At 44.8% G+C, this 115,343-nt stretch carries 88 protein-coding genes (2 of these 88 cut by a window edge); 74 read left to right on the top strand and 14 right to left on the bottom strand.

The features are described 5' to 3' along the window. The 5 genes from MHB71_RS11330 to MHB71_RS11310 form a co-directional block, all read left to right on the top strand. Positions 1 to 166, top strand: the 3' portion of a protein-coding gene (locus tag MHB71_RS11330; RefSeq protein WP_127545763.1) for a DUF6376 family protein. The gene continues 305 nt to the left of window position 1, outside the view; only the last 166 of its 471 coding nucleotides appear in the window; its start codon lies off the left edge, out of view; it ends in the stop codon at positions 164 to 166. Positions 167 to 490: 324 nt separating this feature from the next. After that, complete coding sequence (locus MHB71_RS11325) at positions 491 to 1,246, top strand: SDR family NAD(P)-dependent oxidoreductase (protein WP_340029622.1); 756 nt, start codon at positions 491 to 493, stop codon at positions 1,244 to 1,246. Between the two features lie 490 nt (positions 1,247 to 1,736). After that, on the top strand, positions 1,737 to 2,534 hold the full coding sequence (locus tag MHB71_RS11320; protein ID WP_101314010.1) for a sulfite exporter TauE/SafE family protein: 798 nt from the start codon (positions 1,737 to 1,739) through the stop codon (positions 2,532 to 2,534). A 187-nt stretch (positions 2,535 to 2,721) separates the two neighbouring features. Further along, entirely contained in the window at positions 2,722 to 5,103 is a 2,382-nt protein-coding gene (locus MHB71_RS11315) for a polyprenyl synthetase family protein (protein WP_340029621.1), read from the top strand. Between the two features lie 267 nt (positions 5,104 to 5,370). Further along, positions 5,371 to 7,998, top strand: a complete 2,628-nt coding sequence (locus tag MHB71_RS11310; RefSeq protein WP_340029620.1) for a PAS domain S-box protein — start codon at positions 5,371 to 5,373, stop codon at positions 7,996 to 7,998. A gap of 79 nt (positions 7,999 to 8,077) precedes the next feature. Here the strand turns inward: MHB71_RS11310 and MHB71_RS11305 are convergent, their stop codons facing one another. After that, the gene (locus MHB71_RS11305) at positions 8,078 to 9,844 is read right to left on the bottom strand and encodes an ABC transporter substrate-binding protein (protein WP_340029619.1); all 1,767 of its coding nucleotides are present in this window, start codon (positions 9,842 to 9,844) and stop codon (positions 8,078 to 8,080) included. A 329-nt stretch (positions 9,845 to 10,173) separates the two neighbouring features. Between MHB71_RS11305 and MHB71_RS11300 the strand changes: the two genes are divergently transcribed. From MHB71_RS11300 to MHB71_RS11290, 3 genes are all read left to right on the top strand, one after another. Further along, entirely contained in the window at positions 10,174 to 11,409 is a 1,236-nt protein-coding gene (locus tag MHB71_RS11300) for an MFS transporter (protein ID WP_340029618.1), read from the top strand. A 603-nt stretch (positions 11,410 to 12,012) separates the two neighbouring features. Then, positions 12,013 to 13,758, top strand: coding sequence for an ABC transporter ATP-binding protein (locus MHB71_RS11295; RefSeq protein WP_340029617.1), 1,746 nt, complete (start codon positions 12,013 to 12,015; stop codon positions 13,756 to 13,758). Further along, a complete protein-coding gene (locus tag MHB71_RS11290) occupies positions 13,755 to 15,524 on the top strand; it encodes an ABC transporter ATP-binding protein (RefSeq protein ID WP_340029616.1) in 1,770 nt (589 codons plus the stop codon). Before MHB71_RS11295 ends, MHB71_RS11290 begins: the two co-directional genes overlap by 4 nt. A 115-nt stretch (positions 15,525 to 15,639) precedes the next feature. On the opposite strand, the gene cyoE is transcribed toward MHB71_RS11290, so the two are convergent. After that, positions 15,640 to 16,569, bottom strand: a complete 930-nt coding sequence (gene cyoE, locus MHB71_RS11285; RefSeq protein WP_036608378.1) for a heme o synthase — start codon at positions 16,567 to 16,569, stop codon at positions 15,640 to 15,642. Positions 16,570 to 17,031: 462 nt separating this feature from the next. Here cyoE and MHB71_RS11280 point away from each other — a divergent pair, with 462 nt between their 5' ends. From MHB71_RS11280 to MHB71_RS11255, 6 genes are all read left to right on the top strand, one after another. Then, on the top strand, positions 17,032 to 17,952 hold the full coding sequence (locus MHB71_RS11280; protein WP_340030165.1) for an NAD(P)/FAD-dependent oxidoreductase: 921 nt from the start codon (positions 17,032 to 17,034) through the stop codon (positions 17,950 to 17,952). A gap of 299 nt (positions 17,953 to 18,251) precedes the next feature. Further along, complete coding sequence (locus MHB71_RS11275) at positions 18,252 to 21,491, top strand: cytochrome P450 (protein ID WP_340029615.1); 3,240 nt, start codon at positions 18,252 to 18,254, stop codon at positions 21,489 to 21,491. 127 nt (positions 21,492 to 21,618) lie between these two features. Further along, a complete protein-coding gene (locus tag MHB71_RS11270; RefSeq protein WP_340029614.1) occupies positions 21,619 to 21,933 on the top strand; it encodes a hypothetical protein in 315 nt (104 codons plus the stop codon). A 574-nt stretch (positions 21,934 to 22,507) separates the two neighbouring features. Further along, positions 22,508 to 23,095, top strand: coding sequence for a TetR/AcrR family transcriptional regulator (locus MHB71_RS11265; protein WP_047842796.1), 588 nt, complete (start codon positions 22,508 to 22,510; stop codon positions 23,093 to 23,095). Between the two features lie 68 nt (positions 23,096 to 23,163). Next, positions 23,164 to 24,645: a DHA2 family efflux MFS transporter permease subunit gene (locus MHB71_RS11260; RefSeq protein WP_047844296.1), complete on the top strand. Its 1,482-nt coding sequence runs from the start codon at positions 23,164 to 23,166 to the stop codon at positions 24,643 to 24,645. 312 nt (positions 24,646 to 24,957) lie between these two features. Continuing rightward, on the top strand, positions 24,958 to 25,605 hold the full coding sequence (locus MHB71_RS11255) for a hypothetical protein (protein ID WP_340029613.1): 648 nt from the start codon (positions 24,958 to 24,960) through the stop codon (positions 25,603 to 25,605). Between the two features lie 88 nt (positions 25,606 to 25,693). On the opposite strand, the gene MHB71_RS11250 is transcribed toward MHB71_RS11255, so the two are convergent. Further along, positions 25,694 to 26,671, bottom strand: coding sequence for an alpha/beta hydrolase (locus tag MHB71_RS11250; protein ID WP_340029612.1), 978 nt, complete (start codon positions 26,669 to 26,671; stop codon positions 25,694 to 25,696). A 234-nt stretch (positions 26,672 to 26,905) separates the two neighbouring features. Between MHB71_RS11250 and MHB71_RS11245 the strand changes: the two genes are divergently transcribed. Continuing rightward, positions 26,906 to 27,883 (top strand): MBL fold metallo-hydrolase, encoded by a 978-nt coding sequence (locus MHB71_RS11245; RefSeq protein WP_340029611.1) that lies wholly within the window; start codon positions 26,906 to 26,908, stop codon positions 27,881 to 27,883. Between the two features lie 53 nt (positions 27,884 to 27,936). Here MHB71_RS11245 and MHB71_RS11240 read toward each other — a convergent pair whose 3' ends face one another. Next, positions 27,937 to 28,518 (bottom strand): LysE family transporter, encoded by a 582-nt coding sequence (locus MHB71_RS11240; RefSeq protein ID WP_036608363.1) that lies wholly within the window; start codon positions 28,516 to 28,518, stop codon positions 27,937 to 27,939. A gap of 130 nt (positions 28,519 to 28,648) precedes the next feature. On the opposite strand from MHB71_RS11240, the gene MHB71_RS11235 reads away from it, so the two are divergent. Beyond that, positions 28,649 to 29,203 carry an XRE family transcriptional regulator gene (locus MHB71_RS11235; protein ID WP_036608360.1) on the top strand — a complete coding sequence of 185 codons (555 nt, stop codon included), beginning with the start codon at positions 28,649 to 28,651 and terminating at the stop codon, positions 29,201 to 29,203. 203 nt (positions 29,204 to 29,406) lie between these two features. Here the strand turns inward: MHB71_RS11235 and MHB71_RS11230 are convergent, their stop codons facing one another. Next, entirely contained in the window at positions 29,407 to 31,824 is a 2,418-nt protein-coding gene (locus MHB71_RS11230; RefSeq protein WP_340029610.1) for a family 43 glycosylhydrolase, read from the bottom strand. A 385-nt stretch (positions 31,825 to 32,209) separates the two neighbouring features. Between MHB71_RS11230 and MHB71_RS11225 the strand changes: the two genes are divergently transcribed. Beyond that, the gene (locus MHB71_RS11225; RefSeq protein WP_340029609.1) at positions 32,210 to 35,950 is read left to right on the top strand and encodes an alpha-L-arabinofuranosidase C-terminal domain-containing protein; all 3,741 of its coding nucleotides are present in this window, start codon (positions 32,210 to 32,212) and stop codon (positions 35,948 to 35,950) included. Positions 35,951 to 36,075: 125 nt separating this feature from the next. Here MHB71_RS11225 and MHB71_RS11220 read toward each other — a convergent pair whose 3' ends face one another. Then, positions 36,076 to 36,336, bottom strand: a complete 261-nt coding sequence (locus MHB71_RS11220) for a hypothetical protein (protein WP_074094912.1) — start codon at positions 36,334 to 36,336, stop codon at positions 36,076 to 36,078. 221 nt (positions 36,337 to 36,557) lie between these two features. Between MHB71_RS11220 and MHB71_RS11215 the strand changes: the two genes are divergently transcribed. The 5 genes from MHB71_RS11215 (at position 36,558) to MHB71_RS11195 (ending at position 42,141) form a co-directional block, all read left to right on the top strand. Next, on the top strand, positions 36,558 to 38,579 hold the full coding sequence (locus MHB71_RS11215; RefSeq protein WP_340030164.1) for a catalase: 2,022 nt from the start codon (positions 36,558 to 36,560) through the stop codon (positions 38,577 to 38,579). A gap of 87 nt (positions 38,580 to 38,666) precedes the next feature. After that, positions 38,667 to 39,419, top strand: a complete 753-nt coding sequence (locus tag MHB71_RS11210) for a helix-turn-helix domain-containing protein (protein WP_036670754.1) — start codon at positions 38,667 to 38,669, stop codon at positions 39,417 to 39,419. A 128-nt stretch (positions 39,420 to 39,547) separates the two neighbouring features. Next, positions 39,548 to 40,711 (top strand): MFS transporter, encoded by a 1,164-nt coding sequence (locus MHB71_RS11205; protein ID WP_340029608.1) that lies wholly within the window; start codon positions 39,548 to 39,550, stop codon positions 40,709 to 40,711. 249 nt (positions 40,712 to 40,960) lie between these two features. Further along, complete coding sequence (locus tag MHB71_RS11200; RefSeq protein ID WP_340029607.1) at positions 40,961 to 41,500, top strand: sugar O-acetyltransferase; 540 nt, start codon at positions 40,961 to 40,963, stop codon at positions 41,498 to 41,500. 38 nt (positions 41,501 to 41,538) lie between these two features. Further along, positions 41,539 to 42,141, top strand: coding sequence for a sugar O-acetyltransferase (locus tag MHB71_RS11195; RefSeq protein ID WP_340030163.1), 603 nt, complete (start codon positions 41,539 to 41,541; stop codon positions 42,139 to 42,141). A 194-nt stretch (positions 42,142 to 42,335) separates the two neighbouring features. On the opposite strand, the gene MHB71_RS11190 is transcribed toward MHB71_RS11195, so the two are convergent. Next, a complete protein-coding gene (locus tag MHB71_RS11190; RefSeq protein ID WP_340029606.1) occupies positions 42,336 to 43,769 on the bottom strand; it encodes a glycoside hydrolase family 1 protein in 1,434 nt (477 codons plus the stop codon). Positions 43,770 to 43,928: 159 nt separating this feature from the next. Here MHB71_RS11190 and MHB71_RS11185 point away from each other — a divergent pair, with 159 nt between their 5' ends. Then, positions 43,929 to 44,897 carry a LacI family DNA-binding transcriptional regulator gene (locus tag MHB71_RS11185; RefSeq protein WP_340029605.1) on the top strand — a complete coding sequence of 323 codons (969 nt, stop codon included), beginning with the start codon at positions 43,929 to 43,931 and terminating at the stop codon, positions 44,895 to 44,897. Between the two features lie 204 nt (positions 44,898 to 45,101). Next, positions 45,102 to 45,395, top strand: a complete 294-nt coding sequence (locus tag MHB71_RS11180; RefSeq protein ID WP_036608336.1) for a DUF3817 domain-containing protein — start codon at positions 45,102 to 45,104, stop codon at positions 45,393 to 45,395. Between the two features lie 79 nt (positions 45,396 to 45,474). Here MHB71_RS11180 and MHB71_RS11175 read toward each other — a convergent pair whose 3' ends face one another. After that, entirely contained in the window at positions 45,475 to 45,612 is a 138-nt protein-coding gene (locus MHB71_RS11175) for a hypothetical protein (RefSeq protein WP_017688678.1), read from the bottom strand. Between the two features lie 118 nt (positions 45,613 to 45,730). On the opposite strand from MHB71_RS11175, the gene MHB71_RS11170 reads away from it, so the two are divergent. The 6 genes from MHB71_RS11170 to MHB71_RS11145 all read left to right on the top strand — a co-directional run bounded on the left by MHB71_RS11170 (position 45,731) and on the right by MHB71_RS11145 (position 52,346). Beyond that, positions 45,731 to 46,075 carry a thioredoxin family protein gene (locus MHB71_RS11170; protein WP_036670761.1) on the top strand — a complete coding sequence of 115 codons (345 nt, stop codon included), beginning with the start codon at positions 45,731 to 45,733 and terminating at the stop codon, positions 46,073 to 46,075. 180 nt (positions 46,076 to 46,255) lie between these two features. Continuing rightward, entirely contained in the window at positions 46,256 to 47,278 is a 1,023-nt protein-coding gene (locus tag MHB71_RS11165; protein WP_017688676.1) for a LacI family DNA-binding transcriptional regulator, read from the top strand. Between the two features lie 119 nt (positions 47,279 to 47,397). Next, a complete protein-coding gene (locus tag MHB71_RS11160; RefSeq protein ID WP_200868492.1) occupies positions 47,398 to 48,387 on the top strand; it encodes an ABC transporter permease subunit in 990 nt (329 codons plus the stop codon). A gap of 15 nt (positions 48,388 to 48,402) precedes the next feature. After that, entirely contained in the window at positions 48,403 to 49,290 is an 888-nt protein-coding gene (locus tag MHB71_RS11155; RefSeq protein ID WP_017688674.1) for a carbohydrate ABC transporter permease, read from the top strand. A gap of 37 nt (positions 49,291 to 49,327) precedes the next feature. Then, positions 49,328 to 50,971, top strand: a complete 1,644-nt coding sequence (locus tag MHB71_RS11150; protein WP_340029604.1) for a sugar ABC transporter substrate-binding protein — start codon at positions 49,328 to 49,330, stop codon at positions 50,969 to 50,971. A gap of 22 nt (positions 50,972 to 50,993) precedes the next feature. Further along, positions 50,994 to 52,346, top strand: coding sequence for a glycoside hydrolase family 30 beta sandwich domain-containing protein (locus MHB71_RS11145; protein ID WP_340029603.1), 1,353 nt, complete (start codon positions 50,994 to 50,996; stop codon positions 52,344 to 52,346). A gap of 27 nt (positions 52,347 to 52,373) precedes the next feature. Here MHB71_RS11145 and MHB71_RS11140 read toward each other — a convergent pair whose 3' ends face one another. Next, the gene (locus MHB71_RS11140) at positions 52,374 to 53,207 is read right to left on the bottom strand and encodes an AraC family transcriptional regulator (protein ID WP_340029601.1); all 834 of its coding nucleotides are present in this window, start codon (positions 53,205 to 53,207) and stop codon (positions 52,374 to 52,376) included. A gap of 122 nt (positions 53,208 to 53,329) precedes the next feature. Between MHB71_RS11140 and MHB71_RS11135 the strand changes: the two genes are divergently transcribed. The 24 genes from MHB71_RS11135 to MHB71_RS11020 all read left to right on the top strand — a co-directional run bounded on the left by MHB71_RS11135 (position 53,330) and on the right by MHB71_RS11020 (position 86,635). Beyond that, the gene (locus MHB71_RS11135) at positions 53,330 to 54,790 is read left to right on the top strand and encodes an alpha-L-fucosidase (RefSeq protein ID WP_076317989.1); all 1,461 of its coding nucleotides are present in this window, start codon (positions 53,330 to 53,332) and stop codon (positions 54,788 to 54,790) included. Between the two features lie 283 nt (positions 54,791 to 55,073). Beyond that, positions 55,074 to 56,591, top strand: a complete 1,518-nt coding sequence (locus MHB71_RS11130; protein ID WP_340029600.1) for an exosporium glycoprotein BclB-related protein — start codon at positions 55,074 to 55,076, stop codon at positions 56,589 to 56,591. Between the two features lie 687 nt (positions 56,592 to 57,278). Further along, positions 57,279 to 62,525 (top strand): S8 family serine peptidase, encoded by a 5,247-nt coding sequence (locus MHB71_RS11125; protein WP_340029599.1) that lies wholly within the window; start codon positions 57,279 to 57,281, stop codon positions 62,523 to 62,525. Between the two features lie 255 nt (positions 62,526 to 62,780). Further along, complete coding sequence (locus MHB71_RS11120) at positions 62,781 to 63,953, top strand: GntR family transcriptional regulator (RefSeq protein ID WP_340030162.1); 1,173 nt, start codon at positions 62,781 to 62,783, stop codon at positions 63,951 to 63,953. A gap of 222 nt (positions 63,954 to 64,175) precedes the next feature. Then, complete coding sequence (locus MHB71_RS11115; protein ID WP_340029598.1) at positions 64,176 to 65,477, top strand: glycoside hydrolase family 125 protein; 1,302 nt, start codon at positions 64,176 to 64,178, stop codon at positions 65,475 to 65,477. 78 nt (positions 65,478 to 65,555) lie between these two features. Then, complete coding sequence (locus tag MHB71_RS11110) at positions 65,556 to 66,935, top strand: extracellular solute-binding protein (protein ID WP_340029597.1); 1,380 nt, start codon at positions 65,556 to 65,558, stop codon at positions 66,933 to 66,935. Between the two features lie 67 nt (positions 66,936 to 67,002). Then, positions 67,003 to 67,869, top strand: a complete 867-nt coding sequence (locus MHB71_RS11105; RefSeq protein ID WP_036608294.1) for a sugar ABC transporter permease — start codon at positions 67,003 to 67,005, stop codon at positions 67,867 to 67,869. Between the two features lie 22 nt (positions 67,870 to 67,891). Next, on the top strand, positions 67,892 to 68,716 hold the full coding sequence (locus MHB71_RS11100; RefSeq protein WP_076211825.1) for a carbohydrate ABC transporter permease: 825 nt from the start codon (positions 67,892 to 67,894) through the stop codon (positions 68,714 to 68,716). Between the two features lie 17 nt (positions 68,717 to 68,733). Beyond that, positions 68,734 to 71,535, top strand: coding sequence for an alpha-mannosidase (locus MHB71_RS11095; RefSeq protein ID WP_340029596.1), 2,802 nt, complete (start codon positions 68,734 to 68,736; stop codon positions 71,533 to 71,535). 245 nt (positions 71,536 to 71,780) lie between these two features. Beyond that, positions 71,781 to 72,785, top strand: a complete 1,005-nt coding sequence (locus tag MHB71_RS11090; RefSeq protein ID WP_340029595.1) for a Gfo/Idh/MocA family oxidoreductase — start codon at positions 71,781 to 71,783, stop codon at positions 72,783 to 72,785. 24 nt (positions 72,786 to 72,809) lie between these two features. Then, positions 72,810 to 73,733, top strand: a complete 924-nt coding sequence (locus MHB71_RS11085) for an AraC family transcriptional regulator (RefSeq protein WP_340029594.1) — start codon at positions 72,810 to 72,812, stop codon at positions 73,731 to 73,733. Positions 73,734 to 73,745: 12 nt separating this feature from the next. Then, on the top strand, positions 73,746 to 74,843 hold the full coding sequence (locus MHB71_RS11080) for a Gfo/Idh/MocA family oxidoreductase (protein ID WP_340029593.1): 1,098 nt from the start codon (positions 73,746 to 73,748) through the stop codon (positions 74,841 to 74,843). 312 nt (positions 74,844 to 75,155) lie between these two features. Then, entirely contained in the window at positions 75,156 to 75,869 is a 714-nt protein-coding gene (locus MHB71_RS11075; RefSeq protein WP_340029592.1) for a glycosyltransferase family A protein, read from the top strand. A 214-nt stretch (positions 75,870 to 76,083) separates the two neighbouring features. Further along, complete coding sequence (locus tag MHB71_RS11070; protein ID WP_047842831.1) at positions 76,084 to 76,836, top strand: FadR/GntR family transcriptional regulator; 753 nt, start codon at positions 76,084 to 76,086, stop codon at positions 76,834 to 76,836. Then, the gene (locus tag MHB71_RS11065; protein ID WP_340029591.1) at positions 76,833 to 78,044 is read left to right on the top strand and encodes a M20 family metallopeptidase; all 1,212 of its coding nucleotides are present in this window, start codon (positions 76,833 to 76,835) and stop codon (positions 78,042 to 78,044) included. The genes MHB71_RS11070 and MHB71_RS11065 overlap by 4 nt, the downstream gene beginning before the upstream one ends. Then, entirely contained in the window at positions 78,041 to 79,606 is a 1,566-nt protein-coding gene (locus MHB71_RS11060) for an ABC transporter substrate-binding protein (protein ID WP_127545891.1), read from the top strand. Before MHB71_RS11065 ends, MHB71_RS11060 begins: the two co-directional genes overlap by 4 nt. A gap of 102 nt (positions 79,607 to 79,708) precedes the next feature. Beyond that, positions 79,709 to 80,626, top strand: coding sequence for an ABC transporter permease (locus tag MHB71_RS11055; protein WP_017688654.1), 918 nt, complete (start codon positions 79,709 to 79,711; stop codon positions 80,624 to 80,626). Between the two features lie 16 nt (positions 80,627 to 80,642). Beyond that, positions 80,643 to 81,572, top strand: a complete 930-nt coding sequence (locus MHB71_RS11050; protein ID WP_036670788.1) for an ABC transporter permease — start codon at positions 80,643 to 80,645, stop codon at positions 81,570 to 81,572. A 21-nt stretch (positions 81,573 to 81,593) separates the two neighbouring features. Further along, complete coding sequence (locus MHB71_RS11045) at positions 81,594 to 83,612, top strand: S9 family peptidase (protein ID WP_340029590.1); 2,019 nt, start codon at positions 81,594 to 81,596, stop codon at positions 83,610 to 83,612. Next, entirely contained in the window at positions 83,609 to 84,085 is a 477-nt protein-coding gene (locus tag MHB71_RS11040) for a hypothetical protein (RefSeq protein ID WP_340029589.1), read from the top strand. The genes MHB71_RS11045 and MHB71_RS11040 overlap by 4 nt, the downstream gene beginning before the upstream one ends. Positions 84,086 to 84,247: 162 nt before the next feature. After that, positions 84,248 to 84,610 carry an Asp23/Gls24 family envelope stress response protein gene (locus tag MHB71_RS11035; RefSeq protein WP_340029588.1) on the top strand — a complete coding sequence of 121 codons (363 nt, stop codon included), beginning with the start codon at positions 84,248 to 84,250 and terminating at the stop codon, positions 84,608 to 84,610. 32 nt (positions 84,611 to 84,642) lie between these two features. Beyond that, positions 84,643 to 85,251, top strand: coding sequence for an N-acetyltransferase (locus MHB71_RS11030; RefSeq protein WP_340029587.1), 609 nt, complete (start codon positions 84,643 to 84,645; stop codon positions 85,249 to 85,251). Between the two features lie 252 nt (positions 85,252 to 85,503). Continuing rightward, the gene (locus MHB71_RS11025) at positions 85,504 to 86,109 is read left to right on the top strand and encodes a pentapeptide repeat-containing protein (protein ID WP_340029586.1); all 606 of its coding nucleotides are present in this window, start codon (positions 85,504 to 85,506) and stop codon (positions 86,107 to 86,109) included. A gap of 142 nt (positions 86,110 to 86,251) precedes the next feature. Beyond that, the gene (locus tag MHB71_RS11020) at positions 86,252 to 86,635 is read left to right on the top strand and encodes a hypothetical protein (RefSeq protein WP_340029585.1); all 384 of its coding nucleotides are present in this window, start codon (positions 86,252 to 86,254) and stop codon (positions 86,633 to 86,635) included. 157 nt (positions 86,636 to 86,792) lie between these two features. Here the strand turns inward: MHB71_RS11020 and MHB71_RS11015 are convergent, their stop codons facing one another. Next, entirely contained in the window at positions 86,793 to 88,298 is a 1,506-nt protein-coding gene (locus MHB71_RS11015) for an MFS transporter (RefSeq protein ID WP_340029584.1), read from the bottom strand. A 140-nt stretch (positions 88,299 to 88,438) separates the two neighbouring features. Here MHB71_RS11015 and MHB71_RS11010 point away from each other — a divergent pair, with 140 nt between their 5' ends. From MHB71_RS11010 to MHB71_RS10970, 9 genes are all read left to right on the top strand, one after another. Further along, positions 88,439 to 89,278, top strand: coding sequence for a MerR family transcriptional regulator (locus MHB71_RS11010; RefSeq protein WP_047842841.1), 840 nt, complete (start codon positions 88,439 to 88,441; stop codon positions 89,276 to 89,278). Positions 89,279 to 89,660: 382 nt separating this feature from the next. Next, positions 89,661 to 91,139 carry an ABC-F type ribosomal protection protein gene (gene abc-f / locus MHB71_RS11005; protein ID WP_340029583.1) on the top strand — a complete coding sequence of 493 codons (1,479 nt, stop codon included), beginning with the start codon at positions 89,661 to 89,663 and terminating at the stop codon, positions 91,137 to 91,139. 151 nt (positions 91,140 to 91,290) lie between these two features. Beyond that, entirely contained in the window at positions 91,291 to 91,857 is a 567-nt protein-coding gene (locus MHB71_RS11000) for a helix-turn-helix domain-containing protein (RefSeq protein WP_036608234.1), read from the top strand. 354 nt (positions 91,858 to 92,211) lie between these two features. Further along, on the top strand, positions 92,212 to 93,366 hold the full coding sequence (locus tag MHB71_RS10995; RefSeq protein ID WP_076249421.1) for a glycosyltransferase: 1,155 nt from the start codon (positions 92,212 to 92,214) through the stop codon (positions 93,364 to 93,366). Positions 93,367 to 93,403: 37 nt separating this feature from the next. Then, complete coding sequence (locus MHB71_RS10990; RefSeq protein WP_338708741.1) at positions 93,404 to 94,711, top strand: aminotransferase class III-fold pyridoxal phosphate-dependent enzyme; 1,308 nt, start codon at positions 93,404 to 93,406, stop codon at positions 94,709 to 94,711. A gap of 42 nt (positions 94,712 to 94,753) precedes the next feature. After that, on the top strand, positions 94,754 to 95,785 hold the full coding sequence (locus MHB71_RS10985) for an alcohol dehydrogenase catalytic domain-containing protein (RefSeq protein WP_036608226.1): 1,032 nt from the start codon (positions 94,754 to 94,756) through the stop codon (positions 95,783 to 95,785). A gap of 92 nt (positions 95,786 to 95,877) precedes the next feature. Next, entirely contained in the window at positions 95,878 to 97,122 is a 1,245-nt protein-coding gene (locus MHB71_RS10980; RefSeq protein ID WP_051449724.1) for an MFS transporter, read from the top strand. Positions 97,123 to 97,389: 267 nt separating this feature from the next. Beyond that, entirely contained in the window at positions 97,390 to 97,983 is a 594-nt protein-coding gene (locus tag MHB71_RS10975; RefSeq protein ID WP_340029582.1) for a DUF1349 domain-containing protein, read from the top strand. 39 nt (positions 97,984 to 98,022) lie between these two features. Beyond that, positions 98,023 to 98,664, top strand: a complete 642-nt coding sequence (locus MHB71_RS10970; protein WP_047842847.1) for an HAD family hydrolase — start codon at positions 98,023 to 98,025, stop codon at positions 98,662 to 98,664. On the opposite strand, the gene MHB71_RS10965 is transcribed toward MHB71_RS10970, so the two are convergent. Further along, complete coding sequence (locus tag MHB71_RS10965) at positions 98,661 to 99,476, bottom strand: AraC family transcriptional regulator (protein ID WP_051447072.1); 816 nt, start codon at positions 99,474 to 99,476, stop codon at positions 98,661 to 98,663. The two genes, MHB71_RS10970 and MHB71_RS10965, sit on opposite strands and share 4 nt — an antisense overlap. Positions 99,477 to 99,771: 295 nt before the next feature. Here MHB71_RS10965 and MHB71_RS10960 point away from each other — a divergent pair, with 295 nt between their 5' ends. The 3 genes from MHB71_RS10960 to MHB71_RS10950 all read left to right on the top strand — a co-directional run bounded on the left by MHB71_RS10960 (position 99,772) and on the right by MHB71_RS10950 (position 102,649). Then, entirely contained in the window at positions 99,772 to 100,914 is a 1,143-nt protein-coding gene (locus tag MHB71_RS10960; RefSeq protein ID WP_340029581.1) for an FAD-binding oxidoreductase, read from the top strand. Then, positions 100,911 to 101,198, top strand: coding sequence for a hypothetical protein (locus MHB71_RS10955; RefSeq protein WP_340029580.1), 288 nt, complete (start codon positions 100,911 to 100,913; stop codon positions 101,196 to 101,198). Before MHB71_RS10960 ends, MHB71_RS10955 begins: the two co-directional genes overlap by 4 nt. A 215-nt stretch (positions 101,199 to 101,413) precedes the next feature. Further along, positions 101,414 to 102,649, top strand: coding sequence for a cytochrome P450 (locus MHB71_RS10950; RefSeq protein ID WP_340029579.1), 1,236 nt, complete (start codon positions 101,414 to 101,416; stop codon positions 102,647 to 102,649). 98 nt (positions 102,650 to 102,747) lie between these two features. On the opposite strand, the gene MHB71_RS10945 is transcribed toward MHB71_RS10950, so the two are convergent. After that, positions 102,748 to 104,187: a DHA2 family efflux MFS transporter permease subunit gene (locus MHB71_RS10945; protein WP_076249946.1), complete on the bottom strand. Its 1,440-nt coding sequence runs from the start codon at positions 104,185 to 104,187 to the stop codon at positions 102,748 to 102,750. Positions 104,188 to 104,469: 282 nt separating this feature from the next. Here MHB71_RS10945 and MHB71_RS10940 point away from each other — a divergent pair, with 282 nt between their 5' ends. From MHB71_RS10940 to MHB71_RS10905, 8 genes are all read left to right on the top strand, one after another. After that, the gene (locus tag MHB71_RS10940) at positions 104,470 to 105,075 is read left to right on the top strand and encodes a TetR/AcrR family transcriptional regulator C-terminal domain-containing protein (RefSeq protein ID WP_340029578.1); all 606 of its coding nucleotides are present in this window, start codon (positions 104,470 to 104,472) and stop codon (positions 105,073 to 105,075) included. A 45-nt stretch (positions 105,076 to 105,120) separates the two neighbouring features. Then, positions 105,121 to 105,654 (top strand): GNAT family N-acetyltransferase, encoded by a 534-nt coding sequence (locus MHB71_RS10935; protein ID WP_340029577.1) that lies wholly within the window; start codon positions 105,121 to 105,123, stop codon positions 105,652 to 105,654. A gap of 73 nt (positions 105,655 to 105,727) precedes the next feature. Then, a complete protein-coding gene (locus tag MHB71_RS10930) occupies positions 105,728 to 106,402 on the top strand; it encodes a response regulator transcription factor (RefSeq protein ID WP_340029576.1) in 675 nt (224 codons plus the stop codon). Beyond that, positions 106,399 to 107,769, top strand: a complete 1,371-nt coding sequence (locus MHB71_RS10925; RefSeq protein ID WP_340029575.1) for a HAMP domain-containing sensor histidine kinase — start codon at positions 106,399 to 106,401, stop codon at positions 107,767 to 107,769. The genes MHB71_RS10930 and MHB71_RS10925 overlap by 4 nt, the downstream gene beginning before the upstream one ends. 223 nt (positions 107,770 to 107,992) lie before the next feature. Continuing rightward, positions 107,993 to 108,973 carry an alpha/beta hydrolase gene (locus MHB71_RS10920; protein ID WP_340029574.1) on the top strand — a complete coding sequence of 327 codons (981 nt, stop codon included), beginning with the start codon at positions 107,993 to 107,995 and terminating at the stop codon, positions 108,971 to 108,973. A 193-nt stretch (positions 108,974 to 109,166) separates the two neighbouring features. Then, positions 109,167 to 110,087, top strand: coding sequence for an alpha/beta hydrolase (locus MHB71_RS10915; protein ID WP_076327689.1), 921 nt, complete (start codon positions 109,167 to 109,169; stop codon positions 110,085 to 110,087). A gap of 39 nt (positions 110,088 to 110,126) precedes the next feature. After that, positions 110,127 to 111,584, top strand: a complete 1,458-nt coding sequence (locus MHB71_RS10910) for an alpha/beta fold hydrolase (protein ID WP_340029573.1) — start codon at positions 110,127 to 110,129, stop codon at positions 111,582 to 111,584. A gap of 32 nt (positions 111,585 to 111,616) precedes the next feature. Then, positions 111,617 to 113,707 (top strand): serine hydrolase domain-containing protein, encoded by a 2,091-nt coding sequence (locus MHB71_RS10905; protein ID WP_340029572.1) that lies wholly within the window; start codon positions 111,617 to 111,619, stop codon positions 113,705 to 113,707. Positions 113,708 to 113,828: 121 nt separating this feature from the next. On the opposite strand, the gene MHB71_RS10900 is transcribed toward MHB71_RS10905, so the two are convergent. Together MHB71_RS10900 and MHB71_RS10895 are read right to left on the bottom strand one after the other, a co-directional pair. Further along, positions 113,829 to 115,214, bottom strand: coding sequence for an MFS transporter (locus MHB71_RS10900; RefSeq protein ID WP_340029571.1), 1,386 nt, complete (start codon positions 115,212 to 115,214; stop codon positions 113,829 to 113,831). Between the two features lie 114 nt (positions 115,215 to 115,328). Then, positions 115,329 to 115,343, bottom strand: partial view of a MarR family transcriptional regulator gene (locus MHB71_RS10895; protein WP_336759968.1) — the 3' portion only. It continues 411 nt past the right edge of the window; only the last 15 of its 426 coding nucleotides appear in the window; its start codon lies off the right edge, out of view; the stop codon is at positions 115,329 to 115,331.

Raw genomic sequence — 115,343 nt, 5'->3', positions numbered from 1 at the left:
TCTGGTTAGTTACAATACTCAATTAACAGAAGTTGTGGACAATTTCGAGAATACAATTGCAGAGCAAGGTTTTACGGCAGAAAATTGGGAGAAGACAGGCATTCCTGAACTGATTACGAACATCAATAATTTGAAAGATCCGCTAAGCGGACTTCAGGGTGAATAAGTTGAATTAATTTTCAATATGGAAGAAACACAGTTTGAAATTCTCATATTTTATAAGGGCGAGATATCGGAATGATTGAATTACCGTTATGCTCGCTTTTTTTATTTTCCGAAACCGGTGCATATTTAATATCACAGGAGCTAGACTATATCATGTAAATAGGAGATGTATATGACATTTATCTCTTATTTATGTGAAGATGATCTATGGTTTGACAAGATTGGGACAGAGGCGTATGATAAGTATATAAGTTAATAAAACATAGTTACTTACTATAAGTTATGAATTGTGCCTAAATATATTTTGCCAAAGGAGAGCTGAGTCATGACTCAACACAATGGAAAAGTAATCATTATTACAGGTGGAGCCAGTGGTATTGGTAAAGAAACAGCACTTCAACTTTCGGATCAAGGTGCGACTATTGTTGTCGCTGACTATAATGAAGACGGAGCGAAGAAGCTTGCGGCAGAGATTGAAGCAGCAGGCGGAACAGCGGGCGCGTACAAAGTGGATGTATCCAAAGGAGACGAGATCAAAGTCCTGATCGACTGGACCGTAGAGCAATATGGTACGTTAAGCGGTATTTTCAATAACGCAGGTATTGGACTTGTGAAGCCATTTCTGGAGATGGACCCGGAATCCTATCACAGAGTCATTGATGTAGATCAGCACAGTGTATACTACGGTATGTATTATGGCGCTAAAAAAATGGTTGAATTAAATGTACAAGGTACTATTGTAAATACAGCTTCGATCTATGGAAGTGTTGCTGCAGTAGGTAGCTTCAACTACAACGCAGCCAAGGCTGCTGTTGTTATGATGTCCAAATCCGGTGCATTGGAACTAGCTGAGCATGGAATTCGTGTAGTTGGTGTAGCACCTGGCTTTATCGAAACACCGATTCTGGGTGATGACCAAGCCATGAAGGATGCGCTTGCTACTCAACATATGCGTGGAGAGCTCATTCAACCGGAGAAAGTAGCCAGTGTGGTTACATTCCTGTTCAGTGATGCAGCCAGTGCAGTTAATGGTACAACTGTAGCCGTAGATGATGGATTCCTCAGCTTCAAAACCAAATAAATAACCTTCTAAAATTAAGAGAACTCATCTCGAAAAAACAGAAAAAAAACGGTGCAGAACGATTAATTCGTTTTGCACCGTTTTTGTATTTTCATTATAAAGTAATCATGGCATATGAGATGGAAATAAGTTTGTCGAATCATCCCGAAATTTCAGAGATCGTGATACAATTAACAAGGTTGTATCTTTTTATCATTTTGTGGTGTGTCATATACAATTCGAACTCCGAGAGAGCCATAACTCTCTTCTTTGTAATGACATTGAGAACAAGTTTTGGTTGAACATAACGCATCGTTATGAACTTGTAATTTTTCATTGCACTGTGGACATTTATTTTCAAAAAGAGTCTTCAACACGTTAAACATGCTTAATCACTCATTTCGGATTAATTTACTTGGTTTTTATTATAACGGATAATATTCGCTGTGTATAGCACTTTTGAGTGATATCGAAATGAGATTTATATTGCACGAAAGGAAGCGCATAACCGATGGATCTTCTGCTTTTTGTCATCATGTTTATACTGGGTCTGGTCGGTTCATTCTTCTCCGGTTTGTTGGGTATTGGTGGGGCCATTATCAATTATCCGCTACTGTTATATGTTCCATCCTGGGTGGGATTGGAGCCGTTCTCAGCACATCAGGTATCGTCGATTAGTATGTTTCAAGTGTTTTTCGCTTCACTTGCTGGTGTGATTGCATTCCGGAGAAAAGTAAAAACGGGTAGAAGTGGTGGGGCGATCGTTCACCGCGGATTGGTGCTGTACATGGGCTCCAGCATTCTTGCTGGCAGTCTGATCGGCGGGTTCATATCCGGTCATCTGGACGGAAGGATTATTAATCTGATCTATGGCATTCTGGCGATCATGGCGATTGTGCTTATGCTGATTCCCGGAAAGGGAAAGCTTGATACCTCAGCTCCACTGGTGTTTAACCGATGGATTGCAGCAGGCACGGCTTTTGCAGTAGGTATTGTATCAGGAATTGTTGGTGCGGGTGGTGCCTTTATCCTTATTCCTATCATGCTGACGATTCTCAATATCCCCGTACGAACGACGATTGCTTCTTCACTGGCGATTGTATTTATCTCCGCAATCGGCGGCGTTATAGGGAAAATTACGGGTGGAGACATTCCGATGGAACCCATCATCTATACGGTGATCGGCAGTCTGCTTGGAGCATCCCTTGGTTCACGGGTTAGTTCAATGATCAATGTGAGGGTACTTCGATATGCATTAATCGTACTTATCGCCATCACAGCGGTCAAAGTCTGGTCTTCCATTCTGTAAAATCACGTATGTAGAAATGAACAATGACGATTTCGTAACCAAACGGTTGGATCGCCGTATAAAGGTTATGAACATGAGCTGAAGCGTTGGATACACGATCAAATGAGTTCAGTTTTCGTCCATGGAGCACCTCATCTCCTTTCATGGATACATGTTTAACATTAATAGAATTTGAGGTATCCACCCTATGAATAACGTACTTACAGAACAGGCTGATGCAGGATATCGGCTAGCTGAGCAGAAAGCATCTCAGTATTTTACTTCTCTTAGGCAGCAACTTATGGATAATACGTATACCACAGCACTTACCCAAGATATTCATGTATGGCAAAAGAAACATATTCATCGTTTTGCCTGGCTTTCTCTTTTATCACCTAGCAAAAGAAAACCGGATCCTCGGGATGTTCATAGATATATCCACTGGCTGAATACTACAGGAAAGCTGGATGATTACCTGGATCGGAGTATCTCCTATATTTATATGCGAGATCTGGGGCAAGCCCTTGATTCTCCGGGTACGCAGGCCCGAATTCAGAACGTTGTCCAGAATACTAAAAAATACTTTATGAGCTCTGCCACTGGGCGCAAAGGACAGCCCGATTATATCAGTCTGGCTGCGTTGTACCGGTGGGGACAGAAGGAGCACATTGAAACGGCTGTCATCTGGGTGATGAACAAATTAAAGAATGTAGCATCCAACATCCCGAAGGAGCTGGATGCAGAGCAGGCGCAACGGAAGCTCATCAAGATCATTCTCGGCGTGGTCCTTCATGTGGACGATGAGATGAATGAGCAGACACCACCTGAAGAACGTGCCCAGAGATTTGATGCGGCGATTCGACTTGGTTATTCGTACGGTTTGACGTATCCATTTGTGGATGATCTGCTGGATTCTCAAGCATTGACTGTTCAGGAAAAAGAACAATATTCCCTGATGATACGTGATGCACTTCTTACCGGGGTCGTACCTGATCTGGGAGAGTGGAAAGGCAGCAATCTTGAAGTAATTGAATATGTACATTCCGAGCTTCGGGAAGCATTTGAGTACATCAAGAACTACCAGCATCCAGAGAAACAGCGCACGTTTTTAGAGCAATCCTATGTGTTTTTTCAGTCTCAGGAGATTGATCGCAACAAGAAATTAGCCAATGCGAATTATAGCAATGAAGAATTGTACATTCCGATTATTATCAAATCTTCTTCTTCCCGATTAATCGTCCGGTCTGTTCTCAGTGCACCGGTGGATGAAGGATTTGATCTGCGGACGTTCTATTACGGGATATATAATCAGTTGGCAGATGATTTTGCCGATATGTTTGACGATATGGAAGAAGGGGCAGTAACTCCGTATACGTACTATTTGAAGTATCGAGATTTGCGTCCCGATTTGATTAATCCATATGAATTGTATTGGGCAGTCATCTCTCATCTAATCCATGATGTTTACAACTCGGATGCCAAGACCCGTGAGGTCATACTGGATCGTGCCATTAACGGGCTGAAGCGTTGTAAAGAACGGTTGGGGCAGCAAAAATATGATGAAGTGATGACGATCTTTGCCTCTGGGCAGCCTGAATTCAATCAACTGGTTCAACAGATGGTGCGAAAAGCAGATGACGTTGATTTCCTTGATAAATTGTTACGGGATCAGGTTGTGCTTCAATTGAAAAATGACAAGCAGGAAAAAGAGGAGTTCAAACAGACCATTCGAACGGTTCGCGAACAGATTAATGTGGAGTTGCAGATTGCGAAGCCCGTTGGCCTTCATGAGATGAAAGAAACGCTGATCGATGCGGCCAATTACAGCTTGCAGGGAGACGGAAAAAGGCTACGTCCGATATTAACTTGGGTTATGGGCGTGCGCGAGTATGGTCTACCTGAGTCATCCATCGTTCCGCTGCTAAGATCGCTGGAGTACATGCATACCGCTTCCCTGATCTTTGATGATCTGCCTACGCAGGATAATGCTTCGACAAGACGTGGACGTTCCACGCTGCACCAGGTACACAATAGTGCCACAGCAGAGCTAACCGGTCTATTTCTTATCCAGAAGGCGATTGGAGAGCAATCCTCATTGGATCGTTTTGATGCGGCGACCGTGCTCAGACTCATCCAGTATTCGGCTGAAAAAGCAGAGGATATGTGTATGGGGCAGGCCATGGATCTGAATTCCAAAGGCAAGGCATTGACGCTGGAGCAGTTGAACATGATCTGTTTTTACAAAACAGGCATTGCCTTCGAAGCTGCCCTGGTTATGCCAGCGATACTTGCTCAAGTGAAGGAACCGGAGATGGCTGCACTGAAAAAGTTTGCTTATCATGCGGGGATCGCCTTCCAGATCAAGGACGACTTGCTAGATTTCGAGGGAAATTACCTTATTCTTGGGAAACCTGCAGGTCAGGATGTGCGGAACAACAATTCAACCTTTGTGTCTATTCTGGGTGATGAAGGCGCGAAGAAAGCGATGTGGGAGCATTATTGTCTTGCTACAGATGCATTGAACGAGATGCCCAAGCCTATCACCTTCCTGAGACATCTATTGGATTATCTTGTTGGTCGCGAGCGCTAATTCATATAACTAACGATTCCGTGTTGCGTATGACTTATTATGATATATAATGACAAAGTTCGGGATTCCATGTGGATGGATTCCGGGCCTTGTTTGATTTAAAGACACAAATCTCTTAAAAAGATTTGTTTCAACGGTTGAAATTCTGGGTATTAAGCAGGTACTGTTGTTTTAAAACTGACTAATTTTTATAGAACATCTTATATCAGTAAAAATTTTAGATTTCGACAAACTTTACATGGAGTCTATGCCAAAGGAGAACTTACAATGCAGGTTCAAAAGGTCGATCATCATGAATTGTTCGAGCAGATCTATAACCAAGCGCCTATTGGGATTGCACTCGTTGCTCCAACAGGGCAATGGATGAAAGTGAACCCTGCTTTTTGCTGTATGCTAGGTTATACAAGTGATGAATTAATGGATCTCACGTATCAGGATATTACACATCCGGATGATTTCTCACAAGATATGATCTGTAGTTATGAGCTATTTGAAGATAAATCAAAAGAAAATCAATACGAAAAACGTTACATTAATAAAAATGGTGACATCTTATGGTGTTCAATACATGTTTCCTTGGTTCGAAGCGAAATTACGGATGAACCGCTTTATTCCGTTTGCCATATTGTTGATATTTCCAATCGTAAACTGTCTGAACAAAAACTCCTCCATCGTGAAGAAATGTTCAAACTTATTACGGATCATGCTCAGGAGATCATCTATATTGCCGATTCAGAGGGAGTTTGTCGGTTCTGCTCACCGTCAGTCCAACAAATATTAGGTTATTCCCCGGAAGAAGTCATTGGCCAAAACAATAATGCTTCCTTTCACCCACAAGATCTGGAACGGATCTCACAGATGGATTTGACTAAAGGTAATCTGTTGAATATTAGAGTCCGCCATAAAGACGGGCATTATCTTTGGTTTGAAACCACATACAAGGTCTTTGGTGATGCGGAGCATGAACAGCAGATTTTTACAATTGGACGAGATATATCAGAGCGAAAAAAACAAAAGGATATCAGTGCAGAGGCTGAACGTATCGCCTTGATTGGTAGTTGGGAATGGGATATGGTCTTAGACCGTATTACATTTTCAGATCAGATCTTTGAGATTTTTGAACTTGAACGCACCTGCAAACCATATCGTATAAGTGATGTTTTTGATGTTATGGATGCCGAAGATATAACCTCTTTACAAAAACATATTGCAGGGGTAAAACAGGGTGAACCGCTCGATTTTGAATACAAACACATCAGCTCTGATGGAAATGAGAAGTATCTTCACTTGCGTGGATTAATTACGCTTGATGAGCATGGTCAGCCAGTTCAGCTGAACGGAACACTACAGGATATCACTGAACGCAAGCGCATCGAATTTAAATTGCAGGAATCTGTGGAGCGATACACTTCGCTTAAGAAATACAATCATGACGCCATTATCTCGTTTAACATGGATGGTAATATTATGAATGCAAATCCAGTAGCGGTGAAAATGACGGGTTGTCCCGTGGCTGAAATGATCGGTACAAGCATAAGCAGATTTATCGGAGCCAGTAATCTGGGTCTGATTCTGGGCAGTAACTATGAGATGGCTGAAAAGGAGATCAACGCTGTTCGGCACACGAATGGATCTGAGACAGAAGTCTTGGCTACGCTTGCTCCGATCATTATTAATACATCCAATGTCGGGTTTTACCTGATTGCGAAGGATATTACGGAGCAGAAAAAACTGCTGGTAGCCAAAGAGACAGCGGAGAGAATGAATAAGGCCAAAAGTGAATTTTTGGCGATGATGAGTCATGAAATCCGCACACCTATGAACGGTGTAATTGGGATGACGGATTTGCTTTTGGATACTCCTGGACTTAGCGGGGAACAAAAGGAATACATCGAAATCATCCAGAAGAGTGGAGATTCCTTGCTGGCCATCATTAATGATATTCTGGATTTTTCCAAAATCGAATCAGGGAAAACCGATCTGGTAGAAGATCCTTTTGATCTCGTAGAGATCGTGACCGAGACGGTGCAAATCGTAAAACCACTGGCTCGTGAAAAGAAGCTGGATGTTCGCATGTGCGTAGAAGATGTTATTCCAACTCCGGTGTATGGTGATGCTTATCGTCTTAAACAGGTACTTACCAATATCATCGGCAACGCGGTCAAATTCACTTCAGAAGGCGGCGTAGAAGTTAAAGTGGGAGTTAAGGAGCAGTGCGACAATAACGTGCAGCTTTATTTTCAGGTAAAAGATTCGGGCATTGGCATTCCGGCTGAGAGGAAACAACAATTATTTGAACCTTTCTACCAACTGGAGAATTTTATGACCCGCAAACCTCAAGGTACCGGTCTTGGCCTTGCCATTAGCAAGAAACTGGTGGAGCTTATGAAGGGTGAGATCTGGATCGAGGAATCGGATGAACCGGGTACAATATTTATATTCACCGCCCAATTTAAATTAAATAACGGTGAAGAGAGCAACAGGTTGGATCAACAGCAGAAGAAGAGCAGAACATCAGCCTTGCGGATTTTAATTGCAGAAGACAATGAGGTGAATCAACTCGTCCTTAGCAGGATCGTTGAGAAAAAAGGGCATTTCGTGGATCATGTGGCGGACGGTGTTGAGGCAGTCGAGGCGGTCAAACACACTTCATATGATATTGTCTTCATGGATGTGCATATGCCAAGGCTTAATGGATTCGAAGCGACAAAAGCGATTAAAAATGCTTTGCACCCCGAGAGTTGTCCATTCATTATTGCGGTAACTGCAAATGCCGTAAGAGGAGACATGGAAAACTGCTTGAAGGCAGGCATGGATGCGTATGTCAGCAAACCGATCAAAATTGAGTCCATTATGCAAGCATTGGAGAGCTATTACATCAAAAATAATCTCTGAACGCGTTACAAATGGATTCATGAGTAAAAAGCTGCTAGCTTATCATAAATAGGCTAGCAGCTTTTTTATGCACAAATCTCTAAGGATTTTTGATCCACAATTTGGAGATGTCCAGATAACCGAATTCTGCGATCTGCATGCCAAAGATGCTCTGATCCAGTTCAGCCTGCTTGTTCATGTGACACCCATGCAATATCCAGCAGTGATCACGTAGCAAGGCTTCAGCTTCATCCAGGAGCGCAGTACGTTCTGCCCGATGAAGCTTTGCAAAATGATCCAGTTTGTCATCCAATAGAGACTGGAATGCAGGAGACATACACATATGAAAATGGTTGGACAGGTTTTTGAAAAAATGAATCATGCCGTACTGCCAATCTTCCTCCAGTATCTCTTCAGCCAGAATCAATTGTGCGTTTGTGCTTTCCTCTGAGTTGAAATAATCCACAACGGCCTGCATGCTGATGTTCATTCCGATGGACTGCGCACGACATTGAAACCACTCCGCAACGTCTGCATCTTTATTATGCTTATATGATAATGTTATCTTCTCACCCTGGTACCCACAGTTATGCAACAATTCACGAGCATGCTCAAGAGAGGCAGCGGTCCAGTCTTGGGCTGCACTTCTCCAAGGCAGAAAGCTGCTGGCTGGTGTGATCCGATTCCCGCCAAGATCTCGGACAAGCGCGACCGAATCATAGACGATACGCAGGGCTTGTCGAAATAGGGGATGATGATGGATGCCTTCCTTGTGAAAATTGAACAGTATATACTGACAACCCAGCGCCGGATAATTGATGCTGTTCGTCTGATCACAGCCTGTTGCGAGACTCAATCGATCTGTACCGGGTAGCTCATAATAGCGATCATTCGGACTCAGGTCAGGCACAAACCAGAAATGGACTTGATCCAGATGTGGCCGGATGCCGTAGTACGCATCAAAAGCGGTAAGCTCCAGCACATCTGCATTCAGATCAGAGATCTGAAAAGGACCAGTCCCAATTAATGTCTTGGCTACATTGTAATCGTAGGGCAGGATTGTCATCCGAATACAACTGAACAGATGCAAGAAAAACCGATTAGGACGATGTAGAACAAACTTGATACAGTAATCACCAGCTACTTCCGCTCGTTCAATATCCCGATATAACCAGATGGAGGGACTATGTACATCAATCAATCGTTGCAACGTCGCTTGAACATCCCGGGATGTCATGATACGTCCGTTGTGGAAACGTACACCTTTCCGGAGATAGAAGGTCCATAAGCGATGGTCCTCGCTACACTCCCACATGTGCGCCAGTGCTGGCAGGAATGATTCTGTCTTGGCGTCATAAGTGATCAATGTATTACAGACCTGGCTTAATAGGTAGGTTTCAAATGCAGTATAAACAAAGGCTGGGTCCAAACCACCTAACTGGCGTGACCTCATGATGCGCAGGATATCCTGACCAGAGGCAGTTTCATCGTGGCCGTGAAATCCCATCTGTTGATGAAGGGAGAGCATGAGCTGTTCTCGCAATGTATCATCCATCTGAACGGTTCCGATGAGTTCAATGGCATCTTTCATTTTGCCTTTACCCAAAAGTTCGGTAAAACTCGCTTCCAACGCTTCATTCATGCTACGCAGCATCGTTAACTCCGAATGATGTCCACGACCACGCCCAGGCTGCCAATGGATAAAGCCTTGTTCCTCCAATTTTCTGAGAATGAATTTCACATTACGAGGGGTGCAGCACAAGGCAGCGGACAGGCTATCAATCGTTACCGCTACAGGTTCATGAAGTTTGAATGAAAGTTGTTCAGCGCCGGCGAGCCTTATAAAGTGTGTATGTAGGGTATCCATGGTCATGACTCCTCTATTAAAGGTGAAAAGTGTGATCATATGTTTACACTTTTATTTCCCCCTTTTATCCTTACAATTATACATTAGAAGATGTAGTTCAAAAAGTCCGCTTTTGATTACGAAAGATGCCTAAAGACATCATCAGCATCGAATATGGAATTCAGCCGAAATGTCCGTTGCTCACGTAGTTTTCCCTACGCTCCGCTACTCCATTTCTAGCTTAATCCCATCTTCTCGGTACTGAAAACCGAACTTTTTGAACACGAATTAGTAGAGGTTGTTCAAAAAGTTCGCTTTTGAAGCACTTAGAAAGAATAGGAGAAGTTCGCATGAAGCAATATTTAAGGCAAATTCACCCCTTGGCATGGACGATCATTATCGGAACCATGTTTGGACGTCTTGTGACGTCAATGAGTATCCCGTTTCTATCCATCTATCTGACACGTGTGTTAGATGCTACACCGACCCAGACCGGTGTTACTGTGGCTGTTAGCTCGCTGGCAGGTGTCATGGTCAGTTTTTATGGAGGTTATATTTCTGACCGGATCGGGCGCAAAATTGTGATGTTAATCTCGGTATTTAGCTGGGCAGGCGTGTTTTTTATTTTTTCAGCAGCAGAGCATCTATGGGTGTTTTTTGTTGCCAATACGTTAAACGGATTATGCCGCGCAGTATTTGAGCCCACCTCCAGAGCGCTGTTATCGGATATTACTTCTCCGCAGAACAAATTGCTGGTGTTCAACCTCAGATATGCTGCAGTTAATCTTGGTGTGGTCTTTGGGCCAATTATCGGATTTCAGCTGGGATCATCTGAATCAACGTTCCCATTTGTGATTTCCGGCTTGATATACATAGCCTATGGACTTGTATTATTTCTTCAATTCAAGCTGCAGCATGCCAATCTGCCAGAGCGTCATCAGGCAACCGCACCACGTTTGCGTGAAGCACTCATAACCACCGGTCGCGACCGGGTATTTCTGCCGGTATTAATCGGTACCACATTTTGTGTGCTGGGTTACGGACACTTCAGTTCTACGTTGGCACAGTACTTGGCGAGGAGCCCGATCTTTGAGAACGGAAGTCAGATGTTCTCGTACATGCTATCCCTGAATGCCGTGACGGTACTGATTATTCAGTATCCTCTTGTGAGAACCTTCCGAAACTTCCCACCGCTTGTTCCTCTGATTGTGGGTAACTTGCTGGTGGCAACCAGTCTGATGATGGTTGGAATCGCTGAAGGTGTACTCATGATGATGATGAGTGTCATACTATTTACCATTGGGGAAGTGTTGTTGTTCACCATGATGGATATGCTCATTGACCGGATTGCAAAGCCGGAATGGAAAGGGACGTATTTCGGTACTATCGGCTTCAATAATATCGGTAGTGTCATTGCTCCTGTCATGGGAGGGGTGTTGTTAAGTCAATTTGGAGCGGAGAATGGACTCGCTGTCTTTCTACCGATTGCACTGACGACTGCCCTGGGAGTACCTTTTCTTCTGATCGCACATAGACGTCTTGTTGTTAGAGAAAAACAAACAGAGCCTACATCATTAAGTATGTAACAAGAATTGAAAAGTTTAATGGCATGAATTAAATAACAATTCAGTTAAAATTATCTTGACGGATGTTAGTCCAGCGAATACAATAAACAACAAATATGTGAAACGGGTGGGATGATGATTATGTTTATGCCTATACAGATTTCGAATCGATAACTGAATACGCATGAGCATAGTGACATTAATCCAATTTTTTTGCAATGATCGCGTTGGGACAGTCATGTTTGTGCACCTCTGTCGTGGACGCTCATCATTATTGCGATACAGAGGAGATACGGGAAATGCTTTGCATTTCATTCGATCTCTTTTGGCTACAAGCTGTAGATGAACATTAGTTCATCTATGGCTTTTTTGCATGCATTCCACCCAATTTGTTCACATGGAAAGGAGCGTTTGGAGCGTTATTTTATAAAAAACTAACTTGTTAAAAAGGAGAATGTACAATGGTCAACATATGTTCTACATATCAATTATGGGCGGGAAATTCCGATTTTAATGTCATTATGTATGACTCATCCTAGTGATCGCAAATTTGCTGTCGTTAAGATCATCAACAAATATGAATAGCCAAGAACAATTAAATAAACCGATAAAGAGGTGGGACCTGTGCCCAAAACAGAGAAAATCTCCATGTCATGGCTGCTGCGTTATCTAAAACCCGTTAAAGGACGGCTGGCCTTACTTTTAATCATGTTGCTCACATCAACGGGGCTTCAGCTTTTGAATCCACAGATTATTAAACGATTTATTGATACAGCAGCAAGTGGGGGAGTCCTCACCAATCTTGTTCAGCTCGCAGGAATATTTCTGGTTGTTGCCGTGTTTAATCAACTCATCACGGTAGCGGTCAGTTATTTGGGGAACGACGTGGCCTGGCGGGCCACGAATCAACTGCGCGGAGATCTGCTGAAGCACTGCCTGCGTCTTGATATGCGTTTTCATAATGTGAAAACACCTGGAGAGATGATTGAACGTGTGGATGGTGACGTAACGAGTATCTCCAATTTTTTCGCAATGTTCATTGTGCAAGTGATCGGGAGTTTTGTGCTGCTGGCCGGAATTCTCGGATTCATGTTCAGTGTTAATGTGCCCATTGCTTTGGTGATGACCGTGTTCACATTATTATCGATCCTTTTCATGGTCTTTATCCGAAATCTAGGCGTGGACTCTTCCAAAAATGAACGTGCGGCAAGTGCCTCTCTGTTCGGATTAATTGAAGAACGCATTGCCGGGATTGAAGATGTGCAAGCAAATGGTCATGTGCCTTATGTGATGAACCGCTTTTACCGCACGATGCGCACGGTATTCCGTAAGGGGAGAAAAGCCTGGCTGCTACGGGTTATTCCGTGGAATACCACAGTAGTTCTGTTCGCACTGGCGGTCACTGCGGTGCTTTTGCTGGGTGTGCATTATTATATGGAAGGTCTAATTAGTATCGGAACATTATTTCTGATCTACCAATATACGCAGATGCTGAATGATCCGATTGAGATGCTTGGAGATCAGGTGCAGGAGTTTCAAAAAGCAAAATCAGGCATGCTGCGCTCCAGAGAGCTGTTGTCCATGCAAAGTGTGATTGAAGAAGGCACAGAGGAGCAATTGCCGGAAGGACCTCTTGGTCTGGAATTCAGCCAGGTGCACTTCAGTTATAACCAGGATAAACCGGTATTGCACGACATTACTTTTGCTATTAAGCCTGGTGAACGTCTGGGAATCATCGGTCGCACAGGGAGCGGCAAATCGAGTCTTAGTCGTGTTCTTCTCCGGCTGTATAATCTGGATCGGGGTACGATTCGTGTAGGTGGAACGGATATCACAGAGCTTTCGTTACAAGCACTCTATCGCCGGGTGGGTATGGTGACACAGGATGTACAGCTGTTTGATGGCACGCTGCGTGACAATCTGACCCTGTTCAATGGGGATGTATCGGATCAGATGATCAAGGAAACGACGGATCGCCTTGGACTTAGCCAATGGATTAATTCACAACCAGAAGGACTTAATACGTATCTGGCTGCAGGTGGAGCTTCATTGTCGGCAGGGGAAGCGCAGTTATTTGCCCTAACCCGCGTATTCCTGACCGAACCGAGTCTGGTTATTCTGGATGAGCCGTCGTCACGTCTGGATGCTGCGACCGAAGGTATGCTGCAATCTGCAATTGATCAGTTAATGAAACGATCCACCGGAGTCATCATTGCTCACCGACTGGCTACACTGGAGAAAGTGGACCGGATTATGGTGCTAGGTGATGGGAAGGTACTGGAATTTGGAGCGAGAGAAGAACTTGCCAGTAACCCGGCATCTCACTATGCCAGACTGCTCATTACAGGCCGAGAGGAGGAATTGGCATGACTGTAGCAGGATTTATAGGCCGTTTGTTTCGATTCAGGCCTTTGTTGTTTATAATCAACGGATTGTTATGGTGTATATTTCATTCCTTGCCGTTAGCTATTGGTATTGGGATGCAGTGGTTTTTTGATCGCACAACAGCGGGTTCTAATGACTACATGTGGCTTGCTGTGCCGCTTATCTTTATTGCTTTGGTCCGAATGGCACGGGTGGGCACATTTTTTGTAGCCTTCTATGCATGGGTTACGTATCTGTATCATGTTCAGGCGATTTTGCGAACCAACATGCTCGCAGCAATCATGCGCTGGCCTGGGCGTAATCTTCCGGCTTCACCAGGGGAGGCGATGAGTCGCTTTCGGGATGATGTCGATGAAGTCGTCGAGTATGTAGAATCATGGGTGGACTTCTGGGGACGGCTCGTATTTGCTGTTGTGTCCATCGTCATTATGGCGAACATTAATTGGCAGATCACATTGGTTGCCGTGCTGCCATTGGTGGTCGTTACCTTACTTAACAACCTGTCCGGAAATCGGGCTCGGAAGTATGCACAGGTTAATCGTGAAGCGACTGGGCGAATTACCAGTTTTATTGCGGAAACGTTTGGAGCAGTGCAAGCCCTGAAACTGGGTCAGGCCGAAGAGAATGTCTCTTCACGTTTCAACCAGTTGAATGAAGATCGTCGCCAGGCTGCACTTCGAGACAATCTGTTCAAGCAGTGGATGAGATCGATGAATCAGCATGTTCTAAGTATCTGTACCGGATTGATTCTACTGATGTGTGCAGCTGAGATGAAAGCAGGGAATTTTACCGTAGGTGATTTTGCCTTATTCACCAGTTATCTGGCCAATATCGGATTTAGCATTTCACTGTTTGGTTATATGGTGTTTCAGCACAAAAGGCTCAAGGTATCCTATGATCGTATGCGTAAGCTATTCCGCCCAGGGGAAGAAGACCAGATCATGGATTCGAGGGAAATCTATCTGTATGAAGATCCGCCGGAACTTGTAAGTGAACAGAGGGACCCTAAGGAGAAGTTGCAATCTCTTGAGGTGAATAAGCTGACTTATCAATATCCGAATTCTGAAAATGGCATAGAAGAGATCAGTTTTCGTCTGAAACGCGGACAATTTCTTGTGATTACGGGACGGATCGGATCAGGTAAATCAACGCTTGTACGAACACTTCTTGGACTGTTACCCAAACAAAAAGGGGACATTCACTGGAATGGAGCGGCTGTTGATCCAGCCACATTCCTGATGCCGCCTAGAGCCGCGTATACCCCTCAAGTGCCAAGATTGTTCAGTGATACGTTGAAAGAAAATATCGTCCAGGGCAAACAGGGTAACACCGAGCAAGCCCTTGAAAAAGCCATTCGTCTGGCTGTGATGGAGAAGGATATCAAACATCTGGATCAGGGGCTTGAGACCCCGGTTGGTCCCAGAGGGGTGATGCTGTCAGGCGGGCAGATTCAGCGCGCGGCCACAGGACGCATGTTAATGACGGAGGCGGACCTGTTTATCTTTGATGACCTGTCCAGTGCACTGGATGTGGAGACAGAACAACAAGTATGGGAAGGGCTGTTCCAAGAGCCGGATGTCACCTGCATCGCAGTTTCTCACCGCAGGGTAGCACTTTCCAAAGCAGATCACATTATCGTGATGAAAGATGGACGCATTGAAGCCGAGGGAAGTTTGGCCGAATTGCTTGCCACCAATGAAGAGATGCAGCTGCTGTGGCAAGGGGAACAAACCCCCGCCAAAGTTGGATAGCTTAAAAAATTTAGAAAAGATAATAAAAAAACAAAAAAGCCTTACAGACGCTCCTTGAAAGAGGACAGTCTGTAAGGCTTTTTATCGTTATAACGAGTGGAAAGATGGAATATTTTTATCTCATCATCTGAGCAATCAAGGAATACGCAATGATGACCAGGAAGATAATAGTGATATGGTTAATGGAGAAGATAAACATCCGTTTGGACCATTTCTCTGTTTCTTTCTTGTCAAAGGTAGCCACACTGAGAATGAGCCAAGCCAAGCTAACCAGAAATGCCACAATAGCGACAAATGGACTCATCGGCCAGAATAAAAAGCTGGAGATCAGTAACAGTACCAGATACACATTTGTCTGAATGTATGTCCGTCTGATGCCTTTAACAACGGGTAGCATGGGAACACCAGCAGCTTTGTATTCGTCAAAACGACGAATCGCAATCCCGTAGAAGTGAGGCATTTGCCATAAGAGCATCGTAACGACCAATGCCCAGATCTCAAAATGACCCAGTTCCGGTGAAATGGCTGCCCAACCGATGAGTGGAGGCACAGCACCCGAAAGACTTCCCACTTCCGTGTTGTAGATCGTTGTACGTTTGGTCCACATCGTGTAAGGGAACACGTACAGCAACAGACCCAAAATACCAAATACAGCAGCGGATGGGGAAGCGATGTACAACATGATGCCCCCGATGATGGTGATTGCAATACCGAGAATTAGACCCGACTTGGTATCTACGCGTCCCGTAACGGTAGGACGTTTCTTCGTACGTTCCATGATCGCATCAATATCACGATCATACAAGTTGTTAAACACCCCTGCAGCTCCAATAATGAGAGAAGATCCAATAAAGGAAAGGATGATTGGTACAATATTAGCTAAGATTGAAGCATCAAATACATATAAAGCCAAACTTAAACCCGCAAACATGGCGATCAGGTTGGACTTGATGATTCCGATTTTGATCGTATCGAAGAATACTTTCGGAATCGAGCTATACTCCAGGCTGATATTGGTCTGTGAACCATTGTTCAATGTTTTCAAGAACTCACTTCCTATATCTATACTTGTATATTATGTCGCTATTATACCATTCAATACACTATGTGATTTAATTAACGTTTTAGTATTTAAAATAATGTCATTTGATTGTGAACAATTTAAAAACAAGGTTGTTTTTAATTGTTAAATAATTATTTCTGTGTTACAGGAGAGAATCCAAAAATCCGGGTATAACAGTGATTAAAGTTTGTTCTGTCATTGTAGTGTAAGTGTAAATAATCTTTTATTCAACTCACACAGATTGGATTGAAGAACGTAGTTAAAGATATATGTTGCAAAATGGTTAGGTTTTGTTTATTGTAGATATAAGATATCTTTAATAGTCTTGTTTAAAATGTGTTCTTGTAAATCTCCGATATTACTTTCTTAAGAGAAAGCGGAGGTTATTTTTAAAGCTTAATTAGAGATATTAAATGTCTGGAAAGGGTGTATAGTATGAGTAATATGAATCAACTCTTGGATGTAATTATTATTGGTGGAGGACCAGCGGGGCTTAATGCAGCTCTAGTACTTGGCAGGGCCCGCAAGAACGTTGTGGTCATTGATGATGAGACACCGCGTAACTGGGTTACAAGGGAGACTCATGGGTTTGTGACAAGAGATGGGGCAAGTCCACGTGAATTCCGGAAAGCTGCCAAAGAACAGATTGCAGCGTATCCCTCAGTTCAATTTGCTTCCGATACGGCAACAGCGATAACAGGTAGCGATGGTGATTTTGTAGTTAAGACTACTCAGGGGGCAAGTTATCGCACGAAAAAGATTTTGTTTGCGGTAGGCAAGAAAGACCTTCCCTTGGATATTAACGGATTAACAGAAGTTTACGGTAAAAGTGCGTTTGTGTGTCCATATTGTGATGGATGGGAGTTAAGAGACCAGTCGCTGGTCATCATCGTTAGTGGAGATAAGGCATTACATATGGCAAAAGTCATATCCGGCTGGACAGAACGTTATACGATCTGTACGAATGGATCAGATTCCTTAACCGATGAGCAGCGTGAAGAGCTGAAGCGGCATAATGTTACTGTATTCAATGCACCGATTCAATCCATTAACTCTGAAGAAGGGATGGTACAGCAAGTTGTACTAAATGACGGTACAGCGATTCCATGCACAGGAGTTTTCTTCCAACCGAAACTGTTTACCGGATCAGAACTGCCAAAGGCCATCGGTTGTGAAATTACAGAGTCAGGAACGGTTATCGTTGATGCTTCCGGCAAAACATCCGTAGCGGGTGTATACAGTGCTGGTGATGCAGCATCCGAGATGTATCAGGCAATCACGGCTGCGTCTCTGGGGGCATTGTCTGCGGTGAGCATTAATAATGAATTGAATTTCGAGAAGTGGGATGAGCCAAGTCATCATTAGAATACATTAAAAAGAGTCATAAAATCATAGCGTCATTGGTTCATACAGTAGGGGATTGCATATGCAATCCTCTATTTGTTGTTATTCAATTTAAACGTTGAACGGTTCAATAGAAAGTAATTCAGCCGGAAGAAAATTTGATATTAATTCAATTATGGTTTATTGTATTATCAAATGATACATATTACTATCATTTATATAATCTTCAAAGGAGAGATCACTTATGAATGAAAGCAGAGCAGCCATCATATGGCTAACGAATACCTTGCTCCACGGCGTAGAGATAAGAGGTGATCATCATGAGTGATGCAACTTACATTCCACAGCCCAAAATGTATGGGCCACTTGGCAATCTGCCCTTAATTGATAAAGATAAACCCACGCTGTCGCTAGGCGTTCTGGCTGAACAGCATGGACCGATATATCGACTTACCGTTCCCGGTTATTCCGGTTTAATCGTATCTGGACCAGATCTTGTCGCTGAGTTGTGCGATGTGTCCCGGTTTGACAAATATGTATACAATGAACTCGAAAATGTACGTGCCTTTGGAGGCGATGGTTTATTTACAAGCAGAACATCGGAGCCCAATTGGAAAAAAGCCCATAACATCCTGCTTCCCACCTTCAGCAAACAGGCCATGAAAGGTTATCATCCCATGATGGTCGATATTGCCGAACAGTTGGTCAATAAGTGGGCACGCCTCAATTCCAACGATACGATTGATGTTGCGGATGATATGACACGCCTTACGTTGGATACCATTGGACTATGTGGATTCAATTATCGGTTTAACAGTTTTTACAGACAGGACCACAGTGCTTTTATTGAAAGCATGGTTCGGGCATTAAATGAAGCTATGCAAAAGAGCTCACGTTTGAAAATTCAGAATCTGCTTATGGTGAAAACCAAACGACAGTTCCAAGCGGATATTCAGACGATGTTCTCTCTGGTAGATCAGATTATAGAGGAACGTAAAGCGAGTTCAGCACCCGAAGAGGTCGACTTGCTCGCACGTATGTTGAATGGCAAAGATCCGGAGACTGGCGAAATGCTGGATGATGAGAACATCCGGTATCAGATTATTACATTTCTCATTGCCGGACATGAAACCACGAGTGGTCTATTATCTTTTGCTCTTTACTTTCTACTGAAAAATCCGGAATCGCTTCAAAAGGCGTATGACGAGGTGGATCAGATATTGGTCAGTGACTCACCACAGTACGAAGAAATTCTTCAGCTTTCTTATATTCGCATGATTCTTAGTGAATCGCTTCGTCTTTGGCCAACAGCTCCGGGATTTGACGTATATGCGAAAGAAGACACCGTCATAGGTGGCAAATATCCCTTAAAGAAAGGGGAAAGTTGCAGTATTCTTTTGCCCCAGCTTCACCGTGACAGAGAGGCATGGGGAGAGGATGCAGAGCTTTTCCGTCCAGAGCGATTTGAAGATACGGCGAAAGTGCCTCATCATGCGTATAAACCTTTTGGTAATGGGGAGAGAGCATGTATCGGCATGCAGTTTGCTTTATATGAAGCAACACTTGTGCTTGGCATGGTCCTTAAACATTTTGAACTGATCGATTATAGCAACTATGAGTTGGATGTTAAACAGACGCTGACATTGAAGCCGGGAGACTTCCGGATCCAGGTGAAAGCGCGTGAAGTGTCACAAAAGATGAATAAGTCTACCAGATCTGTGGAAGAGAAACCTGCTCCTGTTGTTCATAAAAATATAGCAATTGACAGCCAGAGGGGAGAAATCCTGGCCGTTGAAGCAGATGGTAAGCCTTCGCTCCTGGTGTTATATGGTTCCAATCTGGGAACGGCAGAAGGCATTGCCCGAGAGCTTGTGGAAAAAGGGCGTTCGTATGGAATCCCAAGTGAAGCAGCCACTCTGAATGAGTGTGTTGGCCGCATTCCCCGCCAAGGTGTCGTTCTTATCGTCACAGCTTCGTATAACGGTAAACCTCCGCAAAATGCTACGGCATTTGTAGACTGGTTAAAGGGAACAGAGTCAGAGAAAGCACGGGATGTAAACTATGCCGTTCTGGGCTGTGGAGATCGGAGTTGGTCCGGGACGTACCAGAGCATTCCTCGATTAATAGATGAGAGGCTTGAAGAATGGGGAGGTAAAAGACTGTTATCCCGCGGTGAAGCCGATGCCGGAGGTGACATGGAGAAACAAGTCGAGACGTGGCAGCATATGTTGTGGCCTCAGGTGTTGAGTGTCTTGGGGATTAGCGAGGAAGCAATCAAATCCTCGAAGCCAAGCGCCAGCAGACTTCAAATGGAGTTTGTCCGCGAGAAAACGGATATGCCTCTTGCACGAACTTATGATGCCAGCTATGCCACGGTTGTAGTCAATAAAGAGCTTCAGGCGCTGGGAAGTGGAAGAAGCACACGTCACATCGAAGTGTTACTGCCTGAAGGCATGAATTATAGAGAAGGCGACCATCTCGGCGTGTTGCCTAGCAATCCGAAGCAGAATGTGGATCGGATACTCAGTCGGTTCGGACTACGTGGGGATACTCCGATCCAATTAAGTTCGGACGTCAGCCATCTCACACACCTTCCACTGAACAGACCCGTCAAGATTCATGAGTTGCTCGCTCATTGTGTGGAATTGCAGACACCAGTTACCAGAACACAGTTGCAGGAGTTAGCTAATCATACGATATGTCCACCTCATAAGCGTGAACTGGAAGGCATGTTGGATGAAAACAGATACAAGGATTATATTCTTGCCAATCGAATCACCATGTTGGACCTGCTAGAAAAGTATGAGGCGTGTGAGCTGCCATTCGAAAAATTCCTTGAACTATTGCCTCCGCTTAAGCCCAGATATTATTCAATATCCAGCTCGCCAAGCCTGAATTCCGAGCAAGCAAGCATAACCGTATCGGTAGTAAGAGAGCCTGCATGGAGTGGCAAAGGCGAATACCAGGGAGTTGCTTCATCGTACCTCGCTGGTTGTCAACCCGGAGCACGTATTCTGATGTTTGTACGTACATCTGAATCCGAATTTGATCTGTTGGAAGAGGTTGATGTTCCGATGATCATGGTGGGACCAGGGACGGGGGTAGCACCATTCAGAGGTTTCCTCCAGGCGAGAGCTGTTATGAAACAGAGAGGTTTGTCTCTAAGTGAAGCGCATCTGTTCTTTGGGTGCAGGAATGATTCAGATTTCATATATCGTCAAGAGCTTGAACAATACGAGCGAGAAGGGATCGTTAAACTACACACTGCTTTTTCTCGTGCGGAGGGCGAGCCCAAAACGTATGTACAGCATCTAATGAAAGAGAATTCCGAACAGTTAATTCACATGCTGATAAACAAAGGAAAACTCTACGTATGCGGGGATGGAAGCCAGATGGCTCCTGCGGTAGAAGAGACTTTGCAACAAGCGTATCAGGAGGTGCAGGGAGCAACGGTGCAGCAAGCGAAGGACTGGCTCATTCAGATTCAGGCCGAAGGACGCTACGTGCAAGACGTGTGGGCAGGTAATAAACCGGTTGAATCCTCTCAATATATCTATTAAAACTTAAAATGAAAGAGTAGTTCACATGAATTTAATCAAATATTTTCACTATATGACAAATATTACATTTTAATAGAGTGATATCCTATATGATGAATATGTACTTAAATACGAAAGGAAGATGAAGATGAAAAAGAAACTTATGATCGGTCTTTTAACTGTCGTTGCATGTTTCACGCTTGGCTCCACATCTTTTGCAGCTAGTGTACCTTCAACTTCAGTCAATAATTTACCCGAAAGTACACAAGTCGTTCCTTACGCACAAAAGTATATAACTTGGCAAGTTATTTTACCTAAGTCTCAATTCCCAACGCTTGGTGATATTCCAATGACAGCTAGTTATAATGTTGATCCATACTGGGGACAACTCACACTTCAATCAGTTGATGGTCAGACAGGTTATACATGGACCGTGACCTACGCAGGTTATGTCAATTATTAAGTAGTAATGGAATAATGCTACTCATCCAAAAATAGCCGCTCGATTTGGAGTTTCACATCCAAATCGGCGGCTGTTTTGATTGGATTTGTAAGAACGAGTAATGACTCTTATCTGGAATCCTAAATCGTTGCTGTACTGTTGTTGGCGCTCAGGGCGGAAATCGGATCGAAAAGAGGGCCCTGTTATACGAGCAGTGCAATATCTACTGATTGAGCGGACTATCACAGAAAAGACCATGATGGACTGATCAGGTGTTATAAAGCGCATTAAACAATATCCCTGAACTTGTATACTTTGCTGTGTTCACAGCATTCCAATTTTCGAATTTAATTGAAACGATCTGAGTTGGCCTTACCCATTTACGGGGCAGTTCTTAATAGGTTCTGTTAATAAGTCTACCAAATTGTATCACTGCTTTTCTCACAAATGAAAATTTAAATGTAAAATGTTGTGATGACTGCCTTATGAGAATGCTTTCAAATTTAAATTCTAAATTTTTGATTGACAGTCCTTATCTGAACGAGTTTAATTATATAGACCGATTGTTATAATTATTTGAAGGAAGTGGCTTTCGTTGAGTGAAAAGTCTAATGCTAGAGAGTCTATTGTCAGCACAGCAGCGAGACTGTTTTTTTCACAAGGATATCATGCGACCGGTCTGAATCAGATCATCAAAGAGAGTAGTACGCCGAAAGGGTCGTTGTATCATTATTTCCCGCAAGGCAAGGAAGAGCTCGCGCACGAGTGTATTCAAAAAGCCAATGAACATATCTTGCAGACATTTGAGAAAACATTTGCAGCCCACGACAATACGGGGGATGCCATTCAGAGATTTATTCATGATTTGGCTCATGAAACAGAAGCAGCCGGGTTTACCGGATTTCTGCCATTCAGCTTCTGGGCAGCTGTGGAGACATCGTGTATTAGTCAGCAGTTGCGTATTGCATGTCAGGGTGTATTTGCAGATTGGCAGGATGTCATTAAGAAACATCTGATTCTGGATGGCGTTGGTGAAGAGAAGGCGCGGGAGACGGCACTTCTGATCATTTCTTTGATGGAGGGAGCACTGATTATCAGCCTGACGAATCAGGATAAACAGCCTCTGCTGACGGCTGCTGAGTATTTGTCGGTTGTGACGAAGAACGCCAAACAGATTCAATAATTTATACCAAGAGACAGAGAAAAAGAAAGTTCGATACGTTTGAGGAGGATGGGATCGTGGAGGTTTCCATGAAGGCTGATTCTGCACAGAATCAACAAGAAACAAAGCAATACAAGGTATTTCCGATTTTGTTCGCGATGCTACTGAGCGGCTTTATTGGTCTGTTTGGAGAAACGGCATTAAACGTGGCATTGACGCCACTTATGGCTCTACTGGAAGTAGGTCCTACAACGATTCAATGGTTAACTACAGGTTACTTGCTTGTGTTGGGAATCCTGGTACCGGTATCCGGTATGCTGTTGCAGTGGTTTACCACTAGACAGTTGTTTACAACATCTTTGATTTTCTCGATTGCAGGAACATTTGTTGCTGCACTTGCACCTAGCTTCGAAATTCTGTTGGTGGCACGGGTACTGCAGGCGATAGGTACAGCGCTATTGTTGCCACTGATGTTTAACACCATATTGGTTATTTTCCCGATTGAAAAACGTGGTGCTGCCATGGGATTGATTGGTTTGGTTATTATGTTTGCACCAGCAAGCGGTCCGAGTATCTCCGGTCTGATTCTGGCTAATCTGAGCTGGCATTGGATCTTCTGGATCTCCTTGCCGTTCTTCATTATCTCACTGGTATGCGGCTTGTTGTTCTTGCCAAATATTTCGAAATTGACCAAGCCCAAAATTGACGTACTGTCCATTATCCTTTCTACCCTTGGTTTTGGTGGTATCGTATACGGCTTCAGTAGTGCAGGGGGACATGGAGAAACTGGTGGAGGCTGGACGAGTCCGGTCGTTGTTGCCACTCTCGTTATTGGTGTGTTGTCCTTGCTGTTATTCAGTATCCGTCAGTTGAGAATGAAACAGCCAATGATGGATTTGCGAGCGTTCAAATATCCGATGTTTACGATTGGCTTGATCCTGATATTCATCTGTATGATGATGATGCTGTCATCCATGCTGATCCTGCCAATGTATCTGCAACAAGGTATGGCCGTTACAGCGTTAACTGCCGGACTGGTTCTATTGCCGGGTAGTCTGCTGAATGGTTTACTGTCTCCGGTCATGGGCCGACTGTTTGACAAGTTTGGTCCGAAGTGGCTTGTGATTATTGGTCTGGCTGTCGTAACGGTTGTACTCTTCATGTACACTGGAATTACACCTACAACAACACTGGCAAAAATCATTACGCTGCATGTGTTCATGATGGTCGGAATCTCGATGATTATGATGCCTGCACAAACGAATGGTCTGAACCAATTGCCACGTGAGTATTATCCTCACGGTACTGCCATCATGAATACGTTGCAACAGGTATCCGGAGCGATCGGTACGGCTGTTGCGGTAAGTATACTGAGCGCAGGACAATCCCGCTTTTTGAGCGGAGTAGCGAACCCGGAAAGTCCAGAAAATCAACTGGCAGGTTTCACGTCAGGTGTACAGAATGCGTTTGTATTCGCATTAGTTCTGTCGATTATCGGTCTGATTACTTCACTCTTTGTGAAACGGGTCAAAGTAGGATCAACGCCAGGACAACAAGGTCCTATGCATTAATCCATTAAGTAACAATAATAATTAGATATTGTATAAGAGCGATGTGTCCCTTAACTTTAAGGACGCATCGCTTTTTTTCGTACTTATTCTATACTTTTTTGGTGTTGACGTGAAACGGGTTACAGCCTTTAGAGTAAAAATGTAGCCGGAATACGGCGGTTTAAAGAATGAATTTCAGAGCAAATACTTCATGTACCGGCAAAATTGTATATGTTCATACTAATATAAAAGGGTAATATAGAATGTAATAGTACAATTTTCAACCAATTCGAAAACGGTTTATATTTTATTTTTAATCAAGGAGACTTCATTATGATCATCATCAATCCCATTGGCAACAGCATTGAAAAGATGCTGTTGCACTACGAAAAAAATGGCCATCTTACTCTACAGGCTTCGCTTATTAGTAATAACTCGGTTGTATATAAATTGCAAGACTATTGTCTCAAGGTATATGCTTCACGTGCAAAATTGGATGGGGAGATAGAAAGTGAGGCACTTAGGGCATTGCAGAGTAATCCTTATGCACCTAAATTGTATGCGTATTCACCAGGGGAGTACACCCTGACAGAGTGGATTGAAGCATTCAAACTGAAACAGTACCGTGTGACCTATGGACACATTCCTCCCAACTTGATATACGATATGTTTACGACGGAACTTCAGCAGATTCATGCTGGATATTGGGACTGGGATGTCATTCGTTATGAGAATTTGCTCTGGACCAAGACAGGTGATGTGAAGAGAACGAACTTTTGGTTGTGTGAGCCTGTAAACTCCAGACGTGAGAGCTTATATAACCAGGTCATTCAAAGAATTGATAACATCTACAATGGCGATCGTACCGAAATGGAGGCGATGGAACAGTACTTTTATCGTCACCAGTTGACTGAATTAGAGATCGAACAAGCTTTCAGCGATTTCAGGTCCCAACGGCCAAGATTGGCGATAGCACAATAAATCTCATACTTAAAACCCCAAAGATATTAGAGATACCTTTGGGGTTTCTTTCATGATATAACATTGCCTTACTTTAGCAGAGTGCACGTTACTTCTTCACCAGGGCCAATATCTCTTCCGCAACGAGGTCAGGGCGATATTGATGGATGTAATGATCGGTATCTTTAATGGTTACCTGTTTAGAATCATCTGACCAGGATTTGAATTCTACTTGGGATTTATCCCATTCGGGTTCACTTGCACCGAGGTAATCAGCCGTCAGTATGGTCAGTGGAAACGGTAAGGTTTGTTTGTGATCTACAACCACTTTGGCATTGGCAGCTATTTCACGTAATTCATCCAACGTGTTCACATTACCATAGTTGTGCAACAGCGCAGTTGTATCCAATTTTTTCAGATCATCGGGTACAAGTTTCAGTTCATTACGATTGGCATTAGAAGTTTCGACAACCATGTCAGATTGCATGGAGAGGCGGAATAGTCCGGTTTGGATACGGAATTTATTCGCAAAACCACCAATTGTGTCTGCCAAAGAGTCATCGTCATTCGAATAATATTCGGGGCTTCCGCCATCAATCATGACGATACCCTTGACGAGATCAGGGTATTTTTGTGCGAAACGGATGGTTTCCAGCGAGCCGAGCGAATGTCCAACTAATACATAAGGTGGTTTCTGTCCGGATACCTGCAACAACTCGTGTAATTCTTCAGCTACGGTATCGACATCACGTTTTTTATCGGTCTGATCGCTATATCCATAGCCAAATCGGTCATATACAGCGAATTTTGTGTTGGGAGCAAGCTTTTCATATAATGGATAATAATCTACATAGGGATTAGCGGTCCCCCAGCCGGAGGCGAGTACTACCGTTACATCGCCTTCTCCACCAGTATATAGATGCATATTGTCTCCATGGACTTCGTACAGCTTACCAGGGGGGACGAGTGTTTTGGCATCCTGCCTTAGACCCACTTGTTGGTAGATCACGCCAGTACCCAGAAGCAACAGAACTATCGCCAGGTCAAATATCAAAAACTTAACTAATCTTTTACGCCATTTCTTCATGTTCTCTCACATACTCTCCATGTATTTTCTCTATCATATATGCCCAATCTTATAGGAGAGAAAACAGAGTCTTAATTCTATCTTAATTGAGTTTATTTCCGATCATGGGGAATGGGCGTGTTCTAGTGAAAATTGTATATCAACGGCCAATGAATTAATATATAGCTACGATATGAATAGTTCTCTTCCAAATATTGAACCTAGATTGATTATATAGAACAGAAGGTATGTATAATGACAAAATACGAAAATCAGCTCCCGACATCGGCAGGCATGAACTTCAAGTCCCTGATCAGTATATTGAGAGATTCAATGCGTGGCAATGTAGAGCGGAGGCCATCTGGCACGATGCCTATGGAGATATGTGAACCTGCTGAAACCTTCAGTGCATCCGATAATCCACAGGTTACATGGTTCGGACATTCGGCTTTTTTACTCGAAATTGAAGGGCACAGATTGCTCTTTGATCCGATGCTGGGCAATCGTCCATCCCCCGTATCCTGGGTGGGTACCAAACGATACAGCACCAATCTACCGATTCAACCGGAAGATTTCCCAACACTGGATGCAATCATTATATCGCATGACCATTATGATCATCTGGATTATGACTCCATTCGCAGATTGAAGGATAAAACAAAGCGATTTATCGTACCGCTTGGGGTACGTCGTCGTCTGATTCAACTGGGTGTGCCTTCGGAACAGATTACTGAACATAACTGGTGGGATGAGTTATCGTTCAAAGGTTTAACATTCGCTTGCACGCCAGCAAGACATTTCTCTGGCAGAGGATTATTCGACCGTAATTCTACTTTATGGTGTTCGTGGGTTATCGCTGGACAACATACGAAGGTGTTCTTTAGTGGGGACAGCGGATACGGTCCTCATTTCAAGGAAATTGGCAGTAAATATGGTCCATTTGACCTGACCTTGATGGAGTGTGGGCAATATGACGAGCGTTGGTCCAACATTCACATGATGCCGGAAGAAACAGTGCAAGCACACTTGGATGTAGGGGGTAAGTTGCTTATTCCGATTCATTGGGCCGCATTTACGCTTGCCTATCATGCCTGGAATGAACCAGTCGAACGGATTACGAAGGCTGCACATGCTTTGAATGTTAAGATTGCAACTCCCAAAATCGGCGAGAAGGTTGTGCTTCATACGGAGGATTATCCTACACATCCATGGTGGAGACCGGAATTAGGATAAAAAAATAAAAGCGTTCAGCTCATTGAATGAGTGGACGCTTTTTCTATTACATTTTACATCAGGATTGATAGTGCACTGTAAATTAACAACATACCCATGACGATATTAACAGGACGCTCGTATCTTAATAAAAAGCTCTGGAATAACATGCCACCGAACGCCCAGGTCATATTGGCACTAATACCGATGAAGGTGAGCAGCAAGGAAAATACAATTAAATGAACATGGGACTGCCCAAGAGGCAGAACAAAAACGGATATGGCAGTAAGCCCATACAGAATGACTTTGGGATTGATGAATTGCAGGGTGAACCCAAATAGAAATGAATAATGATTAACCTTGTTTTCTTGCGAATCTGCAGGTTTACTTCGCATGATTTTGAGAGCCAGATAGAGCATATACACACACCCTAATACGTTCAATACGGGTGCGATCCTGGGAATATATTGATGAAGAATAAGGTTGAAATAACTGGATAGAAACATAATTAGCAGGCAGCCGGCTGCAACTCCACTAATAAAAGGAAGGGTCTTGCGGAACCCCTGATTTCTGGCATGCGTCATGGAAATGATGTTGTTGGGTCCGGGTGTAAATGAAGCGATGATTGCATAGGTCACTAAAGGTATAATGTTCATGGTTCCTCCACGTTTTCTTAGTTGTGTGATATAATGAACTAAAATGTACGTTATAGCGTACGATCTTTATTATTGTACAACATGTACGTTATATAGCACAACAAAATTATGAAATGAGGAGGATGGATTTTTGAAAAACATTAATAGTATTCTTGCTCAGAACCTGAAACAGCTTAGGGAACAAAGAAAACTCAGTCTGGACAAGGTCGCCGAAATGTCTGGTATTAGCAAGACCATGCTTGGTCAGATTGAACGTGGTGAATCCAATCCATCCATTGCAACCGTATGGAAGATTGCTAATGGCCTGAAAACTTCCTTTACTGCTTTGATTCACGAGCCGAAGTCAGATACAACCGTTGTAACGGGGGATGATATTCAAGTATTGATGGAGGATGAGGGAAGGGTTCGGATTTATCCGCATTTTCCTTTTGAAGAAGGACGCCGCTTTGAAATATATATGATGGAGATGGACCCCAAGTCTGAGTTGAAAGCTGAACCGCATATCGAAGGTACGGAAGAGTTTATTACGGTCTTTGAAGGTGAAGTTACGATTAGAGTAGGGGCGGAAGATTATACGGTGAGTTCAGGGGAGTCGATCCGTTTTGGAGCGGACAAGCCTCACGCCTACGTTAACTCCGGTGCTAAGACGAACAAATTCAACATGGTCATTCATTATTCGAAGTGAGATGCAAAGATCCATCTGTGAATGTAACGAACGATGAACGAATAAATGCATACATGAAAGGAATGACAATAAAGCAGCCTGATGTAATGAACTGCAACTCCCTCGTTAGTCGTGTCGTGTCTCACAAAGGGTTCAGTTCAAAACATTGGCTGCTTTATAGGTTTGTTCGCTATGGAGTCCAACGCCTATGATAGGACTCTAACTTATGGCTTTTCTTTAGCCTGACGCTGTATTTCCTTGGCTGTTAATGCTTTATCATACACTCTTACGTTATCCAGACTGCCTTTGTAGAACGGATCAGACGTATAACGACTCTTGCCTACATAAGCTTCCGTTACCTGCAGATCTTTCGGGTTAAAAGTAATCTCAGAGTTGCTTGCAACCGATGTACCATTCACATACAGAGTACCCACATCACCCTGAAGGGTTACAGCGACATGAACCCACTCTTTGGAAGGCAGCGGATTTGCTGCAATCAGGCTCTGATCCCGTCCCTCATTATGAATGGTGAATTGTAATGCCCCATTATGTTGGGAGGGAGTAAGGAACATATGCCTTGTCAAACCATTTCCAAAGTCGAAAATACGCTGCCAGGACCCGCCACCGTCCCAATTGACCCAGGCGCTAAACGTGAAATCCGTTGTATCTGTAATGAGTCCAGGTAACTGAATGTAACTGTCTGTCCCATTGAATGTAGCAGCCTGATTTTTGCCACTAGCAGCAGAACTGATCACGTTAAAGGCTTGTCCGTGATATCCGTTTTTACTGTAATCCTGTGCGACTTTGCCAATTTTCTTGTGTTCAAAAGTATACTCCCCGAGCAATGGGCTTACCGCTTGCTGTGGAATGATAACGTTAAACGTTTTGGAGCTTACCGCAGTTCCTTTACGAATCGTTGCGGTTAATTTCACTTTGGCATCGCCCTTACCGGCGCGAGGTCGCTGTACTACACCTGTAGTGGATAGAACCGAAGCATTGGAGCTTTTCCACGTAATCTCTGCATCACTTGTTCCCTTGGTAGGCAGAGATAGGTTGAAGAACACATGATCCGTACTGCTAATGCTCAGGTCCTTTTTCACCGCATCTACAATGTCCTGATCACTCCGTTCAACACTTTGACTTCCCCAGATGGCAATTCCGGAGGATGAGAGCGCGCTAAAGGTCAGAACCGTACTTTGAGATTCCGAATTCCATTCATGTGTGAAAACGCCTTTGTACTCAACGTTATTCGATGTGATCTGAACCTTGTTGTCTGCGCCAAGACTCCATGTTCCTGTCACGGTACCATGAATCTGCCCATCTGCCGTGAACTGAACGGTCTGGGATGGCTTGATGTCCGCCGTGATGTCCTTACCATGATTCACCCATTGGTACTGACCAGCGATCTCCTGAGTTGTCAGCTGCGTGGTATCTTCTCCCAAAGCCGCATAGCGATATGGAGAAACAACGGGCCAACCATCTGCATTCATATGCATCTCATGCACGCGAACTTCATGCTCTTCGCCACGCCCTGGAAAGCGGGTATGGAAGATGAGAAATTGTTTGCCAGTCTCCGGATCAACATAAGCAGAGTTATGCCCTGGCGATACATAACCGCTACCTAGGCCTGTGCCCGGATCACCGATCTGTCTCTCGAACAGGAAGTTCCCCATCAATTTGACTCCAAATGGCTCAATAGAACGATCGTCAAACAACGGTTTATCCTTGTCCGCTTTAACGTTGATCATATCGTTTCCTTCCGCATCGAGGAAAGGTCCATCCGGTGTTTGGGAGCGGGCTACGCGAATGTTGTATCCTCCATCAGCACCTAGCCCACCGTAAGACAGGTACAGATAATAATAATCAGTTTCGGGACTGTAGAGCATATAAGGGGCTTCAATACGACTATGATTGCCTCCGGTCAGCTTTTTGCCATAACCTTGATTTGGCAGTGGTTTACCTGTCGTTGCATCCATCTCCAGAATGAAAATCCCTCCTGAATACGAGCCATACACCATCCATAACTTGCCGTTTTTATCATAAAAGACATCCGGATCGACCACATTGGGATGAATCGTTGCATCGTAAATGGTACCATCCTCACTGATCTGATCCCACATGCCGGATTTCAACAGAATGCCTTGATCCTTATAAGGGCCTTCGATATTGTCTGCGACAGCAATGCCGAGCGCTGATCGCGGAGAGTCCCCTTTACAAGCATTGTAGTACATATAAAACTTGCCATCCGCCAATTGAATGACATCTGCTGCCCATAACGTATCCGTCTGCGCCCACTCCAACGCTTCAGCGAATTCCTTGGTTACATTGGGGACAACAGGGTTGTTATCTGTAACGCCGGAGGCGACCAGATCCCAGTTCAGAAAGTCTTTGGATTTAGCCACTTGCAGATGTGAACCAAAAATATAAAACGTATCATCCACCTTAATGACAGAAGGGTCATGAACGGAAACATTTTTAAATGTTGGAGCAGTATTAGCGATAGGTGTGGTGGAACTCTGCGAGTTACCCACGGTTTCCCCTGAACCATTTGCGAACACCGAGACCGGTGCCAAAGTTGTTGCAGTAAGTAAAGTGGTGCTTAGTACAGAAATGTTAAGTACGCGAACCCAATAACGTTTCATACGTTTCCCCTTTCCTATTTCCCGGAATGAAAAATCAACCGATACTTGGCAGCACACGATAAAAGGTTCGGCAGACCTCCTTTGAGCATTTCATTATATCAAGCGCTTTCATTTGTTATATTATCAATTGATTTATATGTTTGTAAACCATAAATCTAATGTTTATAAGAGTAAAATGAAAAATAAATAAGAGACGGGAAGAGCCGATAAAGGTCATTACATTCAAATAAACCAGTTGTCTTTCTCAAATTTAGGATTGAAATGGGGATCGATGATGCGCTATTATTACGTTTAAGAAATGTGTTTAACTATTTATCAATCATTTTATATTAATACGAATCAAAAGCGTGAACCGACAATTTTCAACTACATAGGAGGTAAGAACATGAGCACATATCAAAATCAATTAATTGCACAATACACGTTTGAAGATACCGTTCAGATCGGGAAGGACAGCTCCGGTAAGGGACATGATGGTATAGCCAAAGGCGAGATTCTACCTGTGATATCCGAGTTGAAAGGCAGAACGGCGGTGACTTTCAACGGGGGAGCGAATGGAACTTCTTATCTGCAATTACCCTCGAATCTGCTTCGTGATGTAAGCGATAACACGGGAATTACGATTGCCACATGGGTGTTTCTGGGCAAGGGGGCTAATGTGTGGGAACGCATTTTTGACTTTGGTAAAGGGGAGAAGGGGCCGTATTTGTTTCTGACACGTCAGCTCTTGGGAACGTTATATGCCGGCGATAATCTGGTTGTCCACCCAAGTGGAGGAGTTGCAAGTGGAGAATGGCTGCATATTGCGCTCTCCGTGGCAGGTAGCCAAGGGGGAACGTTGAGCAGTGCGGGTCCAATTGTGTATGTGAACGGGGAGAAGGCCGCAGACGGCTCGATCAGTCAGACGTCGAGCGGCAATTATGCCAAATTGCGCGAATGGTTTGATTCGTTCACCGATCCTGAGAATTATAGCCAGAATTATATTGGACGTTCCCAGTATGCAGCGGATGTGGACTTTGCAGGTTCGTTGTCCGACTTTCGGATCTATGGGGCAACGCTCACCATGGATGAAGTCATTGAAGTGATGTGTGAATCACTGACAGATGAAGCGATTGTGAAGCTTGCGGCGGACAAGTACTTGTCCTTCCCCAACCGAATCATCACCAAGGATGTATCATTACCTGCAGACTTGCTGGGTGGTAAAGTGTCTGTTGAATGGAGCTCCAGTAAGCCGGAAGTCTTGTCCGAGAGCGGGGAAGTTCAGATGATCACATCAGCACAAGAGGTTACGCTCCGTGCGCTTCTGAACAGAGGTGATCGTAAGCTGAGCCAAAGCTTTGACGTGTCTGTTGTGCCAGCGCATCTCCCGCCTTACACGGTCACTATCCATGGAGATCAGAAGGTGGCGGATATCAGTGAAGTCATGTATGGACTTTTCTACGAGGATATTAACAACGCGGCAGATGGCGGAATCTATGCAGAGCTTGTTCAGAATCGATCATTTGAGTCTTTTGCATTTGATACGTACTCGCATGACTCTGGAGAATGTGGTTGTTCGACAGGTCGAAATCGTGAACCTTTGTTTGCCTGGTCAGGCGACACCGAGAAAATGCGCGTACAGCATACGGATGGACTAAACGTTCATTTTAACGTGGAAGACCCTGAAGTAAATGCTTATTATGTAACGGTTCAGGATGGGGCTACGATTCGGAATCGTGGATTCTCAGACTCCAACCAGCATTGTGCCATGTCCATCAAGCAGGGTGAATCATATGACTTTACCGTATGGGCAAAAGCAGAATTGGCAGGAACGATCACTGTTCAATTGCAGGATGGAAGTGACACTTCCATCAGTGATTCGGTAACACTTCATGTTGAAGGTGGGAAGACATGGAAGAAATACGGTCTGTCTCTAACCGGAACGGAGACTGTACTTGGTCAACTGGCACTTACGTTTGCAGGTGACATTTCCATAGATATGGTGTCCTTGGTCCCTCAGAATGTATGGGGAGCTGATCCGAAAGAAGAGGGAATATCGGCTACAGCACATGCCAACTACACAGGTAACCCGAACTATCGATTGAGAAAAGATCTAATTCAGGCACTCGCAGATCTGCATCCGAAGTTCTTGCGTTTTCCGGGAGGATGTATCTCGGAGGGATCTTTTATCTGGGATAACGTATATGACTGGAAGGATTCTGTGGGTCCGGTTGAGCTCCGCAAAGAAAATTACAATGTCTGGGGTTACATGATGACGATGGGCCTCGGTTATATGGAGTACTTCCAACTGGCGGAAGATCTGAATGCCGCTCCGGTTCCAGTCATGGCTTGCGGTGTGTTGTGTCAGGCACGCTCGGATTATGCTCACCCTGCGGGTGGCGCTTTAAGGGATTATTATATCCGCAACTTTACAGATCTGATTGACTTTGCACTCAGTACAGACTTTGAACACAACGAATGGGCGGCTGTACGAAGCCAGATGGGCCATCCTGAACCGTTTGATCTTCGTTATCTGGGTGTAGGTAATGAGAACTGGGGCACTGAATTTTTTGCCAACTTCGAAGTATTCAAACATTCAATAGATGAGTACATGAAACAGAACTATCCTGATCATGAGCTGCACATTATCTCGACGGTTGGTGCTCAGGCGGATGATGATGCGTACCAGGAAGGATGGAAGTTCCTTAGTGGGAACCTCACCGGATCGGCTCAAGTTGCTTTTGCAGATGGCACAGAGGTGATGGAGGAGACCGTAACCTGGTATGAGAATCAGGACAATTACATGGACACCATTGCAGATGAGCACTACTACCGCTCCAATGAATATTTGCTGAATAACGCGGATCGATACAACTACTATGACCGGGCTTATCTTGAAGACGGAAGTATCGATTGGAAAGAAACATCCAAAGTATTTGTTGGAGAATATGCTTCCACGGACAAAAACACGCTGGCAGGAGCGGTCGCAGAAGCTGCGATCATGACTGGATTTGAAAATAATGCAGACGTTGTTCGTTTGGCTGCCTATGCGCCATTGTTCAACAAAGTACTAACGGACGGTACTTACCGCTGGACGCCAGACTGCATCTGGTTTGATGATGAAACCGTGTGGTATACACCGAATTACTATGTACAGCAGCTTTTTGCAAAATATGTAGGGGATCAGGTGCTTGAGACTTCATTCTCCACCTATAGCAAAGGCAAACCGTTGAATCTCATTCCTCGTGGAGGTATCGAGATTGCAACGGGTCATGCAGACATCGTGGTGAAACGAGTTACAGTGACGTCCAATGTGGATGGCAGTTTGATGTTTGATGAAGATTTCAGGGAACGTACAGAGCCTAGTGAGGCATGGAGACAGATTCCCGGATCGGAAGGATATGCGTTAACCGCAGGAAAAGGACTCATTTTGAAGGCACAATCAAGTGGATTGAATGGATTGTATCTGCTGAATGACGAATGGACCAATTACAAAGTTCACGTTGAGGCTGAAAGAATTTCAGGTGAGGATGGTTTTTACATCGGTGTGGGACTGACGGATATCTCGCCTGAGAACAAGGATGTCATTGAGTACGCAATTAGTTACGGCGGGAACGCAACAGGCGTGAAGGTGTACAAACAAGGGATTGAGGGTTACACCTTGGGAGACTATTCATCCAGTTCGGCAGCAGGTAACCTGAGAGCGGCCAACTATGAACCACTCGAGAATGGAACCGATTATACAATCACGGTTAACTATGGTGGAGATAAAGGAAAGAATCTGGTTTGCTCCTATACAGACGGACGTAATACCAGCAAGGTTCTGGATTACAAGCTGGAAGCTTACAACCGGGAAGTATTCCACTCTGTTACGAAGGACGCAGGGCATGTGTATGTGAAACTGGTGAATGCAGATGGTGTAGATAAATCAACCCGGATTTGCCTTCAGGATCTGAAGGTGGATGCTTCAGCCAGACTGATCACACTTACTGGAGAGGATCATTTGGTGCATATTCCGAATGTGAATCAGAAGAATGATGAGAAAGTGGTTCCCCAAGAACAGGAGATTACACTGTCGGATACATCGGTGGTCGTTAACTTAACAGCTCATTCAGTGAATGTATTGGTGATGGATATTCTGAATTAAATTCATATCGTGAACAAGAGACCGCGTATATCGCGGTTTTTTGGCGTTCGAAATCTGTCCATTGATGATCAAAGAACGAAAAAATGGTGCTCTCCTAAAGGAAGGCACCATTTCTTTGGGTCTGATTATCTGCGTTTTAATAACAGAACGCCACTGATTGCTGACGTTTTATGGCGGTAGACCACTTTGAATCCAATATCATTGTCCAGCAAACAGTTCAGTGCATTGATTAGCCGTGCACCGGGAACCAGTGTGAATGTACATGGAGACGTATTACCAATCACGCGCACACTTTGGATTCTGCGCGCAGAACCAGGGACGAGGGGATTTCTTGACCAATAGATTAATACCAGATCCGGTTGCGGAACAGCATTGACACGAGCCATACTAATCATCTCTTTTCTATTAGATTCTTTATAGTAAATGACAATGTGATGTAGAAGGTGCTAGACAAAAGACGTCATGAGCAATAAATGGGGTTAACACCTTCCATTTATATCTAGTGCCTGTGGAATTCACAACAATTCATAGGTATAACAGATACTCATAAATGCATTTTCAATCCCATACATATATTCTGGAGGTGATTGGGATGAGCAAGGAACCTATGGATGAGAATAAAAAGATTGAGCAAAGAAACACCTTTCTTCGGGACAATAACGGGAAAGAGATGTCTTCCAACGAAGGGGTTAAAATATCAGATGACAGCAACTCGCTAAAAGCGGGGGATCGCGGACCCACGCTGCTTGAAGATTTTCTGATGCGTGAGAAATTGTCTCACTTTGACCGGGAACGCATTCCGGAGAGAGTTGTGCATGCTCGCGGATATGGAGCTTACGGTGAATTTGAGTTATATGAATCACTTGAAGAGTTAACGATGGCTCATTTTCTTCAGAATCCAGGAGTGAAAACACCGCTGTTTGTGCGTTTTTCCGAAGTTGCTGGTTCCAAAGGGGTTAACGAGACGAATCGGGATGTACGTGGGTTCGCCGTGAAGTTTTATACTGAGGAAGGCAATTTTGACTTGGTTGGCAACAATATACCTGTTTTTTTCATTCAGGACGGAGTTAAGTTCCCGGATTTGATTCATGCGGTAAAGCCGGAACCTAACAATGAAATTCCACAGGGCTCTACTGCACACGACACCTTCTGGGATTTCATTGCGAATAACCAGGAGTCGGCTGCTATGGTCATGTGGATTATGTCGGATCGCACGATACCACGGAGTTTTCGAATGATGCAGGGATTTGGAGTACATACCTTCCGACTGGTGAACAATGAAGGCAAATCCAGATTCGTGAAATTTCATTGGAGGCCCGTACTTGGCATGCATTCTTTTGTGTGGGATGAAGCTCAAAAGCTAGGAGGTGCTGATCCGGACTTTCATCGCAGGGATCTTTGGGAGAACATCAATGCGGGCAATTTTGCCGAGTTTGAACTCGGAATACAAGTTTTGGAGGAAGCGGATGAATTCAAGTTTGATTTTGATATTTTGGATGCATCGAAATTATGGCCTGAAGAAGACATTCCGGTGCGAATCATTGGCAAAATGACGATTAACCGCAATGTCGAAAATGTATTTGCTGAAACGGAACAAGTTGCTTTCCATCCAGGGAACATCGTACGTGGCATTGATTTTAGCAATGATCCGTTGCTTCAAGGGCGACTGTTTTCTTACACGGATACTCAATTGGCGAGGGTTGGCACAAATTATCAGGAACTGCCGATCAATCGTCCGATATGCCCTGTACATAACAACCAGAGAGATGGAGCCTCTCGCTATACCATTTATCAGGGGAGAGTCGCCTATCATGACAATTCGCTTGCCAATAACTCACCTTATACTGTGCCGGGAACAAAAGGGGGATTTGTGACATATCCTTCCCCAGTGCAAGGTCTTAAAGAAAGGAAAACGGCACCCAGCTTCCTGGATCATTTCTCGCAAGCACGTCTATTCTGGAATAGCATGACAGGCTTGGAGAGAAGCCATATTATTCAAGCACTCACGTTTGAACTTGGGAAGGTAAAGGATGTTTCCATTCGTCAGCAGGTTGTCAATATGTTAGGTCATATCAGCACGGAGCTGGCGACTATTCTGGCCGTGGAACTCGGAGTCAATGTACCTAACGTCCCTGAATCTCCAGTGACGAAGTCGTCACCTGCGCTCAGCATGGCAAATACGGTGTTTTCTCCCAAGACATTGCGTGTCGGAGTGATTGTTGGGGAAGGGTTCGATGGCCCGAGCACACAATACATTTTGGAAGAGCTTAAGGGAGCGGGACTTCAACCGGTCATTGTACATGAAAGACAGGGTGTGGTGCGTGGAACGGGGAATGTGGAGCTCAAGGTGGACGACAGCTTTTTGACCGGCTCGCCCTTGGTATATGATGGTCTGTTCATTGTTGGAGGACAGCAGGAAAACGATTATGTTCAGAAATACACCCGATCCTATGCGATCGAAACGTACAATCATTTCAAACCGATCGGTGCTACACCGACGGGTGCAGCGGTGATCCAGCCGGTCGGCATTATAGGCAAACCTGGCGTCATTGTGGAACAGCAGCCTGCGGCGTTTGCAGAGCAATTCATTCAAGCGATGACCCAGCAGCGCTTTTGGGATCGGACATAGCCACGTGGAATAAACTGGACATGGGAAGTTCATGCGTCTAAACTAGATAGACCAGACACACTAAGAAGGGATGCGCCGATCCAAACCATGTTGCAGAAATTCGGGTTTACACAATATGAAAGTCAGGTATACGAGGCTATATTCGCGCAGGATGAACCGCTTGATGCCACATCGATTGTAAATTACTCCAACGTTCCCAAAGCCAAAATCTATGAAGTACTTAATCGCCTGATCGACAAGGGAACGGTGCTGACAACGATGGATGGGAAGAAAAAACTATATATGGCTGTGGATCTTCAGTCTATTATTCATAAGATCAAGGCTGATTTTGAGAAAGATATTGAGGAATTGAAAAGTTACAAAATCAAACGTACATTCACCGATGAACATATCTGGACGTTAAAAGATGAGTCATCCATCGCGTCGAATATAGAACAGCTTATCGAAGAAGCAGATTCATCGATTCTTTTTCTGGCGTGGAATGAGCGAATGGAGAAATATCGTGAACTGCTGGAGCAGAAGGAAAAGCAGGGCGTGTACGTTGAAGTGCTTGCCGTTGGGGGAATGGAGACATCCTTAAACCGGATATACTCGTTGATTCCATTGCTTGATGCGCCAGAACCTTCACAGCTGCTTATTGTGGATCATGCGTATTTGCTGTTTGCCGGTGTGGAGCATGATTCATGGCGAGCGATCAAGACGATGTCCAAACCGATTGTCAAAGCGATGACTGATTATTTCTACCATGATGTTGCCCTTACTCAAATTACCAAAAAATACGGTGATCAACTGTTACAGGATGCTGAAATCGAGAAACTGCTCACCAGATTAATTTATTAAAACTATTCTCTTGGAGGATAGTTTTTTTGTTATATCTTTGTTTGAAAACAATCATGAAAATAGCTATTGAAACTTTCATTCTTATGGGTTACTATCGTAGTTGTAACTTTTAGAGGAGGATTCAAAAAATGAATAAGAAAGTATATGTGCTTGCTATCGCAGCATTTGTGGTCGGAACGGTTGAACTGATCTTGGGCGGAATTCTGGACCTGATTGCTACGGATCTTCATCTTTCCTTGGCGAAAGCCGGGTATTTAATCTCTATTTTCTCACTTGTCTATGCGTTGTCTGCACCGATTTTATTAAATATGACGGCCAGATTCGAGCGTAAAAAAGTATATATGTGTACGCTGTTTGTATTTCTGATCAGTAATCTGATCTCTGCATTTAGTTCCAGCTTTTATATGCTGATGGCGGGCAGAGCACTCGGAGCCGCAACGGGTTCACTTATTTTTGTACTCTCCCTGACCCTTGCAGCTCGCATTGTGGAACCACAATATAAAGGACGCGCCGTGGGGATCATTACGATGGGAGGTAGTGCATCACTTATCCTGGGTGTACCTCTTGGAATCTTTGTAGGTAACTTGGCAGGCTGGCGTGAGGTGTTTATGTTGATCGCTATTCTCACAGCAGTGGTCATGGTGGCCATCTGGATTGCGATGGATCGTGTACAGCCTATTCCTGCTGTATCCCTGAAGAAACAGCTTACGGCTCTGTGGAATCCAAAAATGTTGGCAATCCATGCTACAACTTTGCTTGTGCTTGCGGGTCATTTGACTTTATATGCGTATTTCACGCCATTCTTGCAAGAAACGCTGGGTGCCAGTGCGATGATGGTCACCTTTATCTATATGATGTTTGGGATCGCCGCTGTTGCAGGGGGAGGAATCGGGGGCATGTTATCCGATCGTCTGCATCCTGCTAAAGCCATTATCATTGTGCTGATTCCCTTTATCGTGAGTATGGCTGTCATTCCGTTCAGTGTGGGATTGCCTTTGATCGCCTTCTTGTTATTGTTAAGCATCTGGAGTGCACTGAGTTGGACCGTTACGCCTGTACAGAATAGTCTCATTATCAAAACGTCGCCGGAAACAGCCGAAACGCTAATCAGCACCAACTCAGGTATTGCACATGCAGGTATTGCACTGGGTACCTATATCGGCGGCATGGTGATCGATCATTCATCGATTCTGAACACCGGATGGGTTGGTTCTGTTCTGATTCTGCTTGGTTTGGTGACTGCCATCTATGCCATTAGCGTTAAGGAAAAAACCGTTCAGGCGGTTGCTTAGAATAAAGAAATTAGACAAAAAGCTTGAACCTCTGCATTCCCATAGTCTAATGGGTGTAGAGGTTTTTTTGCTGTTTCGCTAGAGTACGCGTCAGTAGAATAAACCATTTTCATATCGAGCAAAACTTGCTTTTTATTCATACTAATTTTTATAATTAAAAGAGTTTTTAAAAGTATTATTTAATGTTGAATTACATGATGTGTAATGAGGGAGCGGTGATCATGACTACGAAGACGGAAAAACAAAAAAATGCTGGATGGCGAGCTGTACATGGCTTCGGATCTTCAATTGTCTGAGGACAGAGAGTATGCAAGGAAAATGACGCGGACGTTCAATCAAACGACGGAAACGGACGGTGAGCTTCGCACCAAGTTATTGAAGGAACTGTTGGGATCTACAGGTGAACATCTGGGCATGGAACCTAATATTCATGTGGATTATGGATATAACATTCATGTAGGCAATCATTTTTATAGCAATTTTAACTGTACGATATTAGATGTGTGTGAAGTTCGTATTGGAGACCATTGCTTAATGGGACCAGATGTACATATCTATACGGCTACTCATCCACTCCATCCGCATGAACGCAATACGGGTGCAGAATATGGCAAGCCAGTCACGATTGGCAATAATGTATGGATTGGTGGTAGAGCCGTTATTAATCCGGGGGTTATCATTGGAGACAACGTGGTCATTGCTTCCGGGTCTGTGGTTACAAAGGATGTTCCCGATAATATGATCGTGGGCGGTAATCCTGCTAGAATTATTAGAGAGATTGAGCTTTAATTTATTTTAGATAGAAGATGGGAAGTGCTTACGAAATGATGACTGAAAAAGAGAAATCTCAATTAGGGCTCTTGTACAACGCCAATTATGATCAAGAGTTAATTCAAGAGCGTTTACATGCCAAAGGGCTTTGTTACGATTATAACCAGCTCCATCCAGCCAAGATCAATGAAAGAGAAGCGTTAATCAAGAAACTGCTGGGGAAAACGACGGATCGTTTCCTGATTGAACAGCCATTTGTATGTGATTACGGCTATAATATTGAAATTGGTGAGAACTTCTATAGCAATCATAATATTGTCATGCTAGATGGAGGCAAAATCAGTTTTGGAGATAACGTTTTTGTTGCGCCAAATTGCGGATTTTATACAGCAGGCCACCCTTATGATGTTGAGCAGCGCAATGAAGGTCTGGAGATCGTTGGACCCATTACGGTGGGCAATAATGTGTGGATCGGTGGCGGTGTGACAGTTCTAGCCGGTGTGACGATTGGAGATAATACGATCATCGGCGCAGGGAGCGTAGTGACCAAGAGTATACCGTCTGGTGTGATTGCTGCGGGTAATCCTTGCAGGGTCATTCGCAAGATAACAGAAGAAGACAAAACCAAGTACAGCAGGGATGTAGTGAAGAACATCTAGTGAAGAATAAATAGTGAACAACGTGATAGTCGCTAATGAGAATGCCCGATGTGTATCATCGGGTGTTTCTTTTTGAAAATAAAAATAAAATCCCCCAGACAGAAAACATGCCAAGGTATCGTATAACCGACACTTTTTCATGTGATTAGTCTGAGGGATAGAAGAAGGTAACTGTTACATTTGCTTAAAGATCCTTAACGCTGCAAACTTTTCCCGTTACTGCTGATCACTTCTTTGTACCAATGGAAGGATTTCTTGCGATAACGTTCGAGTGTTCCTGATCCATCGTCATGACGATCCACATAGATATAGCCATAACGTTTTTTCAACTGGGCAGAAGACGCACTGACAACATCAATGCAACCCCATGAAGTGTAACCCATAATTTCAACGCCATCTTCAATGGCTTCACCAACCTGAACCAGATGATCATTCAGATACTGGATGCGGTAGTCATCTTCAACTGTTTTCTCGCCGTCCGCACCCGTGATCAACTCATCAACAGCACCAAGACCATTTTCTACAATAAAGAGTGGTTTTTGATAGCGGTCATAGAACATGTTAAGCACATAACGCAATCCTTGCGGGTCAATCTGCCATCCCCATTCACTTGCTGGCAGATAAGGGTTAGGTACACCCCCAAGAAGGTTACCTTCACCTGCGATTTGTTTCTCCGGGTCTGCTGTCTGACAGATACTCATGTAATAACTGAAAGAGATAAAGTCTACTGTATTCAGTAACATTTCCTCGTCGCCAGCTTCCGTCTGAATCTCGATTCCATTTTCACGGAAGTAACGTTTCATATAACCAGGGTAGCGACCTCTTACGTGTACATCACCGAAGAAATAGTTGCTGTGTTCGAATTCCATGACTTTAATCATATCGTCTGGATTTGGTGTCAGCGGGTAGGTAGGCATACTGAGCATCATACAACCAATCTGTGCCGTAGGAATGATCTCATGACAGAGCTTCACAGCGGAAGCGCTGGCTACAAACTCATGATGGATCGCTTGATACAGATCTTGCTTGCTAAGCTTCTCCTTAGGTGTGTAGATACCACCACTCATGAATGGCGCTTCGAGAATGGAGTTGATTTCGTTAAAGGTAAGCCAGTATTTTACTTTGTTTTTATAACGTTTAAATACGGCAGTTACATAACGCTCATAGAATCCAACCATTTTCCGATTAACCCAGCCGTCGTATTCTTTGGACAAGTGAAGAGGTGTCTCATAGTGGGACAGCGTAACCAGTGGTTCGATCCCGTATTTGTGACACTCGTCAAACAGATCGTCGTAGAATTGCAGACCTTCTTCATTAGGTTCCAGCTCGTCCCCTTTTGGGAAAATCCGGGACCAGGCGATGGAAGTACGGAATACCTTGAAGCCCATCTCGGCAAACAGTTTCACATCTTCCTTGTAGCGATGATACAGATCTATACCGATCAGTTTCATGTTATCTTCGGTTGGTTCTTCCGTGATTGGTCCCATGATACCTTTGGGAGCTACATCCTGAGTAGATAATCCTTTGCCGCCTTGATTGTATGCACCTTCAGCCTGGTTGGCTGCAATTGCGCCACCCCACAGGAAATTTTCCGGGAATTGATAAGTATGATTTTGAGAGTTGCTCATGTGTATCGCTCCATTCATCAAATTGATATTAAGAGGTTGTTCATATATGACATAAAAAAAGCTTAAACGTTGTAACGGGTTACACGTCAAGTTTTACTTTTGACCCAGATTTGATGCATACTATTATTCTATAGTTCGTTAGCAAGAAGGGAGTCTCCGATGTCCAAGTTTGATGAAATTATGAAGCGGTCCGGTTACTCAAAAGCGACGGTGTCACGCGTGATTAATCATTCTCCGCATGTTAGTGATGAAGCAAGACAGATCATAACGGATATTATGAAACAGTTGAATTATATTCCCAACCGGAATGCGATATCGTTATCTACAGGGCAAACAAAGCAGATTGGAATTGTGACCTCTACCACAGGTGAGATCATTCTTACATTCATGAATCAATTCATTGATACAGCCATGGATTTTGGGTTTCAGACGATTATCTATACATCCCGTGGAGATCCGGAGATTGAATTGCAGGCGTTCGAAGATCTGCGCAGTAAACGAGTCGATGGGCTAGTTATTATTGCTTGTGTTAATGATCCTCGGAAATTAAAGGCTTATATGGAGTATGGGCCCATTGTCTCCTGGCAGCGAATGGGGAATGACGAGATTCCGTCTGTTGCTATGGATCAGGCAGAGGGGTATAAGTTAGCTCTGGAGCATCTGGTTTCGAGAGGATACACCCGAATTGCAAATGTATTTGGAAGGGCTGAAAGTTTGAATACCCAGAGCCGCCGTGAAGCCTATGAATCTTTCATGAAGAGCAGAGGGTTGCATGTGTGGACTGAAGCATATCAATATTCCGTATTTAGCTCCTCCGATGGCGAAGAAGCGATGCGAAGAATGGCTGAGGGGCCAGAACTTCCACAGGCCGTATTATGTTCCAATGATTATGCAGCCATCGGCATTCTTAGTGAAGCACGCAGACGGAAAATTCAGGTACCGGAACAACTCGCCATTGTGGGGTTTGATGATATCGAGCTTTCCCGTGTTCTTGGAATCACGACCATACACAATCCGATTGCGGAGCAAGCTACCCAGGCTTTCCATCAATTGTGGGCCGTATTGGGTAAAATGGAGTTGCAGACCGAACAGCTGACATACCAGCTGATTGAGCGTGAGACGACTTGAATCCATAAGACTGATGTTGGAATCTGATTTTATGGATTCAATAATTATTCAAATTTGAAGCATCTTCAAATCGGAGTCATACGTTATACTGAATATGAGCTTCAGAACGACATATCTGTACGGAGATGTGGCGTGAGATTTTTGTATCATGTTACAAGTTACATATTTCACAAACGATTAGCAGGAAAGGTGAGAATGGACTTTATGAAGACAGTGACAGGCCGATTCAGAATTGCGGGCATATGGGAGGGCGTATCCTTACTTTTATTGATTTTTATTGCTATGCCTCTGAAATATTTTGCAGATATCTCTTCCGCTGTAGCCGTAATGGGCATGATTCATGGTATTTTATTTCCTTTGTATCTTATTGCACTAGTGCATTTGGCTCTGGTCAAAAAGTGGAAGATAACACGTTGGCTGATGGGTGGACTCGCCGGTCTACTGCCGTTTGGTACTTTTGTATTCGAATCTTATCTTCGAAAGAGAGATTGGAAATAAAAATCAATAAGAATAAATGAAAGCAGGCGACTAATTCAGATGTTATCCGAATTGTCGCCTGTTACTTTCTGTACAAGTTCTACTTTACTGTACCTTGCTGACGATCGGACAATAAGCTGACTCCAATATCGCCTGAGGCATTCGACACAGGTGTATACGCCGAGAAGGAAGTAACAACAACCAGGGCAGTGAACAGAAATAAGAATGATTTTTTCATACCATAACCTCTTTCATATGGGGATATATTCCATTTGATTCTAACGCATATAGGCTATACTTGAAAAGAAAAAGTTTAAATGAGCAAGCTATTGAATGATTGAAAGGGTTGAGCTTCTATGAAAGATATTCATGAGTTAACATCCATAGAAATGGTTGAAGAAGTTATTCAACAACATGAATTGGTTTTTTTGTATGTATCTCGTCCAGAGTGCAGTGTATGTCACGCTTTACTCCCCAAGATCAGGGCGTTGCTTGAACCTTATCCATCAATATACCTCGGTCACATTAATGCTAACGACGTGGAAGAAGTTGCTTCCAAGTTTCTTATTTTTACCGTTCCAACAATGATCATGCTTGTGGAGCAGAAGGAATATATTCGAGCGGATCGTTTTGTTCGCTTGGAACGTCTGGAAGAGCAGTTGCAACAGATTCACTCCATGTATATCCAGGATGAGGAATAGAAAGCTAAAGCTTCATGAACGGCGGCTCATACATGAGCCGTTTTTTTGCGCCCTCAGTGGCATATAGCTATGAATAAAGTACATGATGTTTGAACTCGCAAATTAAAGTGTTGCCATGAAAACGGTTTTATGATAATTTAAATATTATAAAAACGTTTTTATAGTAAAGGAACAAAACTTATGGCAAAGATAACGATTAAAGATGTAGCAAGGGAAGCGGGCGTATCCATATCTACGGTCTCCAACGCCTTAAATGGTGTGGATGTCTTGAACCCGGAGACAAAATCACATGTTCTTAAGGTGGCAGAGCGTTTAAATTATGTGCCCAATCTGAATGGCAAGCTGTTGAAGTCCGGTCAAACCAAAATGCTTGGTTTTTTCACTACAAGTGTATCGGGTCCGTATTTCTATAAGCTGGTGGAGTCAATGTCTCGCGAATGTGATCGTCTTGGGTATGGTTTGAATGTATTTGTGACCAAGGATAAACACGTTATTATGAGTAATATTCTGGGTCGGCGGGTGGATGGTGTCATTATCTACGAAGAGCTTCGGATTGATGAGCAAGATATTATCGCAATGGAGAAAGACAAGATCAAGGCGGTTTTTCTGGATCGGGTCTATCAGAGCGATACGATGGGAAGTGTCATTTTTGACTCGTACGTGGCGGCTTATGAAGCTACCAAGTATTTAATTGGGCTGGGGCACAAGAAAATTGCTTATATTTCGGGTGTGGATACGATGTTTGACAGTGTGCAGCGTAGAGACGGCTATTTGGCTGCCTTGCATGAATACCAGCTTCCAATCGATGAAGATTACATTATACAAGGGTATTTTGAGGAGGAGAGCACGTATAGTGCGATAAAATCTTTTCTTCATTTGCACCCCGGCAAGCGACCTGATGCATTTCTTGCAGGGAATGACTTGAGTGCAATTGGCTGTATGCATGCGTTGAAGTCTGAGGGCTTTGAAGTGCCTCAAGATGTTAGTGTCGTGGGTTTTGACGATATTGATATCGCACAGTATTTTTCTCCACCACTCACAACGGTAAGAAATCAAATTGCAAGACAGGGTATCCTGGCAATCAATCAACTGGTGGGTATGATTAAGGAGAAAGAACAAGGGGCTGCGCAAAAATTGGCGGGTGAGCTGGTGGTTAGAGGTTCAAGCCATGTGAAGATCGACCGGAAAGACTACCGTACATAAGTTGACTCAGCTTCTTCTCCGGTCTTTTTTTACATAAATAAAAACAAAGGGGTTTTTTATGTCGAAAAATAAAAACGTTTTTATATAAATGTATGTATGATGGAGGGGAGTAAAAAAACGTGGATAAATTAGCCGTAGAGACATCAACCGGTAAAAATGCGATCAGTCCCAATGGGAAGAAACCCATCGGACAACGGATTAAAGAATTCATAGTCGATTATCGGAGACAATGGGAGATTCAATCGATGATTATCCCAGGCATTATCTTTATGATTATTTTCTGTTATATCCCGATTTACGGTTTGACAATTGCCTTCAAAAATTACACGGTCATTGATACGCTGGCTACCGCTCCTTGGGTAGGGCTGGATAATTTCAGAATCATTTTGTCAGACAAATATTTCTGGGATGCGGTCGTGAATACGCTGGGGATCAGTTTTTTGAAATTAGGTATTGGGTTTGTCATTCCGATCATTCTCGCAATCATGATCTACGAGTTAAACAGCGGACGATTCAAGAAGTTTGTGCAAACGGTTTCATATTTACCTCACTTTTTGTCTTGGATCGTACTTGGGGGAATGCTGATCACCTGGTTTTCGACAACGGGCTTATTTAATCAGTTGTTACTTAGCCTGGGAGTGATCTCGCAACCGCAGAACATCTTGCTGGATGCAGGCAAGTATTGGTGGATTGCTACGTTATCGGATATTTGGAAAGAAGCAGGTTGGGGAACGATTCTGTATCTGGCGATCATGGCAAAGATTGACCCAACGTATTATGAAGCTGCCAAAATTGATGGTGCAAGCCGTCTTAGACAGATCTGGAATATCACATTGCCCAACATGAAATCAATCATAAGCCTAAATCTGATTTTAACTGTAAGCGGTTTATTAGGGTCAAATCTGGATCAGACCCTGGTTCTCATGAACTCCCAGAACCGCGATAAAGCGGAAGTCATCAATTCGTACGTCTACCGTATGGGGATGTCTCAGGGTGACTTTTCATATGCAACGGCCGTTGGCTTGGGTGTCTCCATCATCTCTGTCATTCTGCTCGTCACGGCAAACAAAATCACAAGCAAATTAAACGATAATCAATCTGTGTTGTAGAAGGAGGCATCCCGCGTGAATGGAAAGGTGGCAAAAGAAGATCTCGATAGTCGGATCTTTGATACCTTAAATATGATTTTGTTAATCATCTGTACGATCGTTATTCTGGTTCCGCTCTGGAATGTCATCATCTCTTCCTTTAGCTCAGGCAAAGCGTTGGCGGAAGGTGGGTTCATCTTCTGGTCACCGGAATTCTCGCTGGAGAATTACAGAGCTGTATTCAATGATCAGGGCATCTGGCAGGCCTTCTTCATATCGGTGTCCAAAACAACGATTGGCGTTGTTACACATGTGTTCTTTTGTGCCATGGTTGGTTACGGTCTGAGCAAAAAGTACATAAGAGGCCGTAAATTATACGTTGCCATGGGTGTTATTACAATGTTCTTCTCCGGTGGCATGATCCCGACGTATCTGTTAATCAAATCACTTGGCCTGCTTAACAGCTTCTGGGTGTACATTATCCCGGCGTTATTCAGCTTCTATGATGTCGTGATTCTGATGAATTTCTTCCGGAATGTCCCGGATTCTCTGGAAGAATCGGCCAAGATTGACGGCGCAGGCGATTGGCATATTTTCCTGAAAATCTTCATTCCACTCTCCATGCCTGCCATGGCTACGATTGCGCTATTTAATGGGGTGGGGCAATGGAACGACTTCATGACAACCAAGTTATACATTACCGATCAGTCACTGTATCCACTCCAGATGATGTTGTACGAGATTATCGTACAGTCACAGACACAATCCATGCAAAATGTCGGGGGTTCAGCTGTTATTGAAACAACGACCAAAGGCGTGCAGTTAGCCACCATTGTCATTACAACACTCCCTATCGTGCTGATCTATCCCATCGTTCAGAGATACTTTATCTCGGGAATGATGCTCGGAGCAGTCAAGGAATAGGAGCAACCAATACCCCATTTTGAGGAGGAACAAAAATATGTTGAAGTTGAACAAGACATCAGGCAAAAAAGGGATTAGATTGCTCGCAACACTGCTCACAGCCGTACTTATGATTACAGGTTGCAGTGGTGGATCGGGTGGCTCTAGTGAAGGGAACTGGGTATCCATTGAAGATCGTTATACGGTCGACCCGGAAAAGCCAGCTTGGCAGTTGGATAAAAAGGAAGAGGCTACCGACCTGACATGGTACGTCAATGCGGACTGGTGGAACACCGATTTTGGCAAGGACATTGTTACCAAGAAAATCAAAGAGGATCTGAACATCAATATTAAATTCATCACAGGTGATGATACCAAGTTAAATACCTTTTTCGCCGGTGGAGATATGCCTGACTTGCTGACCGTATTTGACTCCAATTCTCCTGTGGTACAAAAAGCTGCAACCTGGGCGATGCCGCTGAACGATCTGGCGGAAAAATATGATCCTTACTTCAATAAAGTAGCGGCTGCCGATACATTGAACTGGTTCCAATTGGCGGATGGTAAAACCTATGGTTACCCGAACTATTCCAATACACAGGAGGATTATGATAGCGGTAACATTCCTGCCAAAACGGCATTTATCATTCGTAAAGATGTGTACGAAGCTTTGGGTAGTCCGGTCATTGGAACGCCAGATGAATTCCAGAGTGTGATGAAACGAATTAAGCAAGAGTTCCCTGCGCTGATCCCGTTTGGATTCAACTCCATTGGTGAAGGAACAGGTTCACTAGGGGATACGTTACAAGATTTCATCGGCGTTCCGTTGGAGACCGAATCAGGAGAATTCTATGATCGTAATCTGGATGAAGATTACCTCACGTGGTTGAAAACATTGAACACCGTGTATAGAGACGGCAATATCAGTGATGACAGTTTTGCGGATGATGGTACGGCTTTTGAGGAAAAAGTAAAGTCCGGTAAATATGCGACCATGCTGCTTGACGGTACACCTCAACAAGGAGGAAACCTGCAAATCTACATGAGTGCCAATCCAGGCAAACAATATGTTGCTATCGATGGACCGCAGAGTACCAAAGGCAATGCACCAACATTGAATCAATCCGGAATAACCGGGTGGATGATCAATTTCATTTCTAAGGACTGTAAAGATCCGGCCAAGGCCATTCAGATATTCACATACTTGCTGAGTGAAGAAGGACAGACGCTTATGAATTACGGGATCGAGGGGGAAACCTACCAAACCAAAGCCGACGGTAGTGTAGAATTGCTGCCAGCAGTGAAAGACATGCAACTGAATAACGCAGATCAATTCAAAAAGGATTATCGGATGGGCGAGTTTATGTTCTTTGGTCATGACCGCCACAAAGCACTCAGTGCAGATGCTTTTCCTGAAGCGATTAAACAGATGCAGGAGTGGGGCAAAGGCAAGCTGAAACCACACTTCATTCTTGAGAATATTAGCCCTGATCAAGGGACACCTGAAGCTCGTGCGTTGTCAGCAATCAATACGAAGTGGAATACAACGCTGGTCAGTATGGTACGGTCCAAGGATGATGCCTCGTATGACAATGCACTGGCTTCTTACAAGTCATTTTTAGGTGAGAACCGTTGGGAAGAGATTGTGAAGGTACGCAGTGAAAAGATGAAATTGAACAAAGAGAAACTAGGCATTCAATAATAGAAATACAAAGGAGAATCCTATGACGACATTCAAAATGTACAAATCTACGGGTGAAGAAGATTTATTTGTATCTCTATCCCAAGAGCAATTGAAACCACTAGATGCTGATAAGGAGAAAACGACCATCCATCTGGATGATCAGTTAACGTATCAGGAGATGGACGGATTTGGTGCTTCTTTTACCGATTCATCTGCCTATTTGATCAACCAAATCTTGAGTGAGGAGCAGCGGGAAGAGGTTATGACCCGGCTGTTCCATCCAGAGAAAGGGATTGGGCTCTCGGTCATCCGAAATCCGATGGGAGCTTCGGACTATGCGAGAACGATATACAGTTATAACGATATGCCAGAACAGAAGGTAGACCCGAAATTAACCCAATTCAGCATTGCACATGATGAAGAGGACGTTATTCCTTTAACGCAAAAGGCGTTGGCATTGAACCCTGAACTGAAGCTATTTGCCTCACCATGGAGTGCACCCGGCTGGATGAAAACGAGCGGATCCATGATTACCGGACAATTAAAGACTGAATGGTATCCCGTTTATGCTGAATATTTCGTGAAATACATTCAAGCGTATGGCAAGCATGGATTACCGATCCATGCCATTACACCGCAGAATGAGGCGCTTTATGAACCGGGGCACTATCCTGGTATGTTGATGCCAGCCGAGGCCCAAGCAGATTTTATCAAAAACCATCTCAAACCAGCCTTTGTGCAAAACGATATTCAAACCAAGATTCTCTGTTACGATCACAACTGGGATCAACCGGACTATCCCCTGACCGTACTTGAACAAGCGGGAGAGGAAGTGGATGGTGTAGCCTGGCATTGGTACGGGGGCGATGCTTCTGCTCAAACGAAGGTTTATGAAGCTTTTGCAGGTAAAGAAGTGCATTTCACTGAAGGTTCGGGTGGAGAGTGGATCCCGCCATTTGAGCAAGCCTTCTCGAATGTGATGCGAACGGGAATTCAGATTCTTCACAATTACAGCAAGTCCTTTGTACTTTGGAATATGGCACTTGATGAGAACAACGGGCCAACCGTTCCGGGATTTGGCCGCAGTACGTGTCGTGGGATCGTACAGGTGAATCAGCAAACAAAGGAACTTACGTATACACTTGATTATTATGCTCTGGCTCATTTCAGTGCTGTGATCCGCCCGAAGGCTGTTCGGATCGAATCAACATCCAGTGATGATGGAATTTGTTCTGTGGCTTTTAAAAATGCCGATGGTTCCGTAGCTGTAGTCCTCTTCAATGATGGGGAAGAAACGGCGAATGTGCAGACCAAGCTACGAAATGAAGAGTTGTTATGTTTTCAAATGGAAAGCAAAAGTGTTATGTCCATTTTAATTCATCCCAATAAGTAAACATACCTGAGCATCAGGGCTTACGTCTTACGTTGTCAGTACCGTTTTTTGTTTGCGGTACTCCGTGGGCGTGAGCCCTGTATGCTTTTTGAACTGTCTGGAGAAATAATACAAATCACTGAAACCGAGATGCTCGGCGATGGCAGTGATTGTGTTCGGGGTGCAGGCCAGCAACTCCTTGGCTTTATCGATTTTTTTGCCAGTAATATAGAGGATCGGAGGAACTCCGATCTGCTGCTTGAAGAATCGAATGAAATAATTTGGATGCATGTAGGCGATCTGGGCCAGATCCTGAACCGAAATATTCTCTTCGATGTTGGAATCAATATAAGCCAGAATGGTGGACAGTTTCTCCATGACAGGCACGTTAATAAAAGAGATCTGATCCAGATCCAGATTCATTATATAGTGGGACAGTAGCTCGGTTAGTTTGCTCTTGGCCATCATATGGCCATAGACTTCATCGGATTTTGCATATGTAAGGATACTGCTGAAGATTGCTTGAATCAACTCAGGTTGATCTATCGTACAGATGTGTGGGAATTTCAGAATTTGGAACAGATTGATTCCCCCAACCTTCGCGCTAAAGTGACACCAATATTTGAGAAAAGGACTTTCATTAATGGCAGAGTAAGACTGTTTGATCCCCTCTGGCATTAAAATAAGCTGATTAGGCGCAGGATAATACTCCTCATCCCCAATTTTGAGCCAACCTTCACCCTCGCATATGAAATAAAACTTGCTGTAATCGGGCGTGTAATCCAGATCCCGCCAATCCGTATCGCACCGATTGTAATTGACCATAAATAATTCGACTTGGAGATTGGACAGGTAGTTCGTAAGCAAAGTTTGGTGATTCATACTTTTCATCTCCATACAAGGTTATTATTGTCCATCTAAAAGTTAGTGTTCTGCATGTCTATCCTTCGGTCGTAGCACTACAATACAACTAAAGACAATAACAGAAGGGATGAGAACATCTCATGGACAAAAACGAATATTTGCAACATATTGAAGCAACGATTGAGAGCGGTAAATTCAAGGACAACTGGAGTTCGCTTAGCACCTTCCAAGTTCCTGAATGGTACCCAAAAGCGAAATTCGGCATATTCATTCACTGGGGGCTATATTCTGTACCGGCCTATGATAGCGAATGGTATTCGCGAAATATGTACATACAAGGCACCAAAGCTTATGAACATCACCTTGAGGTGTATGGACCTCATAAGGACTTTGGATATAAAGACTTCATTCCAATGTTTCGTGCAGAGAAGTTCGATGCAGACGAATGGGCAACGTTATTCAAACAAGCTGGAGCCAGATATGTTATGCCTGTGGCTGAGCACCATGATGGTTTTCAGATGTACAAAAGCTCTATCTCTCACTATAACACATATGAAATGGGCCCCAAACGGGATCTTCTGGGTGAAATGAAGGTTGCATACGAGAAGCAGGGGCTGACCTTATGCGTGTCGTCTCACCGCGCCGAGCACTGGTTCTTCATGTCTCACGGGAAGGAGTTTGATTCAGACATTAAGGAACCCCTGGAGCGTGGGGATTTCTATTGGCCTGCCATGCCTGAACCCAAGGATCACTTCGACTTGTATGACTCACCTCCAACCGAGGAGTATCTGGAGGACTGGTTGATTCGCTGCTGTGAACTGGTCGATCAATATCAGCCAAAGGTCTTTTATTTTGATTGGTGGATTCAAACGGTTGCGTTCAAACCCTATCTGAAGAAATTTGCTGCCTATTATTATAACAAAGGCGAAGAATGGGGCGTGCCTGTAGCTATCAATTATAAACATGAGGCCTACATGTTTGGTAGTGCCGTTCCGGATGTGGAGCGGGGACAGTTCGCTGAGCTCAAGCCCTATTTTTGGCAAACGGATACAGCTGTCGCTAAAAACTCATGGTGTTATACGGAAAATAATAACTATAAAACGGCTGAAGAGATCATTCGGGATCTCGTCGATATTGTAAGCAAAAACGGAAATTTACTGCTGAACATTGGACCCAAAGCAGACGGCAGCATACCGGAAGAAGATCGTGAGATTTTGCTGAGCATTGGCAAGTGGCTGGAAGTGAATGGGGAAGCGATCTATGACACGTCATTCTGGCGTACGTTTGGCGAGGGTCCGACAGAGGTGAAGGAAGGGCAATTCACGGATGGGGATACGAAGATATTTACGAGTGAAGATATACGGTTTACGTTAAAAGAAAGCGATCTGTATGCCACGGTTCTTGCCTATCCAGATAACGGGGTGGTGCAGATTAAATCCCTGAAGGAAAATTCTCACCATTTTCAAGGGGTCATTCAAGATATTCAGGTACTTGGTTACGAGGAACAACCGAAATGGGAGAGAACAGCGGACGCACTGATGATCACAACGACAACTGTGAAAAGTAATGCGCCTATTGTTTTCAAAATTAAATTGGACTAATCAACAAAGATAAATTAAATACTGTAAATATAAAAAGGGCGCATCTAGGAGTATTGTACTCATCGGATAGCGCTCTTTTGGTTGGGTTATACATAAGGCTGACTTCCATGCAAAATCCTCTCCATGATAATGGAGGCTCCTCCAAGCTGAAAACTGTAATTCGGAAATTTACTTATATAATAATCACGAAATTCTTGCTTGCTAATATACTGATATCATCAAACCAGTGATGTTCGCCTGTAATGGAATGATTGAGACTCACTAAGGAGGATCTGCTAAAAAGATGAAACCAAAGAAACGCATCAGATATGGTTGGAGCGGATTTAAGAAAAAAAAAGCTGAGGACTGTGACCATCCCCAAGAGCAGCACAAAGAACACCATCACGAGCACCATCATAACCACCACAATCATCATCACAATAACCACCATCATAAGTGTTTTGACAAAGAAGCCGAATTCCTTCTCAAATTAATTGGTGAGTTGAAGGGAGCAATTGTACAGGTTTTTGCCAATCCCACGCCTCACAATGTTTCACTTCTGATTGAGGTACTGCGTAAATTACTGGCTCTGGTTCATTGCTCGGATTTGAAAAAGGGAACCAAGGCAGATCTCGAAGCGATCTTGGAGCTTACCATTGTATCTGCAGAGGCCGTTCCATTTTCTCCGATCAGTGTGGGAACCAATTTGCAGCAATTGCTGGATGTGCTCCTATCTGTCATTTTACAGGGGAATATCGATTCGGCTGAGAAAGATCAACTGGTCATTTTGATCCGGGCGACCGAATTGGCTATCACAACAGGGCTTAGAAACATAGGCAGTCAAGGTCCGGCAGGACCTGCAGGACCAGCGGGTCCTCAGGGCGTACCTGGTCCACAAGGCCCGGCTGGCGCTGCTGGTGCTCAGGGTGGTGTAGGTCCAGCTGGTACACCGGGAGCTGCTGGTGCCCAGGGACCAGCAGGTGCGACAGGTGTTACTGGCGCAACGGGTGCGGCAGGCCCAGCAGGTGGCGCAACAGGAGCGACAGGTGCAACGGGGAGTACAGGAGCTGTTGGGGCAGAGGGCGTTACAGGAGCAACAGGTGATCCTGGCGTAGCAGGAGCCACCGGAGTCACAGGGAATACGGGTGCAGCTGGACTTGCGGGAGTCACAGGGGCTACCGGGGCAACGGGTGTGACAGGAGATACGGGTGCAGCGGGAATTGCAGGGGTAACCGGGACTACCGGCGCAACTGGGATTGCGGGAGTAACTGGCAGCACCGGTGTTACTGGGGCTACGGGTTCTGGAGCCATCATACCGTTTGCTTCTGGCGGGCCTGCCATATTAACAACGATTCTTGGTGGACTGGTTGGAACGACAAGCCTTATCGGTTTCGGCAGCTCTGCAACAGGAGTCAGCATTCTGGGTGGCACGATTGATTTAACGGGAACGATTGTCGGACCACTCATTAACTTTGCATTCTCTGTCCCACGGGATGGCGTTATAACTTCGATTGCTGCCTATTTCAGTACCACAGCAGCCTTGGCCTTAGTTGGTTCAACGGTGACCATCACTGCGCAATTATTCAGTTCACCTACTCCTGATAATGCATTTACTGCGGTTCCGGGGGCGGTTGTTACACTGGCACCTCCACTCACCGGTATTATTGCATTGGGTAGTATCTCCAATGGCATAACAACCGGATTGACTATACCTGTGACTGCACAGACACGTCTGCTGCTGGTGTTCTCGGCAACAGCAGCTGGACTCACACTTGTGAATACGGTTGTCGGCTATGCAAGTGGCGGCGTGAACATTACATGATGAGATATAAATTTTGAGATGAACGACATGAGAGTTCTCATGTCGTTTTTTTCTTGATTTGAAATTTTGAGTATCAGGTCTTGGTTGTATAGAACTACTACAAATTATTATTCATCAAAAAGATGCATGAATACGAAAAATAAGCTGAAATACGTAAGCGACATGAGACACATAAAAGCATTAAATAGACTTATTTTCTATATTTTTCAATAAAGTGCTTGTATATATCGAATAATGATTTTATACTATACCAATAAAATCCAATTAAATTCCTAATCGACTATTATATGTAATTAAAATGTTTAACTACTCACTCGAATTACGATCGAAAGTCATATCCACGACTCCTTAGCAAGCGTTCTGCTAACGCTCCAGATTACCCTTCCACATGAATGCTTATAGACATTCACTCTCATTGGATTATTCAAACACCCAAACTATTCACTCACATGGTTTAATCCGATTCATTCAATCTCCTAAACTTCCAAGAAAAAAATTATAGACTGATCTGTTATCTCTTTTGACTCATATTGATCCCTAACCAGACCTGTAAAGGAGGTGAGGCTTTATGTGAAATCCAGGGTATCTATTTCGTACGCAATAAAGGTTATTTTACCGTTTTATTCTGCAGAGAAGGGCATATGTACCAGACTAAATTAAAAAACCGGGTAAAAGGAGTGGAAAAGTTTGATAAAGATTAATCGGTTACGCAAGCCCATCTCCATGGGGCTCTCGCTTCTCCTTGCATTTTCGATCATTCATCCGGTTTCAGCTGAAAACTCCACATCATCCAAATTGGATATGAAATCTGGACTTGCCAAAGTTACGGAGTCCAAAGTAAATGCCAAGTTGACCAAAGAATTTGATGGTAGTGAATATGTGACCTATCTGGTGAAAATGAAGGAACAGGTGGATACAGCAGCAGTCTCCAAACAGGCCCTTGAAAAGGCGACCATCGCCAAACAAACTGCTTCAGCCACAAAGTTGTCCGTTCGTAATTCGGTCGTCAGCTCTCTGCGAGAAACGGCCTCGCGTACACAATATCCATTGGAAACTTATCTGGAAAAGGAAGTTGACCTGGGTAAGGTCAAAGAATATAAAAGCTATTTTATCGTAAATTCACTGGCAGTAACGAGTACCAAAGAAGTCATGGAACAGATTGCGCTGCTGCCTGAGGTGGAGAAGATTCTACCGAATGAGACGAGATACTTACAGAAAGCCGAAGTGAGTAAAGAACCGGCGAATGCAGCATCAGGCAAAGATGCTGTCCAAACGCCAGCTAAAGACTCTTCAGTCGGAGTCAAAGACAAAGAGCCTGCTGCAAAGGACAAGCTTGCGACAGAGAACGTGGAATGGAACCTGGATTACATCAATGCGCCAGCCGTGTGGGATCGGGGCATCGATGGAACAGGGATTGTTGTTGCCAATCTGGACAGCGGTGTGGATTATACCCACCCGGCGCTTCGCAGCAAATGGCGGGGACTGGATGCTTCGGGCAATATCGTTGATCCCGAACTGAGCTGGTATGATCCGCACAGTAATGCTTCCCTCCCTGCGGACGGAGACGGGCATGGTACGCACACGATGGGTACGATGGTTGGCTCCGAAGCAGATGGTACCAACCAGATCGGGGTTGCTCCCGGTGCAAAGTGGATTGGTGTACGGATATTCAATCCGGAAACAACAGATGCCATTATTCTGGATGGCGGACAATGGTTGATCGCTCCGGTGGATGCGGAAGGCAATCTGCATCCTGAACTTGCACCGGATGTTGTTAACAACTCGTGGGGCGGAGGCGCAGGATTGGATGAATGGTTCCGTCCTATGGTCCAAGCTTGGCGTGATGCTCAGATTTTCCCGGAATTCTCCGCAGGAAATGTGAGACTGGGTAACCCGGGCGGACCTGGTTCTGTTGCTAACCCAGCCAACTATCCTGAAAGTTTTGCTACAGGAGCAACCGATATCAACGGAAATCTGGCTTCGTTCTCCCTGCTGGGCCCATCCCCGTATGGTGAGATCAAACCGGAAGTATCTGCACCTGGTGTGAATATCCGTTCATCAGTTCCGGGCGGAGTATATGAGGGAGGCTGGAACGGAACATCCATGGCAGGCCCGCATACAACTGCACTTGCTGCACTGCTGCTTCAGGCCAATCATTCCCTTACGGTGGATCAGCTGGAGCAGATCATTACAGATACAGCCACGCCGAGAACGGATAGTCAGTATCCGACATCTCCTAATAACGGCTACGGTCACGGCATTATTAATGCCCTTGATGCTGTGGGGTCTGTACTCGAAGGAATTGGCACGGTATCCGGCAGAGTGGTTACGGCCGGAGATGATCTGGAAGAGCCGGTACTGGCACATACCCCTGTTAATTCTGCCTTTACAGGCATTGATATACCACTAACGGCTCATGTGACAGATAACGTCGCAGTAGTCTCCGTCGAGGCTTTTGCCAAAACGACAGGTACCAACCAGTACGTTTATCTACCGATGAACCGGATTGCTGGAGATAACAAAGATGGTACGTACACAGCGACCATTCCGGCATTTCTGATTGAGCCACAAGGTGTGGAGTATTATATCCGCGTGAACGACTACGGCAACAACGGATTCGAAAGTCAGGTATATAAAGTGGCTGTCTCCAATGGTGTTCAGCCAGGATATCTTCAGGATTTTGAAGAAGATCAGCTGGGCTTCACGACTGGCGGAACCGGAAGTACCTGGGTATGGGGAGCACCTAGCAGTGGTCCTGGAAGTGCATACTCCGGTGACAAGGTGATTGCAACCAATCTACAAGGAACTTATGTGGCGAATAGCAATGCATATCTGCTTGCGCCGCCTATTGATCTAACCGAGAGTCCAGAAGGGGCGTTATTATCCTTCAAACACTGGTATGACCTGGAGAATAACATCGACTTCGGCAAGGTATACATCGCTTCCGAGGATAGCGATTATGTGTTCGAAGAGCTGTTAACCTTCACGGGTACAGGTGGCAATTGGAAGACACAATATGTGGATCTTGGCGAATACGCGGGACAGCAGGTGTTCATCAAGTTCAATCTGACGAGCGATAATTCATTGCAAAAGGCTGGCTGGTACATTGATGATTTCGCTGTAGAAGAACTGGATGAGATTGCTCCGGGTGCGCCTGCCGGATTGTCTGCGACGGCCGATATTCTTGGTAATGTAGCCTTGAGCTGGACGGGTCCGAGCGATGAGGATCTCGAATCCTATATCGTATATCGCTCCACAACCGCAGGTGCAGGTTATGAATCCATTGGAACTGCAACAGGAACAACGTTTACAGATACGGCTACGGTGACAGATTCGACGTATTATTATACCGTTGCCGCACTTGATTATAGTGGCAATGAAAGCGACAAATCGAATGAGGTCTCCATTACCGTAGAGGTGCCTCAGGATATCTACATCGATCATTTCGATGGCAGTGATGATAATGGCTGGACTCATTCAGGAACCAAAGATGAGTGGGAACGCGGTATTCCGGTAACGGGACCTGCCAGCGCGGTTTCTCCACCGAATGTCTGGGCGACTGATCTCGACAATACGTACGAGAGTGGCTCCAACTATTCACTCGTATCTCCGGTCATTGATTTGACGGATGTGTCCGAAGGAACACTCACGTTTAATCATTGGTACGAGATTGAGAGTGGATACGACTACGGGTATGTGGAAGTCACCAAGGATGGTGGAACCACATGGTCGGAACTGGGCAAATTCTCACATAGTACAAACGGTAAACAATGGACACCCGTATTTTATGATCTAAATGCACTTACCGGTAATGAAGTTCAATTCCGATTCCGCCTGACCTCAGATAACAGTGTTGTGAAGACAGGCTGGTTCATTGATGATTTCCGTGTACTGGGAGTTGCTGCGGAGACGGTAACGGAGGACAGTGCGGTTGTGCTTAACAATGACAAACCAAAACCGTCCTATGATAATCCATGGTACAAAATTTCGCGGACAGACAAAGCGGAATTTAACAAAACGAAACAGCAACAACCTGAAGTTGAAAAACCAGGAACAGGTTCGGTTAATCCACAAAGCCTGCCTGCAAGTGCAACGGTTACCGTACTGGAAACCGGACGTTCGGTGAAGACAGATCCAGCTACAGGCAAGTATAACTTCACACACGTAGCAGGTGATTACACGTTAAAAGCTGAAGCATATGGATATTATCCTCGAACTCAGCAGGTGACGATTACAGATGGCAATGGAGCCAAAGCCAACTTTAATCTGGAAGCAATTCCGCATGGGCAGATTGAAGGTGTAGTAACGGATGAGCGGACAGGACAACCACTGGCTGATGCTTCCGTTCTCGTGGTGGAAGATGCGAATGTAGGTGAAGTTCGCACAGGTTCAGATGGCAGCTTCGATATTCAGGTATTGGAAGGAAGTTATACCCTATCCATCCGGGCTGCAGATTATTACAGTAAAACCGTTACTGTGACAGTCCCTGGTAATGGTACGGCTGAGGCAAATGTTGCCTTAAAACCATTCATCGGTTTCCCTGGGGAAATTGCTTATGATGATGGAACAGCAGAGAACGCACGAGCTTTTAATGCTGCGGATAACGCTTGGGCAGTTCGAATGACACCAGAGCTGGAGACCGCTCAACTGAAAGGTGCATCGTTCCGATTCTGGAACACCGAATGGCCTGTACCTGGAGGCACAGCGTTCCAATATGCCGTATATGATGCATCGGGTGCGGGCGGAGCTCCGGGACGACAACTGGCTGGACCATTTGACGGTACTGCACTTCGTAACGATCAATGGACAACTGTTGAATTCCCGGAACCGGTCATTGTAACGGGTGATTTCTATATCGTGTATGTACAGAGTTTAGCTGGAACTAGCGCTCCGGGACTCGCTACCGATGAGGATGGTCCAAATGCAGGTCGAAGCTGGCAGCGAGTAGGTGGAGCGTGGAGCACTTCACCTGATGAAGAAGGTAACTACATGATTCGTGCAGTTGTGAGATATCCGGTCAATGCACCTGTGCTCACAGCACCTGCAAACACGTATACGAATCAATCAACCTTCACCGTGTCGGGAACGTCTCCGGCATCCGGCGCTCAGATCAAGTTTTACAACGGCAAAGATCTCGCTGGCACTACAACGGTGGCAAATGGGAAGTTCTCATACGGTGTGAAACTCCGTTCTGGCATTAATGCGATTACTGCCGAGGCAGTGGTGGACGGGAAAACGACCGACCGCTCACTCCCCGTCGTCATTATTCTGGATCAGACCAAACCGCAGTTGACCATTGTTACGCCAACTCAAGGAGATCGCATCAATGCGGAAGTTGTTCACGTAACGGGTAATGTCGTGGAACAATTCCTCGATAAGTTGACTGTTAACGGACAAACCGTACAAGTGGGCAAAGACAGAAGCTTCAGTCATCGCGTATTGGTTAACGAAGGCGAGAACACGATTACCATTACAGCAACCGATCTCGCTGGCAACAAAACAACGGTAACCCGCACCGTATACGTGGAAACGGCGTTGCCAGAACTTACGAATATTACGCCAGTTGAAGATGTTCGAATCACATCAGGAGAAAGTGTCACCGTATCTTTTGACAGTAAACCTGGTCTGCAAGCATCTTTCCGGATTCAGTTACCGCTGAATCTGAATGCCCAGGGGGCAGGAGAGGTTCCATTGGTGGAGACTGAACCTGGTCGTTACACGGGGACGTACACAACACCTTCATCCCTTGTTCTGGAGGGTGGAGTCATTGTGATTCGTGCTCAGGATGCAGCAGGCAACAAAGTAGAGTCGGAAGCAGCTGGACGATTGTTCGTCAGCGCAGCACAAGAACAATCCGTTCCAGAACCAGATTCGAGCCCTGAAGAGAATGGAACGGAAGTGAGTCCACCTTCCGCTGAGGGTCTGCAACCTTAATTATGCAAAGTATGACTTGGACGATAACTGCATTTTGACCATCTAAGCAAGAAGCCGATAAGCCGAGGTATCAGGGCTTGTCGGCTTTTTGTTGTCTCGATTCACAACTGACGCCTAAGATTAATGAAGCATCCATTGGGATGTTTTTTCTTTTGCTCTCATATGACAGCAGGTGAGTTGTCTCCTTTCTTCACATTAATGATATAACATGATATATTAGGATGTAGAACATGAGAAGTATGGATATTTATGGAGGTGCTTGTATTGGGGAAAGACTCGGCATCCAAGCCGATGTATGAACAGATCTTTGAATCCTTGCGCGAACGGATACAGCTTCATCAATATCAAGTGGGTGAGCGTGTTCCTTCGGAGAAGGAATTATGTGATGAATTCGGAGTGAGCCGGATTACAACTAAAAAAGCACTTGAGATGCTGGCGAGTGAACAATTAATTGTTCGTCAGCCGGGACGGGGTTCTTTTGTAGCCGACACAGCAGATATGTTACAGGAAAGACCTAACAGACCTGCTCCGCGTGCTTCGGTTAAAGATCCAGAGAAGAAGCTGCTCATTGGTCTGGTCATTACTAATTTCAGTGACATGTATGGTACAGAACTGTTATATGGTATGGAAGAAGCTTCGCGAGAGCATGATTGTTTTCTCGTACTTAGACGTTCCTTCGGGATTCCCGAGCAGGAGGAACAGAGCATTCAGGAACTGCTGGAACTGGGTGTGGATGGATTGATTATTTTCCCGGCACAGGGTGAATATTTCAGCGATGAGATTCTTAAACTGGTCGTTAACAAATTCCCGTTTGTCCTGATTGACCGGTACTTGAAAGGAATTCCGGCTTCATCTGTCAGTACGGATAATGTAGGCGCGGCGCGAGAAGGGACGAATTATCTGTTCAACCTCGGTCACCGACACATCTCTTTTCTGACGCAGCCTCCGGCGAACACTACACCGATTGAAGAACGAATTGAAGGAATCATTGAGGCTCATCATGATCAAGGGGTGCTGGTGAACAGGGAACTGTGGTTAGAATCTTTTCTTTCGACACTGCCAAGTGTGTTTGATCCTCAAGTCGAGGTCCGTGATGTGGAGACATTGGTGGAACATTTACAGAAATACCCCCAGATTACTGCACTCTTTGCTGCGGAGTATCATATTGCTTTACTTGCAGAACAGGCAGCGGATCGGCTTGGTCTGAGAATCCCGGAAGAGTTGTCCATCATTTGCTTTGACAGTCCAAACGTTGCCGAAGGAAGCCGTGTAACCCATATGAGACAAAGCCAGTTTGATATGGGAAAACAGGCATTCGAGATGGTGCTTCAAAGTATGCAGAACAACGAAATGACAGTGAACAGGGTTGTTTTGCCTGCCCGATTGGTGAAGGGTAAGTCAACGAGTATGGTGAAACAAAAGGGTTAATTATAACAACTTAATATTCATTGTGTTCAATCAGGGGCTTCGTATAAACGAGGCCTCTTTTTGGTGCGGATAAAATGGAGAGAATTGCTTTAAATGGTATATTATTTGGTGTCTTCAAATTAAGATAACATGCTAATATACAAATAAATATATTGACATAACATTATATTCGTTTTAGGATGATGAAAGCGGTTAACAAACTGGATTAAATAGGAGGACAACATGCTGACACCCAGAGATGATCAAGAAATTTCTCCCTCGATATACGACATGATTGATCAGGTTAACAAACGTATGCCGGACCATCCGGAACTCAACCAAATGTTCAAAAATTGTTTTACCAATACGTTGGCGACTACAATTCAGCGCAAAGAAGATGGAACAACTTTTGTGATTACGGGAGATATTCCTGCCATGTGGTTACGTGATTCTGCCGCTCAGGTCAGACCTTATCTGGTTCTCGCTTCAGAGGATGAAGATATCGCTGACATGATCGCTGGACTGGTTGAACGTCAACTGAATTATATTCTCCTGGACCCTTATGCAAACGCTTTTAATGAGACGGAGAGTGGGAAAGGACATCAGGAAGACCTCACGCAGATGAATGATTGGATCTGGGAACGGAAGTATGAGATCGACTCACTGGCTTATCCGATTCAGCTCAGTTATCTCTTGTGGAAGAACACGGGAAGAACAACTCAATTCAATGATACGTTCCGTAAAGCAGCCCAGATCATCATGCAGTTATGGCAAGTGGAACAACATCATGAGACGAAATCACCCTACACGTTCCAACGTCTGGATGCTCCTGAAACCGATACGCTCAGCCGAGAAGGGCGAGGTACTGAAACAGCTTACACAGGCATGACCTGGTCGGGATTCCGTCCCAGTGACGATCGCTGTGAATATGGTTATCTGATTCCATCCAATATGTTCGCCGTTGTGGCGCTTCGATATCTACAGGAAATTGCTGAAGTGGTGTTCGAGAATGAAACGCTGGCAGCGACTGCTCAGCAGTTGGAGGAACAGATCAACAAAGGTATTCAGGATTATGGCACCGTTGAACATCCGGAATATGGAACCATATATGCGTACGAAACGGATGGGAAAGGCAATCACAATCTGATGGATGATGCCAATGTGCCGAGCCTGCTGTCTTTACCTTATCTCGGATATGTGGAGGAGAACGACGAGGTGTATCAGAATACACGCCGTTTCATTCTTTCCTCGCACAACCCGTATTTTTATGAGGGAACAGCAGCAGCAGGAATCGGGAGTCCGCATACACCGGAAGGGTACATCTGGCATATCGCTTTATCGATGCAGGGGCTGACTACAGAGGATCGCAATGAAAAACTACGATTGCTTCAGCTCATCCATAAGACGGATGCGGATACCGGACTGACCCATGAAGGTTTTTCGGCCAACAATCCACATGAATATACACGTCCATGGTTTTCATGGTCCAACATGCTCTTTAGTGAACTGATTATGGATTATTGCGGATTCCGCGTACAGAAATAGATAGGGAAGCAAGAGATAACCTGCGAGTACATCATAACGTTCGGAGATCGTTGAATTCCGACAAGAGGAGAGCGAATCATGAGAAAAATATCATTGAAAATGCCGGTAGCAGCAGTTATGACATCCTTGCTCATTCTTACTACAGCCTGTTCGGGCGGAAGCTCAAGCACAGGCACAACCAGTGACGGCAAGAAGGAAGTAACTGTATCGTTCCGTTCTTCAGGATCTGAAGATACACTTACGAAATTCTTCCAATCAGGCTTGGTGGATCAATTCGAGAAAGAAAACCCGGATATCAAAATCAACATTGCGCCTGTACTGGCAAGTGAAGGCGATTATACGTCCAAAATGGTTCTGCAAATGAAATCCCCGGATACGGCACCAGATGTCATTGCCGAAGATACGTCCATTATCAAATCCGATGCTGCTGCGGGATATCTGGAGCCGCTGGATTCACAGGTTCAGGGATGGTCCGATTGGGAAGAACACATCATCGACAACCTGAAGGCAGGGGTTACTGGCGAAGACGGCAAGGTGTACGGCGTTCCGGCTACCTCGGATACACGCGGAATCTGGTATAACAAGGAACTGTTTGAAAAGGCAGGACTTGAAGTTCCATTCAAACCTGCAAGCTGGGCAGAAGTACTCGAAGCAGCACGTACCATCAAGCAAAAACTGCCGGGTGTGACACCACTTAATATGATCGTGGGCAAAGCAAACGGTGAAGGTGTCACCATGCAAACACTGGAAATGTTGCTCTATGGTACGGCGGACACGCTGTATAACGACACCAGCAAGAAATGGGTCGTGAACAGCCCGGGGCTACTGGATTCCTTCAAATTCATAGATCAAGTTTTTAACACGGATAAAACAGGTCCAACCATGCAGGTTGCCCTGAATGGACAAGCTGGCAGTATTGCATTCCAGCAACAGTTCCCGCAAGACAAATTGGCGATGGCTGTAGATGGTAGCTGGGCAGGTTCGACATGGGCCGAGAACGGTGCTGCTCCAATCGCCAACGTTGAAGAGAAAATAGGCTTTGCACCATTCCCAACACAAAATGGGGAAGAACCTGGAGCGACTACGATGTCTGGAGGATGGGCCTGGTCTGTTCCTGCACAGGCGAAGAACAAGGAAGAAGCTTGGAAATTTATCGAGTTTCTGATGAATAAGGAAAATGCGACTGCACGCGTAGTAGCGGAAGGTAGCCTCAGCCCACGTAACGATTCCACGGAAGTTGAAGGTTATACGGATCGTCCATATACCAAAGAAGCACAGGAACTCTTGAATGTGGCTCACTTCCGTCCAGCGAACGATCAATATGCAGCGGTATCCGCACAATTGCAAAGCATTGTTGAGAGTATTGCCTCTGGCAAGCTGACGCCGGAAGAGGGAGTTACACAATTGAAGGACAACGTATCCCGTTCCCTTGGCGCTGACAGCATCGAAGAGAAATAAGGATATCGATATATTCGGAGGGGGAGGCATAATCTCCCCTTTTTCCGGTTCGAATGGAGAGTGACTTATGAAAAGGAAAGCACCAGGTTCATTTCTGTTTCTCATGCCTTCCGTACTGTTATTACTTGTGTTTTTCATTGTTCCCATCATTCTGACGATCTGTTTTGCCTTTACGAATATGGCTCTGACTGGGGCGGCAGCCAAGAGTTTGGAGTTTGTCGGATTCCAGAATTTCATTAATATGTTCCATGATCCGGACTTCCGGATTAGTGTCTGGCGTACGCTGGTCTTTCTCATCTTCTCCGCAGTGATTGGTCAGGTATTGCTTGGATTCATTCTGGCCCTTCTAATGAAGGAGAAAAATGTGACGTTCCGCCGGGTCATCGGCATCATCGTCATTGCCGGTTGGGTGACACCCGAGATTGTTGTGGCATTCTGTATGGTCGCCTTTTTCAGTGACAATGGTTCATTGAATCAGATCCTCGGCTGGTTTGGAGCGAATCCAGTCTCCTGGTTGTTCAGTTTCCCTATGGTGAGTGTCATTATCGCAAATATCTGGCACGGCACAGCCTTTTCAATGATGGTCTATCAGTCGGCACTGGATGATATCCCAAAGGAAGTTGAAGAAGCTGCGATTATTGACAGTGCCACCGGGTTCCAGATTGTCAGACACATTACGATTCCAATGGTAAAAGGGTCCATCGTGACCAACATGATGTTGGTTACCCTACAGACACTGGGCGTGTTCACGCTGATCTATACGATGACCGGTGGTGGCCCGGGTACTTCAACACAAACCTTGCCGATCTTCATGTACAACCAGGCCTTTGTGAACTATCAATTTGGATACGGCACAGCCATATCTCTGGTTCTGTTGTTCATCGGTATTATCGCCAGCCTGTTCTACATGCGATCCATGAAAGTGAAAGTGTAACCATGAAGGAGGTTCGATCCCTATGGTCAAACATGGGCTTCAACGCAAAATCCAGTACGGGATTCTAGTTTTTCTAGGGCTCTGTTTTTTATTGCCGCTGCTCTGGATCATTCTGGCTTCATTTGACCCGAACGCGCAACAAGGTATCAAAATGCCCAGTACCTGGACCATTCAAAATTTCAAGGATGTACTCGGGGATTCGAGCAATCTTCGTTCATTCGGTGTAGGCCTGATTCTGTCGGGAGGGCAAGCGATATTGGTTGTTCTGGTATCGGTTCTTGCTGCTTATCCATTATCCCGTTATGAAATGAGATTCAAAAAAAGCTTCCTGTTATCCATTTTGTTCATGACAGCTCTTCCGATTACTGCCGTGATGGTTCCGGTATTTCAAATGTTTCTGTTCTTCAAAATGCAAAATAGCATCATTGCCACGATGCTGTTCCTGACTGCATCCTCACTTCCTTACGGCATCTGGATGATGAAAAATTTCATGGATTCGGTGCCCATTGATCTGGAAGAATCGGCATGGATTGACGGAGCGTCCGTATGGAACGGATTGAGACGAATCGTGGCTCCGCTGATGTTGCCGGGTATTGCAACAATAGCGATATTTACCTTTTCAGGAAGTTGGGGCAACTTCTTCGTGCCATACATCCTGCTCCAGACACCGGAGAAACTTCCGGCATCGGTCACGATTTATCAGTTCTTTGGCAGCCACGGTATGGTTGAATACGGCAGATTGGCTGCATTTTCACTACTTTATACAATGCCTTCGGTTGTGCTATATATCTTCTCCCAGCGTTACATGTCCAAGGGCTTCAGCATGGGCGGGGCAACCAAAGGTTAATGACAGGAGGTAGCTACATGACAACCAAAAAGACGGCACATCTCATCTCGCATACCCATTGGGACCGCGAATGGTATATGCCTTATGAACACCATCACGTATTGCTCATTGAGCTGATGGATAAACTGCTGGACACGCTTGATCAGGACCCGGAATATCGTTATTTCCATCTGGATGGGCAGACGATTATTCGTGAAGATTATTTGCAGGTTCGGCCCGAACAACAGGAGAGGCTCGACCGTTATATTCGTGAAGGACGCATTCATTTTGGCCCATGGTATGTGTTACAGGATGAGTTTCTGACCAGCAGTGAGGCCAACTTGCGTAATCTGCTCATCGGTCATCGTGATGCTCGACCTTTGGGTGTGATATCCAAGACGGGATACTTCCCAGACTCGTTCGGAAATATGGGACAGGCACCGCAGATTCTGCAACAGGCGGATATTCATAACGCGATCTTCGGGCGTGGGGTGAAGCCTACGGGATTCAATAATGCCGTGGTTGATGCAGACAGTTATGAATCTCCCTATTCTGAGATGATCTGGCGTTCGCCGGATGGTTCGGAAGTGCTCGGCATTTTGTTCGCGAACTGGTACTGCAATGGGATGGAAGTTCCGGTTGATTCGGAGAAAGCCCGAGCCTATTGGGATAAAAATCTGGCGGATGCCGAGAAGTTTGCCTCGACTCCCCATCTGTTGTTCATGAATGGTTGTGATCATCAGCCGATCCAGATGGATCTGCCAGAGGCTTTACGCACAGCAGCTGCGTTGTACCCTGACGTGGAATTTATCCACTCCAATTTTGACGATTATATTGAGGCGGTTACGAAGGAAGTCCCTGAGCATCTGGCGACCATTGAGGGTGAGCTTCGCAGTCAGCACACGGATGGTTGGGGAACACTGGTGAATACGGCATCCGCAAGAGTTTATCTGAAACAGATGAATCAGCAGGGGCAGACGTTGCTTGAAAAAGTAGCCGAACCACTCGCCGCCATGGCCCATATAGCTGGGGTAAAAGATTATCCGCATCATCTGTTGACACATGCATGGAAGATGCTGATGCAGAACCACCCACATGATAGCATCTGCGGATGCAGTGTGGATGAGGTTCACCGTGAGATGGTGACCCGCTTCGCCAAGAGCAGACAACTTGCAGAGAAATTGGTTTCCCAGAGTGCGCAGGCGATTGCTGAGTCCATTCATGTGCAACCTGCTGAGGCTTGGGGAGAGGAAGCAGTGCTGTTCACCGTGTTCAACACGAGTGGGTGGAATCGAAATGGGATCATTGAGATGGATCTGATTGTGGACAAAGCATTTTTCCCGGAAGGTCCTCACCCTCAAGCCCTTGCGCAAAAGTTGGAAGAGGATGCACTGCCAGTGTATCAGCTGGTCGATTCAGATGGACGCACATATTCGGCAGAAATCAAGGATCTGGGTGCGCATTTCGGCTATGAACTTCCGAAGGATCGCTTCCGACAGCCTTATATGGCTCGTAAAGTAAGAGTGACTTTCCAAGCGGTGGATGTACCTTCTCTAGGTTATAAGACGTATGCTCTCATTCCAGTAGAGAAACAAGCAGAGATTGTTGAGATTGTTGAAGTGCCCGATACGAGCGAACTCATCCAGGTGCAGGGAATGATGATGGAGAACGGTCATTTGCGGGTGACGGTTGAAGAGAATGGTACGGCTACAATTGAAGATAAGGTCTCCGGTGCTGTATACAGGGGATTGAATTCATATGAAAATACCGGTGATATCGGCAATGAATATGTCTATCGTCAACCGGAGGGAGAGACAACGCTGACCACGGAGCATCTGAAGGCGGACCTGCGGATTGTGGAGCAGTCTCCGTATCGGGCAGTTATGCAAAGTGTATTACGCTGGGATATTCCTGCTGGAGCAGATGAACTGTTCGAGCTGGAGAAGCGCCAAATGGTTCCTTTTACAGAACGGAAGGCACAGCGAGTCGAGAACACTGTTCCCTTGGTGATTACGACAACGTATACGTTGGAAGCGGGCAGTAATATGGTCAAGGTAAAATCTGACTTTAACAATCAGGCCAAGGATCATCGACTGCGTGCACTCTTTCCATCAGGACTGGTGACAGAGGATCATTATGCAGATTCTATCTTTGAAATTGCCAAACGCTCCAATACACCGGCCAAAGAATGGGTGAATCCGAGTAATGCACAGCATCAGCAAGCATTTGTACATGTGACCGATGGTGATAACGGGTTGATGATTGCGAACAAAGGGCTGAATGAATACGAGATTTTACAGCATGAAGAGGGCAGTACGATTGCGGTTACGCTGCTGCGTGCCTCTTCGGAACTGGGAGATTGGGGTGTGTTTGAAACACCAGAAGCCCAATGTCTGGGACCGCAGAGCGTGGAATATGCGATTATTCCATTTGCAGGTGATGCCGCACAGTCAGGAGCATGTGCATCCGCATATGCGTATCCGATTCCGTGGACGACTGTACAGCTAGGGACACTTGCATATACATTTGAGCAAGAAGGTCATGCTGGAGTTGATGGGCAGAAGGTGGAACTACCTCTGTCGAAGCAATGGTTGGCGTGGAATTCGCAAGGTTCGACACTGGCATTCTCCACACTGAAGATCGCAGAGGAAACTGGAGATTTGATTGCTCGCTGGTATAATCTAAACTCCGAACCCGTTGAGTTGAACGTTCAGCCTGGAGTTGAATGTGCCTCCGTTTATGAGAGCGATGTGCTGGAACGGGTTAAAGACACGTTGCAGGGTCAAAGCCAGACGATATCTGGATACAAGATTGTTACACAAGGGTATGCGTTACGTTGAGTTGATTTTTGAACATCATAACTAAAGAAACCTCCTGTTTACGGTAGCGTGGGCAGGAGGTTTTTGTTATGCGACCTCGTTATGTAAAATATATCAGGGATTTGGGCAAGTGTATAAATGTCTAATACCATTCATGTCGTGATTTTATACATTTATTGTCGTGAGTTTCTATTAAAAATAGATTAAGTCTGTGATAACTTATAGATAAATGTCAGAATATTATATAGTATGGAGGTAAGATAATAGTGACCATTCGAATTGGAAAAATTAGCTTGTGGCATGTTCACGCATGGGATTACATCAAGCAAGCACAGGAACATGAGGATACAGTCATCGCCGCTGTATGGGATGAAGATGCCAAGCGTGGTCAGGAAGCGGCTGAACGTTTAAACGTACCATTCTATGCTTCACTCGAAGAAATGCTGGCCAAGGATGACATCGATGCCGTTATTGTAGATGGGCCAACCCGCATTCATGAAGAAGTGATCACCGCTGCTGCAAAAGCAGGTAAACACATTTTCACGGAGAAAGTTATTGCCTCGACACAGGCGGAATCCAATAGAATCCTTAATGAGGTAAAGGCAAACAACGTCAAGATGACAGTATCCTTACCTCGACTGAATGCAGGGTATACGTTAACGATTCAGGATGTCCTTAACCAGGGATTACTTGGTAAAGTGACTTATGTTAGAGCGCGTTTATCGCATGATGGAGCAATTTCCAACTGGTTGCCTGAACACTTCTATGATCTGAAGGATTGTCAGGGCGGTGCGCTGATTGATCTGGGCTGTCATCCAATGTATCTCGCCAAACTGTTTCTGGGTCAGGAAGTAACAGCGGTTAATGCGAACTTTGGATATATTACAGGCAAAGAAGTGGAAGATAATGCAGTCGCAACCTTGTTTACGGATTCTGGAGCAGTCGGCGTTGTTGAAGCCGGTTTTGTGAACAGCCATTCTCCGTTTACGATTGAGGTTCATGGCACGGAAGGTACACTTCTGTACGGAACACCCGAAGAAAAGTTATTGATTCGAACGAAAGCCGCACAAGGACAATATGATGACTGGACTGAACTTCCTTTGGCAGACCAAAGAGAAAGCGCATTCAATCAATGGGTTGCATATATACAGAATGATACGGTTGCAACTGAAAACGTGCAGATCGCTGTGGAGTTGACCCGTTTGATGGAAGCTGCGAATCTTTCAGCTAAGGAAGGGCGCAGAATTACTCTGAAAGAGTTGAAGGGTTAGTTTTTATTAAGGAGGTGTGCAATCTTGAGCCTGTATCCTTATGAGAAAATGCTTGAACGGCAGGATCTCCTGGAGAGATTGGATATTTCAATGGTTTGGGGACATTATGAGATTCGCGTGATGCGATTTCATCTGACTTCTTTTCCAGCGGGCCGAGTTGTGGATTTCCATAATCATGCGGAGTTTGAGTTTCATTTTATCCCAAGAGGTAAAGGCAAAGTTATTCTGGATGATCAGACACATGCACTCTCGGAAGGTATGCTTTATTTGACTGGACCGGGTGTCGTTCATTATCAGGAGGCTGATGCCAAAGAGGACATGGATGAACTATGTCTTCATGTGGATATCGTTCACAAGCCAAGGGAACATGTCGATCCCTGGGAAGCAGCAGAATCCGAGGAAACGATGGAAAAGCTGAGAACGCTTCCGCTTACTCCGGTGAATGATTATCATCGTGCAATGCATTGTTTTTTGGAAGCCTACGAGGCATGTGATCTAAAATTGTTAGGTTATTATACGTCGATCAAGCAACTGGTTATCAGCATATTACTCAAAACCGTGCGAGCATACGACACCGGGGGGAATCGACCGGAAGCCCCTGTGCGGGATATGTCGGTGTATCGCTATGAGTATGCAGTGCAGTATATGGAGGCGAATCACCCTACCGTGGTCACGCTGGAGCATGTAGCTGAGAAACTTCATATCAGCAGCAGACAATTGCAGCGAATCTTCTATCAAGTACAGCCGGAGATGCCGTTCAGCCGTGTACTGGAAGATATTCGTCTGCGCGCCGTGTGCCGCAATCTGGAGGAAAGTAACGTATCCATTGAACAGATCGCTCTTGCTTCAGGATTCAATAATGCCAACTATTTGCATGCTGTATTTCGCAAACGTCTGGGGATGACCCCGTCGGCTTTTCGCAAAATGAAACAACCAATACTTAAGTGAGGGTGAATATATATGAGTAAAGTATATCGTATCGGAATTATTGGCTGTGGCGGAATCGCGAATGGTAAACATCTGCCGAGTCTGAGTAAATTGGATAATGTTGAACTGGTGGCTTTCTGTGATATCGTTCAGGAACGTGCGGATGAAGCCAAGCAGAAATATGGCTCTACTGAAGCCGAAGTCTATACGGATTATCAGGAATTGCTTAAGGATGAGTCTTTGGACATTGTGCATGTACTTACGCCGAATATTTCTCATGCCGAGATTTCCATTGCTGCCCTGGAAGCGGGGAAACACGTGATGTGTGAAAAGCCAATGGCGAAGACATCTGCTGAAGCACAGCTCATGTTGGAAGCGGCAGAACGTACCGGCAAGAAACTGACCATCGGATACAACAACCGTTTCAGAGAAGACAGTCAGTATTTGAAGAAGGTGTGCGAAGCTGGTGATCTGGGTAATATTTATTTTGCCAAAGCACATGCGATTAGACGTAGAGCAGTACCAACATGGGGTGTTTTCCTGGATGAAGAGAAGCAAGGTGGCGGTCCGTTGATCGACATTGGTACGCACGCACTTGATCTGACGCTCTGGATGATGGATAACTATCAACCAAAAGTTGTGCTGGGTACGACCTACCATGAGCTTTCACAACGTGAAAATGCGGCCAATGCCTGGGGCCCGTGGGACCCAAAACAATTTTCCGTAGAGGACTCGGCTTTTGGCATGATTGTGATGGAGAATGGGGCAACGATTATGCTGGAATCCAGTTGGGCACTGAACTCACTGGATGTGGATGAGGCGAAATGCAGCTTGAGCGGTAGCGAAGCGGGTGCGGACATGAAGAACGGACTGCGCATCAATGGCGAGAAATTTAGCCGTTTATACACAAACGAAATTGAACTGAGTGCAGGCGGGGTAGCTTTCTACGATGGTAAGAGCGAGAGCGCACCGGATGTTGAGATGAGAAAGTGGATTGAAGCGATTGAGAACGATCAGGAGCCGGTGGTCACACCGAAACAAGCACTGGTTGTATCTCAGATCCTGGAAGCACTCTATGAATCTGCTCGCACAGGCAAGGCTGTATACCTGAATAACGCTAGCGAAGCATAGAAAAGGCTTAAAACAATAGATTAGAGAACCCTTTGTCCTGTTATTTGGGGCAGAGGGTTTTTGGTGTTTTGGATGCTAGGGCGTATCTGAAAACTCCGAAGGAAGCAGATTTTGCCGAATTTTCGTTCCAAGCCAGGAAGTTTTCCGCAGGCGTGCCGGGGCACGTCAAGGGAAAGTGACGCAGCAGGGGGCGAAAAGGCGGTAAAAGATGCACTTCAGCGAGTTTTGAGACACGCCCTAGCTATTGGTCCATACCAGACTCTATTTCGGCACATATGATGAGAGAAAAATGAGCTGAAAAGAGGGTATGTCTTGACTAAACACAAAACGGGTCATGGTGTTTCCATTGTTGTATGTACCAATCGGCCGCAATTTTTTGACAACATCCTGCAAAATTACAATCGGCAGCGTTATAAAAGCAAAGAGCTGATCATTGTCCTGAATCATGACAGTATGAATCTGGCATTATACCAAAACCGGGTTCGGAATCTTACCAATGTTCATGTATATCAAGTACCGGAGAGTATTTCATTAGGACAAAGCCTGAACGCTGGCATGACAAGGGCACGCTTTGCGTTGATTGCCAAATTTGATGATGATGACTACTATTCGCCGTATTATTTAACAGAGCAGGTGAGAGAACTTAGACGGACCAAAAGTGATATTGTGGGTAAACATTCGTGCCTGGTCTATTTGGGCGCATCCAAGACATTGTTGGTCAGATCTCCTGCTGAAAAGAATAAACCGGTTGAATTTGTACAAGGGGGTACTCTCCTATTCAAAAGGGAGATCTTGAAAAAAGTCCGCTTCACGGACCGTTCAATAGGGGAAGATGTAACCTTCCTGAGACAATGCAGGAAAAGAGGGTTCAAAGCGTACGCGACCTCACCATACAATTATGTCTATCACCGTAGACAGAACAAAAAGAGTCATACCTGGAGAGCGGATGATAGCTTTTACCTGAGGGGAAGCAAGAAACTTGTGGTTACAGAGGATTTCAGACCCTATGCTAATAAAAAGTTATAGTCTGTAATCGTAGTGCCCATGGATGTCGTCAAATAACGAAAACGAAGATGCATCTGCTGCGTGCAGATGCGTCTTTTTTGTGCCCAAAATGGTTCAATTTGGAGGTGGTGAGAAAAAAATATGAATTTACTTGAAAAAAAGTATTGCATATAAGTTTAGTCGGAATTATATTAATGGTATAAGGTCTAGACCATATACAGATCGGAGTGTTTAGATGTCCAGTACGTTTTCATTTCGTTTTGAGAAAGTATCCACCAAAAAGGTTAGTGAATTCATTAGGGAACAACTGGAAGAAGCTATTATTTTGAAAGAATTAATGAGTGAAGAACAGCTTCCAGCCGAGCGAGATCTGGCAGAGATTTTTAACGTAAGCCGGATTACCGTTCGCGAGGCACTCTCTTCACTGGAAGAGAAAGGCTTGATTGAGAAAAGGGTGGGTGCCAAAGGCGGAACATTTGTACTGCCTCTGACAGCCAATTCGCATAAACGGACCAGAGAAGAAATTAAACGGGATTGGTCACAGATGCTGAAAGTGTTTGAATATCGAACCATCATTGAGCCAGAGGGAGCTTTTCTCGCTGCTGAGCGGATCACCGCAGGCGAACTGGAGCTGCTTGAGGGTTACATGGAGCAAAGTATAGAGCCAGACTGCACAAGGGAATGGTTCAGGGCGCTGGATGTGAAATTTCATCTGACCATTGCCAAGGCTTCGGGGAATCCATACTGCGAGAGAGCCGTCAGACAGATTCGGACGAAAATTAATCCGGCGCTCGACTTGATGCCTTATGATGACCGGATACGTACCGTCAACCACGGTGTACATATGGAGATTCTTGAAGCATTGAAAGCCCATGATAGCATCAAGTCTAAGGAGACGATGAAAAGGCATATCGAATTCTCGGCGGATGCAATCTATGCCCGTTTGGTTTCTGAATCGGACAAAAATGAAGGGAATGACAGCAAATGAATCGTTCAGAACTAATACAGCTGGCTCAGCCACTACAAGCCCAGTTAAGCGCTTGGCGCAGAGATTTACATGAGCATCCGGAGATCGGTTATGAGGAGCATCGCACATCTGCTATCGTAGCTGAGCATCTGGAAAGCCTGGGGTTGGAAGTTACACGCAATGTCGGACAGACCGGGGTTACAGGCCTGCTTCGCGGAGAGACCGACGGACCAACCTTTGCTTTGCGCGCAGACATGGATGCCTTGCCAATCCAGGATCAGAAAGTGGTGGAATACCGTTCGCAAGTAGAAGGCAAAGCGCATCTGTGTGGGCATGACGCTCACACCTCCATCCTGATGGGAGCCGCCCAACTGCTTACTGGTCTTGGAAGACCGAAGTCAGGCAACATCAAATTTATTTTCCAGCCAGCAGAAGAGGGACTTGCAGGTGCAAGAGCCATGATCCAGGACGGCGTTCTGGAGAATCCAAAGGTTGATGCCATCGCAGGATTACACATGACACCTGGACAGGACACGGGAACCTTGGGCGTAAGTCAGGGCGTTGCTTTTGCATCAGCTGATCCCTTGATTATCAAGGTGTTTGGCAAGGGTGGCCACGCAGCTCGTCCGCATGAGGGTATTGATGCAATCGCGGTATCCGCTCAGGTCATCACCGCATTGCAAAATATCGTCAGTCGGATGGTTGATCCACTTGAACCGGCAGTAGTCACGATTGGCAAAATCACGGGAGGTTATATGGGAACAGCCATCGCCCCCGAAGTGGAGATGATCGGTACGGTTCGTACACTCTCACCTGCCATTCGTGAGCGGATGCCAGCTCTGATCGAGCAGGTTGTTAAAGGGGTCTGTGATTCATTCGGAGCAGGATGCGAAGTTGTCTACGGCGATGGATACCCTGTTGTCGTGAATGATCTCGGCATGGTTGACCTGCTAACAGAGACTTGTGATCAGGTTAATGCGGAGAAGGGATGGACTTATATCAAACCCTCCACAGGGGGCGAGGATTTCGCGTTTTATTGTGAACAGGTTCCGGGTGTGTTTTTCAGACTAGGATCTGGGAATGATGAGGAACGTACTCGCTATCCACTCCACCATCCCATGTTTGATCTTGATGAGACAGCGATGCCTTATGGTGTGGGCATGTTGTCTGCAGTAGCACTTGAATTTTTGGCACGGAATACAACTTCTGAGGGGGAGCAATCACAATGAAAAAAAGACAATGGACAGGCTTGTGGATCACGTTACTGGCAGTCGTAATGGTACTCAGCGCTTGCGGAGGAAAATCGACAAGCACGAATGATGGTTCCGCAACAGAAGGAACGGGCAGTGGAAGCGCAAGTACAACACTGACCGTTGCTGCGGCAACCGATATTGAGAGTTTTGATCCGCACAACAACAACAATACTTCCAGTGAGGCGGTTCTGGTCAACGTTTTTGATTATCTGATCAAAAATGACAGTGAACAGAAAAAAGTTGCGGGACTTGCGACATCATGGGATCAAGTCGATGATACAACGTGGAGATTTAAGCTGCGTGAAGGTGTTACCTTCCATAATGGCGATCCATTCACTTCAGCAGATGTAAAATACACGCTGGAGCGCGTAGCCAAGGACGAGACACTGAAACAAAACAGTTATTTCAAAAATATCGTAGAAGTTAAAGTGGTGGATGACTATACCGTAGATATCATCACAGATGGTCCAGATCCGTTGCTCCTGAATCGTCTGTCCAAAATGGGAGCAGGCATTCTGCCAGCAAAATATATTGCGGATAAAGGATTCGATGCTTTCCTGAAACAACCAGTAGGCACAGGCCCTTATAAGTTCAGTAAATGGACCAAAGATGATCGTGTGGAACTGGTAAAAAACGAGAACTACTTTGACGGTGAACCAAAATGGAATGAAGTGGTATTCCGCGTTATTCCTGAAGCCTCCACACGTGTATCCGAATTGCTTGCTGGTGGTGTAGATGTGGCGTCTTCCATTCCGTCCACTGACATTGCCCGGATCGAAGGCGAAGCAGATAAGAAGATTGTCAAAGCGCCAATCCAGCGTGTGCTTCAGTTGATATTCCGTCAGACAGAAGGTAGCATCACAGCTGATCCGAAAGTACGTGAAGCGATTGACCTGGCTATCGACAAACAAGGGATCGTGGACAGCATTGCCGGCGGAGCAGGTATCGTAACCCGCACATCCGTAACACCAGGCAACTTCGGTGCTGATCCTTCATTGTACAAAACATCACTTTATGATCAAGCAAAAGCCAAACAGTTGCTGCAAGAAGCTGGCTATGCGGAAGGTGAAGCCGAGATGACTATCTCCGTTTCCGCACAATACAAAGAACAGGCTGAAGTTGTTGCAGCAATGCTGGAACAAGCCGGATTCAAAATCAATCTGGATGTCCTGGAAGCAAGTGCATTCAGTGAACGTTACAGCTCCAAATCATTCAAAGAAATCTTCATGATTGGTATTGGTAACTCCTTGTTCGATGCTTCGAATAACTACAATCGTTATATGTTGGAAGAAGCAAAAGGCGAGTCGGATTACAACAACCCTGAAGTAGAGAAACTGCTTCAATCGGCATTGGTGAACATGGACCCTGCGTCTCGTGAGAAAGAGTATCAGCAAGTACAACAGATCTTCTCTGAAGAACGCCCAGCCGTATATCTGTACCAAATGGAAGGTGTCTACGGAACAAATGCTAAAGTGAACTTCGCGCCACGCAGTGACGAGATGTTCTATGCTGACGAGATTACACCTGTTGCACAGTAACATCGGGTATAACAACCGGTCATTGAAAAGATAGGCCGTGAACGGCAGGGACTGGATAACCATGTTCCTGCCGTTCTTTTTTAAAAGGGAGGTGAACAAGGAATGGGCAAATACGTACTTAAGTCACTACTGCAGATCATTCCGGTGCTGTTCATTGTTTCATTAATTGTGTTCATTTTGGTTCGAGTCACCGGTGATCCGGTTGCGTTAATGTTGCCTGAAACGGCTACCGCTGAAGATCGTGCTGTCTTGACGCAGGCACTTGGTTTGGACCAGCCTTTATATACGCAATACGTGAAGTTTCTGGGCAGTGCGATACAGGGAGACTTTGGTCAATCTTTTCGCTACAATCAGCCTGCGTTAGAGCTTGTGCTGGAGAGATTGCCTGCCAGCTTTGAACTGGCTGTAGCCGCCATGTTTTTTGCTGTACTTATGGCTGTGCCACTTGGAGTCATTTCAGCTGTCAAACGCAATACGTTTACCGATCTCATTATTTCAGGAATATCCGTCATTGGTAAGGCGATGCCAAACTTCTGGATGGGGATTATGCTTATCCTCTTGTTCTCCGTCATGCTGGGCGTATTGCCGGTATCTGGTCGCGGAGGATTGTCACATCTGATCTTGCCGGCCTTTACACTTGGTGTTGGACTGGCTGCGCAGATGACCCGACTGATTCGCTCCAGCATGCTGGAGATTCTCAACCAGGACTATATTCGAACAGCTCGCAGCAAGGGGCTTGGCCGGATGGTTGTCATTGTAAAACATGCATTTCGGAACGGATTGATTCCGGTCGTGACAATTATGAGTTTGCAGTTTACAAGTCTGATCGGGGGCACTTTGATTACGGAAACGGTATTCTCCTGGCCTGGACTGGGTCAGTTGCTGGTCGTTGCAGTCAACACACATGATATGGCGATTGTACAGGCAGCGGTGTTTGTCATTGCCTTTATCGTTGTAGTAATCAACATCTTGACGGATGTAGCTTACAGGCTACTTGATCCGCGCATCAAATACGACTAGAAGGAGGTGCAATCATATGACAGGCAGCAATGAAATGCCAATTCCGGGTACAGAACAGGAACAAGACAATGGGCGTGCACCAACGGGATTTCGTTATATCTGGCAACAACTGATCATCAGCAAGACCGGAATGTTTGGTGCTGTGCTTGTATTGTTGGTTGTGTTAATTGCCATAGGTGCACCTCTATTGACGAGTCATGATCCGGCAGCGGTGAATCCGCTGGGCCGACTTAAACCACCAGCATGGCTTGAGGGCGGAACGGCCGAATACTGGCTGGGCACCGATAATCTCGGCAGAGACATGTGGAGTCGAATTGTATATGGTGCCCGAGTTTCCTTAATCGTGGGGATGGGTGCCGTGATTGTGTCAGGAATTATTGGCGCGATTCTGGGGCTGGTATCCGGATTCTACGGGAAATGGCTGGATGCTGTTATCATGCGTGTAGGTGATGCATTCATGGCGATTCCAACCATTCTGTTCATGCTTGTTGTGATGGCAATTGTTGGCCCGGGTATTACAACGTTGATCTTTGTCATCGGGGTGACGAACTGGGTTCCATTCACCCGTGTGGTAAGAAGTGAGGTTCTTAGTATCAAAGAGCGTGATTTTGTTCATGCGGCCAGATCGATTGGCGCGAAGAATGGAAGATTGATTCTGAAACACATTCTGCCGAATATCCTTTCATCCTTTATCGTCATCTGCGGTATGAATGTCGGCACAACGATTATTATGGAAGCTTCACTCAGTTTCCTGGGTCTGGGTATCAAACCACCTGATGTATCCTGGGGAGGGATGCTCAGTGATGGCAGACAATACGTTGCTACAAGCTGGTGGGTCGCTACATTCCCGGGACTAGCGATCACATTTACCGTACTCGGTGTTATTTTCCTTGGAGATTGGCTGCGTGATGTGCTTGATCCACGTACGGAGACAACCCATAAATAAACGGAGAAGGGAGCCATCATTATGAATCAAAGACCAATTATGCCGGAGGATCTGAGTCACTACCGTTGGATAAGTCAGCCGGTGATCAGTCCTAACGGACAAGTGGCTTATGTGGAACAGACCATAGATCAGGATAAAAACGAATATAATACACAAATTCGAGGGATTTCGCTCGATGGTGATGAAGATATTGCACTTTCGGATGGAACAAAAGATTCCTCACCTGCTTGGTCGCCGGATGGCACACAGCTCACATTCATTCGCTCAGTGGATGGTGGCAAAGGACTATGGACGCTCCATTCAGATCAAAAAGAGCCGGTCATGCTGATATCTCCCGCACGTAAAATATTGAGTTATATCTGGTCGCCGAACGGGCAGTACATTGCGTTTACCAGCAAAGTACAACCGGAGGACCAACAGAAGAAAGCAGACGTCCAACAGGAGTCTGTACCTGAGCTGCGAGGTAAAGTCTTCGAGCGTACAACGCCGAAGGCGGAAGGGGCTGGCTGGTGGGACGGTCAATACAGCCAGTTGTTTATATATGAGATCAAAAGCGGGGAAATCACGCAGGTGACTTCCGGGCTATGGAATATCAGCGCTCCGGCGTGGTCGCCAGATAGCCAGCAGCTTTCTTTCATTTCGAAGCAAGTAGAGGACGAGGAACTTGATGCGGATCTGCTTTACTTTACCGATGTATACAGCATTCGATTGGGAGAGAGTGATCTGTTTAAAGTGACGGATTCCAGTTTGGCGATAAGCCAATTCTCCTATTCGTCCGACGGGCAACAGCTGATCCTGATCGCCAGTGATCGTGAGTATGGAAGCGGGAGCCACAACAGCTTATACGCTGTTCCCGTTCATCGAGGTATACCCAGGCCAATCGCACCTCAATTAGATATGCAGATTGGTAACGCGGCGCTTGGAGATATGAAGTCGGCAGGTGCGTCACCTTCTCCACTCACGGATAATAAGCATCCGGAACGTGGTGTATATGTACTCGGAACACATAACGGGAATGTGGACGTGTACCGTATTCAAGAAGATGGGGCGTGTCAATTGGTGACGGGCGCTGGTGAAAAGGATGTGTATCAGTATACCTTAACGCCAGATGGTATGTCCCTGGTTATCGCTGCGTTGACGGATGAACACTCTGGAGAGTTATATCGCGTGGATATCGACAGTGGTGAAATGTTCAGACTCACCCGGCGAAATGATGAATTCATGGCTGAATTGGCTGTAAATGTGCCAGTCCGTGTAGAGTTTAAGTCCTCTGATGGATGGCCGCTTCAAGGTTGGTTAGCCACACCGGCAATACGTGACACCAATGGGAAACTGCCATTGATTTTGCAGATTCATGGTGGACCCCACGCGATGTATACGGGTACATACAGTCATGAAATGCAGACACTCGTTGCGCAAGGGTACGCTGTGCTGTGGATCAATCCTCGCGGAAGTATGGGATACGGTCAGGAGTTTGCCAGAGCTTGCCGTGGCGACTTTGCCGGAGGTGATTACCGGGATCTGATGGAAGCTGTTGATTATGCCCTGGCTACATACGATTTCCTTGATGCTTCACGTCTGGGTGTGGCAGGTGGCAGTTATGGAGGAGTGATGACCAACTGGATTGTAGCGCATACCCACCGTTTCAAGGCGGCTGTAACCCAGCGTTGTATCTCCAACTGGTTGTCCATGTATGGGACGAGTGATATCGGAATTTCCTATGTCGAGGGAGTCATTGGTGGTAATCCGGCGGAAAACGCTGAATTCCTGTGGTCTCGCTCACCTCTTGCCCATGCACATCACATTGAGACGCCACTTCTGATCATGCACGGAGAGCAGGACTATCGGACACCGATTGCACAAGCGGAGGAATTATATACTACGCTAAAACGATACGGCAAAAAGACCAAACTGATTCGTTATCCGGGTTCCAACCACAGTTTGCTGAAAAGCGGTAAACCTTCCCTTCGGATCGATAGCTTCGAACAGGTGAATGCCTGGTTCAATCAGTACCTCGGGAATGAGGAGGGCGAGCAATGAGTCGAACTCAGCTGTCCATTCCTGTAGGGCTTCTTGTAGAAAATGTACTGACAAGTGGAGAATCAAAAGAAGTGATTATTGAATGTTTACAACGTCGAGACTATTCCCGTTTGTTGCCTCTGGTTAAGGAATCCGCGATGGATTTTGATGAAAGACTACAGACAGCATCTGATATCGGAGACGATTGGGAAAGGGCGATACGTCAGGGTTATGAGTTCAAGTTTTTGCATATTAACGGGTTGAAACGATTGCTCGATTTCCGGTTTGACCGTAAGGTGGATCGGGATTACGTTCAAGATGAGTTGTCTCTGAAGCATATTGAACTGACCGCAGAAGAGATTGAATTGCTGCAAACGTTAATCGGTAGGCAGTGGATCGTACAAGCAGAAGAAACAGAGCAGGCAGAAGAAGGCAGAACAGATAGCGAGTTATCTTCCTGCATTCCTGTCCGTATTCAATTAAAATTCCCATAGTATGACTAGAAAAACCGCGATGATCGCGGTTTTTTTGCTATGTACAGGTAGAAATGAGGATGGCTGAATTCAAAAGTTGAAATCGGACTTTATATGATTTATATTTATATTAAATGATATTATTATCTATCAAAAATGCAGGTATAAAGAGGGGGACCTAGGATGTCCATTCAAAATGTTTTGGGAAAAATTCAAATATCGGATGATGTGATCTCCAAAATTGTCGGCAAGATCGCAAATACTACCAGTGAGATTTCCTCCATGTCGACAGGACTTATAGAGGGCATCACCAAAAAGTGGAGCGGGAAAAGTCTACAAAATGGCATAGATATCCGCAAGGTAGAATCAAGACTGGAGATAAACGTAAAGGTTGTCGTTTGTTATGGAACAAAAGTGCATGAAGTCTGCAGGGAATTGCAAAACAATGTGAGATTGCATGTGGAACAGCTGACCGGATTAACCATTGATACGGTGAATGTGATCGTTGAGGGGTTATCATTCAACCAACCTGCTGCCAAGCTTTAGTCCAATTTCAACTACCTAGAGGAGTGACAGCGATGAATAAGATTTCCATAACAAAAGCCAGTCCACAATCATTAGTCGGCGGGCAGCTAAATCAGATGGCACTTGAATATATGGCCTATTCGCTTGCAGGTACCAAGGATAAAGGCATTATAGAAAAAACATTTAACAAGTTATGGCGTTCGAATCAGAACCGATTCAGTCACCAATATGCTTATGAAGCTAAAATGGGTAACCAAACGCTGGGCATGATCATGTGTTATCCGACCACTATAATGAACAAACTTGCTTTGCCAACGTTCTCCAAACTGTTTGAACTTCGGAAATGGAGCCTGATTAAGTATAATCTCCAACACTGGAAAGAGTTCTACTCCATGGTGACATTAAAAGAAGCGGAGAACGACGAGTACCACATCGGAACATTGGCTACGTTGCCTGAAAGCAGAGGACTTGGTGTAGGGACACAGCTCATTCATTTTGCTGAGGAGCAAGCTATAACACAAGGTCTGTCCAAATCCTCACTTACGGTTAAAAAGGAAAACCTACTAGCTATTAAACTCTACGAGCGTTTGGGATACCAGAGAGTAGGAGAAATCAATAAACCTTCGTTATTCCTGTACAGGATGTCCAAAAAACTGGTGTAATGTTTTCTGATAGGAATAGAACAAGCAGCTAACTGGAGAGTTTCATATATATAAGCCCACATTGGAACAGTTAAAAGTGTGAGCTGGAGGGGCGCTTTATGCGTTCCTTTTTTAGTTTTCAGATTTTACTCATAAAAAAAGTAACTTGACTTTTGCGGGCATTTAAGCAGGTACTTGACAGCGGTGTGGTATAGTATAAAAAGTTCTTTTAATGAAGAAAGACGGAGAAATATACAATGTGGGGTGTAACCAGTGTATCAATATAAGGATCAGGAATATGAAGCAGTACATTTTGAGGGACGTGACCTGCGCTATGGAGAACTCATAAGCTGTGTTTTCAAACAGTGTACATTTATGAACGCTTCTATGGAAGAAATCGAAACGAGTAACTGTCGTTTTATCGAGTGTGACTTCAAAGGGGCTTCCATGAATGGTTCGATTCATACGGAATCGGCTTTTGAAAACTGTACCTTCTTTGGTGCGAATCTCTTTGCTTCCAAATTTAGCTCCTGCAAGATGACAGGCTCAGACTTTTCAGGTGCGCAAATGGATGGCATCACACTAAGTCACGGCGATTGGTCCTATACAAATCTGAGACATACACGTTTGGGGAAACAGGATCTGAGAGGAATTCGTTTCTTTGAGGCTGACTTTACGGACACGGATTTCACCAAAGCGGATTTGAGAGACTGTGATCTTACCCGAGTTGTATTAAGCAGAGCCAAGCTTCAAGGGGCCGATCTTAGAGGGGCTAACCTGGAAGGAATCGATCTGAAATCACTGGATATCAAAGGCGTACGTTTGGATCGCGAACAAGCCGTTATGTTTGTGCGCTCGTATGGTGCGAAAGTAGACTAAGTTGAGTTGAACATACACAGCATGAAGCCGCCATTAAGGCGGCTTTTTTGACGTTAAAGCTTTCCCATTCAAGCAAATTGGCAGGAATAAGAGATCTAAACAAGAAGTAGTTAACATAAGTTTCAACTAAAAGGAGGTTATCATGACCGTCACATTAATTATTATTGTCGCTATTATTGTCTTTGGGCTTATAACAGGCACGATCACTACGATTATGGCATTTAAACTGCTACGTAACAATAAAGAGAAACATTACCTTCGCAAGAGCATTCTGATGGACGGAATTCCAACAGAAGCAATAATTCATGATATTGTGCAGACATCATCCAGTAGGGATGGAAGGCCTGGCGTGCGATTGGATCTGACTGTAACCCAAGTTGACGGGCGCACCTTCCCAACAATTGTAGAGACTTATATTCCAATCACACATATTCCCCATTTTCAGAAAGGAAATGTCATTAACGTAAGATACATTGCGATGGGGAATGAACGAAAAGTTGAGGTAGAGGATGCCTATCTTCCGTGAGGTGCAGCAAGGTGGTAAGCTTCGGTTATCAGGCATATCAAAAACCATTACCTGAAACAACTCAGGTAATGGTTTTTGACGTTAATTTAATTGAGTTAATCCTCTTCTTTTGACATATTTCGTATATACCTCGCTTTGTTTCATGAAGTGAATTTCATTACATTTTAACGCTGTGCTTGTGGGTTCGTTTCAATCGCACAGCAACCCAACTCATAATCAGAGCAGCAATGAACAGAAATACGGTCACACCTGCAATGACAACAAAGAAGGATTGGTCAAATGCAGCAAAGGCGGCATTTTTGAGCGATTCAGCAGACGCAGCAGGCAAGCTTTCGGCAGCGATAAGTGCTTCATCCAGACTGTCCTTCGCATTGGCTGGCACACTAATCCCCGCAGGAATCTTCATAGCGAGTGTGTAGAAAAGGGTCGACATGCTTCCGATGATTGCAATACCGGATGCTCCGCCCAGCTCATAACCCACTTCCTCAATGGAAGCGGCCATGCCCGCTTTGTGTGGTGGGGCATAACTCATAATGGAATGTGATGCAGCGGTCATCCCTGATCCAAGACCTGCACCAAGCAGTGCCAAGCCGATAATCTGCCCAGTGAACCCAGCATTGAAATACATCAGATACGTCCCCATGCCAAGGGCAGCGATGAAGAGGGTGAAGCTTTTGATATATACAACATCCACACGGTGCATAATAGCCCCCGTAACAGGTCCGGCGATGAGTGCTGCAACAGGTATGGATACGGTGAATAGTCCAGCCTGAAGCGGTGACATGCCTTCCACCAGTTGAAGCCGCTGAGTGACCATATATTGCACACCCATTTGTGCAAACAAGCCAACCAGTGCGGTAATAAAGCCGGTACTGAATCTTGGGATTTTGAATAAGGACAGATCCAGCAGCGGATTGGGACTGTTATTCTGACGGCGAATAAAGATGATCAGGGACAGAACACCGATCACAGCAGCTATGATAGCGAGTGTCAGAGATCCTTCGCGTCTTGTGAATTCCTTAATGGAATAGATAATTCCGACCATGGCAATCATGATCTGAATGGAACTGGTGAAGTCCCACTTTTTCGATGCATCCCCTTGATGTTTAGGGATCATTTTTAAGGCGAATACAAAAGCGATAATGGCTATGGGCAGGTTAATCAGAAACACAGAACCCCACCAGAAGTGTTGAAGAAGCAGTCCACCAACAATCGGTCCCAATCCAGCACCACCTGATGCAATGGAACCCCAGATGCCGATTGCCAGTGCGAGTTCTCGCTCATTCGTAAACGTAACTCTGATAATCGACAATGTCGCTGGCATCATCATGGATGCACCTACAGCAAGAAGAATTCTGCTCATGACTAGCATAGCCGGTACTGGAGAAAAGGCAGCAGCAAGAGAAGCAGCAGAAAAGACGACCAAGCCCAAGGTAAATATTTTTTTATGACCAAGACGGTCCCCGAGTGTTCCCATTGCAGGAAGAAGACCCGCCATGACAAGGGAGTAACCGTTCAGAATCCATAATTTCTCCGAAGCAGATGCACCGAGATCATGGGTCAAGCTGGGTAAGGCTGTGTACAGGATGGTCATATCCATCACAATTAGTAATAGTGCACTTGAGACAATAACAAGAATCATCCAGCGTTTGAATTTTGACATGTTTCCCTCCGACGATATGAATAACTTACAATTCAAAGACTAAACTATCGGGTAACCCTATAGTCAAACTTTTCTTTACACACTATAATGCATGTATATTGATAAAACTTAGACTACATATGTACATGGAGGGCCCTTAGATGGCTGGACATCACGCACAACACTTTACCACCAGTGAATTTGCCAAGATCTGCGGAGTGACCAAACATACCTTGTTTCATTATGACCAGATTGAGCTGTTAAAGCCTGAATATACCAATGCCAAGGGCTACCGCTATTATGGTATGCAACAAACGTATGTGCTGGATGTCATACATGTGCTGAAAAAGGCAGGAAGCTCACTCCAAGAGATTAAGTCGTTTATTCAAAATCAGAATACACCATTGTTAATTGAGCTGTTTGAACAGAAATTAAAGGCACTTGAGTTGGAGCAACAACGAATCAAACGTATGCAAAAGCTGCTAAGTGGTGCCATTGAAATGACGAAACAAGCCACGGATGCTTCTCCTGAAGGGCTGCATATCGAACAATGTGAGCTGGAGTATTTTATTACTGTTCAACTGGAGCAAGGGGATGGGGATAAGGAATTTTTCCGTAAGTTCATTGAATACAGGACCCATTGTGATGAACAGATGATTGATTATGAGTTTCCGGTATGGACGATCCTACGTCAGGAGCACTATGAGGCAGGAGAATACTATCCGGATTACTTTGGCAACAAAATAAAAGCTCCAATTTCAGGGGAAACGATATGGATTAAGCCAAAAGGGATGTATGCCGTCATGAATCATCGAGGTTCATACGAAAGCATGCCGGAGACGTATTCCCTCATGAAAGAGGAGATAGAAAAAGAGGGACTGCAAGTCTGTGGACATGTGTATGCACTGGACCTGCTCACTTATTTTGCAGAAAGTAATCCCGATGAGTACATCATCAAAATTTACGTAGAGGTGTGTAAGCCAGAAAACACAATGGTTTAACGGTACGGGGATGGAAGATGAGATCGAGGCTACACTGTCTTGACCCATATCGTATTCCATGTTAAGTTTTCTGTATTAAATTTTGAACTTTCAAAGGGGGATAGAGTCATGACTGAATTAGAGGTTGTGGATGTTTATGTGGACCTGTCAACAAACATGAACAGTGGCATGGTTCACAATATGACTAATCAGAATCCGACACTTTGTCCTCCTATGCATAGATCTACTTGGCGCTGAGTGGTTTATCGCCAGGTTTCTTTATTGTATAAGCGAATCTAAATTCTGATTATGTTCAAATATTAAAGTGAGGGAATCCATGCCATGTTCTATGGTGAAATCCCGTCAGTTTACTTTTATATTTCACATAAAAAGGATGATATGCATGTCTTTAATCAACGTTACCAACCTGACCTTTGCTTATGAAGGCAGTTACGATAATATATTTGAAAATGTCAGTTTTCAGTTGGACTCCGATTGGAAATTGGGTTTTACCGGAAGGAACGGCAGAGGCAAAACGACATTCCTCAATCTGTTGCTTGGCAAATATGAATACAGCGGACATATCTCTGCGAATGTTAGCTTTGAATACTTTCCTTTCCAGGTAGAAAATAAGGGAGCCATGACCGTTGATGTCATCGGCGAGATTCATCCTGAATATCTACACTGGCAAGTTGTGCGCGAGCTTAACCTGTTAAAAGTGTCAGAAGATGTGTTGTATCGGCCTTTTGATACGTTATCCAACGGAGAACAAACAAAGGTGATGCTGGCTGCTTTGTTCCTGAAGGATAATCGGTTTCTGCTCATTGATGAACCTACCAATCATCTTGATCTTCATGCAAGACAAATTGTCAGTAATTATCTTGGTAGCAAGAGTGGATTTATTTTGGTATCTCACGATCGATCCTTTCTAGATCACAGCGTGGACCATATCCTTTCCATCAATAAAAGTAACATCGAGATTCAGAAAGGCAATTTCTCCGCTTGGTGGGAAAATAAAAGAAGGCAAGATCAGTTTGAACTTGCGAGTAATGAGAAATTAATAAAGGATATCAAGCGTTTATCCGATTCAGCCAAACGGACCGGTGGATGGTCGCATGAAGTTGAAAAAACCAAAAATGGTACGAGAAATTCCGGCTCCAAGGTGGATAAAGGATATATCGGGCACAAGGCTGCCAAAATGATGAAACGTTCCAAAAATATCGAACAAAGGCAGCAATCTGCGATTCAAGAGAAATCCAAACTTCTCAAAAATATCGAGAGTGCAGAACGTTTACAGATTCATCAGCTGGATTTTCACAAGCAGGAACTTGTTGAATTGGAACATGTGTCGATATCATACGGCTCCAATACGGTGTGTAAGGATGTCAGTATCACGGTTGAACAAGGGGATCGTATTAACCTGTACGGTAAAAATGGATCTGGCAAATCAAGCATTCTTAAACTGATCTGTGGTGAAGATATCCCTTATACAGGTCTTTTCCGAAAGGATCATCAGCTTAAAATCTCGTATGTGTCGCAGGACACGTCCGATCTCGGAGGACATTTATCTGAGTATGCGGCCACACAGGGGATTGATGAAAGCCTGTTTAAATCGATACTTCGAAAGTTGGATTTTTCCAGACTGCAATTGGAGAAAGATATCTCAACGTTTAGCGCAGGTCAAAAAAAGAAAGTGCTCATTGCCAAAAGTCTTAGTGAGAAAGCTCATCTGCATATTTGGGATGAACCACTCAACTTTGTAGATGTCATTTCACGTATGCAGATCGAAGACTTACTCTTGGAATACTCGCCAACCCTGCTTTTTGTAGAGCATGATCGTGAATTTTGTACAAATATTGCAACGAGAATCATCGAACTGTAAGTAACGTGAAAGATAACCATGCTAAGAGCCGCCAAATGGCGGCTTTTAGTATTACTCGTGAGGAAGTATGCTATAATTTTATAATCTCATCCAATCATTTGATGGATGACTAGATCAATTGTAGACTAATTCGCCAAGAGGTGTAATACCAATGAAAAAGGAAATGACAACAATCAAACAAACCAGGCTTCATTCCATTTTGGACGAGGCCACCAAATTGCTGATTGAAAAACCGAATGCATCCATGAATGAGATTGCAGAATCTGCAAAAATCGGGATCGCTACGTTACATCGATACGTGGAAAGCCGCGAACAGCTCATGGTATATCTCGGATTACGCGCAATCGAGGTGGTCAGTGAGACCATGAAAGAAATCCAACTGGATGAGGAGCACTGTGAAAAGTACATACCTGAGCTGATCGAGGCGCTGATTCCATTAGGCGACAAAATTTATTTTCTGGCTCATGACACCACCATTAACTATAATCCCGAGATTGAGGGAGCAGATCTGAAACTAAGAGAACCGGTACTCCATGCGGTCGGTCTGTTACAACAGAAAGGTTATTTCCGCTCCGATCTCGATAAAACCTGGATTGTCGATGTGCTGTATTCCATCATGTTCCTGACGTGGCAGCAGGTTGTAAGTGGTCATATCGCGAGAAAAGCAGCCCCTGCACTTGTGGTGGATACGTTTTATCATGGATTTAAGCAGCGATAGCTAAAGGTTAATTCAGCGAGAATCAATAGATTTCCATCAAGCGAACACCCCAAAAAAAGTCGAATGTATCGTTAGATACACAGACTCTTTGAGGGTGTTTTTTTGCGTTCACAACAGCGTTTCTCAGTGCGCAAGCTACAAAAACTTGATTTTCTCACATATTCAAATATTAACAGAGTTCAGAATTTAAGATTTCCAGTTTACAAAAAAAGATATAAATTTCTAGTAGATTCAAATCATTACCAAATAAAGACAAAATATTCAAACGAGGAGGCCGGACAGAAGCACATGCAATTGTGCAGTTCAAAGTCAGCTTATGTACTCATTCCATCAACCCAAATCAGGAGGGATTCCATGCTTTACACCATTATTGTGCCAGTCAACCAGGACTATAACATTTTGAACCTGTTCACAGATTCGCTACTCCGGACGGTAAGCCCATCCACTCAGATTATTTTCATCAACGATGGTTCCGGCTCAGCAGTCTTTCAACATCTGGATAAACTGAAGCAAGAAGTAAGAGAAGGTGTGACCATCGAGATTCTTCAGCATGATTTTCCACTCGGTTGCGCCGTGTCGATTAATAGCGCACTGAGCCTAGCCAAGGGAGAGTACATTTTCTTCCTGGATTCTGACACCATTCTTCAACCGAACTGGCAACCGATGATGAAAGAGACACTGGATAGCGATATTACGATTGGCATGATTGGGGGCGTTCTGTTGTATCCGCAAACAGGAGGCGTGCAGCATTGCGGCATTGCTTTTGCGGACACCATCGGCCGACACCTGTTCCTGAACGCATCTCCTGATGATATCCCAAAAGAAACCTTCTCTGTTCAACTGGTGGTGTTTGCCATGTTTGGCATGAAGCGGGAGGTGTATGAGACCATCGGCAACCTCGATGAGAAATTCTTTAACGGATACGAGGACTTTGATTATCAGATGCGGGCACGAGCTGCCGGATACGATACAGTCATTAATCCGAATATTCAAGCATATCACTGGGAACGCAGCAGCGGCATTCACCGCAACTTCAACCGGAAGAACAATCTGGCACGATTCTGGAAAAAGTGGGGCGGTCAAATCGAGGCTGATGTGTGGCCATTCGTTTTCAGTCATCTGAAAGCACAGCTGGAAAGCCAAGAGGAATACCAGCATCTGCCGATTGTCGGGATTGACCTTGCCGAGGTTCGAAGCGATGCCGATACATTCTGGAACAAGCTGGAGGAAGCCGAATTTGCAAATGTAGCCGAAGTACGGGACTATTCAAACCGCTTTAATTCCAACGGGGCCATCTGGCTGCCACAGGTACTGGGCAAGGAATTGATTCATAGTGAGAACCGGTTACTGTTTTTGGTGGACAATTTCGCCCGTTTGCTGGAGAACCGCTACTGGATTGAGATGAGACATGCTCATCGAGCCAAGGATCTGATCATTGATCTGTATGGCAATGTGATCACGATGGATCGCATATACGATGGATGCTGGCCTGGAACCAAAGTTCGGTAATTCACTCACAACGAAAATAAACAGGGAGGTACTTAAGGTGAAAGAAAAAGAGAGCACGCTCGATCGTGCCGTACGGTTTACCCGTAATCTGGAGTGGTTGGAACAAGTCGAGAAGGTAATTCCGAGCGGATGCAGCACTTTAGCCAAAGCACCTGAACGTTTATTTCCGGGCCATACCCCCGTATGTTGTGCAGAGGCTTATAACTCCCGATTTACAGATATCGACGGGAATGAATGGCTGGATTGCGAAATGGCCATGGGTACGGCGCCATGGGGCCATGCCAGACATGAAGTCCAATTAACCGTCATTCACCAGTTGAAAAAAGGGACAAGCTTTTCTTTACCTGCCGACATCGAGCTTGAATGTGCCGAGTTGATTCTGGAGCGGTTCGAGGGTCGTTATCCATCGCTGCGCTTCACCAAGAGTGGTGCTGATGCAGTGAGTGGGGCCGTGCGTCTGGCCCGTGCCGCTAGTGGCAAAAGCAAGGTTATTGCGACAGCTTATCATGGGTGGCACGACTGGTCTGCCTACGGTTATTATGGTGGCCAGACGAAAGAACGTGGCATCCCCGTGGATATCGAGCGTTCAACGATCTGGGTCAACAAGCCTACTACGGAGCGAATTGAGGCTCAGATTACCGCGTCTCCCGAGGATATCGCATGTATTGTTCTATGCCCCAACGAGTGGAAAAAGGATGCGCTGGAGGAAGCCGTAAACCTATGTCGGTCTCTGGACATCATTATCATATTCGATGAGGTAACTTCCGGTATTCGAATGGGCAAGCAGGCTACAGCAGGAGAATATGACATCTGGCCTGATCTGCTCTGTATCTCTAAAGGTATGGCCAACGGTTTACCGCTCGCAGCGGTTATGGGGCCTGAGCACTTGATGTCTTTGTCAGGACAGGTCAGATTCAGTAATGCCCATTCCAGTGAAACGACAGCGCTCGCGGCAGCTATTGCCTGTGAACGATTAATGAAAAATGCGAAAGTATGGCCGACTTGGCGTGATCCGGCAACCCGGATCATGGATCGTCTGGAATCTGAACTTGTGTTACTCGGATTGACGGATCAATTGGAAGTGAGAGGGACTTATGCAAGCTTCTGCATTCAATCCTTGGCTGAAGATAACTTCCAAACCGATCCTTTCCGCGAGTTCATGGTGAAGAGAATGGCTCACTTCGGCATTTTCACCAAAGGATACTTTATTTTCTCTGATGCCCATACACGGGAAGAATTGCTATGGGTCGAGGAAGCGCTGTTGCAGATCCTGTCAGACTGGAAAGAGATTCAGAAGCAGGAACATCTTCATGCGATGCAACTTTCGAAAACGTTTGAAGCTTAATCCATAGATCATAATCAACAATCCACTAGGAGGAATTATTCAATGAAAGCACTCGTATATCAGGATCTCAAACAGGTGACTTACCAGGAGATTGAGGAGCCAACCATTCAAAAGCCAAACCAGGTGAAAATTAAAATCTATGGTTCCGGCATCTGCGGTACAGATCTGAATATTGTCAAAGGCAAAGTGCCTGCGAATAAAGGAACGATCATTGGTCATGAAGGCGTAGGCACAGTGGTTGAGGTGGGCGACGACGTTCGTGGTTTCAAGATCGGTGATCGGGTATTGGTTGATCCCACGCAATCTTGCGGTACCTGTTCATACTGCCGTGAGGGTCTGTTCATCTACTGCGAGAATTTTGATGATTATCAAGTAGGGATGACGACACACGGAACCTTTGCTGAATATTTTGTTGGGGACGAAAAGTATATCTATGCCATCCCGGATTCCATGAGTTGGGAAACGGCCATGATGATCGAACCACTGGGATGTGTACTTCAGACGTTCATGAAAGCAGGAACTAAGCCAAGTGACTCTGTACTCGTCCTTGGTTCTGGAGCAATCGGTTCCCTGTGTCAGCTTGTTAGCAAACGATTGGCAAGGCTTACCGTAGGCACGGAAGTTGATCCATACCGCAAAGAGTTCGCTTCAGGGATCGCGGATCATGTGTTCTATCCTCAGGATCTGACACTGGATAAAGTATACGAGATCAATAATAACAAAAAGTTTGATATTGTAGTGGACGCGGTTGGTAACCAGCTTCATGTAGGGTTTGAGCTGATTGCCAAAGGCGGCAAAATTATTCCTATGGGATATGACGACAGCTATGAGGTGACGTTCAAATCAACAGCCGTGATTAATGATGGCATTAGTATCATCGGTGCAGTTGCTAATCACTCGATGATCAGTACGGCACTGAAATTTGCCCAAAGCATCCCGGAACTGGAACAGATGGTGACAGCCAAGGAACTGCTGAGTGATTATGAACAGGCCTTTAATGGAACGATTGGTTATGACATGCATACTGGAGAGAAGTTGCCGATGAATTCGGTCAAAACAGCTCTTATCCTATAAGAGGTACTATAAGCATGTAGACATTAGCGGGTTTGCCGCTGCGAGAAGTTGGAATTCGCAGCGGTGAAAACCGCAGAAGGAAGGGATATCGATTGAAATTGCTTCAAGATTTGCCGAAGAATCCACGCTACTCCATTTTACTCGAACCGGTATGGGCCATTCCGGGCACGATCGTTCTATTCTACGCTCCTTTATATATGAAGGAAGCCGGACTTTCGGACATAGAAATCGGTTTAATCAATTCGGTGAATCTTTATTTTGCCTTTATCTTTCAATTGTTTGCAGGTTCCATTACGAATAAGCTGGGACGAAAACGAACAACACTGATCTTTGATCTGCTTGCCTGGAGTGTTCCCATGTTCATCTGGGCCTTCTCCCAGAACTTCTGGCTGTTTCTGATCGCTTATTTACTGAATGCAACATCCAAGTTTGTAACGGTCGCCTTTAACTGTCTGATCATAGAGGATGTGGAGGAACACAAACGATCCAAGGTATTTGCCATTCTCAACATGATCATTACAGGGGCTGGGGTACTCACGCCTATTGCCGGGGTGGTCATTGCTGATTATGGTATTGTGCCTACACTCGCCAGCATTTACTTTGTCGGAGGCATCCTCATGACCGCCATGTTTTTCATTCGTAACCGATACACGGATGAGACCGAGGTCGGCAAGGAACTTATGGGATTGCATAGTAAAACCCGCGTGCTTCAGAGCTTGGGTTCAAGTCTGCGCTTGTTCGGCAAATCGTTCTACAAACGGAGACTTTTTCCGATTATTCTGATCACGGTGTTATCCAATCTGATTTTGCAGCTGAATTTCTTCCAGGTCATATTCTTCAAGGAACAGTTGAAATTTGATGACCGTGTTATTTCGTTTATCCCAGTAGTGACTGCGGTAACCGTCATGCTGCTCTATCTGGTCATCATTCCGCGATTGAAACGGCGTTCGGAAGAAAAGTATGTTGGTTTTTCCATCGTGCTTAGCACGGCCGGAGCCATTCTGTTTCTGTTGATCCCTGTGGGGAATATAGGGATGTTGTTTCTCACGCTAATCGTGCTCGCTGCGGGTAACTTCATTTTGCAGACGTACCGGGATTCCCTGCTAATGAACCGATTGGGTACGCATGAGAAAGCCGATATGTTCTCGGCCGTGCAGACCGTCATGACGCTTACAGCCATTCCATCCGGTTACCTGACGGGCCTGCTCTACCATCACAATCCAACACTGTTATTCAGCGTCATTCTTGGTCTATATGTTGTACTCATGGTCATTATGTTTTTCCTGCCAGATCCACAAAAGCACTCCCAAGTGCTGGAACCTTACAAAAATATGTAGAAAAAGGGGTTTACTGTATCTGGAGCGAATATGTAGTACAGAAAAAAACTAGTAAATGCATGTTCAAAAAGAGCGGTTTTCAGTACCGAGAAGATGGGATGAAGCTAGAAATGGAGTAGCGGAGCGTAGATAGAGCTACGTGAGCAACGGACATTTCGGCTGAATGCCATATTCGATGCTGATGATGCCACTAGGCATCCTTCGTAATCAAAAGCGGACTTTTTGAACTACCTCTAGAACATATTTTAACTTGGGAGGCTGCTAAAAATGACTAACGTAATGACAACAGAAGCACGGAAGCAATGGAGCTGGATGAACGAGCCCGAAATCTGGTCCTATACGGATCAGGGAGGTGTGCTGGTGGAGGCGAAAGCGGACACCGACTTTTTCCAGGACCCTGCGGGCAAGCATATTCGTGCAACTGCTCCTTTCTTGTCCATGCCTGTGCCTGGCGATTTCGAAATCACAACCCAATTAACCGTTGATATGAAAAATCAATATGATTCCGGATGCCTAATGGTGATGGCGGATGATCGTAACTGGTGCAAAATTTGTTTTGAGTATGATGGTAAAGCGCCTACCATCGTGTCGGTGGTGACACGTGATGGTTCATCCGATGATTGTAATTCGGTTGAAGTCTCCGTACCTAATCCCTATCTGCGTATACGCAAAGTAGAGGGCTGCATATCATTCTTTTATTCACCCGATGGGGAAGAGTGGAAACTAATTCGATATTTCGGCATGCCGATACAAGGGGAACTTCGAGCTGGATTAGTTGTTCAGTCGCCGACTGGAACGGGCTGTACGTGTCACTTTTTATCCGTGAACGTTACTCATCCGGACTTGACCGCACGTTTCTAATCCGCTCCCCCGGCCGATCATTGGAGGGAGAACAGGTTCATGGTAAAAGCTTTTATATTTGATTTTGATGGACTCATTGTTGATACAGAGACACCTTGGTATTATGCGTTTCGCGATATTTATGAAGAGCACGGAGTGGAACTTGGTCTGGAGCTATGGTCGAAAAATGTGGGGACATCCTTTGAGGAGTTTCATCCATTTCTGTATCTGGAGCAAGCGCTCCAAAAAAAGATAGATCATGATCATATCAAATTGCTCTCTGAACAAAAATACGAAGTCTATTTGGGACAGGCCGCCATTCTTCCAGGGGTGTATGAATTGCTTCAGTCTGCGAGGGAAAAGGGGATTCAGCTTGCGGTTGCTTCCAGCTCCACACGGGACTGGGTGCATGGTTACTTGCAGAAATTAGGCATTTTTGATTATTTCACAGTCGTTCATACATCCGAGGATGTGAAGCGAGTGAAACCGGACCCTGAACTGTACCTTCTTGCTCTCCAGAGTCTTGGGATCGAGGCTTCCGAAGCGATTGTGTTCGAAGACTCACCTAATGGCTTGAAGGCAGCCAATGCAGCAGGTATTCGGTGTATCATCGTACCTAACGAGGTAACGCGTGGTCTGGAATTCGCCATGCATGAACTGCGGTTATCCTCGCTGGCCGAGATTGATGTGGAGGCGCTCTAATCCAGATACTGCTTGCGTAGCTCGATAGGGGAGATCCCTTCGTATTTTTTGAACACTGATCCAAAGTAACTGGCACTGTTGAAACCAACGGCTTTGGCTATTTCATGAGCGGTCGTAGCGTTATTTTCGATGAGCATTTCCTTGGCTTTCAACAACCGATATCGCATCAGATATTCCAATGGAGTCATTTGAAATTCTTTTTTGAATATCCGATTGAGGTGCTGCTCGGTAACGTCCATCTGCTCAGCCAACAAGGGGAGAGAAATATCCTGATGATAATTTTGTTTGATAAAAGTAATGAGTTCATCCAATCTTAATCGGGCATCAGAACGTTCGTAAGCACTATAGCGTTCACCTTCAATGGTTAATCTGACCAAAAGCATGTACAGTAATGCGGATACGTGCCAGATCTGATCCTTGTGCCGGGACTGCAGCGCCAACGTAATTTCACGCAACAGGATATGAAGCATTCCATCCGGCTTGAAGGCGCGCAGCTCCCCGATCTGCAAGGTATGCAAGAACCGTGGCAACAAATAGCCATTGAAAGACAGACAATCAAATCGTAATGAATCACTCAGATTGTGGTAACGGTAGGTTACCTCCGGGAACAAAATGAGAGCGGTCCCTTTTTTGATCGAAAATTCATGATTCTTTGCTGCGATTCGCCCTGTTCCTCCGATGCACTGTACAATGCTGTAATCCCGTGAATGGTCGCTCCAATTCATCAATTCATCAACGGTCAACTGGTTTTGCCCTGTAATCATGAGCGGCATATCGGTATCCAGCGGATTCCCCATACTAGGTTTCGGCATCGTCGTGTTATTCCTCTTTTCGTTAAAGGATCATGTGCGTAAGTGGCGTGGTTACAGCGTTAAAAGAAACCTAGAAAGAATTATATTACATAAATGGAATAATTTTAATTGAATGACGGGCAATATATAAAACGTTTTCATATAAATGCTTCAACGATTATTAATTGGATGAATGAGTATGAACTGTAGTCTGATCAGCCTCTATTTATGGATCTAAAAGTACGCCCGCCTTGCCAACAGAATGCGAAACGGTATACGCTATAACGAATGAGTGATTAAGGGAAGGGATGCAAACATGAAGAAAGTCATCGTAGTCGGATCGGGTATTCTGGGGGCATCAACAGCCTATCAATTAGCCAAGCGGGGCGCAGAGGTAATCATCGTAGATCGAAAAGATATAGGACAGGCAACGGATGCAGCTGCCGGTATCATCTGTCCATGGCTGTCACAGCGTCGCAATCAGGACTGGTATCGGCTTGCCAAGGCAGGTGCGCGGTTCTATCCGGGCATCATAGCGGAGCTTGAAGGCGAAGGAGAAACGGAAACCGGTTATGCTCAAGTGGGCGCGCTTAGTATTCATACGGACGTGGACAAAATCAACAAGATGGAAGAGCGGGCCCATCTTCGCAAAACAGATGCGCCGGAGATTGGCGACATTACACCTTTTGATGCCAAAGAAACCCGTGATCGTTTTCCATTGCTGGATGAACGTTATCAATCGGTACATATCAGCGGTGCTGCACGTATAGATGGAAGAGCGCTGCGCGATGCCTTGATCCGGTCTGCACAGCGAAATGGAGCGGAAGTGATCCATGGAGACGCCACGCTTCAATTCGAAGCGGATCGGGTCATTGGTGTGAGTGTTAATGATCAGAGTTTCCTGGCAGATGAAGTTATTGTCTGTGCAGGTGCTTGGGCCAACGAACTGCTGAAGCCACTCGGCATACACTTTAAAGTGCATTATCAAAAGGCACAAATTATGCATCTACATGTCACGGATGGGGAGGATACAGGCCGCTGGCCTGTGATCATGCCTCCTTCTGATCAATATCTGCTGGCCTTTGATCAACAGAAGATTGTGATTGGTGCCACTCATGAAAATGATGTGGAGGGTTATGATACAAGAGTCACTGCAGGGGGCATGCAGGAAGTTTTGAATAAAGGTCTGGAACTGGCGCCGGGGCTAGCTAATAGCACATTCCAGGAAGTAAGAGTGGGCTTCCGTCCGTTCACACCGGGCTTTCTGCCAGTAATGGGGGCTGTTCCAGGCTGGCAAGGTCTGATTGCCGCGAATGGACTTGGAGCCTCTGGACTGACTATGGGTCCTTTTATCGGGAGTCAACTGGCGAAACTAGCTCTCGGTATGGAGCTGGATATCGATATTGAGCCCTACACTGTTGGCAAAGCAATGGATGAAATTGAAAGAGGTGAGTCATGACATATTCACAACGTGTATCCGATGGAGCGAACTCGTCCGACATCATATATCTGGAGCATCAGATCGGTACGACGAAAGAAGAACTGCGAATAGCTTTGGAGAAACAAGAAACGTACAAACGCGAATTGTCGGAATTGAAGTCATCACTAATCAGGAATGTATCGGAAGACAGTTCTGAAGAGCAAATCTTAATGGAGAAGGCAAGCCAAACGAAGAACTTGATTGAAACCCTGTCTGAACAACTGGAACAACTACAGGAAGCATTAGCGAAACTAGGCGATTGATCGGTTCGTATGACTTATCTCTCTGAGACATCGACAGAAATAATATACGATACGTATAAAACGAAAACCCCTTATATTAAGGGGTTTTTCTGATTTAGTTCAAATGGTTTATATCAATAAATGAACGCATGGTATAAAATGGAATCAGGTGCTGAACTGTCAATTCAGGTACCCATGTAACCAATCACGAAACTATGCTGAGAGGTGGATTCCAAATGTATAAAGAAGTGATACGTGTTGAGGACATCACGGGGTTTCAGTCCAGATCTGAAGAGTTTTTCCCACTTCACTGGTTTCGAAAAATGCTGTCCGAGCATCCAGTGTACTATCACGAAGATACAGACACCTGGAATGTGTTCAGATACGATGATGTGAAGCAGGTCCTTAGTAATCATGAGTATTTTTCAGCCGAAGGAACCCGGACGACCATTGCCGTTGGAGCAAAGAACAATGAAGGCACACCTCCAGACAAATTAAACATATCAAGTATCGATCCTCCCCGTCATCAAAAAAGTCGTTCGTTGTTATCCGCTGCTTTTACACCGCGTAGTCTGAAAAACTGGGAGCCACGAATTCGCAACATTGCAGAGCAGCTGGTAGCCGATATTGAGCCAAATACGACGATTGATATTGTTCAAGCGTTGGCCGCTCCGCTACCTTCGATGGTTATGGCCGATCTGCTTGGCATCCCTCTTACAGACAGCCATCGCTTCAAGAACTGGGTAGATATTCTGTTTCAACCCACCAATCCAAAGACGGCTGAGGAGAGTGAACTGAAAAAGCAAACTGCAGCGCAAGAGTACTATCAATTCCTGTATCCTATTGTGGTTCATAAACGGACTCATCCTGGTGAGGATATCATTACCGATCTGTTGAACGTTGATGTTGAGGGGGAGAAGTTCACGGAGGATGAGGTTGTTCGCACGACCATGCTTCTGCTTGGAGCCGGTATAGAGACAACGAGTCATATGGTTTCAAATACGTTCTATTCCTTCCTCTACGATGACCCGAGCTTGTATGGCCAACTCAGGCAGAACCCCGAATGGGTTCCGCTCGCAGTGGAAGAAATGCTTCGTTATAGGTTCCATAATGCCAAGCGACATCGGACAGTAAAGCAGGATAATCAACTGCTCGGAGTGGATATGAAAAAAGGAGATGTTGTCATCTCCTGGATGAGTGCAGCCAATATGGATGAGCAGATATTTGAAGACCCCTTTGAGCTGAATATTCATCGTCGGAATAACAAAAGACATATTACCTTTGGTAATGGCCCACACTTTTGTCTAGGGGCCCCGCTGGCAAGAATGGAACTAAGCATTGCCTTGACAGCATTTGTGGAGAAGATTGCTCGGATTGAACCGGTGGAGTCCTTTGATCTGGAGAATAATCTGGCCACTTCAGCTCCGGGACAGTCATTGACCCATCTGCCAGTGAAGATCGTTGCGGAGTGAGAAGGAATCATACGGGACACAACCTAAAAAGCGGCAGATCAGACGTAAACGTCTTGATCTGCCGCTTTGTTATGCAAGCAATTATGAGGCTGGACACCTTAATTTGAATTCATGGAAACTTTTTGTCTTACCACCTGTTTGATTTCTTCCTCTTTGGCTTGTTTGGTGCGTTTGATAAAGAAGGAAAGGACCAATCCCACAACAGCGATACCGATGATAACAACATAAGCATCATTGATACCCTGGATCATGGATTCTGTAGCAAGCTGTTTTTGACTGAGACCATTGGCTGCACCAGTCGCCATCATATCCTGTACGTGTGCCGTTGTACGGGAGGTCATGACACTTACGAGTAATGAAGTACCTACAGCGCCAGCCACTTGTCTGACGGTGTTGGAGATAGCTGTACCGTGTGCACCAAGTCTTGGTGGCAGTTGGTTAAGTCCCGCAGTCTGAATCGGCATCATGAGCAGAGCCATACCAATTCGGCGGCCGGTAGACATCAATACCAGGTATCCATAACTGGTTGAATCCGTTAAGTCGATGAAACCAATTGTGGTCACGATGGTGATCACCATCCCGATAACAGCGAGCCATTTCGCTCCAAAACGGTCAAACAATTTTCCAGCTACTGGCATTAGGAAGCCCATGACAAGTGCACCTGGCAGAAGCAATAATCCGGACTCCAGTGCAGTGTAACCACGTGCGTTCTGGAGATACAAGGGAAGCAACATCATGTCAGCATACATGATCATTGTAATCGCGATACTGATGACCGTGGTCAGGGAGAACATATTGTACTTGAAAGCCCGCAGATCAAGCAACGGAGTTTCAGACACGAGCTGACGCCATGTAAACAGGGCAAGCGAAACGATTCCAGCCGCAATGCAGATAAGAACTTCTGCACTTGACCATCCCAGACTTCCTGCTCTGCTGAAACCATAGAGCAATGCGCCAAATCCGATCGTGGAGAGCACCACACTGATTGTGTCGAACTTTGTGTTGACCCGTTCGGATACATTCTTCAGGTATACAAACGCAAAGGCAATGACAATAAGAGTTAATGGAATCATGCCGTAGAACATCGTTTGCCAAGAGTAGTTCTCGAGGATATAACCGGCAAGGGTAGGCCCGATTGCAGGGGCAAAAATGATGGCAAAACCAACCATACCCATTGCAGATCCTCGTTTTTCAGGAGCAAACAAGGTCAAAATAACGTGCATCAAGAGCGGCATGATAATGCCGGCACCCGCTGCTTGAATCATACGTCCTGTCAGCAATGTGCCAAAGTTATCTGCAAGAGCAGATACGATGGTACCAATCAGGAAAATAAACATGGAAGCTTGGAATAATTGCTTGGTTGAAAAGCGTTGCATGAAGTAAGCCGTAATGGGGATAAGCACCCCGTTCACCAGCATGTAACCTGTCGTTAACCATTGTGCTGTTGCGGCGGAGATGTTAAAATCACCCATCAGTTCCGGTGTAGCGACACTCATGATCGTTTGATTCAACGTTGCAAGGAAGGCTCCCAAAATCATGATAAACAGGATGGGGCCTTTCTTTACGGATAATTCTTCTTGAACTCTAGCCTGACTCAATCCTTTTCATCCTTTCAATCCACACGTGACTAAATTTACAACGTGTTGTATAGTTTACATTGTATTTATTGAATTATATACATATTCGGACAGATTACAATTTACGTTATGACGTGTTTTCGTCGTTTATTTTACAAATAAAATGAATTTGTTGTGTAAATCAAAAATAAACGACTGTTTGTTTAAAATTGTAATGTTTAAAATTTGATGGGAGGGATACACGTGAAAGACGAGAAGAAATCAGCCGTGGACCCAAGAATATTGCGAACACGTCAGTTAATTCGAGGTGCATTTGTTGAATTGCTGCAGGAAATGGATATTGAGAAGTTGTCAGTCAACAAAATTGCCGAACGAGCGACGATCAATCGGGTAACCTTCTACCTGCACTATCGTGATATTACGGATATGATGGAGAAGATGGCCGACGAGATGATCGAGAATATTGAACGGATCGTGGATGAATATGCCCCTCATTTTGAGAAGCAAAGAACGGAAGAGGCTTGGCCTGTTCTAGTCAAGTTACTGGAGCATTTTGCAGAGAACGCCTCGTTCTATCAGGTGGTTCTTGCTACAAAGCGCACACCGATTTTTACCGAACGACTGCTCAAATTGTTAAGTAGGCTGGTCAAAGCCAAAATTGATCGGGTAGAGATGGAAGATGAACTCGAAGAATCCGGCATTCACAAAGAAATCGCAATATGGTACGGTTCTTCGGCTCTGATTGGAACCATTGTTGCCTGGTTGCGTAATGATATGCCATATTCACCTCATTTCCTGGCGAAACAATTCTCGTTGATTCGCTCGTACTCTTATAATGACCTGATATAATCATGCTACAATTGCACCTAACGTTAATAGAGGAGGGATAATGTGATGAAATATAGTGCAGAACGTATTTATGTGAGATTTTGGAATGTGGATGATGCCTCATTGCTTCTGGATCTGCAGGTTCGCAATCGTGCGGAAATCGAGAACATATCAGCAAGTGATCGGGAGGAGTCTTTCTACAGCTTGGAAGGGCAAAGGTCACTCATTGAGAGCTGGAACAAGAAGAGAGAAGAAGGAAATCGCTATTCTTTTGGTATTTTTCTACATACAACGGATGAACTCGTCGGTGAAATTTCTTTGTTCGAGATCATACTGGATTCTACCCCAAAATGGATCCTTGGTTATGTGACGGATACTCTGCATCAAGGAAAAGGATATATGAGCGAAGCCCTGCAATGTGTAATGGAATTTGCCAAACATGAAACTGAAATTACTCGAATCGAAGCTGGCGCTGTGCCCGATAATACAGGTTCCATCCGTGTCCTTCAAAAAGCAGGATTCAAGGAGAATGGGTCACAGCCTGTGCCAATCCAGGGAACGTTGAAAGAACATACGATGTTTGCTGTGGATATACTATAAGCAAGATGTTTTAATATTTACTATACAAGTTGGACTATATATTTAAACGTAACGGAGAGGACAGAAAAAACATATGGCTACTATACTCGTTGCAGACGACGATGCGAACATTCGTGAACTCGTCTGTCTATTTCTCAAAAACGATGGATTCACAACAGTGGAAGCTGCGGACGGTAAGGAAGCTCTCACTATATATGGCGAAACTCCAGTAGATCTGGTCGTCCTTGATATTATGATGCCTGTCATGGATGGTTGGGCACTGTGTAAAGAACTCCGAAAAGCCAATCCCGACCTCCCGTTACTCATGCTGACGGCGAGAGGAGAGACTTGGGAGAAGGTGAAAGGATTCGAACTGGGTACGGATGATTATTTGACCAAACCGTTTGATCCGTTAGAGCTGACCGCTCGTGTCCGAGCATTACTGAAACGATACAAAATCGGCTCCACACACACAATCCAGTTTGGCAACGTCATTCTGGACCGTCAGACGTATAAGGTGATGAGAGGTACAGAGTCGCTTACGTTACCACTTAAGGAGTTCGAATTGCTGTATAAGCTTGCTGGAACACCAGGACAAGTCTATACACGTGAGCAATTAATCGATCAGATATGGGGTATTGATTACGCGGGAGATGATCGAACAATAGACGTACATATTAAACGCCTGCGCGAACGATTCGCGACAACACCTGATTTTCGGATTGAAACGGTGCGTGGGCTAGGGTACAGACTTGAGGTCTATGAATGATCAGATCCTTATATATTCGTGTTGTTCTGACCTTTCTGGTGTCAGTCATCACAGGCACGATTATTTCATTTTTTATGTCAACCTGGATGTTCGAAGATCAATTGAATGAAAATGCTCAAATTAACATACGCAATTTTGGCCAGGACGTTGTGCAGATTTATAAGACGCTGCCTGCTGATGAAGCAGAATCATTCGTTAGTAGAATGAAACAACTTGATTCGTATCATATTCGAATTTATGATGCAACGGGCAATTTCAAGTCTTATGGGAAGCTCAACGAACATAAATCATCCCCCGTATCGACGGATCAACTCAAGAAGGTTTTAAACGGAGGGGTTGTGCAGGACACACCTAAAGGTATCGCTACCGTTCTTTTGGGGCTACCGATCAAGACGGAAACGGGTATAAGAGCGATGTTTCTAGAAACACTCTCACCGCCCTCAGCCTCTTTTGTGGTCCAGTTTGGCTTGATTTTTGCAAGCTGTTCCTTGATTGTAGGAAGTTTGTTGATTGTGGTTGCTTCTGTATATCTGGTTAGACCGATCAAAAAATTGACCAAAGCGACCAAACGGATTGCAGCTGGAGACTTCAACGTCAAGCTGAACATTAAACAAACGACGGAGATTGGTACATTGGCCCGTAGCTTTGAAGAAATGATGCATGATCTTCAGCAGTTGGAGCAGATGCGCAGGGAATTCGTTACCAATGTTTCGCATGAGGTTCAGTCTCCGCTCACCTCGATATCCGGTTACGCTTCGGCACTGAAGCAAGTAAATCTCTCAGAACAAGAACGAAACCGTTACCTGGATATTATCATCTCAGAAGCAAAAAGAATGTCCAAAATGAGTGATAGCCTGCTGAAGCTGAGTTTGCTTGAATCGCAGTCACAGCAACTACGGCTCACCACCTTAAGCCTTGATGAACAGATCAGGCGGGTCATCGTGGCGCTTCAGCCGCAATGGTCTGGGCGCAACATTCATTTCGAGCTTGATTTGGAGAACGTGAAGGTAACGGCGGATCACGATCAGTTAAATCAGGTATGGACAAACATCATCGGAAATAGCATCAAGTTTTCCGAGGATGGCGGTATGATTAAAGTCAGTATCGAAGAGGACTTCAAAAATGTGACTGTTCGAATATCCGACACGGGCATTGGAATTCCCCTGGAAGATCAGAAGCGTATATTCGACCGTTTTTTCAAGGCAGATCGTTCCCACAGTCGTAAATACGATGGGAGTGGTATGGGACTTGCTATCGTTAAACAGATCGTGTCCCTTCATCAGGGTGACATCCGAGTGGAAAGCGAACCTGGTCAAGGCACGACCTTTATTGTCACGTTGCCCATCCATCCACCAACGGATAGTTAGGCTCACAGGATAGGGTCAATGAATAGAATATCCATCGGATTATCTAAACCGAATGTTCATGTCCTATGTAACATGCAAGCTTCCTTGTATGTTACATAGGACATTTTTTTTGCTTGTTCATACTCCGTTCATATTCCGGTCATGGGGAGTACATCTTTCTTGATTAGGATTTCTTAAGCAGCCTGCCAGGCCAATATAAAGATGAGGATAGGAGCAGATGAATGTGAATCTACAAGCAGACAGAGGAGTCCAGAGTAAAAGCAAAACCAAGAAAGTGTTAAGCATTTTGTTTAAAGTATTTTGCGCAATCATTATAGCAATCTTACTTTTTGTAGCTATCGTATATACCGTCAATAAAATCAGCAGTTATTCGGAGCAAAAAAGAATGGAACCGTATGGTCAACATGTATCCGTAGACGGAAAAAATATGAATGTGTTCATTCAAGGCGAAGGCGAGGAAACGATTGTGCTTCTGCCTGGTTTTGGAACAGCGGCACCAGCGCTTGATTTTAAACCTCTTATCTCCGAGTTATCTCCATATTATAAAGTTGTCGTTGTTGAGCCCTTTGGTTACGGATTGAGTGATCAGACCAAAAAGGAACGCAGCACAGCAAATATCGTCAGTGAAATTCATGAAGCGTTACAGCGTCTACATATTGATCGTTATATCCTCATGGGTCATTCCATTTCGGGGATCTATAGCCTGGATTACGTGAACAAGTATGCAGATGAAATAAGTGCATATGTTGGGCTGGATAGCAGTGTTCCAGCGATAAGTGAACAGAAGATTGATTCATCAGATACACAACCGATTAAATGGTTCCGCAACTTGGGTTTCGCCCGAGTGCAACTGAAACTGAGTGCTGACCCTTATGATGGACTGCCTTATGATGAGCAAACGAAAGAACAATTGAACATTCTGATACGCAAAAATATATATAATACCACGCAATTAAATGAGGCAGAAAGTATGTATTCCAACTTTAAAGCATCTGAACAACTAACTTTCCCTGTTAATCTTCCGGTTCTTTTCTTTGTTCAAAAGAATCATCCGGCAGCAGACAATTGGGTTCCGGAACACGAGAAGTTAATAGAGAACTCTGTGCGTGGTGAAGTGGTGTTGCTGGAAGCAAATCATTATTTGTATCGTTCCCATGCCAAAGAAATTGCTGAAAAATTCAGGGGATTTATGACGCAGCAGTAAATATAAATGAATTGGCTTGTTCATATTCAGTTCATATTGACGTCACGGGGAGTACATTTTCATTGGATAAGATTTCATTAGCAGCAAAAAAGAAAATCGAACTATCAGTTCAAGACAGGAGAAGATAACACTGACGACGCAGCCTGCGGAAAAGAAAACAAAGAATAGATCAAAGGCCAAAAAAGTGAGAAACATGATACTGAAAATAGTAGGAGCAATCGTAATCGCCATTATTCTATTTCTAGGTATTGTTTATATCACCAATGTGATCAGTAGTAATTCAGAGGCCAAGAAAATCGATTCCTATGGTCAGCATGTATCTGTAGACGGGAAAAATATGAATGTGCTCATTCAAGGCGAAGGCAAGGAAACGATTGTACTTCTGCCTGGTTTTGGAACAGCGGCACCAGCGCTTGATTTTAAGTTGCTCATTGACGAACTATCACCATATTACAAAGTTGTGGCGGTTGAGCCATTCGGTTATGGATTAAGTGATGCTACTGAAAAAGAACGAACCACAGAGAATATCGTAAGTGAAGTTCATGAAGCTCTGCAGCAACTCGATATTCATCAGTACATGCTCATGGGTCACTCCATTGCAGGCATTTATGGCATTGATTATGTGAACAAATATCCGGATGAGGTCACGGCATTTGTCGGAATTGATAGTAGTGTTTCAACCCAACCGGGTATGGATGCCAAATTACCTACTAAAACGTTCGCATTTCTTAAAAAATCAGGTCTCCAAAGATTGGTGGTCAAATTTAGTAGTGACCCCTATGCTGGACTCGCATTTGATGAACATACCGTAGAGCAGATGAACATGCTGTCGAATAAAAACTCGAACAGTTCCACGACTTTGAATGAAATGGACCATATTGCTTCCAATTTTAAAGGAGCCCAAGGATTAACCTTCCCTAAAGACCTTCCACTTCTACTCTTTGTACAAGCTAATAATGAAGGTGTAGAAGGATGGATACCGCTGCATGAAGGGCAGATCAAAAATTCAGTACATGGGAAAGTAATCACCATGGATGGCGAGCATTACTTGCACCATACGTTATTCAAAGAAATAGCAAAAGATGTTAGAGCATTCATGAACGAAGCGAAGTAAAAATTCTGTAAAAGTCCGTGATGAGAGAGAGGAATTCAATTGAGATTATTTGAGATACTGTTAGTTCTATCCTGTTTCGCGTTACTCATAGACCTACTATTTATTAAAAGAAGTGCAAAGAAAATAGGTTTGGGTTTGGGTATAGGAAGTAGCGTTATATTATTAGTTCAATTGTTTGTTGAGGGATACAGATGGCAGTTGCTGCTGGTATATATCATGACGGCTCTATTCATAATCATCGTTTTATTCAGACATTCCGAAAAGATGATGAACCTTAAAATAGGGAAGTTCTTGAAATATAGTTTATCTTCCTTAATCGTTATTTTGCTTGTTGGTTCTACCGTCTTGTCTGTATACTTACCTGTTTTTAATCTGCCGAAGCTTGATGGTCCAGAGAAGGTGGGTACTCAAACATTTCATTTAACAGACCAGAACAGAGACGAAATCTTCACTGAAGATCAAAGCGATAAGAGAGAACTAATGGTTCAAGTTTGGTACCCAACTGAAAACAGCAATAATAACAAGCGTGACACGCTGTTTCCAAAAGATAAAGAAATGTTCAAAAAGTATATTCAGAGCTTCTCTAATTCTTTAAAACTGCCTGAATTTTTGCTCGACTACTTGAAGTATAGTCAAACCAACTCTTATGAAAATGTTGAAATATTACCTTCTACAAGTCCTTATCCCGTGGTACTACTATCTCATGGTATGGGAACCAGTAGAGTTCTACATGTATCACAGGCCGAGAATCTGGCCAGTCATGGGTATATCGTGGTCACCATCGATCATACGTATAGCACCTTTGCTACTCTTTTTCCAGATGGCCGTGTAACGGATTATAAAAAAAGCACGACTACACTAGATGAACGTACAAAAACAGGGAGTATATGGACGAAAGATGTGGAGTTTGTAATCGATCAAATCGAAAAGCTGAATTCAGGTGCAATCGAAAGTCAGTTTAAAGGGAAAATCGATCTAGATCACATCGGCGCGATGGGGCATTCTTTTGGGGGTGCAACCGCGTTTAATGCAACGTATTTAGATCAGAGAATCAAGGCCGGGGTTAATATGGATGGGTCACTATATGAAGTGGAAAATAGAGATGATATAAACAAGCCGTTTATGTTCATCCGATCGGGAAGTTTTGAAGACTGGTTTGCCAACTTTGAAATAGATAGAAATTCGGATGATGAAGTAACTAAATCTCTTTCAGATGAGCTGCACATTATGAAAAATGTTATGAATCATGGGGGAAAAGTGATCTATGTAGAAGGAACCCAGCACTTCAATTTCACGGACCTTCAGTTCTATTCAGAGCTGGTTAAACTGTCCGGTATCACAGGAGATATCAATGGTAAAAGAGGATCAAACATCGTAAATCAATATGTACTCGATTTCTTTAACAAGCAACTGAAAGGAACGGGTGGAGATCTGATTCAGGGACCAAACGACTTGTATCCGGAGGTGAAATTTGTAGACCCAGAAGAAATCAAATAACCAAAACACTTAAAATTCAGGAGATGATGTGAATGGGACGACAAAAGGGAAAACGCACTTCAATCGCCGTGTTAACGCTGGCATTAACCATGTTAGCTCCAATGTCTGCAATGGCTGCGCCTACTACAAGTAGCAGTGATCATACGTATGAACCAACCAAGAAAACGGTGATGGAGAAAGCCAAGTTACTCACTGAGAAGCATGGAATCACAAGCCTGCAATATGCCCTTATCGATGGTGGCGAGATTGTGGTGTCCGGTCAGACGGGCAAAAACGATAAAAACAACAAGGTGCCTCTTACGCCGGATACAATCTATGGCATAGGATCAACGAGTAAAATGTTCCTCACAGCTTCTGTTATGAAGTTAGTTGAAGAAGGCAAGGTGGATTTGGATCTGCCTGTTGTGAACTATATACCTGATTTCCAGATGAAAGATCATCGCTACAAACAAATCACACCACGCATGCTGTTGAATCATTCTTCCGGTCTGCTGGGAGGCACGGGCAGTAATGCCACATTGTACGGGGATAATGATACGTACTCACATGATACGTTTCTGGACCAATTGGCAAGTCAAAACCTGAAGGCAGATCCCGGCGAGTTCTCGGTGTATAGTAACGATGGGTTTACGTTATCCGAGATTATGGTTGAACGTGTTAGCGGCATGAGTTTTACAGCTTTTATACACCAATATTTTACGGAACCTTTGGACATGAAACATACCAAAACACCACAGGATGTGGTTGACACGGCAGCAATGGCGGGAATCTATTCTCCTATGTATGAGGGTCAGCTTCCACAAGAGAATTATAATGTTATCGCTACTGGAGGCATTTATTCCACCGCTGAAGATCTTGCGAAGTTTTCACAAATCTTCACGGGAGAGGTCCAAGGCATTCTTACCGATAAGTCTGTAGAAGCCATGGCGCAAGAAGAATACAAAAAAGGCATGTGGCCAGAGGGTGGCGATACGTCTATATCTTACGGATTAGGGTGGGATAGTGTAAATCTGTACCCATTCAGTGAATATGGTATCAAGGCAGTAACAAAAGGTGGGGATACCATATCGTATCACTCATCATTAGTCGTACTGCCGGAATATAATCTGGCTGCAGCCGTTACCTCATCAGGTGGGACAAGTGCCAAAGATCAGTTCATTGCGAGTGAATTATTACTCAGCGCACTTGAGGAAAAGGGCATTATTACAGAACGGAAGCCGGAAAAATCGTTTGGTGTTCCAGTGAAGGCAGATATACCTAAAGAAATAGCCACGAATGCAGGTATATATGGCGGCAATAATTCAGTTAAGAAGATCGAAATGAATAGGGCTGGACAAATGACTGTATCCACACCCGCAACTCCAAGTGATCCGGCTCAAAAATACACCTATACAGCAGATGGTACTTTTGTTAACGATGAAGGCACGGAAAAGTTGAAATTTGTTAAGGAGAAGAATGGAAGGACTTATCTGTGGTATCGATCTTATATATCCTTACCAGGACTTGGACAATTGGCTTTCTCCGAATATAAAATGGAGAAGCTGGAAGCCAATGAATTATCCCAGGATATTACGGCCTCATGGGAGCAGCGTGAAGGTAAAAAATATTACCTGCTGAATGAGAAATATACATCAACGGTTTATCTCAATTCGGCACCAATTCTCCCTATTCATTTGGACAAAGAGACCCCTGGGTATGTATCCAATACTAAGATTATTGGAGCAAACGAAGCAGTCACGGAGCTGCAAATCCCTGGCCTGGCTGGACGTGATACAAAGGAGATTTACTTTGCTAAAAAGAACGGAGTAGAGTACATTACAGCCGTTGGTAGCATATACGCCAGTGAGGAAATGGTACAACCACTCTATTCGGGTAAACAATCTCTAGCAACGATTCAAGCAGACGGATATGCCAGATGGTTTTCGATACCAGCAACGGTGAAAGGGAAAGTCATGACGGTTAAAATGCCTGCAACTGGCGCCTTTGCCGTATATGATCAGAAGGGTATTTGTATTAATCACACCGTAGTCAGCGGTGAGAACGAGGTTGTTTTACCAGAAAACGGCCGCATTGTATTTGCAGGCGACGTGGATTCCACATTTGAAATTTCATTAAACAAGTAAATGGATTGGTTAGTTGATCCAGTGAAAATAAAAAGACATAAAACCTTCTCCATGACGTGGAGGAGGTTTTATGTTGTTGATGCAGGCCTTATTATATTTTCGGAATTCAGGACAGAATCAGTTACCCCTCCGTGGCTTTCGCCTGCTTGATGCGAAAGGAAATCGTAAAGCTCAAGAGAACGAAAAGCAATTGAAGAGACAGAGCCAATATAATCCCCGTCAACAACCCCAAATTTAGTGACTGACTAACGGCAATGAGGGCTCCGCCGATTCCAATGCTTACCCCCGGACTAAATGCATCTGTAAACTGAAGGCTGGCAGATATCTCTCCTTCTTCACCCGTTTTCGTGTGCTGCAGTGCAATCGCTCCGGTCGTAGGATGTGCCAAACCGATGCCAAATCCAGTGAAAAGCTGTGAAATCACTGCAAATGCGATCCCTCCTTCGGGGAGGCCAACAGCGAGAATGACCGCAGCAACGCCAATGATCATAAATCCAATACCAATGGTTACCCGTTTCTTTCGGCCCATCCCATGGTCTTTAGCATCGAACTTTGACTGAAGCCAGGCTGCCGCTGACCAGCTTAATGCACCCGCGGCTACAATTAATCCCGCCATATCTGCTGGAAGCTTTTTCACATCTGTCAAAGCCAAGACAACATAGCTCTCGGTCGCATTATAACTAGCAACAAAGAACCCTCTTGAAGCAATCGTAGCCGGTAAACCTCTTCTGGCACTTAAAGTTCCCTCAGGCAGCAGCTTTCGCAAAGGCTGAATCATGATAAGCAATCCTGCTACCGAAAGTACAATTCCTTTCCAATCCGTTATAAAGCCTAGCCCGGCAAGCAACATTCCCGTTCCAATTGTCAGTAGTACTGCAAAACCTTCTTTTCGGTTATTCTTGGAAGGGGTATTCACTCTAACTGTAAATTTGCGGAAAGCGGGAAGCGTCAGCATGACAGCCAAACCAATGAAGGGAAGCACAAGCCAAAAAACAACTCTCCAGGAGATATGCTCCGCTATAAGCCCGGCAATATAAGGGCCAATTAATGCAGGTAAAATATATGCGCCGGAAAACAAAGCAAGTATTTTCGTTCTCAGCTTATCGGGATAACCTAAAGTAATGCTGTAATACACACACGTAATGATACCGCCTCCACCAAAACCTTGAAACACTCTTCCTATAATTAGGGTAATCATATTCACGGAACTAGCCGCAATTACGATGCCGATCACAAAAAACAGTATCGATATGCCAAACGATGCAAATACGCCGTTTTTGTTGATCCGCGCTCCAATGATCATTGTTCCAAGTATTTGTGCCAAAAGAAAAGAGCTGAATATCCAACCGTACAAATGGAGCCCATTCAATTTTTGAGCCAGGCTTGGAGCAATCGTAACAACTGCTAAACCTTCAAACGCGACGGTAGTAACAGCAAGAATAATCCCAATGGTCAATGCTCTGTACTTGGCGTCAAAAACTCCTGCTTCTTTTGGTGTTATTTCCATCTTAAAAATCTCCTTTTAGAATAAATTTTAATAGTCTCAACCATAGTTGCTGCAGCAAGTATATGTCAAAAAAGTTATCCCCCCCTTTCAAAGTGGAGAGGACTCCTCTTTGGACTATAGATCTTTTAC

Source organism: Paenibacillus sp. FSL H7-0940 (genome assembly GCF_037979415.1).
Taxonomy (GTDB): Bacteria; Bacillota; Bacilli; order Paenibacillales; family Paenibacillaceae; genus Paenibacillus; species Paenibacillus amylolyticus.
Note: the sequence above shows the minus strand (reverse complement) of the source record. Positions and strands in the feature narration are given on the sequence as shown.

Excerpts from the sequence above, each read along its gene's own strand:
- MHB71_RS11320 (WP_101314010.1), top strand. The coding sequence starts at position 1,737 with ATGGATCTTCTGCTTTTTGTCATCATGTTTATACTGGGTCTGGTCGGT.
- MHB71_RS11300 (WP_340029618.1), top strand. The coding sequence starts at position 10,174 with ATGAAGCAATATTTAAGGCAAATTCACCCCTTGGCATGGACGATCATT.
- MHB71_RS11015 (WP_340029584.1), bottom strand. The coding sequence starts at position 88,298 with ATGTCAAAATTCAAACGCTGGATGATTCTTGTTATTGTCTCAAGTGCA.
- MHB71_RS11130 (WP_340029600.1), top strand. The coding sequence starts at position 55,074 with ATGAAACCAAAGAAACGCATCAGATATGGTTGGAGCGGATTTAAGAAA.
- MHB71_RS11245 (WP_340029611.1), top strand. The coding sequence starts at position 26,906 with ATGACAAAATACGAAAATCAGCTCCCGACATCGGCAGGCATGAACTTC.
- MHB71_RS11140 (WP_340029601.1), bottom strand. The coding sequence starts at position 53,207 with ATGAATCACCAAACTTTGCTTACGAACTACCTGTCCAATCTCCAAGTC.
- MHB71_RS11135 (WP_076317989.1), top strand. The coding sequence starts at position 53,330 with ATGGACAAAAACGAATATTTGCAACATATTGAAGCAACGATTGAGAGC.
- MHB71_RS11110 (WP_340029597.1), top strand. The coding sequence starts at position 65,556 with ATGAGAAAAATATCATTGAAAATGCCGGTAGCAGCAGTTATGACATCC.
- MHB71_RS11270 (WP_340029614.1), top strand. The coding sequence starts at position 21,619 with ATGAAAAAGAAACTTATGATCGGTCTTTTAACTGTCGTTGCATGTTTC.
- MHB71_RS11280 (WP_340030165.1), top strand. The coding sequence starts at position 17,032 with ATGAATCAACTCTTGGATGTAATTATTATTGGTGGAGGACCAGCGGGG.
- MHB71_RS10975 (WP_340029582.1), top strand. The coding sequence starts at position 97,390 with ATGACTAACGTAATGACAACAGAAGCACGGAAGCAATGGAGCTGGATG.
- MHB71_RS10995 (WP_076249421.1), top strand. The coding sequence starts at position 92,212 with ATGCTTTACACCATTATTGTGCCAGTCAACCAGGACTATAACATTTTG.
- MHB71_RS11040 (WP_340029589.1), top strand. The coding sequence starts at position 83,609 with ATGAGTCGAACTCAGCTGTCCATTCCTGTAGGGCTTCTTGTAGAAAAT.
- MHB71_RS11230 (WP_340029610.1), bottom strand. The coding sequence starts at position 31,824 with ATGAAACGTTATTGGGTTCGCGTACTTAACATTTCTGTACTAAGCACC.
- MHB71_RS11260 (WP_047844296.1), top strand. The coding sequence starts at position 23,164 with ATGAAGGCTGATTCTGCACAGAATCAACAAGAAACAAAGCAATACAAG.
- MHB71_RS11240 (WP_036608363.1), bottom strand. The coding sequence starts at position 28,518 with ATGAACATTATACCTTTAGTGACCTATGCAATCATCGCTTCATTTACA.
- MHB71_RS10985 (WP_036608226.1), top strand. The coding sequence starts at position 94,754 with ATGAAAGCACTCGTATATCAGGATCTCAAACAGGTGACTTACCAGGAG.
- MHB71_RS11275 (WP_340029615.1), top strand. The coding sequence starts at position 18,252 with ATGAGTGATGCAACTTACATTCCACAGCCCAAAATGTATGGGCCACTT.
- MHB71_RS11030 (WP_340029587.1), top strand. The coding sequence starts at position 84,643 with ATGAATAAGATTTCCATAACAAAAGCCAGTCCACAATCATTAGTCGGC.
- MHB71_RS11290 (WP_340029616.1), top strand. The coding sequence starts at position 13,755 with ATGACTGTAGCAGGATTTATAGGCCGTTTGTTTCGATTCAGGCCTTTG.
- MHB71_RS11095 (WP_340029596.1), top strand. The coding sequence starts at position 68,734 with ATGACAACCAAAAAGACGGCACATCTCATCTCGCATACCCATTGGGAC.
- abc-f (WP_340029583.1), top strand. The coding sequence starts at position 89,661 with ATGTCTTTAATCAACGTTACCAACCTGACCTTTGCTTATGAAGGCAGT.
- MHB71_RS11195 (WP_340030163.1), top strand. The coding sequence starts at position 41,539 with ATGACTGAAAAAGAGAAATCTCAATTAGGGCTCTTGTACAACGCCAAT.
- MHB71_RS11225 (WP_340029609.1), top strand. The coding sequence starts at position 32,210 with ATGAGCACATATCAAAATCAATTAATTGCACAATACACGTTTGAAGAT.
- MHB71_RS11080 (WP_340029593.1), top strand. The coding sequence starts at position 73,746 with ATGAGTAAAGTATATCGTATCGGAATTATTGGCTGTGGCGGAATCGCG.
- MHB71_RS11000 (WP_036608234.1), top strand. The coding sequence starts at position 91,291 with ATGAAAAAGGAAATGACAACAATCAAACAAACCAGGCTTCATTCCATT.
- MHB71_RS11145 (WP_340029603.1), top strand. The coding sequence starts at position 50,994 with ATGACGACATTCAAAATGTACAAATCTACGGGTGAAGAAGATTTATTT.
- MHB71_RS11150 (WP_340029604.1), top strand. The coding sequence starts at position 49,328 with ATGTTGAAGTTGAACAAGACATCAGGCAAAAAAGGGATTAGATTGCTC.
- MHB71_RS11220 (WP_074094912.1), bottom strand. The coding sequence starts at position 36,336 with ATGGCTCGTGTCAATGCTGTTCCGCAACCGGATCTGGTATTAATCTAT.
- MHB71_RS11325 (WP_340029622.1), top strand. The coding sequence starts at position 491 with ATGACTCAACACAATGGAAAAGTAATCATTATTACAGGTGGAGCCAGT.
- MHB71_RS11100 (WP_076211825.1), top strand. The coding sequence starts at position 67,892 with ATGGTCAAACATGGGCTTCAACGCAAAATCCAGTACGGGATTCTAGTT.
- MHB71_RS11065 (WP_340029591.1), top strand. The coding sequence starts at position 76,833 with ATGAATCGTTCAGAACTAATACAGCTGGCTCAGCCACTACAAGCCCAG.
- MHB71_RS11205 (WP_340029608.1), top strand. The coding sequence starts at position 39,548 with ATGAATAAGAAAGTATATGTGCTTGCTATCGCAGCATTTGTGGTCGGA.
- MHB71_RS11035 (WP_340029588.1), top strand. The coding sequence starts at position 84,248 with ATGTCCATTCAAAATGTTTTGGGAAAAATTCAAATATCGGATGATGTG.
- MHB71_RS11305 (WP_340029619.1), bottom strand. The coding sequence starts at position 9,844 with ATGGATACCCTACATACACACTTTATAAGGCTCGCCGGCGCTGAACAA.
- MHB71_RS11010 (WP_047842841.1), top strand. The coding sequence starts at position 88,439 with ATGGCTGGACATCACGCACAACACTTTACCACCAGTGAATTTGCCAAG.
- MHB71_RS11020 (WP_340029585.1), top strand. The coding sequence starts at position 86,252 with ATGACCGTCACATTAATTATTATTGTCGCTATTATTGTCTTTGGGCTT.
- MHB71_RS11215 (WP_340030164.1), top strand. The coding sequence starts at position 36,558 with ATGGATGAGAATAAAAAGATTGAGCAAAGAAACACCTTTCTTCGGGAC.
- MHB71_RS11185 (WP_340029605.1), top strand. The coding sequence starts at position 43,929 with ATGTCCAAGTTTGATGAAATTATGAAGCGGTCCGGTTACTCAAAAGCG.
- MHB71_RS11045 (WP_340029590.1), top strand. The coding sequence starts at position 81,594 with ATGAATCAAAGACCAATTATGCCGGAGGATCTGAGTCACTACCGTTGG.
- MHB71_RS11055 (WP_017688654.1), top strand. The coding sequence starts at position 79,709 with ATGGGCAAATACGTACTTAAGTCACTACTGCAGATCATTCCGGTGCTG.
- MHB71_RS11180 (WP_036608336.1), top strand. The coding sequence starts at position 45,102 with ATGAAGACAGTGACAGGCCGATTCAGAATTGCGGGCATATGGGAGGGC.
- MHB71_RS11165 (WP_017688676.1), top strand. The coding sequence starts at position 46,256 with ATGGCAAAGATAACGATTAAAGATGTAGCAAGGGAAGCGGGCGTATCC.
- MHB71_RS10965 (WP_051447072.1), bottom strand. The coding sequence starts at position 99,476 with ATGCCGAAACCTAGTATGGGGAATCCGCTGGATACCGATATGCCGCTC.
- MHB71_RS11170 (WP_036670761.1), top strand. The coding sequence starts at position 45,731 with ATGAAAGATATTCATGAGTTAACATCCATAGAAATGGTTGAAGAAGTT.
- MHB71_RS11190 (WP_340029606.1), bottom strand. The coding sequence starts at position 43,769 with ATGAGCAACTCTCAAAATCATACTTATCAATTCCCGGAAAATTTCCTG.
- MHB71_RS10925 (WP_340029575.1), top strand. The coding sequence starts at position 106,399 with ATGATCAGATCCTTATATATTCGTGTTGTTCTGACCTTTCTGGTGTCA.
- MHB71_RS10970 (WP_047842847.1), top strand. The coding sequence starts at position 98,023 with ATGGTAAAAGCTTTTATATTTGATTTTGATGGACTCATTGTTGATACA.
- MHB71_RS11050 (WP_036670788.1), top strand. The coding sequence starts at position 80,643 with ATGACAGGCAGCAATGAAATGCCAATTCCGGGTACAGAACAGGAACAA.
- MHB71_RS10905 (WP_340029572.1), top strand. The coding sequence starts at position 111,617 with ATGGGACGACAAAAGGGAAAACGCACTTCAATCGCCGTGTTAACGCTG.
- MHB71_RS10915 (WP_076327689.1), top strand. The coding sequence starts at position 109,167 with ATGATACTGAAAATAGTAGGAGCAATCGTAATCGCCATTATTCTATTT.
- MHB71_RS11060 (WP_127545891.1), top strand. The coding sequence starts at position 78,041 with ATGAAAAAAAGACAATGGACAGGCTTGTGGATCACGTTACTGGCAGTC.
- MHB71_RS11210 (WP_036670754.1), top strand. The coding sequence starts at position 38,667 with ATGTTGCAGAAATTCGGGTTTACACAATATGAAAGTCAGGTATACGAG.
- MHB71_RS11315 (WP_340029621.1), top strand. The coding sequence starts at position 2,722 with ATGAATAACGTACTTACAGAACAGGCTGATGCAGGATATCGGCTAGCT.
- MHB71_RS11250 (WP_340029612.1), bottom strand. The coding sequence starts at position 26,671 with ATGAAGAAATGGCGTAAAAGATTAGTTAAGTTTTTGATATTTGACCTG.
- MHB71_RS10955 (WP_340029580.1), top strand. The coding sequence starts at position 100,911 with ATGACATATTCACAACGTGTATCCGATGGAGCGAACTCGTCCGACATC.
- MHB71_RS11070 (WP_047842831.1), top strand. The coding sequence starts at position 76,084 with ATGTCCAGTACGTTTTCATTTCGTTTTGAGAAAGTATCCACCAAAAAG.
- MHB71_RS11115 (WP_340029598.1), top strand. The coding sequence starts at position 64,176 with ATGCTGACACCCAGAGATGATCAAGAAATTTCTCCCTCGATATACGAC.
- MHB71_RS10900 (WP_340029571.1), bottom strand. The coding sequence starts at position 115,214 with ATGGAAATAACACCAAAAGAAGCAGGAGTTTTTGACGCCAAGTACAGA.
- MHB71_RS11255 (WP_340029613.1), top strand. The coding sequence starts at position 24,958 with ATGATCATCATCAATCCCATTGGCAACAGCATTGAAAAGATGCTGTTG.
- MHB71_RS11200 (WP_340029607.1), top strand. The coding sequence starts at position 40,961 with ATGCTGGATGGCGAGCTGTACATGGCTTCGGATCTTCAATTGTCTGAG.
- MHB71_RS10945 (WP_076249946.1), bottom strand. The coding sequence starts at position 104,187 with ATGATTTTGGGAGCCTTCCTTGCAACGTTGAATCAAACGATCATGAGT.
- MHB71_RS10930 (WP_340029576.1), top strand. The coding sequence starts at position 105,728 with ATGGCTACTATACTCGTTGCAGACGACGATGCGAACATTCGTGAACTC.
- MHB71_RS11310 (WP_340029620.1), top strand. The coding sequence starts at position 5,371 with ATGCAGGTTCAAAAGGTCGATCATCATGAATTGTTCGAGCAGATCTAT.
- MHB71_RS11175 (WP_017688678.1), bottom strand. The coding sequence starts at position 45,612 with ATGAAAAAATCATTCTTATTTCTGTTCACTGCCCTGGTTGTTGTTACT.
- MHB71_RS11105 (WP_036608294.1), top strand. The coding sequence starts at position 67,003 with ATGAAAAGGAAAGCACCAGGTTCATTTCTGTTTCTCATGCCTTCCGTA.
- MHB71_RS10935 (WP_340029577.1), top strand. The coding sequence starts at position 105,121 with ATGAAATATAGTGCAGAACGTATTTATGTGAGATTTTGGAATGTGGAT.
- MHB71_RS10960 (WP_340029581.1), top strand. The coding sequence starts at position 99,772 with ATGAAGAAAGTCATCGTAGTCGGATCGGGTATTCTGGGGGCATCAACA.
- MHB71_RS10950 (WP_340029579.1), top strand. The coding sequence starts at position 101,414 with ATGTATAAAGAAGTGATACGTGTTGAGGACATCACGGGGTTTCAGTCC.